We start from the raw sequence: 114305 nt of genomic DNA on the forward strand, positions 1-114305 counted from the left end.
CGGTGATCGGCGTCCACGTCCAACATTGCTGAAATCCATGCGGGCACGTCAACGGAGAGGTACGTGTCCGCCTTGGCGATGGCGCTGTCCATGCAGAGGTTGTTCGCTGACTGGCTGCCGTTGGGATCAACCACCACAACAACCGGCGCCACTCCCCCGTGCCGGGCGGCGAAAGTGTCCATGCGTGCCCTGAGCGACCCGCCGGTCAGCCAGTCGGCGGGGCCGCCGGGCTGGCCGGGCACCAGAACCAGCACCGGAAGGCTGGGACGGTTCGAAGCAAAGTAGGCCGGTGGAAAGTAGATGTAGGAGTCGCGGGCCTGGAGGCCCGAGGCGGTTCCTGGAATGGATGCGGTGCGGAGAACGCCATCGGCGGGGAGCTCAGTGGCCGGTTTCCATCCGTCCAGAGATGTTGCCGGGCCGTTCGGCTGGCGCATTAACTCCTGTTCCAGGGCCGGGATGCGGCTCAGCGCCGTTCCCGTCAGGTCCGCAACTGTCCGGTTGAGGCCGAAATAGGCGTTGATCTGCACCGCGGCAAGCAGCACCACTGCCAAGAGGGCAAGCACATCCAGCGCACGGCGGCACCAAGACGCCGTGCGAAGCCGGAGCATCACCAGCAGGAGTGCGGCCACAGCGGGAAACACCCACGCCAGGACGTCGAACGGTAGTTCTTCGGGGAACGTTGAGGCCCAATAGATGAGGACCCAATGGACCAGGAGCACTGCGACGGCTGCGGCAGCCACTGAGGCGGCAACACTGAGGAACCAGCGGCGGCGGCGAAGGGCGCGCGGGCGCCAGATCAGGGACAGTGCGGCGGCGGCACCAAGGACCCAGGCGGCCCAGTACACCGGTCCGTCGGTCAACCGGATATCAGCAATCCAATCCACGTGGCTAGCGCCAGGTACCCACGCCGATGACCGGCCCGGCTTCCAGCCAGGAGGACAGTCCCGTGTAGGCATCGAATTTCATGGCCAGCCGCAGATCCTGGCCTTCGTATCGCAACTCGACAATAACGACGTCCGGCTGGACCTTCACAGCCTCGGCCTCGGTGGGTTTGCGACGGCCCAGCAGCTCCAGGGAGCTGCGCTTGAACTTGTGTTTGGGGCGCACGCTCAAGGAAAGCAGCCGGAACCACTCAAGGTCGTTGTCCTGGTAACGACAAACCCCCATCTGCCAACTGTTTCCAGCGATGCAAATGGAGGCGTCCACCGTGCCCAGGGCGCGCCGCAGATTGAAGCGGCGCACCCCCGAAAGGCACAGTGCGAAAATCAGCAATCCGAAAACGATTGCCAAGGCGATGAACGTAAAAGTGGGCGCGTCCATCAGGGTCGTGCTAGCGGATCCCAGCAGTAGCCGCGTCACCCAGTTGGGCGTTGTCAGCAACAATCACCACGCGGTTGTTGTCGACGGAGAAAAATCCGCCGTCAACAGCCACGGCAATGCGGTTCCCGGAAACCGGCTCAATGGCCAGTTCCCCTTCGGCCAGGATCGCCAGCAGGGGCGAGTGGCCGGGCAGGATTCCGATCTCACCATCACTGGTGCGGGCCTTGACCATCTTGGCCGCTCCGGACCACACGAAGTGGTCCGCTGCGACAATCTCAACCTCAAGCTCAGCCATATTACTTGGTCTGTTCCTGGATCTTGGCCCACTGGCGCTCAACATCGTCCAGGCCGCCGACGTTGAAGAACGCCTGCTCTGCAACGTGGTCAAGCTCGCCGTCGCAGATGGCAGTGAAGCCTTCAACCGTGTCCTTGATGGTGACGGTAGAGCCCTCGACGCCGGTGAACTGCTTGGCGGTGTAGGTGTTCTGGGAGAGGAACTGCTGGATACGGCGTGCACGCGACACAACGATCTTGTCCTCTTCCGACAGTTCGTCAACGCCAAGGATGGCGATGATGTCCTGGAGTTCCTTGTTCTTCTGCAGGATCTGCTTCACGCGGACAGCCGTGTTGTAGTGGTCCTGACCGATGTACTGCGGGTCCAGGATACGGGACGTCGACGTCAGCGGGTCAACGGCCGGGTACAGACCACGGGAAGCAATTTCACGGGAAAGTTCCGTGGTTGCGTCGAGGTGTGCGAAGGTCGTGGCCGGGGCCGGGTCGGTGTAGTCATCTGCGGGAACGTAGATGGCCTGCATCGAGGTGATCGAGTGGCCCTTGGTGGACGTGATGCGCTCCTGGAGGAGGCCCATCTCGTCAGCCAGGTTGGGCTGGTAGCCCACGGCCGACGGCATGCGGCCGAGGAGGGTGGAAACCTCGGAGCCTGCCTGGGTGAAGCGGAAGATGTTGTCGATGAAGAGCAGCACGTCCTGGTTCTGCACATCGCGGAAATACTCCGCCATGGTCAGGGCAGACAGTGCAACTCGAAGACGCGTTCCCGGCGGCTCATCCATCTGGCCGAATACAAGGGCGGTGTCCTTGAGGACGCCTGCCTCTTCCATTTCGACCCAGAGGTCGTTACCTTCACGGGTACGCTCGCCAACACCGGCGAATACAGAGGTACCACCGAAGTTACGGGCCACACGGGTGATCATTTCCTGGATCAGAACCGTCTTGCCCACGCCGGCGCCGCCGAACAGGCCGATCTTTCCACCCTTGATGTACGGGGTGAGAAGGTCAATGACCTTGATGCCGGTTTCCATCATCTCCGTGGAACCCTCAAGCGTCGCAAAGGCCGGGGCCTTGCGGTGAATGGGCCAGCGCTCGGTGATCTCGAGTTCGGCCTCCGTCACGTCAAGCGGCTGTCCGAGGACATTGAAGATGTGCCCCTTGACGACGTCGCCGACGGGCACGGAGATGGGGGCACCGGTATCCACCACAGCGGTACCGCGGACCAGTCCGTCGGTTGCCTGCAGGGAGATGGCGCGAATCACGTTGTCGCCGAGGTGCAGGGCAACCTCGAACGTGATGGTCTTGGTCTCACCGTTGAGGGTAATCTCGGTGGTGAGTGCGTTGTAAATCGAGGGGATTGCGTCAGCCGGGAATTCGACGTCGACAACCGGGCCAATAACACGTGCAATACGGCCGGTAGCACCGGTCGTCGCGGCTACGTGTTCGGTAGCAGTGGCAGTCATCTCTCTCACTTCACTCAGTAGATGGCGTGGGGTTAAGTTTGTTCTTTAGTGCAGGTACAGCTGGACCGGACCGGGCTAGGACGCGTTCAAGGCGTCGGCACCGGCAACGATTTCAGAAAGCTCCTGCGTAATTTCAGCCTGTCGGGCTGTGTTGCGCAGACGCGTGTACTTCTTGATAAGGTCCGTGGCGTTGTCGCCGGCAGACTTCATCGCCCGCTGGCGGGCTGCAAGCTCGGAAGCTGCGGCCTGCAACATGGCGGCAAAAATGCGTGACTCGATGTAGCGCGGCAGCAGGGCATCAAGGACCTGTTCCGCCTCCGGCTCGAATTCGTAGAGCGGCAGGAGGTCCGACTCGGACGCCGCCTGCTCTTCAACAACCTCGAGCGGAAGCAGCCGGATAACCGTCGGCTCCTGCATCACCATGGACTTGAAGCGGGTGTAAACGACATGGATCTCGTCCACGCCACCCTCTTCATAGTCTGTCGCGAAGGCTTCGAGCAGTGCCGCGCCGACTTCACGTGCAGTTCCAAACTCGGGCGCATCCGTGTTGCCGGTCCACACCCGCTCGTAAGGAAGGGTGCGGAAGTCAAAGTACGCCTGCGCCTTGCGGCCCATCACATACGTCTTGACTTCTTTGCCCTCTCCGCGGAGCAGTTCGTTGAGGCCAACCGCCTGCTTAAGCACACTTGCCGAATAGGAACCGGCAAGGCCGCGGTCAGCACTGATGACCAGGACGGCGGCCCGGCGGATCTGCTCCGGTTCGGTGACCAACGGGTGGTCGATTTCGCTCTGGCTCGCGACAGCAGAAACGGCACGCGTAATCGCGTTTGCGTAAGGCAGTGAAGCCGCTACGCGTGCGCGGGCCTTGCCAATGCGCGAGGTAGCGATCAGTTCCATCGCCTTGAAGATCTTGCGCATCGACGTGGTCGAGCTGATCTTCTGGCGGTAGACCCGAATCTGGGCTCCCATACTTTTCCTTTCCTAAGATCCCGATGGCCGGGACTGCCGGAACCTCAAAGGTCCCGGCAGTCCCTGCCAGCGAAACTAGCGCTTCTGCTTGACGATTTTTTCCTGGTCAACGGCACCCTCGGAGATAGCGTCGTGCTCCTCGTGGCCGGCGCCTACCAGGCGGTTGTCACCTTCACCGAAGAAGCCCTTTTTGAAGGCCACGATTGCAGTCTTCAGTGCTTCGGCAGTGTCATCGTCCATAACGTTAGTCTGCGCCAGCGTGGTCAGGATGGAGGACTTGTGCTTGAGGTGCTCCAGGAATTCGGTCTCAAAGCGGTTGATGTCCTCAACCGGAACCTCGTCGAGGTAGCCGTTGGTACCGGCCCAGATGGACACAACCTGGTTCTCGATCGGGAACGGAGAGTACTGGCCCTGCTTGAGCAGCTCCATCAGGCGGGCACCACGGGTCAGCTGCTGGCGCGATGCGGCATCAAGGTCCGAAGCGAACATGGCGAAAGCCTGCATGTCGCGGTACTGGGCCAATTCCAGCTTCAAAGTACCGGAGACCTTCTTCATGGACTTGACCTGTGCAGCACCACCAACGCGGGACACAGAGACACCCACGTCGACAGCCGGACGCTGGTTAGCGTTGAAGAGGTCCGACTGCAGGAAGATCTGGCCATCGGTAATGGAGATCACGTTGGTCGGGATGTAGGCAGAGACGTCGTTTGCCTTGGTCTCGATGAGTGGCAGGCCGGTCATCGAACCGGCACCGAGCTCGTCAGAGAGCTTGGCACAACGCTCCAGCAGGCGGGAGTGCAAGTAGAAGACGTCGCCCGGGTAAGCTTCGCGTCCCGGCGGGCGGCGCAGCAGCAGTGACACTGCACGGTACGCCTCGGCCTGCTTGGAGAGGTCATCAAACACGATGAGAACGTGTTTGCCGCCGTACATCCAGTGCTGGCCGATGGCCGAACCGGCGTACGGTGCCAGGTACTTGAAGCCTGCGGGGTCAGACGCCGGGGAAGCCACAATGGTGGTGTATTCCAGAGCGCCGTTGTCCTCAAGGGTCTGACGGACAGCCGCAATGGTGGAGGCCTTCTGACCGATTGCCACGTAGATGCAACGCACCTGCTTGGTCACGTCGCCGGAAGCCCAGTTGGCCTTCTGGTTGATGATGGTGTCGATAGCGATTGCCGACTTGCCGGTCTGGCGGTCACCGATGATCAGCTGACGCTGGCCGCGGCCGATCGGGATCATGGCGTCGATAGCCTTCAGACCGGTCTGCATCGGCTCGTGGACCGACTTACGCTGGGTCACGCCGGGCGCCTGGAGTTCCAGAGCACGGGTGGTTTCGGCCTTGATCTCGCCGAGGTCGTCGATGGGCTGGCCCAAGGGGTCAACCACACGGCCGAGGAAGGCGTCGCCTACCGGTACGGACAGAACCTGACCCGTGCGGTGGACTTCCTGGCCCTCTTCGATTCCGGTGAAGTCACCGAGTACGATGACACCGATCTCGCGGACGTCAAGGTTCTGGGCCAGGCCCAGGGTGCCGTCTTCAAAGCGAAGCAGCTCGTTCGCCATGACCGAGGGAAGGCCCTCAACACGGGCGATGCCGTCACCTGCGGTTGTTACACGGCCAACCTCTACGCGCTCTGCGTTTCCGGGTTCGTAGGACGCCGCGAACTCGTTCAACGCATTACGGACGTCGTCGGCGTTGATGGTCAATTCGGCCATCTGCAGTCCCTGCTCTCCTGTTTTCGTGATCATCGTTGCTCACGATGACCGGGGTTTCGTTTCGTTAAGTTGTGCTTGTCCGGCTAACCGGCCAGTTGGCGGTGAAGCTGACCCAGCCGGGTTATAACCGAAGCGTCAAGCACTTCGTCACCCACCTGGACGCGGATTCCACCGATCAGTTCAGGATCAACGGTGAGGTTGATCTTGAGCTCGCGAGCGTACAGGGAATTAAGCCCTGACTGGAGGCGGGCGAACTGCGTTTCCGTCAAAGGACGGGTGACACTGACCGTTGCAATCCAGCGCTGCTGCCGCTTGGCTGCCAGCTCGGCGAACCGGGCTAGCAGCATGGTCGGCTTGATGCCGCGGGGCTGGGAAACCGCCTGCGCAATGAGGACGTTTGCTGCCTCGCCTGCGCCGGGATGCAACTTCTGCGCCAACCCGGTCTTCGCTGCAGCACTGGCCTGCGGCTCAGACAGAGCACGTTGTACCTCGTGGTTGGAGGCAACGGCCTGGTTGAAGGAGAACAGATCGTTCTCCAGCTCTTCCAGCCCAGAGATTCCGGAGGCAGAAACGGCCGACTTGTTTTCAGCAACGGCGATAACCACCGTTGCGGCAAGCGTCTCGAGTGCATCGCCGATATCTCGGGCCGATGCCCAGCGTGAACTGGCCAGTCCGCCCGCGATGTCCGCAGCCTCAGCGGAGACTTTTCCGCCAACCAGCTGCCTGACAAGCGCCGACTTTTCGTCACCGGTGCGGGACGGGTCAGTCAGGGCGCGGCGCAAGCCAGCCGAGCTGTCCACCGTTCCCAGGATTCCGAAGAGTTCCTTAGCCAACTGCAGCGAGGCCAACGGAAGCTTTGCTTCCAGTTGGGTCAGCGCCTTGGTCAGCGATTCGCTCGATACACCTGACATTACTTAGCTGCACCTGCGTTCTGGTTCTCCAGATCTGCCAGGAAGCGGTCAACCACACGGGCAGAACGCTCGTCATCGTTGAGTGCTTCGCCAACGATGCGGCCTGCCAGCGTGGTGGCCAGCGTGCCCACCTCGGAGCGCAGGGACACAACTGCGGCCTGGCGCTCCGATTCGATCTGCACGTGTGCCTGTGCCGTGATGCGGGCAGACTCAGCGGCAGCCTTTTCCTTCAGATCTGCAAGAATCTGGGCGCCTTCAGCACGGGCTTCCTCGCGGATGCGGTTAGCTTCCGCGCGGCCTTCCGTGAGCTGCTGCTTGTACTCTTCGAGTGCTGCAGAAGCCTCTGCCTGCGCCTTTTCTGCCTTGGCAATGCCACCTTCAATGGCCTCGGCACGCTCTGCAAACGTCTTCTCGAACATCGGGACAACGAACTTGACCACGATGAACATGAGGACAGCAAAGCCGACGAGGACAACGCCCATTTCCCAGACGTTGGGAACGAGCGGGTTGGTCGCCTCGGCGCCTTCCACGGCGGCTGAGATGATCGTTTGATACATAATTCACCCGTCCTTATCTACTCGGTTCTGGATGTTCGCTTGGTTCTGAAGGTTTACTTGAGAACGAAGGCGAAGACCAGGCCGAGGATGGCGAGGGCTTCAGTCAGGGCCAGGCCGAGGAATGCGATCGGCTGCAGGACGCGCTGGGCCTCCGGCTGACGTGCTACGCCGTTGATGTAAGCGGCGAACACGAGACCCACACCGATACCACCACCGATGGCGGAGAGGCCGTAGCCGATGAGGTTGAGGGAGCCGTTGATGGAGCCTTCCATTTTTCTTCCTTTCAAGATGCCACCCATGTGGCAGGTTGTTTGGGTTGCTTCATCCCCGTGAGGGGAAGATTGTGGGTGCCTTAGTGGCTGTCCGCGTGCAGCGCGCCTTCGATATAGATGGCAGTCAGCAGCGTGAAGACGTACGCCTGGAGGGCCATGATGAGCGCCTCGAGCATGTACATGGCGATGGAACCGGCCAGGACGAGTACCGAGGCTCCCTTGAGAAGGACGCTCTCCTGCATGATGAGGAACTCAATGCCGGAACCGGCGATCATGACGATCAGGTGGCCGGCCAGCATGGTGGCAAACAGACGGAGGCTGTGCGTGACGGGCCGGACCAGGAAGTTCGAGATGATCTCGATCGGGATGATGAGAGGGAGAATATAGACCGGTACACCGGAGGGTACCGTGGCCAGCTTGAAGTACTTCAGGCCGTTCTTCTTGATGCCAATGCCAATCCACGTGACGTACACAATGCCCGCCAGGACATAGGCGCCGCCGACGTGCGAGAAGCTCGGCAGCTGAATCACGGGAATGGCGCCGTAAATGTTGTTTACGAGGATAAAGAAGAAGAGGCTGAACAACAGCGGCACATACTTCATAAAGTCTTTGCCACCGATAATGTCCTTGGCGATGCTGTTACGCACAAAGCCATAGGCCATTTCACCAGCGAACTGGAGCTTGCCGGGAACAAGCTGCTGCTTCCGCGCAGCTAGCAGAAAGAATGTGGCGATAATGACGACCGACAGGATTACGAGCAGCATCTGCTTGGAGAATCCGTCAGCCACCCCCCACGGCAGGATTGCCGGCAGGTGCATTTCTTCAATTCCAGGAGGATTAAACTCTCCTGAATCTTGGGCCGGGAGCGCAAGCGCGATCAACGCGTTTCCTCTCTGCAGTGTCCATCATTGGGCGTTGGTCGAGGACCCGCGGATTTGTGCTCCGCAGCTCCCCCTGTGAAATTATTTGGCATTTGTGTTTCCGTCCGCGGACGGGCCGCTGTCTGCTCTGCTCTTACCGGCCGTGGTTCTGGAACTGGTAAGGCCATGCATGTGGGAAAGATAGAAACCCCCGAGAGCTCCAAGCAGAGCGCCTGCGAGCACGATCCAGCGGGTTCCCCACAGATTATCCAGACCCCACCCTATCAAACTCCAGACGATGATTCCGCCAATAATGTAGCTAAAGACGGCCATTCCGGCGTTGTATCCGCCGTCGTTGTTTTCGGCCGACACCCCCATCGTGGGAGCAGCGTTCTTGGGCGCGGAAGAGCCGTTTTCGGCTGGTCGTTTCCGATCAGACATCGTTCGGCTCCTTGGGCTCGGGGTCGTTGTAAATCTGCAGGCGTGCCGTGCTGAAGCCATAGATTTCGGCGGCCTGCCAGAAGACAACAGTGGCAACGGCACCAATCAGGAACCATTGCGCGTGAAGCCAGGCAGGCGCTCCGATCACAAACAGGACAACTGCGAAACCCACGACCTTGACAAAATATGTGGCCACGAACATTCCGATGGCACCTGAGGGGTTGTTGCGCCCCATGAAGTGGCCCACAAGGAGACTGACGGCGAAGAAGAGCATCACCAGGAGGCCGCCCAAAGTACTGGACAGAAGGCCGCTGGGGCCGTTCAGGATCACCGCCGGGATGCCCACCAGGATCAGCGCGCCTGCACCGGCAGCTGAACTGAGCGCGAGGAGGCGAAGCCACAAAGACCGCGTGGGACCGGAAACACCAACGGGTCCGCTGCCGGACGCATGTCCGGATTCGGCGTTGGAGGTCACAAGATCCCAATCGTCGGCGCCCTGGGGCTGGGGTGGAGGGCAGCTTTGGCTGCACCTGAATTCTACACGAGATAGAAATAAATCCGAACGCGGTTACGCGGTGAACTCGTCGCTCCCCCGGCGCAGGTACGGCCAGGCCGTGACCAAGCCCATCACCAACGTTGCGAAGATGTCCACCGCCAGCACCACCTGCCACGGGAACACGGCAAAAGCCAGGCCGCCGAACGACAGCACCGCTGTCCACAAGTAGAGCAGGATCACGGCGGTCCGGTGCGAGTACCCGATGTCCAGCAGCTTGTGATGGAGGTGTCCCCGGTCGGCGGACCAGGGTGATCGCCCTCGGGCTGTCCTGCGCACTACGGCGAGGCCCAGGTCAAGCAACGGCAGGAAGAGTACGGCGAAGGGCAGCAGGATGGGTATGACGGTGGAGATACCGTTTGCCCGGTCATACAGCCCGGACGTGATCTGGCCGGTGGAGACAATACCGGCGGAGGCCATCAGCAGCCCAATCAACATGGCACCGGAGTCACCCATGAAGATTTTCGACGGAAACCAATTGTGCGGCACGAAGCCAATGCAACCGCCCACCACGACCGCGGTCAGGAGCGTCGCGAGATCGGATTTGTCTAGCACATCTGAGTTCCGGTGCACCCAATAGGCCGTCAGGAAGAACGCGGTTCCGCCGATGATCGCCACGCCGGCGGCCAGCCCGTCGAGGCCGTCAATGAAGTTGAAGGCGTTCATGGTGGTGACGATGAGCCCGGCTGTCAGCACCACTCGAAGCATCTCGTTCTCAAGGAAGATCGGCTCCGGAACCCACGGCACAATCGTCATCTGGACTCCCCAGGTCGCCACCACCAGGGCTGCAGCGCTCTGGCCGATGAGTTTCATCCACCAACGGATGTCCAGGAGGTCGTCCGCGATCCCCACGAGCACGATCAGCGCCGCGCCCGCCAATACGCCCCACGGCGAGAAGTTGTTCCGGTAGATGTCCTTGACGAAGAAGGACTGGCTGGCCACGAGGAGGGCCACCAGTACGCCGAGGAAGATGGCAACCCCGCCCAGCCGGGACACCGGCGTCGTATGCATGTCACGGCTGCGGATGGGAGCGTGGAGTTCAAGCCGGTGCCCGATGACGCGGGCACCCCAAGTGGCTCCGTAGGACACGACGGCAGCCGTCAGCCCCATAAGCAGGTACATAATCATGCGATAGCGGCCGTTTCGTCGGTGTTCGGCGCAACCCTGCGGGTGCGCTCAGGCATGGACAGCGGCCCGAACAGGTGGTCCTCGATCGATGGGCTCACTGGCGGGGAATCTGACTTTCGATAAATGAAACTTCTCCGTCGCCGGGCGCGCAGTAGGCAGTGCTTGGTGCCTTACAGGGCTGTATTACAGTGGACTCTAGTCAAGATACTAGCGCCAACGGCTCCATGGCTTCGCGCCACACTGGCGCATTGCGAGCGGGGAATCCCCTGAAGGCCATGCTGAAAGGAATCCCCATGACCGTCCGGGTTGCAGTTGCCGCCGTGACATTTAACCGTCATAAGGAGCTGTCCGTCCTGCTGGACGCCATTAATGCGCAGTCCGCGGCAGTGGACACCATCTGCCTTGTCGACAGCGGCACGGACCCCGCACGCGATGTTGCCGTGCGGCACACAAATGTTGACTACGTCCGTTCCGAAGCGAACCTCGGCGGGGCAGGCGGCTTTGCCCTCGCCGCGCTGAAGGCGGTGGCCAGCGGTGCCAAATGGGTCTGGATGATGGACGACGACGCCGAGCCGACAGATCCCGAATGCCTCGCCACGCTGCTGCGTGAAGCCGAGGCCCGCGACCTTGAAGCCGTGGTCCCGCTGGTGGTTGCCCCGGGCCATCCCGACCGGCTGTCCTTTTTCTTCCGGCTGGATGGGAAAGTAAGCCACGACCGGGCCGAACTGGAAAAAGTAGGTTTCCTGCCCAACGACGGACACTTCTTTAACGGTGCCCTGATCAGGTCCGACGTGTTTTTCAAGGTGGGCCTGCCGGACATGCGCCTCTTTATCCGCGGCGACGAAGTGGACTTCACCATCCGCCTCCGCAAGGCTGGTATCAGGTTCGGCACAGTCACCACCACCGCCATCACCCACCCGCATGCGTTTTCCGAGACGCAGCATGTATTTGGTGCACGCTGGCATGTGATTGTGCCGGATTCGGCGTTCAAGCGTTACTACTACTACCGCAACCGCGGGTACCTGATCCGCCGCTATTTCCGGGTCAAGTCGCTGGTGGCCGACGTCGGCGGCTATCTTGGCTATTTTGCGAAGCGCCGTGACCTGCCTGGACTGCTCGCCTGGGCACGGTCCTTTACGAAAGGACTGCGTGCTAAAGGCTTCGCGCCGCTTGAGGACCAGGAGTTCTAGGATACGCGGCGCAGCCTGCGCCGGACCAGGAGCCAGAGGAGTACCCACGGCTCGCCGAAAACGCGGTACGCAACCCTGCGCGGATGCAGCAGCAGGCGCCACGCCCACTCCAGCCCGAGCCTTCCCAGCCAGCGCGGTGCCAGTTTTTGCACGCCCGCCAGCTGCTCGATGGCGCCGCCCACCGTGCAGTAGATGGCCGGCGGGAGCATATCCAGGCGACGCTGCAGCACTGATTCCTGGAGTGGCATGCCCAGCCCGAGCAGGACGAGCTGGGGTTGCTGCTCCACGAGCCAGCCCACCGCGGCGGTTTCGACGTCGTCGTTCCAGCCTTCGCCGGGGAACCCTGTCACGCTGGCGGCCGGGGCAATGCCCTGGAGCCGTGTGACCGCTTTGGCGTTGGCTTCCGTGCCGGCGCCGACCACGGCGATCCGTTCAAGGCCGTCCACCAGGCCCAGGGACGGCAGCCAGTCGGTCGACCCCAGCCGGTAATCCATCAGCGAGCTGACAGCGTTTCCCGTCCTGCCCCACAACCACAGCACCGGTGCACCGTCCAGGAGCACCACGTCGCTGTTCTCGTACAGAGAGCGGAATCCTGCGCCGGAATGGGTCAGCGTCACGCTGTGCAGGTTATGTCCGACGACGGTGCGTCGGGTCCCGTCGTCGACAAACCCGGAGAGCACCTCAACCAGTCCGTCCACCGTCAGCGGAGTGGCATCGACGCCGAGGAAAGGGATGTTCTGGCGTGCCAGGCTCACCCGTCAGTCTCCCGGACCGGTGCGGCCGGCCCGTCGACAGTTTTTTCAGCGGCAGGTCCATCAGATGCGTCCCATTCGGCGTCTGATTCGGCCGGAAGAGCGACTTCCTCAGATTCTTCCTCGGGCTCAGCCATCGGAATTTCGCCCAGGCCCAATACTCCCGGAACGTGCTCGCGGAGTTGTTCCAGGGACACGGCGCCGTTGCGCACCACCCGCAGGAGCGGACCGGTGGCGTCCACAATCGTGGAAGGCACGGCGTCGGTTCCTTCCACCGGCCGGAAACCGCCTTCGAGGTAGACCTCCACGGACTCCGCGAGCTGGGCCCGCGCCTCAGCGGCGGTCTGCGCCGGCGGCTGGCCGGTCCGGTTGGCGGAGGACACAGCCAGCGGACCCGTCAAGGTCAGTAGTTCCTGGGCCACTTCGTCGGCGGGCATACGCAGGGCCACGGTTCCCTGGGTCTCGCCCAGGTCCCAGTCCAGTGACGGCTGGGCGTGCAGGATCAGGGTCAGTCCCCCCGGCCAGAACGCCTCGGCGAGCTTGCGGGCATCAGCGGAAACATCTGTGGCCAGGCCGTCCAGCGCGTTGATCCGGGGAATCAGTACGGGCGGCGGCATGGTGCGGCTGCGCCCTTTGGAGGCCAACAGCATGGTGACGGCCTGCGGCGAAAAGGCGTCGGCGGCAATTCCGTAAACCGTGTCCGTGGGGAACACCACGCACTTCTTTTCGCTGATGGCACGCTGGGCATGCTCCAGGCCAAGGGCGCGCTGATCCGCTGACGTGCAGTTGTAGGTTGTGGTCACTGGCCTATTCTTTCATCACTCGTGGTGCGGACCGGCAAGGACGGCGCTGGTGGCGCGTTCCTTGCCGTTGAGGTCCAGGTGTGTGGTGATCTCCCGCCAGGCACCCGTCCGTTGCATCATGCCGGCGATCCAGCCGGCCTGGACTTCCGCGTGTTCCATCACGAAGTAGCCGCCGGGAACCAGCAGCCGGGCAGCCGAGGCGGCCGCCGCCGTTGGAAGTTCCATGCCGTCCGCTCCCCCGCCGTACAGGGCTTCGGGAGGATCGTGCAGGGCAACTTCGGGTTCATTCGGGATGGCTTCGGCGGGAATATAGGGCGGGTTGGAAATTACGACGTCGAAGGTTCCGTTAAGTTCCGGCAGCGCGTCGCGGAGGTCCCCCAGCACCAGCTTGACGCCCAACGGCGCCAGGTTCCTGGCCGCCCACGCGTGCGCGAACGGACTGTATTCCACGGCGTGGACTTCCGCGCCGGGCACCTCGTGGGCAATGGAGCCGGCGATCGCGCCCGACCCCGTTCCCAGGTCCACAATCCGCGGGTGTGCCATGCCCTTGACGTGGTCGATGACCAGTTGGACAACGGACTCTGTTTCCGGCCGGGGGATAAAGACGCCGGGCCCGACGGCAAGCTCCAGGTACCTGAAATGCGCCACCCCGGTGATGTGCTGCAGCGGGATCCGTTGGGCCCGTTCAGCAACAAGTTCGGCGTAGCCAACAGGTGCGGGGGTGTCCCCCAGCATCATCGCCCGGAGCCTGCCCAGCCCCACACTGAGCAGGTGGTCCGCCAGGAGTTCCGCGTCGACGCGGGGGCTGGGGACCCCGGCGTCCCGGAGGATCGCCGTGGCCTCGCTAACGGCAGCCGCGAGGGACTGCCCGGACCCGAGTGTCATGAGTGCCGGCGGCTAGTCGCCGATGGCGTCCAGGCGTGCCTGTTCGTCCATCTCGATGGCGGACTGGATTACCGGTTCCAGGTCACCGTTCATGACCTGGTCCAGGTTGTATGCCTTGTAGCCGGTGCGGTGGTCCGCGATCCGGTTTTCCGGGTAGTTGTACGTGCGGATGCGCTCGGAACGGTCCATGGTGCGGATCTGGGACTTGCGCTGGGCCGAGTTCTCGGCGTCGATGATTTCCTGTTGGTGCGCAAGGATTCGGGCACGAAGGACGCGCATGCCTGCTTCGCGGTTCTGCAGCTGGGATTTCTCGTTCTGCATGGCCACCACGATGCCGGTGGGAAGGTGCGTGATACGGACAGCGGAGTCCGTGGTGTTCACGGACTGGCCACCGGGACCAGAGGAGCGGTAGACGTCGATCTTAAGATCGTTCTGGTTGATGTCCAGTTCTTCGGGCTCATCGACCTCGGGAAGGACCAGGACGCCGGCGGCAGAGGTATGGATGCGGCCCTGCGATTCGGTGACGGGCACACGCTGTACGCGGTGGACGCCGCCTTCGAACTTGAGCCGCGCGTAAACGCCTTCGGCAGGATCGTTCGAGTTGCCCTTGACGGCCATCTGGACGTCCTTGTAGCCACCAAGATCGGACTCGTTGGCTGAGATGAGTTCAGTCTTCCAGCCGCGGGATTCCGCGTACCGGGTGTACATGCGCAGGAGGTCGCCGGCGAACAGTGCGGCTTCGTCGCCACCTTCTCCACCCTTGACCTCGAGGATCACGTTACGGGCGTCGTCAGGGTCCCGCGGAATGAGGAGCCTGCGCAGCTTCGCGGAAGCCTGCTCCAGCGCTGCCTCCAGCACGGGAACCTCGGCAGCAAACTCAGGGTCCTCCGCGGCCATTTCCTTGGCCGCGGCGAGGTCGTCCTCCAGGGCATGCCACTTGTTGTATGCCTCCACGATGCCATTGAGCTGCGCGGACCGCCGCCCCAGCTTCCGGGCCAGCCGCTGGTCAGCATAAACAGCAGGGTCACCAAGCTGCGACTGGATAGCATCATGCTCATCAAGCAGGCCCTGTACGGACTCAAACATTTCAAAACCTCTTTCGACTCTTACAAGTCTAGTTTCATGGGACTTAACGACGAACCGCCCAAAATATGCCGGCCATCAGGCCGGCATATTTTGAGCGGTGAGCGCAGCTACTTGTCGTTATCCGACTTCGCACCAAGCGTTGTCTTCTGGACCTGCATGAGGAACTCGACGTTGCTCCCGGTCTCCCGGATCTTGTTGGTCAGCAGCTCAAGGCTCTGCTGCGTTTCGAGTCCGGAAAGGACACGGCGCAGCTTCCACATGATCTTGACTTCCTCGGGGGAAAGCAGGTTCTCTTCGCGGCGGGTGCCGGACGCGTTGACATCCACAGCCGGGAAGATGCGCTTGTCCGCCAGCTGGCGGGACAGGCGGAGCTCCATGTTGCCGGTGCCCTTGAACTCTTCGAAGATGACCTCGTCCATCTTGGAACCGGTCTCGACGAGCGCGGTTGCCAGGATGGTCAGCGAGCCGCCGTTTTCGATGTTGCGGGCTGCACCGAAGAAACGCTTCGGCGGGTACAGCGCGGCGGAGTCGACACCACCGGACAGGATTCGGCCGGAGGCCGGTGCTGCCAGGTTGTAGGCGCGGCCCAGACGGGTCATGGAGTCCAGGAGGACCACCACGTCCATGCCCATTTCCACGAGGCGCTTGGCGCGTTCGATGGAGAGCTCGGCAACGGTGGTGTGGTCATCGGCAGGACGGTCGAAGGTAGAAGCAATGACCTCACCCTTGACCGTGCGCTGCATGTCCGTGACTTCTTCGGGACGCTCGTCAACGAGCACCATCATGAGGTGGACTTCAGGATTATTGATGGTGATGGCGTTGGCGATGGACTGCAGGATGAGCGTCTTGCCGGCCTTCGGCGGGGAGACGATCAGGCCGCGCTGGCCCTTGCCGATCGGGGCAACCAGGTCAATGACACGGGGGCCGATCTTCTTGGGATCCGTCTCGAGGCGCAGGCGCTCGGACGGGTACAGCGGAACCAGCTTGGCGAATTCGACGCGGTCCTTGAGCTCTTCCGGCGTCTTTCCGTTGACGGACGTGACACGGACCAGGGCGTTGAACTTCTGGCGTGCAGTCTGCTGGCTGCGGTCTTCGCCTTCACGCGGTGCACGGATGGCACCGACGCAGGCATCGCCCTTGCGCAGGTTGTACTTCTTGACCTGGGCGAGAGAGACGTAGACGTCGTTCGGGCCCGGCAGGTAGCCGGAGGTGCGGATGAACGCGTAGTTCTCCAGCACGTCCAGGATGCCGGCGACGGGCAGCAGGACGTCGTCCTCGGTGACCTCGACGTCGTCGACGTCCGGTCCCTGGGTGCGTCCCCGACGGCGGTCGTTCCGGTCGCGGAAACGGTCGTTACGGTCGTTGCGGGAGTTGTCCCGGCTATCCTGGCCGCCACCGGAGCGGTCATTGCGATCGTTCCGGTCCCTGCGGTTGCGGCGGTTCCGGCGGCTTCCGCCGTCAGCATCGTCGTTGTCGCGGTTGTCATCGCGGCGGGCACCATCACGCTGGCCGGCGTCGCGGCTGCCTGCGTTGTCGCGGCCACCATCGGTGGTCTCGCGGGCGCTGGTGTCTCGAGACGTGCTCTCGCGGGCAGGGGTTTCACGGGCGGTGGTGTCCCGGGCTGCGGTGTCGCGGGCGCCACGGGTGCGCCCGCTCTCACGGCGCTCAGCACGCTGGCTGTCGCCTGCTTCGGCGGCCTGGGAATCGGAACGCTGCGTTTCGGTGCGGTCAGCCTGGCGCTGTTCAGCGGCGGGCTGCTCGGCCGGAGCCTCAATTTCTTCTGGCTGCGTTGACGTGGCTGCCGCATCGCCGCGGCGGCGGTTGCGGGTACGCGGCTGGCGGCGTTCCCCTTCAGCGGCGGCCTCAACGGGCGCCGACGCCGGAGCCTCAGCGGGTGCAGCGGCCGGAGCTTCGGCGGCAGTTGCCGCGGCGGGTGCCGTAACTACTCCGTCGCTGACAGCGCGGCGGCTGCGTCCACGGCCGCGTGCACGGGTCCCCTCAGCGGCCGGAGCCTCCGAGGTTTCGCTTGCGGCAGCCACGGGTGCGGCAGCAGCCGGCGCCACGTGGTTTTCGGTCGCCTTTTCGGCAGCCTTGGCCGGAGCCTTGCTGACTGACGTACCTGCACGATGGGCGGAAATGGCGGTCACCAGATCCCCCTTACGCATACGGGATCCGCCGGAAATCCCCAGCTGGCTGGCAAGTGCCTGCAACTGGGCGAGCTTAAGGCCAGCGAGGCCACTGCTCTTGGCGGGTGCGGCCGTTGACGATCCGGCAGCAGAAGTTGATGGTTCCACAGCTGAAGACAGCTCAGTGGTTTCGGTCACGAAGGATCCTTCCCCCTCGACGGCGTCCAGACTGGGAGCTGGACGCGATGATTTTGATCTGGGCTGCAGTTCAGATCTGCAGCCGACATTTTCGGTCTTGCCGGTTGGATTTCGGCCAGCAGGGCCGGATATTGATTCACCTCACGCACCGATTAATGGCGGGGCGCCGGACTGACGGTTCAGGGGCAGACAATTCAGCTGCAGATTCCTGCGACAGACCAAGCAGGCGGCACCGGAGAATATTTCGCAGTAGGAGATCACTAACAACTGAATGCAGCTGCCGATCAGATAGGCGGGATTACCGCCGGTGCAAGTCCACCTTAGCACCTTCGACGTCCACTGCCAGCTTCAGGACGCGCCAGCCGATACCCGGGGTGTTCGCCTCAGTAAAGGACTCAATAAACCCAAGCACCTCGGCGGCTTCGGCCTCGCCGTTCGCGAGAACCAGAACTGTCGGCCCGGCCCCTGAAACCACTGCCGCGTGGCCGGCGTTGCGCAGTGCCCTGATCAGGGCCGCACTGGGGCGCATTGCCTCGGCCCGGTAGCTCTGGTGGAGGTAGTCCTCGGTACCGGCGACCAGGAACTCCGGCTTCCGGGTCAGCGCGTGGATGAGGAGCGCAGCCCGGCCGGAGTTCATCGCCGCGGCGTGGTGGCCCACGGACGCCGGCAGCAGCGCGCGGGCCGCTTCGGTGGACAGTTCAAAGTCAGGAACTGCGACGATGGGAATGACCGAACCAACAACGGTGGCGCAGGTGCTCCTGTACTGGTCACTGTCCTGCCATGATAGCGCCAATCCGCCGAAAATCGCCGGTGCGACGTTGTCCGGGTGGCCTTCCATCTCGCTGGTGAGCTGCAGGATCCAGTCCCGCCCTCGCTGCCCCGCCGCCGGCACCATGGCGTTGGCGGCGGATACTGCGGCCACCACCGCCGAGGCTGACGACCCCAGGCCACGGCCGTGCGGATTGACGTTCGTCGCCGTAATTTTTAGCCCGCCGTGACGGTAGCCCAGCCGCGAGAAAGCGGCCTCCATGGCCTGGACCACGAGGTGGCTCCCGTCGCGCGGCAGGCTGTCCGCCCCCTCGCCGCTGAGCTCGAACAGGAGCTCATCAGTTTTAAGGCTTTCCACTGTCAGGGTGTCGTGCAGTGCCAGGGCGAGGCCCAGGCTGTCGTAACCCGGTCCGAGGTTGGCGCTGGTGGCCGGGACTCTGACGGTGACGCGCTGTCCTGCCTCAATGACGGGCAGGTCAACGGCGGTGGTCGAGGTGGTTTCCAAGGCTACTTTTCTTCCAGTCCCAGTTCAGCTGCGACTGTCACGACGTCGTTGGAGACCTTGACGGGCTGCACTTCACTGCCGTCCTCGGTCCGGAGGGCCCACTGGGGGTCCTTGAGTCCGTGGCCGGTAACGGTGATGACGATCGTTTTGCCGGTAGGAACTTCACCGGCTGCATGCTTCTTGAGCAGGCCGGCCACACCGGCGGCGGACCCGGGCTCCACGAAAACGCCTTCGCGGGCGGACAGCCAGCGGTGGGCATCGAGGATCTGCTCGTCAGTCACGGCATCGATGAATCCGCCGGACTCGTCGCGGGCCGCGATGGCACCGTCCCAGGATGCCGGGTTGCCGATCCGGATGGCAGTGGCGATGGTGTCCGGCTCCGTGATCGGGTGCCCCGCGACGAACGGTGCCGCGCCGGCTGCCTGGAAGCCCCACATCTGGGGGGTTTTGGTGGACACGGCGGGCAGGGTTCCGGCTGTTTCGGATTCGAACGGCGCCGAGTATTCCTTGTAGCCCTTCCAGTACGCGGTGATGTTACCGGCGTTGCCGACGGGAAGGACGTGGATGTCCGGAGCATCGCCGAGCGAATCGACAATCTCAAACGCGCCCGTCTTCTGGCCCTGGATGCGGGCCGGGTTCACGGAGTTGACCAGGAACACCGGGTAGGACTCCCCCAGCTTCCGTGCAATGTCCAGGCAGTTATCGAAGTTGCCGTCCACCTGGAGCAGCGTGGCGCCGTGCGCGATGGCCTGGCTCAGCTTACCCATGGAGATCTTGCCCTCGGGGACCAGCACCGCACATTTCAGTCCCGCTGCCGTGGCGTACGCCGCGGCGGAAGCTGAGGTGTTGCCGGTGGACGCGCACACGACTGCCTTTGCACCGGACGCAACAGCGGCCGTCATGGCCATGGTCATGCCGCGGTCCTTGAAGGAACCGGTGGGGTTCATCCCCTCGACCTTCAGGTACACGGTGGAACCCGTGAGCTCGGAGAGCTTCTGCGCGTGGACCAGCGGAGTGCCGCCCTCGCCCAGCGTGATGACCCGGGTGGACTCCGTGACAGGCAGACGGTCAGCGTATTCGCGGATAACGCCGCGCCATTGGTGAGCCACTTAGACTCCTTCTACCCGCAGAACGGATGTTACTGAATTGATGACGTCCAGGCCTTTGACGGCCTCGACGGTGGCTGCGAGGGCAGCCTCTGATGCGCGGTGCGTAACGATCCGCAGTTCGGCCGACTCCACGTTGGACTCTGCGTCCCGGTGGATGGTCTGCCGCATGATTTCGATGGACACGCCTTGCTCCGCAAAGAGCTGGGCGATCCGGGCCAGCACGCCGGGCTGGTCAGCCACATCCAGGCCGATGTAGTAGCTGGTCATGACCGCGTCGATGGGCAGCGCCGGGACGTGGCCCGTGGTGGTCTCCGTGCGACCGGGACCACCCAGCACAATGCGGCGGGCGGCCGAAACGAGGTCACCCAGCACGGCCGATGCCGTCGGAGTTCCGCCGGCACCCCGTCCGTAGAACATCAGCTCGCCGGCGTTTTCCGCCTCAATAAAGACCGCGTTGAACGCGCCGCGAACGGCGGCCAGCGGGTGCTCGCGCGGCAGCAGCGTGGGGTGCACGCGCACGGAGACGCCTTCTCCGCCGTCGGCATCGGTGAGCTTTTCGGCGATGGCCAGCAGTTTGATGACAAAGCCGGCGTCTTTGGCCGCGGCGATGTCCGCGGCGCTAACGGAGGTGATGCCCTCGCAGTGGACGTTCTCCAGGGCGAAGCGGGTGTGGAAAGACAGCGAGGCCAGGATGGCGGCCTTGGCTGCGGCATCGTGGCCTTCGACGTCGGCGGTGGGGTCAGCCTCCGCGTAACCGAGGCGCTGGGCTTCGGCGAGGGCGTCCGCGAACTGGGCGCCGGTGGAGTCCATCTGGTCCAGGATGAAGTTGGTGGTGCCGTTGACGATGCCCAGCACACGGGTGATGCGGTCGCCGGCCAGGCTGTCCCGGATGGGGCGCAGGATGGGGATGGCACCGGCTACGGCGGCTTCGTAGGACAGCTGCACGCCGGCCTTGTCCGCCTCTTCGTAGAGGGTGGGGCCGTCCTGGGCGAGCAGGGCCTTGTTGCCGGTGACAACACAGGCGCCGTTGCGCAGGGCGGAGAGGATCAGCGTGCGGGCAGGCTCGATCCCGCCCATAAGCTCGATCACCAGGTCCGCGTCCTTGACCAGGGTGTCGGCGTCGGTGGTGAAGAGGTCCTGCGGCAGGTCCACATCCCGCTTGGCATTGACGTTGCGCACCGCGATGCCGCTGAGCTGCAGGCGCGCCCCGGTACGGGCGGCAAGGGCGTCGGCGTCTTCAATGAGAATCCGCGCAACCTGGGCCCCAACGTTGCCACAGCCCAGCAGGGCTACTTTCAGGGTTCGCAATTCAGTCATTCGGCACTCCCATGTCGCGGTTAAGCAGATCTTCTTCGGTTTCCCCGCGGACAATCAGCCGGGCAGATCCGCCGCGCACCGCGACAACGCCCGGCCGGGCCAGATAGTTGTAGTTGCTTGACAGGGCCCAGCAGTAGGCGCCGGTCCCCGGTACAGCAAGCAGATCACCGGCTGCCACGTCCTCGGGCAGATATACATCTCTAACAACTATGTCGCCGCTCTCGCAATGTTTGCCCACCACGCGGGACAGTCGCGGAGCCGCGGCCGACGTGCGCGAGGCCAGAATCGCCGAATAATCCGCGTCGTAGAGCACCGGGCGGGCGTTATCGCTCATACCGCCGTCCACTGACACATACCGGCGGGGATGCGTAACGTTCTCCTGCCCTGCGTCGCCGGCCGGGACATCCACCCGCACGGTTTTCAGGGTGCCCACCTCGTACAACGTAAAGGTTGTGCTGCCAACAATCGCACGTCCGGGTTCGATGGAAATTCGGGGTGACGTGATCCCCAGCTCGGCGCAGGTGGAACGCACGACGGCGGCCATCGCCTGCGCGATCTCGGCTGCGGGGCGGGGGGTGTCCGCCGGGGTGTAGGCAATGCCGTAGCCGCCGCCAAGGTCCAGCTCGGGCATAACGATGGCGTACTTTTCCTGCATGGCCGCGTGGAAACGCAGGAGCTTCTGCGCCGCGAGCTCGAAGCCGTCCGGCTCGAAGATCTGCGAGCCGATGTGGCAGTGCAGGCCCAGCAGTTCGATGCTGGCGTAGCCCGTGGCTGCCGCCACGGCTTCCTCCGCTGCTGACAGTCCGGCCTGCTCCGTGGAATCGCCGGCCATGGAGAGGCCGAACTTCTGGTCCTCGTGGGCGGTGGCGATGAACTCGTGGGTGTGCGCGTGCACGCCCGGCGTCAGGCGCAGCATAACGTTGGCAATTTCGCCGCGGCCCGAGGCGATCTTCGCAACCCGATCCAGCTCGTCGAGGCTGTCCACCACGATGCGGCCCAGCTTCATATCCAGCGCACGGTTGATCTCGGCGTCGGATTTGTTGTTGCCGTGCAGGCCCAGGTTCTCGCCCTTGATGCCGGCCCGGGCGGCTACAGCGAGCTCGCCGCCGGAACAGGTGTCCAGCCGGAGTCCCTCGTCCGCCACCCAGGCAGCTACTGCGGTGCACAGGAAGGACTTGCCCGCGTAGTAGACGTCCACTCCTCCGCAGATGTCAGCAAACGCGGCGTCAAAGGCGTCCTTGAAGGAGCGGGCGCGGGCCCGGAAATCGGTCTCACTCATCACAAAGAGCGGCGTGCCGAATTGTGCCTTGAGCTCGCTGACAGCGATGCCATCGATGGCGAGCTCACCGACGTCGTTCTTCTGCACATCCTGCGCCCACATTGGTTCGTGGAGCGCATTCAGGTCCGCGGGAACGGCGAGCCATTCGGGCCCCAGCGGGGATGCGGGGTTGGTGTCCTGCGCTGGCTTGCCCTGTGCTGAAATTTCCTCTGCAGGCATGGGTCTTACATCCGTTCCGGCGCGGATACGCCCAGCAGGTCCAAACCGTTGGCCAGCACCTGGCTGGTGGCGTCGTTCAGCCACAGGCGCGTCCGGTTAACGTCGGTCACCGGTTCGTCACCCATGGGTGCGATGCGGCAGGCGTCGTACCAGCGGTGGTACGCGCCGGCGATGACCTCAAGATGGCGGGCCACGCGGTGCGGCTCACGCAATTCTGCGGCCTTGGCCACGATGGACGGGTAGCTGCCGAGGTAGGAGAGCAGTTCGTTTTCCGTGGCATGGTCCAGCAGCGAGGCCTCGAAGGCGCTCCGGTCCACGCCTGCAGCCACGGCGTTGCGGGCCGCGCCGCGGGTACGCGCATGGGCGTACTGGACGTAGAAGACCGGGTTCTCGTTGCTGTGCTTCTTCAGCAGGTCAGGATCCAGGGTGAGTGGGGAATCCGCAGGGAAACGGGCCAGGGAGTACCGCACGGCGTCCTTGCCCAGCCAGTCGATGAGATCCTTGAGCTCGATGATGTTACCGGCCCGTTTGGACAGCTTGGCGCCATTGACAGAGACCAGCTGGCCGATCAGCACCTCGATGTTGACGTCGGGATCATCGCCGGCACAGGCAGCGATGGACTTAAGCCGGTTGATGTAGCCGTGGTGGTCGGCGCCGAGGAGGTAGATTTTCTCGGTGAAGCCACGGTCCTTTTTGGACAAGTAGTAAGCGGCGTCCGCGGCGAAATAGGTGGGTTCGCCGTTCGCGCGGATCATCACCCGGTCCTTGTCGTCGCCGAAGTCGGTGGTACGCAACCAGACCGCACCGCCGTCGTCGAACACGTGGCCCTGCTCGCGAAGGCGGGCCACGGCACTTTCGATCGCGCCGGCGTCGTGCAGTTCCTGCTCCGAGAAGTAGACGTCGAAGGCAACGCCAAAATCGGCGAGCGTGTCTTTGATGTCCTTCAGCTGGGCCTTGTAGGCGGCAGCGCGGATGACGGGGAGGGCGGCGACTTCGGTGAGCTCGCGAATATCGGGGTGCGCGCTCAGAACGTCGTGGCCGAGGTCTGCAATGTACTGGCCCGGGTAGCCGCCCTCCGGCACCGGAAGTCCGTGCAGCCTGGAATAAACAGAGTTCGCGAACACATTCATCTGCGAACCGGCGTCGTTGATGTAGTACTCGGCGGTGACCTCCGCGCCTGAAGCACGCAGAACGCGGGCGATGGCGTCGCCCAAGGCGGCCCAGCGGGTGTGGCCGATGTGCAGCGGACCGGTGGGGTTCGCCGACACAAATTCCATGTTCACCACGTGGCCAGCGAGCGTGGTGGTGGTGCCGTAGTCCCGGCCGGCTTCCACAATGGCCTTCGCCAGGGCACCCGCTGCGGCGGCGTCCACCGTGATGTTCAGGAAACCGGGGCCGGCGATATCGACGGCAGAGACGCCGTCGATGGACTTCAACCGGGCGCTGAGGATGGTGGCGAATTCACGCGGGTTGGTGCCGGCCTGCTTGGAAAGCTGGAGGGCTATATTGGTGGCCCAGTCTCCGTGCTCCCGGTTCTTCGGTCGCTCCACGCGCACCTCATCAGGGACAGCTGATGCAGAAAGCGCGATTTCGCCAGCGGCGACGGCGTCTTTCAGGCAGGCGGATATGGCGAGGGAGAGTTCTTCGGGAGTCACCCCTCTAGCCTACCGGCGGCTGACACATGGACGAATTTCGGCATGGTGCATGACTGTTTCCGGACAACTTTTCCACACAGCGGACGCACTGCTAATACGCAGGGTGAACCAATACGATGAATCAGACGTTGAGTACACCGTAAGCACCCAGCCCACGAAGCGAGCCCCAATATGAGTCCGTCAGTCCGCAAGAGTGTTTTCGTCGGCATCGCCGGCCTGTCCCTCGCCGGAACAGTGGCGGGCTGCGCGCCGTCTGCCACACCCGCCTCAACATCCGAGAACACCTCCGGGGCATCCACCGCCCCTTCCGGCACAGCATCAACGACGGGCAGCAGCGGCTCGTCCTATGTAGACGGCACCTACAGTGCCGACGGCACCTATGTGTCCCCCAATGGCACCGAAACCGTCGGGGTTGAGCTGACGCTCGCCTCCGGCACGGTCACGGCCGTGAACATCACCCAGCACCCTTCGAGCCCGAACACGCGGAAATTCCAGGGCGAGTTCGCCGGCGGGATCGCGGCGCAGGTTGTGGGCAAGAGCATCGATGAACTCAAGGTCTCCAAGGTGGCCGGGTCCTCGCTCACCAGCGGCGGCTTCAACCAGGCGCTGGACAAGATCAAGGCCGAGGCCCAGTAGGCCGTGCCGGGCCCGGAGGACTTCCGCTTCGACGGCATCGGTACCCGGTGGGAAATCTCCACGCCCCGTCCGCTCGATGCCGGTGTCCGGGCCCGACTGCTCACCTTGGTGGAGCGGTACGACGGCGACTGGTCCCGTTTTAGGTCCGATTCGACAGTCAGTGCCATGGCCCGCGAGCCAGGGCGGTATGAGCTGCCGGCGGAAGCCGCCGACCTTGGCTGGCTGTACCGCTCGCTGTATGACATCACCGGCGGAGCGATGACGCCCCTGGTCGGCGGCAGCCTGGAGCGCCTCGGGTACGACGCCGCATATTCCCTCCGGCCTGAAGGGTCCGCACTTCCGGCACCCCGCTGGGAGGACGTCCTGACGTGGAACGGCCAGGTTCTGACCACCTTCGCCCCCCTGGTTCTGGATATCGGTGCTGTTGGGAAAGGACAGCTGGTGGACCTTCTCGCCGTTGAGTTGCGCTCCTGTGGCGTGAATTCCTTCCTGATTGACGCCAGCGGCGACCTGCTTCACCGCGGGCCTGATCCGGTGTCCGTGGCATTGGAGCACCCGTACGATCCGGCGAGGGCCATCGGCACTGTGTCGCTGGCAGGCAACGCCTTGTGCGCGTCAGCCTCAAACCGACGGGCATGGGGCGACGGCCTGCACCATGTGCTCGATGGCACCACAGGGCTGCCCGTCAGCACCGCGGTGGGCACGTGGACCATAGCGGAAAGCACCATGGTTGCCGATGCTTTGGCCACGGCCCTGTTCTTTGTCCCCGGCAGCGAACTGGAACAGACATTCGATTTTTCCTGGCTCACGGTTTTTTCTGATGGCAGTGCTGCCTACTCAGCCGGATTTGAAGGGACACTGTTCTCATGAGCCCCGTTGACGCCCCCAAGGCAACTGCCGTATTCACCGCCGGCCGGCTGGACGCCCTGTTGGGCAAGTACACGATGTACCGGCTGATCCTGCTGGTACTGGCTGCTCTTGCCGCGTACAGCCTTCTGCTGAACGCCCTTGGCTGGCTGACGTTCGGCATCCCGCAGATGCTGGTCCACCTGGCGCTGTGTCTTGGCCTGACCTATGTGTCCAACCGCGGGCTGGCCGCCCTTTTCCACGTCCGCCCGCATTCCGAGTCGTCGCTGATCACCGGCCTGCTGCTGTTTTTCCTGTTCTGGCCCTCCTTTACGCCCCTGGATATGGCGGGGGTGGCCCTGGCTTGTGTGCTGGCCTCCGCCTCCAAATACGCGTTGGCCTGGCGTGGCCGGCACATCTTCAACCCCGCCGCTGCCGGAGCGTTCGTGACCGGGCTGACCGGGCTGAACATAGCGACATGGTGGGCGGCGACCCCCGCCATGCTCTGGCTGCTGATCCCGGGGATCCTCCTGGTCCTGTACAGGACACGGAAGTTGCTGATGGCGACCTTGTTCCTTGTGGTTGCCACGGCGATTGTGAGCGCTGAGCTGATGCAGGCAGGGCTCACCTTGGGCAGCGCACTCTGGCAGGCACTCGCCCAACGACCCTTGCTGTTCTTCGTCGGCTTTATGCTGACAGAGCCTCTCACCCTCGCGCCACGCCGCTGGCAACAGCTCGCACTCGCTGCCTTCGTTGGCGCGCTCTTCGCACTCCCTTACAACTTCGGCTTCATCGCCAACTCTCCGGAACTGGCACTGCTGACCGGCAACTTGCTGGCGTTTCTCGTGGGCCAGCGGGGCGGGCTCAGGCTCCGGTTCACTGGCTCCCGTCCTCTGACGCTGAGCACCACGGAGTTTGCCTTTGAACCGTCCCGGCCCATCCGCTTTGTGCCGGGACAGTATATGGAACTGGATCTGCCGCATGCGAAGTCAGACGGTAAAGGCCGACGTCGGGTGTTCAGTTTGACCAGTGCCCCCGGTTCGGAGACGGTGACGTTTGGCGTCCGGACGGCGGAGCCCCTGTCCGCGGCGAAGAAAGTCCTGCTGGACCTGAAGCCTGGTGATGAAGTGTCAGCCACGTCCGTGGGCGGAGATTTTGTCCTGCCCCGCGATGCCCGGGCCCCCGTCCTTCTGATCGCGGCGGGCATCGGCATCACGCCTTTTCTTGCCCATCTGTTATCCGGCGCGGCCCAGGACCGGGACGTGGTGCTGCTTCTGCTGGCACGCAATCCTGCGGAAATTGCCTATGCGCCCGAGTTGCAGGCGTCCGGGGCGCGCATCCTGGCTCGCCTCGCAGACGGTTCCGTCCCGCCGTCGTTCATCACCGATGCCGGGACGCCGGAGTCCGGGGGTGCCGCCGCTGGACGGCTGGACGGAGATTCCCTGAAAGTCCTGGTGCCCGACATTGCCGACCGCGCTGTCTACATCTCCGGGTCCCCTGCGAGCGTCGCTTCGCTGCGCCGTGCAGCCCGGAAAGCCGGCGCTCGGCGGGTGCATGTTGACTCGTTTTCCGGCTACTGAAGCGGGCCGTTTTTCCTTGCAGGCACCTTCCTGCTAAGCTCTAGGACGTCCCGCTGGCAACGGCAGGATCCCTGAATTGCCCTCGTAGCTCAGGGGATAGAGCGTCTGCCTCCGGAGCAGAAGGTCGTTGGTTCGATTCCAATCGAGGGCACAGAGAAAAACCCCCGCCGCTTGCAAAAGCGGCGGGGGTTTTCTGCGTTCCACCCCGGACGCGCGCAGACACTTGGGGCCCTAGCGCCCAACACCAAGGGACACTGGACGCCGTAGCGAAGTCGTACGTGCGGATAGCGGCCACCGTGTTGAGCCGCAGGCCGGCTCGTCAGACTCCTCGCCTGACCGTGGGCCTGGATTCAAGACCCGCGATGCTGCCCGAGCTACGGCGGTGTGGCGCTCGATGCACCTGTCGTCAGCATCGCTGGCCAGTGGGGTGGTTCCCAGTCGGGGTGTTCGCTGGTGTAGTGGCGTCCGGTGGGTGATGTCCAGCCGGGTGGTTTGTTCTTGGTGGCCGTAGTGGGTGTCCAGGCTGTGGTGTGGCGGAGTCGGTGGTGCTTGTGGCACGGCTGGCCGAGATTGCTGATCCCGGTGGTGCCGCCGTAGGCCCAGGGGAGGAGGTGGTCGGCTTCGTTGTCGAGGGAGTGGTTGCTGCAGCCGGGAAACGGGCATTTGCCGTCCCGCAGTCTGAGCCATTGGCGTTGCGCTTTCGTGAGCCGGTAGCTGGTCCGCCCGATCTCCAGCGGAGCACCGTCCCGCGGGTCGATCAGGACGCGGTGAAAGGACGCCGCACCTTCCGCCACGAGTTGGCGGGCCATGGACGGCGGGATCGGGCCGTATCCGTCGAGCATGGCCGGTTCATCCGTGAGGCCAAGCAGCGCCATGACTGGGACGGTGATGAGCACATGTGCCCGGGGCGAGGGAACACCGCCGCTCACGGCGATGCCCCCGGTCTCTTGGTGGCTCGTTTCACCGGTCGCGCTGCCGCTGTTTTCCCTACCCTCATCACCGGTTCCGGCCCCGGCGCTGGCGCTGGCGTTGGTCAGGAGCCAGGTCGCGACGGAGTCTGCGCGGAGCTGGCTGAGTGTCCGGCCCTCGTGAGGCCCCTGGAGGGCCCGGGCGGCGGTGGTGGTGCGGTCCCAGATCCCGGCCGCCTGATCGGCGGGCAGGTACGCGGAGAGCCAGGCCATCCCGTCCCGGTCCGGGGCATGCTCCATCCGCCGGTCCTGGATACCGCGTAGGTGGCGTTGTTCGATGCTGACCGGATGATGGCGTTCCCGCCAGGTGCGGGCCTTGTGCCGGAACCGGCCGGGGGCGAGCTCACCGGCCAGGCCACGTGCCGGATTCACCGCGTCCGGGTCCAGGAAATGCGCTTCGAGGGCCGCCGCGGCCGCCCTGTCGAGGTTAGTGGTTTCGTCGACCATGATCCGGGCGTGCTGCCAGGAGATCGTCCCGGCCTGCAGCGCGGACAGGGTCAGCGGCAGGGCCGTTGTGAGTTGGTGCGCTTCGGCGAGCAGCGCACAGGCTCCGTTCACTGACCGCCAGCACGCACGCGACCTCCGCGACGACAGCCATCTCCTGCCCGCTATGGTCCTGCGGCGACTCAGCCGGGCCCGCCAGGGCCTCGGCAGCGGCGCTGTAACCGGCAACCAGCCAGACCTTCAGGGCAGCACTTTTCGCGTCCAACCGTGAGATCTCCGCCAGCCCGTCCAGGAAACCATCCGCCACCCGGCGCAACGGATCAGCATCCCAGGACCCGGAGGAAACGGTCCCGCCGCGGAGCGCCACTGCTAGCTCAGCGAAAGACGCCGAAAGGGCCTCCGCCGCCGCCACAGCTCCTCTGCTATCCATGCACAAATCATCCCGTGAGGGTCCGACAATAACGCCGAGGCCCAATGGCTATGTGCATAACTCCGCGACTCGGAGAACATCGACGCGACTTTCGATGCCTTCAATCGCGCCGCGCACTTCAGAGCCTCCAGCGTCCCCTTGCGCCGGGTGGGGCTTAAATGACCCTTCGCGCGTGGTCGTCGCCACAGCTGTCCGTTCGCGCTGGATTGCGTGCGCCTTCATCAGATTGTCGGTGGCCCCTCGTAGGCTGATTCAACGAACTCGAGGGGTAGGCCATGCACGTTCCAGCCACATTCTGTTCCATCATTCCGCCTTATTTGTTGCGGCGATTGGCTCGCTTGGAAGAGCCACAATTTTCTGCGGCTGCGCGGGCGGCCAAGGAAGCACTGAGCCACGTCCGGTCCGTCCTGTCGTCCCGTACCCTGCCGGTCCCGGCCGTTCCCCCGGCACTGCGGCAGGTCCGCACCGGCGCGCCCAACAGGAGCATCTACGATGCCGGCGGTTCCGAGAACCTGCCGGGAAAGCTGGTGCGCAAGGAAGGCGAACCGGCTTTCGGCGATCAGTCTGCTGATGAGGCCTACGACGGCCTTGGGCACACACACCGCCTGTTTGCCGACATCTTCGGCCGCAACTCCATCGACGGCGAAGGCCTGCCGCTCGATGCCACAGTGCACTTTGGCAGGCTCTATGACAATGCTTTCTGGGACGGCCGGCAGATGGTCTTCGGCGACGGGGACGGCGAAGTTTTCGAGCGATTCACGCGGTCGCTGAGCGTCATCGGGCACGAACTGACGCACGGCGTCACCCAGTACTCGGCGGGGCTGGCTTACCGCAACCAGGCAGGTGCACTCAACGAATCCATGTCCGATGTTTTCGGCGCGCTCGTGGAACAGTACCTGAATAGCCAGTCCGTGACCGATGCCAGCTGGCTCATCGGTGAGGGACTCTTCACACCTCAGGTTGAGGGATCGGCTCTCCGCTCCCTGAACGCGCCGGGTACAGCGTACGACGACGACGTGCTGGGCAAGGATCCGCAGCCAGATTCGATGGACTCGTATGTGCGCACCAGCGCCGACAACGGCGGCGTCCACATCAATTCCGGCATCCCCAACCGGGCCTTCTACCTCACGGCGGAGTCACTTGGCGGCAACGCCTGGGAGGCACCGGGACGGATCTGGTACGACGCACTGACCGGCGGCTCGCTGCCTGCCACCGCCACTTTCCGCGTATTCGCCAAGGCAACGGCGGTATCCGCCATGGACCTCTTCGGCAGCGATTCGCCAGAGCATGACGCCGTGCGGCAGGCGTGGGAAACTGTGAAGGTCAAGCTTTAGTTGAACGCCTGCCCGCCGCGAGCCAGCGGCCAGGCTGCAGGGAAGCCCAGGACCGAGGCCATGAAGATCAGCGTGGAGCGCAGCGGCGGCATCGCGGCCGTGACCCGAGTTTGGACAGTGCACGCCCAGACCGATAGCGCCAAAAGTCAGTGGCAACCAATTGTGGAAGCATGCCCTTGGGATGCGGTACCCAAGACCGTCAGGGCAGCGGCCGCCGAGGTGCACGGCAACCAACCAGACCGATTCATCTATTCGATCCGGGCCGGCCAGCGCCGCGCGGCGCTGCCCGAGCAGGCAGTCACAGGACCGTGGCGTGTGCTGGTGGACAGCACCCGGGCGGCCTCCGAGGACAGGCCCGGACGGGGGGACACCGCTGGTCCGCAAGTGCCTGCCTCGGCTTAAAGGCTCCGCCAAGCCTTAGCAGCCTCTCCAGTCAGCCTGCCGTTACCAGGTGCCCCCGAAACGCCCGGCGATAGGACTGCGGGCGGGTGTCCAGCACCCTGGCAAAGTGATGCCGGAGCAGGACGGGGTGGCCAAAGCCCGATTCCCGGGCAACTTCGTCGATGTTCAGGTCCGTGGATTCCAACAGCTCCTGCGCCCGGAGGACCCGCTGCGAGTTCAGCCAGGCAGCGGGCGTGGCCTCGGTTTCGGACCGGAAGCGGCGGGCGAAGGTCCTGGCTGACATGTGCACGCGCGACGCCAACTCAACGACTGTGTGCTCCTGCTCCAGGTACTGCACCATCCACCGCGGCAGCTCTTCCATCGGTGCCGATCCACAGGCAGGCACGGGCCGGTCGATGAACTGCGCCTGGCCGCCGTCGCGGCGGCGGCACCACCATGTCCCGCGCAATAGAGGCCGCCACATTGGCGCCCAGCTCAACGCGCACCAGATGGAGGCAGGCATCAATTCCCGCCGCGGTACCGGCACTGGTGATCAGGTTACCTTGCTGTACATAGAGCACGTTTTCATCGACCTGCACTTCCGGGTACCGGCTTGCGAGCTCATGGGAATAGTGCCAATGGGTGGTGCACCGCCGGCCATTCAGAAGACCGGCACTGGCCAGGGCGAAGGCTCCGGAGCAGCTCGACATCACCCAGGCGGCCCCGGGCGTCCGCGGCGCCCAGTGCCTCCAAGACCGATTCCGGCACGTCCTCGTTCCGGCCGAACGGCGTCATGATCACGAGGTCCGCGTCCGCAGTAGCGTCCAATCCCAGCGATACATTCATGGAGAGTCCCGATTTCATCCGGACATCACCGGGCTGCGGTGTGCAGACACGGAAGTCGAAGGCGAGGACGTTACTGCCGCGCTCCGATCTGTCGATGCCGAACACCTCGCACGCCGTGGCGAACTCGAAGATCGAGAAGTTCCGAACCACTATGACTGCCACTGATTTCAGCATGCCTCACCTCCAACCAGGCCTGGTCCGCCCCGGACATCCCTAGACCAACTACACACTGCGCATCTTCTAACCCGCAGGCATGCCTCAAGCTGCCCATATTTACCCATCAGCACTAACACAACGGGACCCGGCGCATAAGAGCCGGGTCCTGTCCTCATATCCTGGGTGGGCGGAGTCCGCGAGTCCGGGGCAAGGCGGGATCAGCGTCCGGGGCGACGGCGGGGTTGCCAGCAGCAAGAGCGGGAAACAGGCGCGGCCCAGTAGACTGGCTGCAGCCATGACATTTCATATCTCCTACCCTGCTGAGCTGCCCGTTTCCGAGCGCCGCGAGGACCTGAAGGCTGCCATTGCAGCGAACCAGGTGACCATCATCGCCGGCGAGACCGGCTCCGGCAAGACCACCCAGATCCCCAAGATGTGCCTCGAGCTGGGCCTGGGCGACAACGGCCTGATCGGGCACACTCAGCCACGGCGGCTAGCAGCCCGCACGGTCGCTGAGCGCATTGCCGAGGAACTAGGTGTGGAGATCGGCCAGGAAGTCGGGTTCCAGGTGCGGTTCACCGGGGAAGTCAGCCGCGCCACCAAGGTCAAGCTCATGACTGACGGCATCCTGCTCGCAGAGATCCAGCGCGACAAGCTGCTGCGCAAATACAACGCCATCATCATTGATGAAGCACACGAGCGCAGCCTCAACATCGACTTCATCCTGGGTTACCTCAAGCGCATCCTGCCGCAGCGGCCGGACCTGAAAATCATCATCACCTCGGCCACGATCGATCCGGAGCGTTTTGCCAAGCACTTCGGCTCCGATGACGAGCCCTCCCCCATCATCGAGGTGTCCGGGCGCACGTTCCCGGTGGAGATCCGGTACAGGCCTCTGTCCCAGCCAGCCGGCGGACCCGCCGGTGGCGAAGATGCAGACGCCTCCGACGACGAACTCGAAGAGGACCGCGATCCACTCGACGCGGTCTGCGACGCCGTCGACGAGCTCGCCACCGAGGCCCCCGGCGACATCCTCATCTTCTTTTCCGGCGAGCGCGAAATCCGCGACGCGGCAGAGGCCCTGAACGCCAGGATCCAGTCCAACCGGCGCCTGGCCGGCACCGAAGTGCTCCCGCTATTCGCCCGCTTGAGCCTGCAGGAACAGCACAAGGTGTTCCACCCGGGCCGAAACCGCCGGATTGTGCTGGCCACCAACGTGGCCGAGACATCTCTGACCGTCCCCGGCATCAAGTACGTCATCGACACCGGCACGGCCCGCATCTCCCGCTACTCGCACCGCACCAAGGTACAGCGGCTGCCCATCGAGCGTGTGTCGCAGGCTTCGGCGAACCAGCGCTCGGGCCGGTGCGGCCGGGTGTCGGACGGTATAGCCATCCGGCTCTATTCGGAAGAGGACTTTGAGTCCCGGCCGCTGTTCACGGATCCGGAAATCCTGCGCACCAACCTGGCGGCAGTCATCCTGCAGATGACCGCCATGGGTGTGGCCCGCGGGCCCAAAGATGTGGAAAACTTCCCGTTTGTCGAGCCGCCGGACTCGCGGGCAATCAACGACGGCGTGACGCTCCTGCGCGAGCTCGGAGCCTTGAATGCCGTCAGGCCAGGTGACGCCAAGAGCGGCGGGCTGACCGCCGTCGGACAGCAGCTTGCCCAGCTCCCGGTAGATCCCCGCCTCGGCAGGATGATTGTGGAGGCCGGCAAGCGCGGCTGCGTCCGCGAGGTGATGATTCTGGCCGCGGCGCTAACCATCCAGGACCCCAGGGAACGCCCGACGGACAAGCAGCAGCTCGCCGCGGAGAAGCACGCGCGGTTCCGGGATGAGAACTCGGACTTCACCGGCTTCCTGAACCTGTGGAACTACCTGCAGGAGAAACAGCTGGAACTCTCATCCACCCAGTTCCGCCGCCTGTGCCGGACCGAGTTCATTAACTACCTTCGGGTCAGGGAATGGCAGGATCTCTTCGCCCAGCTCCGCCAGATGGCCCGCCCGCTGGGGATCAGCCTGGACAACAAGCGCCTGGCCGATCCCGTGGGCAACCACGAGGGCATCCACATGAGCCTGCTGTCCGGCCTGTTGAGCCACATCGGCATCCTGGACGAGCGCAAGCGCGAGTACGCGGGCGCCCGCGGCAGCCGCTTCGCCATCTTCCCTGGCTCGTCCCTCTTTAAGAAGTCCCCGACGTTTGTGATGGCTGCCGAACTAGTGGAAACGAGCCGCCTCTGGGCCAGGGTCGCAGCCAAGTTCGATCCCGCCTGGGCAGAACAGGTGGCACCGGACCTCGTCAAACGCAGCTACAGCGAGCCGCACTGGTCCACCAAAATGGGCGCAGTCATGGCGTACGAGAAGGTCACCCTATACGGCGTGCCCATCATCCCGCAGCGCCGGGTCAACTACAGCCGCGTGGATCCCGTGCTGGCCCGCGAGCTGTTCATCCGGCACGCCCTGGTGGAGGGCGACTGGAAAACGCACCACAAGTTCTTCCACCGCAACCGCGCCCTCCTCCTTGAGGTCGAGGAGCTCGAGGCCAGGATGCGCCGCCGCGACCTGCTGGTGGAAGACGAAACGCTGTTTGAGTTTTATGACGCGAGGATCGGCCCCGACGTTGTGTCCGAACGGCACTTCGACAAATGGTGGAAGGAGGCCCGGCAGCAGAGTCCGGACCTTCTGGACTTCGACAAGTCACTGCTGCTCAACGACGCCGACGACCTGGACGAGGCCGCATATCCGAAGACCCTGATGCACAAGGGCTTCGATCTGCCGCTCAGCTACGAGTTCCACCCTGTGGCGCCAGGGTCACCGCCCAACCCGTCCGATGGTGTCACAGCCGAAGTCCCGGTGCTCTTCCTGAACCAGCTCGATGATGCCGCCTTCCGCTGGCTGATCCCGGGCCAGCGCGCGGAACTCGTGGCTGCCCTGATCAAGTCACTCCCCAAGCAGGTCCGCAAGAACTTTGTCCCCGCCCCGGATGTGGCCCGGCAAGCCGTTGCTGCCCTGGAATCTGACTTCGATCCGGCGCATGATGAGCTGGAAGCTTCACTGGAGCTGGCCCTGCGCCGGATCCGCGGCCACGTCATCCCCCCAGGTTCCTGGAACTGGGACGCTGTGCCGTCCCACCTGCGGGTGAGTTTCAAGGTTGTCGATACCCAGGGCAAGGCGCTGGATGAGGGCAAGGACCTCGCGGCCCTGCAGGAGCGGCTGGCCCCGGCAACACGCCGCGCCATTGCGGAATCACTGGGGGCGACGCCCGGAACCACCGCGCCGAAGTCCGGAACGTCCGGCAAATCAACGGGCCGCAGTGCAGACAGCCGCGGCGAAGCCGGCCCCGCGGCGGCCCCCTCGCTGGCCGTTGGACCCGTCGGTTTCGCTGAGCAGTCCGGCCTCACCGGCTGGTCCTTCGGGACGGTCCAGCGCAAGGTCCAGGGCAACGTCGCAGGACACACCGTCACCGGCTACCCGGCACTGGTGGACGAGGGCAGCTCCGCGGCCCTGCGCCTGTTCCAGACCGGCCCCGAGCAGGAACAGGCCATGCGCGCCGGTGTCATCCGGCTCCTCGCACTGAAGGTTCCGCCGCCGGACCGCTACGTCCTCGAGCACCTGAACAACACGGAGAAACTGACGTTCAGCCAGAACCCTCACGGTTCCGTTTCGGCCCTGATCGCGGATTGTTCCCTCGCCGCCATCGACAAGCTCACGCCGGCCGCCCTCCCCTGGGACGAGGCCTCGTTCCAGGCGCTCTACGAGAAAGTCCGGGCGGAACTGATCGACACTGTTTTCACCGTAACCGCCGTCGTCGAACGGATCCTCGCCAGCACGCGCCGGATCGAAAAGCAGCTGAAGGGAACCACCAGCCTGGCCCTGATCAGCGCCCTGAACGACGTCCGCAGCCAGCTGGAACAGCTGGTTTTCCCGGGCTTTGTGGCGCGCACGGGCTACGCCCAGCTCAGCCAGCTGCCCCGGTACCTCACCGCCATCGAAAAACGCCTCGAGAAGCTGCCCGGCAACGTCCAGCGCGATGCCCAGCACATGGCCGCAGTCCAGGCGATCGAGGACGATTACGACGACGCCGTCTCGGCGCTGCTGCCCGGCCGCCGTGCCGGGACCGAGTTAACCCACGTCCGCTGGATGATCGAAGAACTGCGCGTGAGCTTGTTCGCCGTCGAGCTCGGCACCGCCTACTCGGTCTCCGAAAAGCGGATCCGGGCGGCACTTAACAAAGTGCTGGCGCCGGCCTAAGGCCCCCGAAGGGGCAGTAGGCCGGCGCCAGCGCCGTAGTATTTGCCGTGGACCAGGGCCGGATCAGGCCTGCGGGACCTGCTCCGCGTAGCCAGCGGCCCGGAGCCCGGAGCGCAGCTTCTCGGCGTTGGCGTCCAGCACCGCGGGGTCCGGGTTCTGGTCCGCCGAGGCGAAATCGAAGTCAGCCATGGTCCTGGAGGGCCACACGTGGACGTGCAGGTGGTTGATCTCGTAGCCGGCCACGATCAGACCCGCGCGGGCGGCGCCGAAGACGTCGACCTGGACGGCGCCGATCTTGCGTGCCACCTCCATGACCCGGGCCAGCAGCTGCGGAGAGGCATCGGTCCAGCGGTCGACTTCCTCGGTGGGCACCACCAGGGTATGGCCGTCGGCCAGCGGACCCGTCGTCAGGAACGCGACCACATCGTCCTCCCGCCACACGAACCGGCCGGGGATTTCACCGTTGATGATCCGGGTGAAGATGGTGCTCATGCGTCAGCGCTTCCGGACGGGGCGTGCAGGGTGCTCACGTCCAGGACGAACCGGTACTTGACGTCGCCGGCAACCATCCGGTTGTAGGCCTCGTTCAGCTCCTCGGCCGTCACCATTTCGATGTCGGAGACCACCCCGTGCTCGGCGCAGAAGTCCAGCATTTCCTGGGTCTCGGCGATTCCGCCGATCAGCGATCCGGCGTAGGCGATACGGCGGCTGATGAGGGCACCGGGGTTGACGGGCGGCATCGCCTCGGAGGGCAGCCCCAGCTGGAACAGCGCGCCGTCCTGGCGGAGCGTGCGGAAGTACGGGTTGAGGTCGTGCGGGGCGGCCACGGTGTCGATGATGACATCGATGCTGCGGTCCGCGGCGGCCATCGCGGCCGCGTCCTTGGAGAGGATGACGTCGTCTGCCCCGAGTTCACGGGCGGCGGCGAACTTCTTCTCCGAGGTCGTGAAGACCTTCACCTCCGCACCCATGGCCTTGGCGATCTTGACGGCCATGTGGCCGAGTCCGCCGAGGCCAACGACACCAACGACGTCGCCCTCTTCGACCTCAAAGTGGTTCAGCGGCGAGTAGGTCGTCACGCCGGCGCAGAGCAGCGGCGCCGCGGCGGCCGGGTCCAGACCCTCCGGGATGGTCAGAACATAATTGCGGTCCACCACGATGGAGGTGGAATAGCCGCCCTGGGTGACGGCGTCGGCGTTGCGCGGGTCTTGGGCGCCGTAGGTGCCGATCATGCCGTTTTCGCAGTATTGCTCGAGGCCGTCGAGGCAGGCCTCACATTCGCGGCAGGAATCGACCATGCAGCCGACGCCGACGCGGTCACCGACCGCGAAGTCGTCGACGTCGGAGCCGACACGGCTGACACGGCCGACGATTTCGTGGCCCGGGACGAGCGGGTACTTGTCGCCGCCCCATTCACCGCGGGTGGCGTGGACATCGGAGTGGCACAGGCCGACGAAGTCGATGGAAATCTCGACGTCGTCGGCCTTGGGTGCACGGCGTGCAACGGTCAGCGGAACCAGGCCGCTGTCAGGGGCCGTGGCGCCGTAGGCTGCAACGAGGGTGCTGCCGTCAGCCTGGACGTTGTCGTTCAGCTGGACGTCACCCAGCTCGGGAAGGGGCGTGGCGAGGGGCGGGGGTACGGGTCGTCCGGGAGTCATAATCTGACGTTACGCCCGTTGCCGTACCGTTATCTAATTCGTCCGCTCACAGCGATACCGGCCAGTAGCTTTCCCCGGAACCGGGACGCAGCCTCAGGCGGCCGTCAGCACGGGGGCAGTGAGGTGACCGTCGCGCATGGTGGCCACCGCGTCGGACAGCGGGACGAATTCGGTGTCGTGCGTGACCATGACGGTGGCGACCCTAAAGTCGTCGGTGACGCGGCGCAGCAGCCGGACGATGGAGTCGCTGCGTTCGTGGTCCAGAGCTGCCGTGGGTTCGTCGACAAGCAGGATTCTGGGGTTTCCAATCCGGGCGCGGGTGATGTTGACCCGTTGGCGCTGTCCGCCGGAGAGCTGGTGCGGGCGTTTGTCCGCGCAGGATGAGAGTCCCACGATGTCGAGGAGGGATTCAGGTCGTGCGGCGCGGCCACGGTGTCAATGATGAGGTCGATCTGAGGGAAAGGTCCGTAGCCGCCCCGGGCGATGGCGTCGCCGTTGCGTGGATCCTTGGCGCCGTAGGTCCCGGTCAGCCCGCTTTCGCAGTACTGTTCCAGGCCGTCCAGGCAGCTCTCGCACAACGGGGTGGTCAAGGGGCTGCGGTACGGGGCGTCCCGGGGTCATCCTTCGACGCTACCCCCGCGGGCGGCCGCATGGCCGCTCGGGCCGCTTCCCGTGGCTACCGGCCGGGCCGGGTTGTTGGACCATTCCGAGAAGGATCCCGGATAGAGCGCGGCCTGGAATCCGGCGATTTCGAGGGCGGCCACCTCATGGGCGGCGGTCACGCCCGAGCCGCAGTAGACGGCCACGGGGACGCCGTCGCGGACGCCTAGGCGCTCGAACCGGCGCCGCAGCAGGTCGGCCGGCAGGAAGAGGCCGGCTCCGTCCACGTTCTCCGTTGTTGGTGCGCTGCGGGCGCCCGGAATGTGGCCGGCGCGGGGGTCAACGGGTTCAAATTCGCCCCGGTACCTTTCGCCGGCCCGGGCATCCAGTAGCACGCCTGTTGCGGGCCAGTCCGCCGCTCCGGCCGCGTCGATGCTGGGCATCCTGCCTCCAGCGGGGGAAACATCAAAGGAAACACGCCCGACGGCGGCGTCCACCGGTCCGGTGTCCAGCGGCAGTCCGGCGTCCCGCCAGGCTGCCAGGCCGCCGTCGAGCAGGTATACGTCCTGGAACCCGGCGTTCCGGAGCATCCACCAGAGGCGGGCGGCAGCCATGTTGCCGCTGTTGTCGTAGGCCACCACGACGTCGCCGTTGTTGATCCCCCAGCGCCTGGCAGTTTCCTGGAACTCGTCGTGGGTGGGCAACGGGTGCCTGCCGAGGGCCTGAGTGGCCGGCGTCGCCAACTCGGTGGAAAGGTCCACAAAAATTGCGCCCGGGAGGTGCCCTTCAAAGTAGTGTTCCCGGCTGTGCGGGTCTCCCAGCGCCCAGCGGACGTCCAGCACCACGGTTCGCTGGCCGGCGTCGAAACGCGCCGCCAAAGCCGGGACATCCATTAGTGGACCCATCGTTCTCCTTGGCAATTGCGGGGTGTGCAGTTCCTGATCCAACTCTAGCTCCGGCAAAGCGGCCGGCAGGGAGGGCCGCCGGTAGGCTGGTTGGGTGAAGAACTCGAGCGCGGACCGGGCCTGGGCTGATGAGGCCATCCGAAAAGTAAATGCAGAAAACAACCGGTCCGCCGATACCCACCTCTATTCGGTACCGCTCCCGGAGCACTGGGGTGTCCAGCTTTACCTCAAGGACGAATCCACGCACCGTTCGGGGAGCCTCAAGCACCGGCTGGCCCGATCGCTGTTCCTCTTTGGCCTGGTTAACGGCTGGATCCGCGAAGGTACCACCATCGTAGAGGCTTCCAGCGGCAGCACCGCGGTCTCGGAGGCATATTTCGCGCAACTCCTGGGGCTGCCGTTCGTGGCAGTCATGACCCGCACGACGAGCCCGGAGAAGATCGCGCTGATCGAACAATTCGGCGGCTCGTGTCTGTTGGTTGACCATGCCTCAGAGGTCTACGCCGCGGCTGCGGACGTCGCTGCCACGTCCAACGGCCACTACATGGACCAGTTCACCTACGCGGAGCGGGCCACCGACTGGCGCGGCAACAACAACATTGCGGAGTCCATCTTCGGGCAGCTGGCGCTGGAGGAACACCCCGTTCCGCACTGGATCGTGGTGGGCGCGGGGACCGGCGGCACAAGCGCGACAATCGGCCGCTACCTGCGCTACCGCGGCCACCACACGCGCCTTGCGGTGGTGGACCCGGAGAATTCCGCATTTTATCCCGGCTGGGTGAACGGTGCGGGCAGGACCAGCACCGGCCTGCCCTCACGGATCGAAGGCATAGGCCGCCCGCGGATGGAACCGAGTTTTGTGCCCGCCGTCATCGACCACATGATCCAGGTTCCGGATGCCGCGTCCATCGCCGCCATGCGGCACCTGCGCACGGTCGCCGACCTGCATGCCGGACCGTCCACCGGCACCAACCTGTGGGGTGTCTGGCAACTCATGGCGGAAATGGTCGCCGCGGGACAGCGCGGCAGCATTGTGTCGTTGATGTGCGACGGCGGCGACCGCTATGCCGGCAACTACTACAATCCGGCGTGGCTGTCCGGCCAGGGCCTGGACCCCGAGCCGTATGAGGACGTCATCCGCCGGTTCTTCGAGACCGGCGTCTGGAGCGCGTAGCTGCTGTTCAGATCTCCACCGATTCCCGCGGGGAAAGGCGGGTGTACTCGGTACCGTATTTCCGGCCCAGCCCGGCCACGTGGGATTCTGCGACCTTCAGGCCGGTTTCGTTCAGCAGCCCGTCGTGGATCTGGAAGGCACGGGGGGCCCGGACGGCGATGACAAAATCGACCACCTCGCTGACTTTGCTCCACGGTGCGTGGATCGGAACCAGCAGGGTCTGCACGCTGAGGCCGTCCGGGATGATGAAAGAGTCCCCCGGGTGATACACGTTGCCGTCCACCAGGTAGCCGATGTTGGCCACGATGGGAACCTGCGGATGGATCAGTGCGTGCTGTCCGCCGAAGCTGCGCACGTTAAAGCCGGCCGCGTCAAAAGTCGAGCCGGGTTCAACGGTGTGGATCCGGGCTGCCACCTGGGGTGCCTCTTCCCGCAAGTGGTCGGCCACTCCGGCCGGCGCGAAGACCGCCACCCCGTCCGTGCCCTGCAGGGCACGGACCATGGCCGGCACGTCCACGTGGTCGGCGTGCTCGTGGGTGATGAGCACGGCCTGCGCCCCGGCCAGGGCTTCGGCGGTCTCGGAGTATGTTCCCGGATCCAGCACCAGCACCCGGCCGTCCTGCTCAAGCCGGACGCACGCGTGGGTGTATTTTGTCAGCTTCATAGCGCCAGCCTAGGGTCCGGCCCCAGGCCTGTCCACGGCACGTCCGGCGGCGCGCTCCCGGCTGGTAATCTTGATGATTGCCACCGTCCCTCAGGGAAGCGAGTACGTTCATGCCGTTCGGCACCAAAACTGACGCGACGCCGTCGAACGCTGCATCCGGCGCAGGAACCGTCAGCGCGCCCGGCAAGGAGCAGCGCGTCACCAAGCAGCGTGTAGCCGTCAGCGCTGCCCTGGACGAGCTGGATGACTTCGTCAGCACGCAGGAGCTCTACCGCATCCTGCAGAACAAGGGCGTCTCAGTTTCACTGGCAACGGCGTACCGGATCCTGCAGTCCCTCGCGGACGACGGCCTCGTGGACGTCCTGCGCAACGGCGAGGGCGAAGCCGTCTACCGGCGCTGCGCTGTTACCGGGCATCACCACCATCTGCTGTGCCGCAGCTGCGGGAAAGCCGTGGAAGTAGAGGCTCCGGCGGTGGAAACCTGGGCGGCCCGGATCGCCACGGAACACGGCTACACAGAGGTGGCTCACACCGTGGAGATCTTCGGCCTGTGCCCGGACTGCACCGCCCTCAGGGCCGCCAGCAAGCTCTGACAGCCGGCGCTGCCTGGTTCATCACGGTTGACCGTGTCAACGGGCGTGCACCAGACGGCCGTTGATGCCCTTCTTGGCCCGGACACCGCCAACGATGCGGCACACCACGTAGATCAGGAACGACAGCGTGGTGACATAGGGGCTGATGGGGATCCGCCCACCCAGAGCCAGCAGGATTCCGCCCACCGTGGCCGTGACGGCAAAAACAACGCTGAGCGCCACCACGGCCACCGGAGCGGAGGTCACGCGGAGCGCCGCGGCTGCCGGGGTGATCAGCAATGCGAGTACCAGCAGCGCCCCCACCACCTGGATGGACAGCGCTACGCTGACTCCCAACAAGACCATAAAGATCAGCGCGAGCGTCCGCACGGGCACCCCGCGGGCTTCGGCCAGTTCGGGATCAACGCTGGCAAAGTTCAGCGGGCGCCAGATGGCCGCCAGGGCTGCGATGACCAGCACGGCGGCGCCGGCGAGGACCTGGAGCTGGACGGTGTCCACGGAGACGATCTGCCCCGTAAGCAGCCCGAATTTGTTGGCGGCACGGCCTTGGTAGAGCGCCAGGAACAGGATGCCGAGCCCAAGCCCGAAGGGCATGATCACCCCGATGATGGAGTTTTTGTCCCGGGCCCGGACGCCCATCAGGCCTAGGAGCAGCGCCGCCGCCACCGAGCCGATCAGCGAGCCGAACACGATGTCCGCGCCGATCAGGAGCGCAAAGGCCGCCCCGGCGAAAGAGAGTTCTGAGATGCCGTGGACGGCGAACGCCAGGTCCCGTTTCATCACGAAGGTGCCCACCAGCCCGCCCAGCAGGCCCAGGACGGCCCCGGCCCAGAGGGAGTTCTGGACCAGCACCAGCAGCTCGCCGTAGTTCTCGAAGCTGAAGATCGCTCCGATGATGCTGTCCGCATCCATCAGGCCACCTCCCCCACCGTTGCGTGGACATCGGCATGGTGGTGCGTGGTTGCGTCGGGCAGGCCGACGACGACGATGCGCCCGTTCGCGTGGATGACTTCCACGTGGCTGCCGTACAGCTCTGACAGGACCTCGGTGGTCATGACCTCTTCCGGCGTACCCACCCGAAACCGCCCGCCGGCCAGGTACAGCACCCGGTCAACGTAATCGATGATGGGATTGATTTCGTGGGTGACAAAAACCACCGCGCTGTTCTGGGCGTGGCACTGCTTGTTGATCAGCGCGCTGACGGCCTGCTGGTGGTGCAGGTCCAGGGACAGCAACGGTTCGTCGCAGAGAAGGACCTTAGGGTCCGTGGCCAGCGCCTGGGCCACCCGGAGGCGCTGCTGCTCGCCGCCGGAGAGCTGGCCCACCGGGACTTTGGCGTAGTCACTGGCGCCCACCAGTTCCAGCAGCTCATCGATCCTGCGGTTTGCCCGGGACATGCCCAGCCGCAGCCCCCAGCGGTGGCCGTCCACGCCGAGCCCCACCAGGTCCCGGGCACGCATGGGGGTATCCGGAGCAAAGGATTTCTGCTGCGGAATGTAGCCGATCAGGTTACTGCCCCGCTCCACGGGACGGTCGCCAAGCGTGGCAGTGCCGGACTGCAGTTCCTGCAGGCCCAGGAGAACCTTGAGGAAACTGGTCTTTCCGCTGCCGTTGGGGCCCAGGACGGCGAAAAACTCACCGGGCCTGATATCCAGGTCGAGATCCTCCCACAGCAAGCGTTTGCCGAACTGCAGGGACGCCCCGCGGAGGCTGACCACCGGTTTCAACTATTTTTCTCCAAAACTTTGCTGACGTTGTCAACATTGTCCGTCATCCATTGCAGGTACGTCTTGCCTTCGGGCAGTGTTTCGCTGAAGTCAATAACGGGAACGCCGGCTGCTTCGGCTGCCTTTTTCAGCGCCTGCGTCTGGGGTCCCTCTGTCTGCGCGTTGTAGGCCAGGAACCTGATGCCCTTGGATCCCGCCAGGTCCGTGGCTGCCTTCAGCGCCGAGGGCGGAACGTCCGAGCCTTCCTCGATCGCGGCGGTGTAGTCGGCCGGAGTCTTGTTCTCCAGCCCGGCTGCCTCGAGCAGGTACAACGGGACAGGTTCGGTCACGGCCACGGCTGCGCCTGTTCCGTTGGCCTTCAGTGCGGCGAGCTTGCCGGCCAGGGCGTCCACCCCGGCTTTGAAGGTTGCGGCATTGGATGTGAACAGAGCTGCAGAGCCCGGTTCGAGTTCGCCCAGTTTGGCCGCCAGCGAATCAGCCAGCTTACCCATGGCATCCAGGCTGTACCAGGCGTGTTCGTTGAATGCACCGGGCTCGTGCGCGTGTTCGTCGGCTGATTCGCTAACCGACGGCGACGGCGACGAATCGGCGTGCGCTTCCTCCGGCGCCAGGCCGCCTACCTCCACGGCCGTGACGATATTGCTGTGCGGGATGTTGCTGTCGTCGGCCATCTTGTGGAGGAAGGCGTCGTAGCCGCCGCCGTTCTCGATCACCAGTTCCGCTTTGGACACCAGCAGCCGGTCCTGCGCGGTGGCCTCGTACGAATGCGGGTCCTGGCTGGTCTTGGTGATTATGGCGGTGACGTTGACTTTGTCCCCGCCGATGATCGCGGCGATGTCCCCGTACACGTTGGTAGAGGCCACAACGTCGACGACGCCGGCAGATGAGTCGGCGCCGGACGTCGCCGACGTTGCACCGCCTCCGGAGCCGCAGGCGGTGAGCAGCAGGCTCACCCCGGCGAGGGCTGCGAGGGACGTTCGGATGGCGGCGGGGTGGCCCACGGAAACCTCAGTTCAGTACAGGGATGGACTTTTGCGTCTCCAAAAAGCTTACCCCTAAATGTGAATGATTCCTATTTAGGATAGCCGGGCCGGTCCCCTGCGGACCCGGGCGCGCTCAGTCACCGTTCGGCTCGCCCAGCCTCCTGATGCCGGTGGCCTGCGTGGCGTCCCGGATCTCTCCCACCAACTGCTCGATCACGTCTTCCAGGAAGAGGACGCCGTGGGTCTGCCCGTCAGCACCTATCACGCGGGCCAGGTGTGAGCCCGTGCGCTGCATGACGGACATGGCCGTTTCAACTTCGTCGTCCAGCGCGAGGTTCGCCAGGGAGCGGATCCTGCTCTCGGCGATGGGGTGCTGGTAATCCGACTCGGGAATGGACAGCACGTCCTTCACGTGGAGGTAGCCGGACAACATGCCGTCATCGTCGAGCATCGGGAACCGTGAGAACCCGGTCCGGCTGACGGCTTTTTCAAATTCCACCGGGGTGGTGGCCGCCTTCAGCATGACCAGATCGTTCAGCGGAACCATGATGTGCGACGCCGTGTATTCGGAGAATTCCAGGGCGCCGGTGATCAGGCCCGCATCATCGTCCACCAGCCCGTGACGGGTGGATTCCTGCACGATCGACTGGACTTCCTCGAGCGTGAAGGACGAGTTCACCTCATCCTTGGGCTCAATCCGCAGAAGCTTGAGGATGTGGTTGGCGGACCAGTTCAGCGCGACGATGGCCGGGTTGACCAGCTTCGCAACAAACATCAGCGGCGGGGCCAGCAGCAAGGCAGCCTTGTCCGCCACCGATACCGAGATGTTCTTAGGCACCATCTCGCCGAACGTCACGTGGAGAAAGGTCACCACCATCAAGGCGATGGCGAACGCTGCGACGTCGGCAACTTCCACCGGCAGCCCAACAGCTTCCAGCGGCGCCGCCATCAGGTGGTGGATGGCCGGTTCGGCGACCTGCAGGATCAACAGCGAGCACACGGTGATGCCCAATTGCGCGCAGGCCAGCATCAAGGAGACGTTTTCCATGGCGCGCAACGTGGTCTGCGCCCGCTTGGAACCGGCTTCGGCGAGAGGTTCGATCTGGCTGCGCCTGGCAGACATCACGGCGAACTCGGCGCCGACAAAAAACGCGTTCCCCAGCAGGAGGACAACCAGCCAGGCAATTCCGGCCCAGTCACTCATCGTTCCCTCCTGTCGGCCGGAGCAGGCTCCACTACGGGCGCGGCCGGATGGAAGGAGATCCGCTCGATCCTTCGGCCGTCCATCCTGGTCACTCTCAGCGTGCCGCCGCTGACCTCGACGGTGTCCCCCACTGCGGCGATCCGTCCCAGCTCACTCATGACGTACCCGCCCACCGTTTCGTAGGCGGCTTCGTCCGGAACGGTCAGCCCCGGAATCTGTTCGGAAAGCTCGTCAGGGCGCAGCAGCCCGGGGAAGTACCAGTCGCCGGAGGCGCTCTGGAGCAGTCCCGGGCGTACCTTGTCGTGCTCGTCGGACACTTCTCCGACGATTTCCTCCACCAGGTCCTCAAGGGTGGTGATGCCGGCGGTTCCGCCGTATTCATCCAGGACGATCGCGAGTTGGAGGTTTCCCTCCCGCAGCTCGGCCAGGAGCGCATCGAGGTGGATGGTCTCCGGCACGCGGAGGACATCGGTCATGATGGCTCCGGCCTCCAGGTTGGCCCGCCGGTCCCACGGCACCGCAACGGCCTTCTTGACGTGGACCAGGCCCTTGATGTCGTCGGAGGATTCCCCGATGACGGGGAAACGGGAGTACCCGGTGCGCCGGGCGGCGTCAAGGATGTCCGATACAGGCTGGTCGGCATCGATGGTCTCCATCCGGATCCGCGGCGTCATAACGTCGGCAGCCGTCCGGGCTGAGAAGTTAAGGGTCCGCGCCACAAAGTTGGCCGTCCCGGCGTCGAGCGTTCCCATGGCGGCGGAGCGCCGCACCAGGGAGGCGAGCTCGGCCGGCGTCCGGGCACCGGAAATCTCTTCCTTGGCCTCCAGGCCAAAGACATTCAGTACCTTGTTGGAAAAACCGTTGAGCACCACGATGGCGGGCTTGAAGATGGCCGTGAAGACCAACTGGGGCCGTGCCAATGCTTTGCCAACCTGGAACGACAGCGCAATCGCCATGTTCTTGGGCACCAGTTCGCCCAGCAGCATGGACAGCAGCGTGGCCAGCACCATGGCGATAACCAGGGAAACGGATGCCGCAGCCACTTCGGGAATTCCGACGGCGGCCAGCGGGCCCTCGAGGAGGCGGCCCACCGACGGTTCCATCACGTAGCCGGTCAGAAGCGTGGTGAGCGTAATGCCGAGCTGACAGCTGGAAAGCTGGGTTGAGAGGGATTTCAGGCACTTGAGCAGCGGGACGGCACCCGTGTCACCGTTATCGATGGCACGTTGGACCGTGGCCTGGTCAAGGGCAATCAGGGAAAATTCGACGGCGACGAAAAAGCCGGTGCCGGCAATCAGCAGGAGGCCTGCCGCGAGGAGGAACCACTCCATTCAGCATCCCGCCCGAAGGCCGGAGGCAATGGTGCGAGGCCGGGGGAAACGGCCCGGCGGAGGATGATCGGCCGAAGCCGATGCTGTTTCCATAGGGGCTCCGCCGGGGTGGGCTGACGGAGAGTGATGGGCGCGTGTTCGGGGTTTGCCGGCTCTGCGGGTGGACTGCGCGGTGCTGTATTTCATGCTCCGCTGACAGCCCCCAGGCCGGCACCTAGATTTACTGTCCATAAGAATTTCAGTCTACAGGAGCAGATTGCGCCTTTCGGCTGGGCGCTGGGAGGTCGCGTCGCGCCCGCACCGGGAAAGCTTCCGGACGCCACAATCCGTGATCTCCGCGTCATTGCCATGATTTGGGTCACCGATATTGGCAGTTAACACAGAATGCTCATTAGACTGGCATCGGTCCGGGTTCAGGACGCAGAGACTGGTTCGAATGTTGTGCTGCGGCACCGTGGCGGCCAGAGAGAAATCAAACTCATGGAAGAGGCGTATTTCAAGTGCCAGAGCAGCCTAGCCACCGTCTACCAGAGGAATTTGGCGGAAACGAGTGGCTCGTTGACGAACTGTACGAGCAGTATCAGAAAGACAAGAACACAGTGGATACCAAATGGTGGCCCCTTTTCGAGTCCTTCGATTCAGGCAGCGGTTCTTCTTCCAACGGAAGCACGGCGGTAGCCGTGGCCCACCCAGCAACCCGCGAAATGCCGGCTGTGCCGTCGGCACCTCCGGCTTCTGCAACTGCTGCACCGGCAACGTCGCCGGCCGCACAGCCGGCGGCGCCGGCCACCGCCCCCGCGGCGGCAAAGAAAGCTCCCGCTACGGTCGCCCGCGATGGCGCGAAGAAGACCGAGCCCGGAAGCGGGGCCCAGCCGATTCCGGCCCAGCTTCCCAAGAACGTCAAGGCACCCACGGCCCCGGAAGAAGACGTGGTCTCCGTTCTTCGCGGCCCGGCCAAGGCCATTGCCACCAACATGGTAACCAGCCTTGAAGTGCCCACGGCCACCAGCGTCCGGGCTATTCCGGCCAAGCTGCTGATCGATAACCGCGTGGTCATCAACTCCAACCTCGCCCGTGCACGCGGCGGCAAGGTTTCCTTCACGCACCTCATCGGCTACGCCGTGATCCGGGCACTGGCCCAGTTCCCTTCGATGAACGTCTACTACGACGAAATCGACGGCAAGCCCAGCGCTGTCCAGCCGGCCCACGTCAACTTCGGCATCGCCATTGACATGCCCAAGCCGGATGGCACCCGCCTGCTCATGGTGCCTAATATCAAGAAGGCGGAGACCCTCAACTTCTCCGAGTTCTGGCACACCTATGAAGACCTCATCAAGCGTGCCCGTGCAGGTAAGCTGACCGCTGATGACCACTCCGGCACCACCGTGTCCCTGACCAACCCCGGCGGCATCGGCACCGTTCACTCCGTGCCGCGTCTGTCCAAGGGACAGGCTGCCATCATCGGCGTCGGCGCCCTGGACTACCCAGCCGAATTCCAGGGTTCCAGCGAAAAGATCATTGCGCAGAACGCCATCAGCAAGGTCCTGACGCTGACGTCCACGTATGACCACCGCGTCATCCAGGGAGCCGGCAGCGGCGAGTTCCTGAAGCTTGTGCACCAACTGCTGCTCGGTGCCCAGAACTTCTACGACGACATCTTCGAATCCCTCCGGATCCCGTACGAGCCCGTGCGCTGGAGCCCGGACCTGCAGGTAGACCCGGCCGACGAGATCAACAAGGTTGCCCGGATCCAGCAGCTGATCCATTCCTACCGCGTGCGCGGCCACCTGATGGCAGACACCGATCCACTTGAGTACGTCCAGCGCAAGCACCCGGACCTTGACGTTCTCACCTATGGGCTGACCCTGTGGGATCTGGACCGCGAGTGGCCCACCGGCGGGTTCGGCGGCAAGCCGATGCTCAAGTTCCGCGACATCCTCGGTGTCCTCCGTGACGCCTACTGCCGCACCACCGGCATCGAGTACATGCACATCCAGGAGCCGGAAGAGCGCAAGTGGTTCCAGGACCAGCTGGAACACGCGTACTCGAAGCCGAGCCGCGAAGAGCAGCTGCGCATCGTGTCCCGGCTCAACGCCGCTGAAGCATTTGAAACCTTCCTGCAGACCAAGTTCGTCGGCCAGAAGCGCTTCTCCTTGGAAGGCGGCGAATCCCTGATTCCGCTGCTGGACGCCATCATTTCCGATGCCGCTGACGACGGACTGGACGAGGTTGCGATCGGCATGGCCCACCGCGGCCGCCTGAACGTCCTCACCAACATCGCCGGCAAGACCTACGCCCAGGTGTTCCGCGAATTCGAAGGCACGCAGGATCCCCGCTCCGTGCAGGGCTCCGGCGACGTGAAGTACCACCTCGGTACCGAAGGCACGTTCACCTCGGAAAACGGCAACGAGACCAAGGTCTACCTCGCCGCCAACCCGTCCCACCTCGAGGCGGTCGACTCCGTGCTCGAAGGCATCGTCCGCGCCAAGCAGGACCGCCTGGACCAGGGCGAGGCCTTCCCGGTGCTGCCCCTGATGGTCCACGGCGATGCTGCCTTCGCAGGCCAGGGCGTGGTTGCCGAGACGCTGAACCTGTCCCAGCTCCGCGGCTACCGGACCGGCGGCACCATCCACGTGGTGGTCAACAACCAGGTGGGCTTCACCACGGCGCCGTCGTCGTCACGCTCGTCCACGTACTCCACGGACGTCGCCAAAATGATCCAGGCGCCTGTGTTCCATGTGAACGGTGACGATCCCGAGGCAGTGGTGCGCATCGCGCAGCTCGCCTACGCGTTCCGCCAGCGGTTCCACAAGGACGTTGTGATCGACATGGTGTGCTACCGCCGCCGTGGCCACAACGAGGGTGACGACCCCTCGATGACCCAGCCCATGATGTACAACCTGATCGAAGCCAAGCGCTCCGTCCGCAAGCTGTACACCGAGGCACTCATCGGCCGTGGCGATATCACCGAGGAAGAAGCCGAGCAGCTGCTCCGCGACTACCAAGAACGTCTGGAACGGGTCTTCGCCGAAACACACGCGGCGCAGACCTCGCCCATCCCGATCATCACCGCCGACTCCGCCGCAGTCTCCGACATTGAGCGTCCCATCGCCCAGCAGGCTGACTTCGGCGCCAATGCCCCGGCCTCCACTGCCATTTCGCCGGAGACCCTGGCGCACATCGGCAAGGCTCACGTCCAGATCCCCGAGGGCTTCACCGTCCACGCCAAGCTCAAGCAGCTCCTTGAGAAGCGCGAGCAGATGTCCCGCGAAGGCGGCATCGACTGGGGCTTTGGCGAGATCGCGGCCTTCGGATCGCTGATCATGGAAGGCGTTCCCGTCCGGCTTGCCGGCCAGGACTCGCGCCGCGGCACGTTTGTGCAGCGCCACGCAGTGTTCCACGACCGCGCCAATGGCGGCGAGTGGCTGCCCCTGGGCCACCTCTCCGATGACCAGGCCAAGCTGTGGATCTACGACTCCCTGCTGTCCGAATACGCGGCCATGGGCTTCGAATACGGCTACTCGGTGGAACGCCCGGATGCCCTGGTGCTGTGGGAAGCGCAGTTCGGTGACTTCGTCAACGGCGCGCAGACCATCATCGATGAGTTCATCTCCTCGGCCGAGCAGAAGTGGGGTCAGCGCTCCTCCCTGGTCCTGATGCTGCCGCACGGCTACGAAGGCCAGGGCCCGGACCACTCCTCGGCACGCATCGAACGCTTCCTGCTGATGTGCGCCGAAGAGAACATGATCGTCGCCAATCCCACCACGGCGGCCTCGCACTTCCACCTACTGCGCCGCCAGGCGTACAGCAGGCCGCGCAAGCCGCTGATCATCTTCACGCCGAAGCAGCTGCTGCGGCTGAAGGCAGCCGCGTCGTCCGTCGAGGACTTCACCACGGGCGCCTTCCGCCCCGTCATCGGCGACCACGAGCAGTTGGCGGCAGACGCCGTCGAACGCGTATTGCTGGTCTCCGGCCGCCTGTACTACGATCTCCTGTCCACCCGGCAGAAGACCGATGACAAGACCACCGCGATTGTCCGCGTGGAGCAGCTTTACCCGCTGCCGCACGAAGAAATCGCAGCGGAACTGGCCAAGTACCCGAACGCCGAGGTTGTCTGGGCACAGGACGAGCCCGCAAACCAGGGGCCGTGGCCGTTCATGGGACTGAACCTCCCGGAGGCGCTGGACCGGCGCGTCCGCCTGGTGTCGCGTCCCGCGTCGGCCTCCACTGCGGCGGGCTCCATGAAGCGGCACGCTGCCGAGCAGGATACGCTCCTCAAGCAGGCATTTGCACGGAAGTAGTACCAGTGGCTGCCCGGCCGGACGTCGAAATACCAGACTCCGGCCGGGCAGTTCTGTTTAATGAAGATGGATCATAGCCACGCCGGTTGGCCACAACCGGCACGGACGTTAAGAGGGACTTGTGGAAGACAGGAAGCTGCGGATCGCAGCTGTTGGAGATGAACTGCTTGCCGGGCTGGGCGACCCCAGGGCCCTCGGCTGGCTGGGCCGCGTATTGGCCCGCACTCCGCAGGACGGAATGGTCATGGAAGCGTACGCCCTCCCCTGTCCCCAGGAAGGAACGGAAGGGCTGGCTGCCCGCTGGCAGGAAGAGGCCGGCCGGCGGTTCGGCGACCACCACGAAAACCGCCTGGTGATCGGCCTCTCGGGCCGGGACATCGAGTTCGGCCTTTCCACCGCCCGCAGCCGCCTGAACCTGGCCAATATCCTGGATACGGCCACGCAGAACCGGATCGAGGTCTTTGTCGTTGGCCCGCCGCCCACGCTGGACCCGGTACAGAACCGCCGGCTCGCCGATCTCAACACCGCTTTCGCTGACGTCACCACCAGGCGCAAGCACCTCTATGTGGACACGTTCTCCCCACTGCTGAACCACGAGCAGTGGCGCCAGGACCTTGCGGCCAACACTGGCACGCCGGGGCAGGCGGGCTATGGCCTGATGGCCTGGCTGGTCCTCCACCGCGGCTGGTTCCAATGGCTGGGCATGGACGCCCCCGAGTAGGTTTCCAGCCCCCTCAGTCGCGATATATCTTGGCCGGCTCCGCTGGCCCGTTGTATCTTGGGGTATCAGTCACGATATATCGCGGTTTTGGAGGATTCATGACAGAGGACAGCTGGACCGTCACAGGTCCGCAAACCATCGATGTTGGCCCCGTCAGGTCGCTGAAGCTGGGCATGGTCCGCGGCAGGTTCGACGTCCTAACCCACCCGCAGGCCGTTGTTCGCGTGGAGATCAACGAGGTCCAGGGCGATCCTGTGTCGGTGACGCTGACCGACGGCAGGCTTGAGGTCCGCCATCAGCTGCACGGCCCCCAGGGCTGGTTCAAGAACCTGATGGGCACGGTCAACCACAACAGCAACAACTCAGCGGTTATCAGCATTGCCCTGCCGGCCGGCGTGGAGGTGGAGGCCGGCACGGTCAGCGGCGATGGCCTCGTCTCAGGAACCAGCGGGCACACCCGGCTCAATACCGTCTCGGGTTCAGTGATGGCGGACGGCACCACCGGGGAACTTCATGTCAACACGGTAAGCGGCGAGGTCATCGCGAGAAACCACGACGGCGTCCTGACCGCCAAGAGCGTTTCTGGCGAGGTCACCGCCTCCGGCCGGTTCAGCAACATCCGGGCGCACACGGTCAGCGGCGACATGAGTTTTGACTTGCTCGGATTCACCCACGATTTCGGTGCCAATTCAGTCTCCGGTGACCTCACCATCAGGCTTCCCCACGACGTCGGGGTGGACATCGTGGCGAAGTCCGCCAGCGGCGTTGTGGTGATTGATGACCAGCAGTACTCCCAGCAAGGCGGCAAGGTGGAAACCATTGCCGGACCGGACGGCAAGCTGATGCTGGTCCGGACCAACTCAGTGTCCGGCAAGACGTCCATCTTCCATGGCCAGCCGGCCCGCAGCGACGACGCAAGAAGCCCGGAAGCGGGGCACTGATGCCCCCGGTGTTCGCCCATGGTGCACTCCGGCTGTACCTGCTCGCGCTGCTGGAGTCAGGCCCCAAACACGGCTATGAACTGATCAAAGCCCTCAGCGAACGGTTCGGCGGCACTTACTCCCCCAGCGCGGGGACCATCTATCCACGGCTGGGGAAACTCGAAGAAGAGGGACTCGTCGACACCGAGTCTGTCGGCCGCCGCACCAACTACCGCATCACTACGGCTGGACTTGCTGAACTCAACAAGCGCCGGGAGGAACTCGCCGGCGTCGAGAACGACATTTCCGCTTCCGTCCGCCGCCTGGCGGACAACCTGCGGGCGGATATCCGCGCCAACATGCGCGGGTTGCGGGCAGACCTGGCGGCCACGGCAGAGGCGGCCCGCTCCACGGCGCGGGCCGCCGACTTCAGGAAGGCCGGCCGCCAGTCGTCCGAAGGGTTCCGGGAGCTGAAGGAAGCGGAAATGCTGCTGCAGGCGTTCCGGGACGACCTGCGGGTGGAGCTGCGGCTGCAGGCCACCCGGCAACCGCTCAGCGCGCTCACGCTGGAAACCGTCAGGACCGTGCTGGACCAGGCGCGCATCTCCATCCGCAACTCACTGCCTGGCTGAGCCGACGGGCTGAGCAAGCCGCCGGACGGCGCCGCCGCTCAGTATTGGCCCCGGCCACACCCCGTTTCGGTTTCGCGGCGTGTCCCATGGTGTGGGAGACTTGAGGGCAGCTCTTTTGAGTACCAACATTTAAGGAGGCCAGCTATGAGCAAGCGTGCACGTAAACGTCGTGACCGTAAGCGTGGCGGCGCGAACCACGGGAAGCGCCCCAACGCCTAAGCTAAAGCTTGGAAAACGGTTTAAGCAAAGGACCCCGGAAGCCACTCGGCTTCCGGGGTCCTTCGTCTTCGCGCTGTTCTTTACGACGGCACTACTGCAGACGGCTGCCGCTTGTGTCAGGCGTCCACCGGGCGGATGGAGTGGATCCGGTCCAAAATGGCGTTCTTCAGGTTTTCCGGAGCGGCCTCGGTGCACGAGCGCTTCACCATGGTGCGTATCACGCACTCGAGGTCGTACTGCTCGGTGCACTCAGGGCACTCATCGAGGTGGGTCTTGATTTCCGTGATGTCCTCGCGGGTCAACGCCCCGTCGAGGTATTCGTAGATGCGTTGCATCCGGGCGTCATCGCAATCGCCCAATCCCTGGCAGTCGCTCATTTCCTGTTCTCCTGTTTTGTGGTCGCGGCCGTGTCCTGTGATTCGACGGCGCCTTTGAATCCTCGTTCGGCGGCATAATCCGCCAGCATGTCCCGCAACATTTTCCGGCCGCGGTGGAGCCGGGACATCACCGTCCCGATAGGCGTGTTCATAATGTCTGAAATTTCCTTGTACGCGAAGCCCTCCACGTCAGCGAAGTACACCGCCAGCCGGAACTCCTCGGGGATCGACTGGAGCGCCCGCTTGACGTCCGAGTCCGGCAGGTGGTCCAGCGCCTCAGCCTCGGCTGAACGCAGGCCGCGGGACGTGTGCGACTCAGCCCTGGCAAGCTGCCAGTCCTCGATGGTGTCCGAGTTCGACTGCAGCGGTTCGCGCTGCCGCTTGCGGTACAGGTTGATGTACGTGTTGGTCAGGATGCGGTACAGCCAGGCCTTGAGGTTGGTACCGGGCTTGTACTGGTGGAACGCTGAGAACGCCTTGGTGTAGGCCTCCTGGACGAGGTCTTCCGCGTCGGCAGGGTTCCTGGCCATGCGCATGGCGGCCGAGTACAGCTGATCCACGTACTGCATGGCATCACGCTCAAAACGGACCCGGCGTTCTTCCGCCGATTCGGTGGCCACGTCCACGGGTTGCTCAGCGGACACAGGCTCGGCACTCACAGGCTCAGCGGACACAGCCTCAACGGTCGCAGGGACTTCCGCTTCAGGCTGTGGGCCGCTCCCTGCTGGCGCATCGCTGCTGGCAGTGGCGTCGCTGCTTGATTTGGCTTCGCGTTCGGATGCCTCATACATGGCCTCGAGGGCCGGATCCAGGGTGCTCATTGCGTTCAAGTCTACTGTGACGGCCCTGGCACGTGGTGTTCCGTACTCCGGAAGATCGGATTCCAGAGCCTGCAGCGCCACGGGCCCGGTGGGCTCCGTCCCGTCCTTCAGTAACCTCAAGGGCAACTCCACTCTGTCTCAGGCCAGGGCGTTCCAGGCAAATATCTGCCCGGCAATCCGTGGTGTGTCAATTCGTCCGGTGTTCGGCGGACCCGCAATTCATAACCGCTGGCGGCAGGCAAATATTCCTCAAAAGTGCAAGACTAGAACGGACTCCGCCGCATTCGGTGCGGTTCGTCCAGCCAGGAGGAAATCCATGTCCTTTGTCCGTACTCTCGCCCGCCCCATGCTGGCTTCCAGTTTCGTCGTCGCCGGACTGGACAAGCTGAAAAACGCCGATGACACCGCCACCCAGCTCTCGCCGCTCCTGCAGAAGGCGGCCGCGTCGCTGCCGTTCCAGGCCGACGAGAAAATGCTGGCACGCGTGATCGGCGGAACGCAGGTGGGTGCCGGCGTACTGTTCGGCCTGGGCAAGTTCAGCCGCCTCTCGGCATCACTGCTGACCGTCATCTCCCTCCTTAATACCTTTGTGGAGTGGCGCAGCGCGGACATCAGCACCAAGGAAGGCCGCCAGGCCCGCCGGAACCAGCTGCTCAAGAACGTCTCCCTCAGCGGCGGCGCCCTGCTCGCCTCAGTGGACACCGCCGGCAAGCCCGGCCTGGCCTGGCGTGCCGAGCATCTCGCCGCAGACGCACGGAAGTCTGCTGCAGGTGCGCGGAAGACCACCGGCCAAAAGTTCCACAAGGCGGACAAGGCCGTGCGCCGCGCCGTGGATCACGCAACGGGGGCGTAAGGACGGATGACCGGTTCCACCCCGCCCGCAGCCACGGACCCCCGCATCAGCACCGACACCGTTCCGTTCTGGCCGGCTCCCTTCGCCAGCAGGCCCATCAACGCCACCGTCACGGTGCCTGGTTCCAAGTCCCTGACCAACAGGTTCCTGGTCCTGGCTGCGCTGGCTGACGGGCCGTCCCGTCTCCGCGCACCCCTGCATTCCCGGGACTCCGCCCTGATGATCGAGGCTTTGCGCCAGCTGGGGGCCACCATTACGGAGGTGCCCGGCGACGGAGCATTCGGGCCGGACCTTGAGGTCACGCCGCTGAGCCAGGGGGCGCCGTCGTCAAGCACGCACATTGACTGCGGCCTCGCCGGAACAGTGATGCGTTTTGTTCCGCCGCTCGCGGCGCTGCGCAACGGCGTGAGCGTGTTCGACGGCGACCCCCACGCCAGGAAGCGCCCCATGGGCACCATCATCGAGGCCCTGAGAGCCCTCGGAGTGGCGCTGACCGCGGACGACGGCGGGACCCCCTCGTCACTGCCGTTCACCGTTGAAGGTAGCGGGCAAGTCCAAGGCGGCCACCTGGTGATCGACGCCAGCGCGTCATCCCAGTTCGTCTCCGCCCTCCTGCTGGTCGGCGCCAGGTTCACTGACGGACTCCACCTGGAGCACGTGGGCAAGCCGGTGCCCAGCCTGGACCACATCAACATGACGGTTGCCGTACTTCGCGGCGTCGGCGTGACCGTGGACGATTCCGTGCCGAACCACTGGGTGGTGGCCCCGGGCCCCATCCGCGCTTTTGATCAGCGCATCGAGCAGGACCTCTCCAACGCCGGCCCGTTCCTGGCCGCAGCATTGGCCTCCGGCGGCACCGTCCGCATCCCGGACTGGCCCACCGGCACCACCCAGGTGGGCGATCTCTGGCGCAGCATCCTGGCGGATATGGGCGCGGACGTCATCCTGGCTGACGGCGTCCTGACCGTCACCGGCGGGCCAGAGATCAAGGGCGCGGATTTTCACGAAACCAGCGAGCTCGCCCCCACCGTGGCGGCCCTCTGCGCCCTGGCCACCGGACCTTCACAGCTGACCGGCATCGCGCACCTGCGCGGCCACGAGACGGACCGGCTGGCCGCGCTCGTCACCGAAATCAACCGCCTCGGCGGCGACGCGGAAGAGACCAGCGACGGCCTCGTGATCCGCCCGGCAAAGCTGCACGCCGGCGTCGTCCACAGTTATGCGGATCATAGGATGGCCACTGCCGGCGCCATCCTCGGCCTCGCAGTACCGGGCATCGAGGTCCAGGACATCGCCACCACGGCCAAGACCATGCCGGAATTCCCGCAGATGTGGGCGGACATGCTCACCCAGGGCGCGGCCGCCGGCGACGCCACGGAAGGTTCCGCTGGTGGCACGCAGCACTGATTCCTGGGACGAGTCCGACGTCCGGATCCGGCCCAGCAAAAAGGGCTCCCGGCCGCGCACGAAGGACCGCCCCAGCCACGACGACGCCGTCACGGGCCGCATCATCACCGTGGACCGCGGCCGGTACACCGCCGTCGTCGGTGAGGACTCGGGCGACGAACGGATCATCATCGCCGCGAGGGCCCGCGAACTGCGCCGCTCCCCCGTGGTGGCCGGCGACTTCGTCTCCCTTGTCGGCGATGTGTCCGGGGAGCCCGACACGCTGGCCCGGCTGGTCCGGATCCAGGAACGCCGGACCTTGCTGCGCCGCAGCGCCGATGACACTGATCCGATCGAGCGTGCGGTGGTGGCCAACGCCGATCAGCTGGTGGTGGTGGTGGCCGCCGCAAACCCGGAGCCACGCACCGGCTTCATTGACCGTGCCCTGGTGGCCGCGTACGACGCCGGCATCGAGCCGCTGCTGCTCGTCACCAAGGCGGATGTCAGGGATCCCGCGGAACTGTTGTCCAACTACGAACACCTGGACTTCCCGGTGATCATCAGCCGTACGTCGGACTCCGAGGCCTCAGGTATTGATGCCCGCTCCGATGACGGCCTCTCTGCCCGCCTGGACGGAGACGCGGTTTCGCAGCTCCGCGCGTACCTCGAGGGCAAGGTCTCGGTGATGCTGGGCCATTCCGGCGTGGGCAAGTCCACCATGGTCAATGCGCTCACCGGGGCCGAACGGGCCACCGGTGGTGTGAACGCGGTGACCGGCCGCGGCCGCCACACGTCGTCGTCGGCCCTTGCCCTGAAGCTGACGGGAGCTCCCGCCGGAAGCTGGATCATCGATACCCCTGGCATCCGTTCGTTCGGTCTGGCCCATGTGGACCCTGACCGGATCCTGCGGTCCTTCCCGGACCTGGAACCGGGCACGGATGCCTGCGAGCGTGGTTGCAAGCACAACACCTCGGCTGTCAACTGCGGTGTGGATTCCTGGGTGGCGGCCGGTCAAGCGGGCCCCACCGGCCCGGCCCGGCTAGCATCCCTGCGGCGGCTGCTCGGCACTGATCCGCGCCTGGTTGGCCAGGAAACCAAGGAACTGGGCAGCATAGGCTAGCGGCCAAAAGCCGACGTCCCCAACCCCACGGCCCGGAGACGGTAGTTTGTAACCATGATCCAACCCGCTTCGAGCTACAACGATGACCTGCGCCTTGCCCATGTGCTGGCAGATTCCGTGGATGACCAGACCATGAGCCGCTTCAAGGCACTGGACCTCCGCATCGAGACCAAGCCGGACCTGACGCCGGTCACGGACGCGGACAAGTCCGCGGAGGAAGCCATCCGCGGCCAGCTGTCCCGCTCGCGTCCCCGCGACGCCGTGCTGGGCGAGGAATTCGGCAGTTCGGGCCATGGCTCCCGCCGCTGGATCATTGATCCCATCGACGGCACCAAGAACTTTGTCCGCGGCGTCCCGGTGTGGGCCACCCTGATAGCCCTCGTGGACGAAGGCGAACCCGTGGTGGGAGTGGTCAGTGCACCCGCGCTGGGCAAGCGCTGGTGGGCCGCCAAGGGTTCCGGCGCCTACATGGGCAAGTCCCTCGCGGCCGCAACGCGGCTCCGGGTCTCGGACGTCTCCAAGCTCTCGGATGCCTCCCTGTCTTATTCCAGCCTGGGCGGCTGGAAGGAACGCGGCAACCTGGATGAATTCCTGGGACTGACCGAAGACGTGTGGCGAACACGCGCCTATGGCGATTTCTGGTCCTACTGCATGGTGGCCGAAGGTGCCGTTGACATCGCCTGCGAACCGGAACTGAATCTGTACGACATGGCCGCACTGGTGCCCATCGTGGTCGAAGCCGGCGGCCGCTTCACCTCCCTGGAGGGCCAGGACGGACCGTTCGGCGGCAACGCCCTGGCCACGAATTCCATCCTGCACTCCGAAGTCCTCAAGCGGCTGAACCCGGATCTGGACGACCTTCTTTAGGTCGTTTTACGAATTATCGACGGCGGACGCCCCCTGATTGGGGCGTCCGCCGTCGTATCTTCGACAAATATTCCATTCCTCAAACGTGCGTAACAAAGCCCTTAACATTGGGGCGGGCTTCCTTCTCGCCCCGGCACATGTTCTACGCTCTTAACAGGTCACGAGTGCCAGCGCTAAACCCCGGTTTGCTGGCCGGCAACCCTCCATTCGCGGTGGGGTGCCCCGGGTGACGACCAGGCCGGTCCGGAATGGACACGGCAAGCGCGGATTCCCGGTACCGGGAGTCCTTTTAGAGTGAGGTCTCCTTGACAACTGCCACCGTCTCCCCCGCCAGTTTTTCCCCCAACAACGCCGCTGCGCTGATCCACGATGCCGCTACGGTCTCCGGACGCCCCCTATCCGCCGTCACCGGCGCGGAAATCCAGGCACCGTTGATCCAGGGCGGCCATGTCCGCTACGCAAACCTGGACTACGGCGCATCCGCTCCTGCCCTCTCCGTGGTGTCCGCCTACCTCAACGAGATCCTGCCGTTCTACGCCAGCGTCCACCGCGGCGCGGGCTTTGCGTCGCAGATCAGCACCTCTGTCTACGAGAACGCCCGGAACATCGTGCGCGATTTTGTGGGCGGACGCCCGGACGACTCCGTCATCTTCACCCGGAACACCACCGACTCGCTGAACCTGCTCGCAGGTTGCCTGCCAGCGACGGATGGCCGGCCGGATGGAGATGTCCTCTACCTGGACATCGAGCACCACGCCAACCTCCTGCCGTGGCAGGGCGTCCCGCACCGCAGCGTCGTCGCCGCGGACACCATCGTGGGGACCCTTGAGGTCCTGCGCGCCGAACTTGAGCAGGGCAACGTCAGTCTCCTCGCGGTCACGGGCGCCTCCAACGTCACCGGCGAGATCCTGCCGGTCAATGCCCTGGCCGCCCTCGCCCATGAGTACGGGGCGCGGATCGTGGTGGACGCCGCGCAGTTGGCGCCGCACCGACGCATCAATATCAGCACCGACGACGTCGACTACCTTGCCTTCTCCGGCCACAAGCTCTACGCGCCCTTCGGCTCCGGGGTCCTGGTGGGCCGCACGGACTGGCTCGACGCCGGTACTCCCCATCTGGCCGGCGGCGGCGCCGTCCGCGAGGCCAAGCTCGACGGCGTCAGCTGGGCCACCGGCCCGGCCCGGCACGAGGGAGGCTCCCCCAACGTCCTGGGTGCGGCTACCCTGGCACGGGCCACCCAGGTCATCGCATCCTTGGACCAGGACCGCTGGCACGCCCACGAAGCGGCCATCCGGTCATTCCTGGTTGACGGGCTCGGGAAGATCGACGGCGTCACCGTGCACCAGATCTTCTCGGATACGGACGCCGACACCGGCACCATCGGCGTGGTGAACTTCTCCGTGGCAGGATACGACGCCGGACTCGTGGCCGCGTACCTGTCGGCCGAGCACGGAGTTGGCCTCCGGGACGGCCGCTTTTGCGCGCACCCACTCCTCAAGCGCCTCGGCCTTCCCTCCGGTTCGCTGCGGGCCAGCTTCGGCGTGGGCTCCCGGCTGGAGGATGCCCAGCGGCTCCTTGCAGGCCTGGAGCAACTCCGCCGGACCGGCCTGGGCTGGGACTACGTGGTGGACGCGGGCCGCTGGGTTCCGGCTAACGACACCCGCACCTACCCGCACTGGGCGCCCAACACGCCGGGTACGGCCGGCGCGGCTCCGTGCCTTGACGACTGACTGAGCCTTTCGTCCTGTACCTCCTGATCTGACGGCCACCCACCGGGTGGAGGCCTATACGGTAAATTCGACGGATACGGCATTGGCAGAGTTGAAGGAGGCCGGACGTGGCACGGGGTGGCCCCAGGCTTGAGCACGGACGCCGCCTGGAACTCGGGCAGAGTTTCCAGGACGGCGGCGAACATTACCAGCGCGTACGCCCTGGCTACCCCGCCGAATCAGCGGACTGGCTGATCCCTTCCGGAGCCAAAGACGCAGTGGACGTGGGCGCCGGGACCGGCAAGTTCACCGCCCTGCTGATGGAACGCGGCCTGGCGGTTTCCGCCGTGGACCCGTCCCCGGACATGCTGGACCAGCTGCGGGCACACTACCCGGGGGTTTACGCGACCCCGGGGACCGCAGAGGCCACCGGCCTCCCTGAGTCCTCGTTCGACGTCGTGAGCGTTGCGCAGGCCTGGCACTGGTGCGATCCGCTTCCAGCGAGCACCGAACTGGCGCGGATCCTGCGGCCCGGCGGAACCATGGCCCTGATCTGGAACCAGCTGGACACGTCCGTGCCGTGGGTCCACCGGTTGTCCCGCATCATGCACGCAGGCGACGTCTACAAGCCCGGCTTCCGACCGGTGGTGGGCCCGGAGTTTGAAGGCCTCCAAAGCCATGTGGCGGGGTGGGAGGACAGCCTCAGCACGGCGGACATCATGGAACTAACGAAGTCCCGCAGCTACTACCTGAGCGCTGGCGAAGCCACCCGCAGCAAGGTCCTGGCCAATCTGGACTGGTATCTGCACACGCATCTGGGGCACGCCGTGGAAGGGGACATCAGCCTGCCGTACCTGACGCTGACGTGGCGGGCAGCGAAGGCGTGACGGGCGCAGACCACCGGGTAGGCTTGGAGGCGTGAAGACCAGCGCGCCCTCCTCCTCGATCGAGGACTACGTCAAGGTCATCTACGGCTTCACGGAGTGGCAGGATAAACCAATTACGTCCTCCCAGCTCGCGCAGCGCCTGGGGGTGGCCAATTCTTCGGTCTCAGAGATGGTCCGCAAGCTCAAGGACCAGGGCCTGGTGGACCACAAGCCCTACAGCGCCATCACCCTCACGGACTCCGGTGTCCAGCTGGCACTGTCCATGGTGCGCCGGCACCGGCTTATTGAGACCTACCTCGTCCAGGAGTTCGGCTACAGCTGGGACGAAGTCCACGACGAAGCCGAATTGCTTGAGCATGCGGTGTCGGACACGTTTATCGAGCGCATGGCGACGAAACTCGGCAACCCGCAACGCGACCCGCACGGCGACCCGATCCCCGCCGCGGACGGCACGGTGCTGCTGCCGAAGGCCCATCTGCTCGGCGAACTCGATCTCGGACACACCGGCCGGATCACCCGCATCAGCGACGAGAACCCGGATCTGCTCCGGTATCTTTCCGCCGAGGAAATCGATCTCGATGCCGAGGTGGAGGTCGTGGGCCGCAAGCCGTTCGGCGGCGCGCTGGTGGTGCGGATCAGCAGCCCCGGCAGGAAGCGAGATTATGATCTCGCGGATGAAGTCACCGCTGCGCTCTGGGTCCACAGCGACCACCCCCACACCGGCTGCACCCTCAGTGGCACCTGAATGACGAACACCCGCGCGCCGGCATGGCAGGCCTGGGTGGCCGTGGCGACGGGCGGCCTGGCCGGAACCGAACTCCGGTACGGCCTGGGACTCGCGTTTCCGGAAGCCGCGGGGACAATTCCCTTGACCACCCTGGGAATCAATGTGGCTGGCAGCTTTGTGCTGGCCGGCCTCACCACGGTTTGGATCGCCCGGCCGCGGACTGCATTCTGGCTACGCGCCGGCCTCGGGCCAGGACTTCTGGGCTCGTTCACCACGTTCTCAGCCGTAATGTTCTCGATTGACCAGCTGGCCACGGCTGGTGAATATCCGGTGTGGATGGCTTACCTGGGGCTGTCCCTGGTTTTGGGTCTGGGCGCCGCGGCCGGTGGCTGGCGGACCGGGCGGCTGCTCACCGACCGGCTGGAGGCAGCATCATGATGGGCGCGGTCCTGGTGGGAGTGTTCGGCATGGCGGGCGCCCTGCTGCGCTTCGCCGTCGACAGCTGGTTCGCCCACCGTTCGGGGCTCCGTGGCGCCGTGGGCTCCAGCGGGACGCCGCGGCACTGGCCGTGGGCCACGCTGACAGTCAACGTCACCGGGTGCCTGATCATAGGGCTGTCCATCGGCATCACCAAACAGCTGGGCCTCGCTCCCGAGTGGCAGACCGCCGTCGCCACCGGTTTTGCCGGCGGCCTCACCACGTTCAGCTCCTGGACCACCGCGACGGTGCGGCTGCTCAGTGAGTCGCGGTTCGGGGCCGCAGCCTTGAACGTCGGCGCCAACCTGGCCGCCGGTTTCGCCGCGGCGGCTGTGGGCATCGCCCTGGCGTCGTAGGAAGCTCCTTCGGTTTGGCCCCGTCCCGTATCGTTGACTCTGATGATTAGCAGACGTGACGCGGCAATTGCCCTTGATGTACCGATGGAAATGGCCCAGCGCCATGGCATCCCCAAACGAATGACCGAGGCGGAGCTGGGCGAAATCCTGGACAACCCGCCGGCATGGCTGATCCAGTCGAGGGCCAACCGGACCGGCAAGCGTCCGGTCTGGGTGCACCTGGAATGCGCCGTCTGCGGCTATGAAGAAGCGGCCCGGCCTAAGAAATGGTGGCCGGAATTCACGTATGTGGTGTGCGAGCACCATTCCCCGGACGAGGTGCCCCCGCTGCGGGCTGGCCTTATCAGGAGCGAGTTCGACGGCGTCGGGACCCGTTTTGTGGGCATTGCGGACGTTGCAGTTCCGGACTGATCCGGGGCATTACATTCGGGGCTGAACAGGCGTATTTTACGAAGTGGGACGCAGCCCGTCCCCCACTGTAAGGAGCACGCCATGCCGGATAAGTCACCACATCAGCAGCTGCACAAGAAACCGGTTAAAACCATCAAGGAAAAACGCGCGGAGAAGAAGGCCAAGAGCCCGATTGAAGGCCCGCAGGACCCGGTAGCCCACCTGAAGAAGCGCCGGTAGCGGTTACCCGTTCCCGGCCATCTCTTCGGGCACTGCCACAATGTCCACTTCCTGGCCGTCCCTCAGCACCCGAATCGGCAGCGGCTGGCCGATCGCATCGACGAACAGCAGCTTCTGCAGGCTCTCGGCGTTGCTGACGGGGCGGCTTCCGGCTGTCAGGATGACGTCACCCGCCCGCAGGCCCCCGCGATCTGCTGGCGAACCGGCCAGAATCTCCACCACGCGCAGCCCGTCCCGTTGTCCCGTCCTGATCACCGCGCTGGCATTGAGCCGGAACGGCGTGCTGACCACGCCGAGATAAGCCCGCCTGACACGGCCGTCCTTCAGCAGCGCCGAGATGATGCGCCGCGTAGTGGTATTGATGGGCACGGCCAGGCCCAGCCCCGCGCCGGCCACTGCGGTGTTAATTCCCACGATGCGGCCGTGAGTATCGGCCAGGGCTCCGCCGGAACTGCCGGCATTGAGTGCCGCGTCAGTCTGGATGACGTCCTCGATCACGCGCCGGTTGCCGCTGGACCACACCGGAATGGCGCGCCCCAGGCCGCTGACCACGCCAGCTGTGACTGATCCGGCCAGGCCCAGCGGATTTCCCACCGCAATGACCAGCTGGCCCACCCGGAGCGTCTCGGCATCGCCGAACTGCGCTGGGGCCACTTTCGGCGCCCGGCCGTGGACCACCGCGAGGTCAGACAAAGGATCCGCCCCCACCAGTTCAAGATCGGTCCTGCTGCCGTCGGCAAAGGCGGCATGGCCTTGGTGCGTGCCGGCTACCACGTGTGAATTGGTCAGCAGGTAACCGTCTTCCGTGAACAGCACTGCCGAGCCGGCACCCATCCGGAAACGGCCGTTGCGTCGGTTTCCGGTCATTTCAATGGCCGCAACATGCGGGGTGACCGTCTCGGCCACGCGCATGACGGTCTCCGAATACGAGTCCAGCGGACCGTCGTCGTACTCTTCCGCACGGGATTCACTGGCCGGGTCCATGGCGCACCTCCTGGCTGGCGTGGCTGCCTCCGGTTTCCAGACCTTGTGCTGCGCCGGAGCTTATTGGCGACAACCACGCGGTGGCGTCCGGTAGTCCCGGAACGGCTACGCCGTGGGTGAACAAGGGCGCAGACACGGCACTTAAATGCCAGAAGACCCAGACGCTGGGTCCGGGTCTTCTGGCAATGTCTTGCGACATTCAAAATGTGGAGATGGGGGGAATTGAACCCCCGTCCGATGTCGTGTTAACAGGTCTTCTCCGGGCGCAGTTTGCGTCGGATTTTCTCGGCCCCAGCCCTCCTGCAAACAGGTGGCTGATCCGGGCCCAGTCATCTAAGAGTCCCGTTTGCCCCGATGACGGAGGCAAGCAGCAGTGGCTATCTAAATGACGCCAGGATCCGGGGCAATAGCAACCTCGGGCTGACGGACTGTCTTACTGCTTAGGCAGCGAGAGCGAAGTCAGTGCGGTTTGATTTGGCACTTATTGGTTTGCAGACAGCGTTTACGAGATAATTCTGCATCCTCGGCCCGCTTCACCTGTCGCGACTAACATCGTCGAAACCGATCATCCCCGTATTTTGTTTTCAAACCGGCCGGGCTGTGGAGGCACAAATCCCTGCCGGACTATTTATCCTAACGCATGTCCGGCGGAAAACATTCCTACCGGCGGTTGCGTTCCCGGACCTCGCGAAGGGCTTCGCGGTTATCCTGCTGTTCACGCAGGGTCTGTCGTTTGTCGTACTCACGCTTACCGCGGGCGATCGCGATTTCCACCTTGGCCCGGCCGTCGAGGAAGTACAGCTGCAGCGGAACCACGGTGAAGCCGGACTCGCGGATCTTCACGGAGATCTTGTTGAGCTCCTCACGGTGCAGCAGCAGCTTGCGACGGCGGCGTGCGGAATGGTTGGTCCAGCTCCCCTGGTTGTACTCGGGGATATGGATGCCCTCCATCCACAGCTCATCGTTATAGAACGTGCAGAAGCCGTCCACCATGGAGGCATGGCCTTCGCGCAGGGACTTGACCTCGGTCCCCATCAGGGCGATGCCTGCCTCGTAGGTGTCCAGCACGAGGTAGTCATGCCGGGCCTTACGGTTGGTGGCCACTACTTTACGGCCACTTTCTTTGGGCACGGTGGAACACCTCAGTTCTTGGATCCTGGTTGGCTCCGGCCGTTCCGGCGCGGAGTCATACCAGTGTACGGCAGGCGCGGACCGGCGTTACAGCAGGCGCATCGGGTCAACTGCGGTGCCGTTGAGCCAGGTTTCAAAGTGTGCGTGGCAGCCCGTTGAGTTGCCGGTGCTGCCCGAGTAGGCGATGAGCTGTCCCTGCGATACCTGCTGGCCGTTGGAGACCACGATGCTGCTGTTGTGATAATAAATGGTGGTCAATGAGTTGCCCTGCACCACTCCGTGGGAGAGCTTCACGCGCCAGCCGCCGCCGTCGGCGGAGTTCCAGCCTGAGGAGAAGACCTCGCCGGCTGCCGCTGCGTAGACCGGTGTGCCGCAGGCGGCGCCGAAGTCGATGCCGGTGTGGAGGTAACCGCCGGTGCCGTAGAAGTCGATGGTTCCCGGCGGCGTGGCACGCCAGCCGAAGCCGGACGTGATGGGCACGTCACCGGAGAAGGGGTGCCGCAGGCCAAAGGCCGACGGCGATCCGGTCACCGGAACGTACGGCGCTTGTGCCGGCGGAGCCTGGCCCTGGGCGGCCGCCCGGGCGGCCGCCGCTGCAGCGGCAGCCTCGGCGAGGCGGCGCTGCTCGGCTTCCCAGGCCTCGCGGAGCCTTCGGTCACGTTCGGCGATTTCGTTGGCGACGGAGTTCTGGCTTGCTGCAACCGCCGCAATTTGGGACTGGATGCCTGGCTTGGCCGCCTGGAGTTCAGCGTCGAGTCTGGTTGTGTCGGCGATCAACTGATCAACTTGGGCCTTCTTGGCAGCGGCCTCGTCACGCGCTGCCTTTTCCCGTTCCAGGGCGGCGTCGGCCTTGGCCTTGAGGTCCCTGATCTCCGCCTCAACGGCTTCAAGCCGGGCCTGGGAGTTCACGTTGGTGGCGCTTTGCTGGGACAGCTTGTCCATGGCGGCGTTCTGGCTGCGCATGGCCTGGTCCGCGAGGTCCATGGTGTCGGTCAGGCTGCCGCCGTTGTTGGCCCCGAAGAAGAGGGTCAGGTTCGACGGAACGCCACCGGATTTGTAGGCCTGGGTGGCGATCTGGCCGATCAGCTTTTTGGTGTCGGCGATTTTCTGCTTATCAGCCTCAAGCTGCTGCGTGATTTTGGCCTTGTTCTGCTGCGCAAGGTCAACTCGCGCCGTCAGCGCTTCGACTTCCTTGACCGCACTGGCCACGCGCCCCTGGGCCTCCAGGAGGGCCTGCTGGGCGCCTGGCAGCTGGCCCTGGTAGATCACCAGGTCGCCGGCGGCCTTAGCGATGCGCGAATCCACGAATTCCAAGGACTGCTGGACCCGGGCCGCCTCAGCTTCAAGGGCGGCACGCTTGTCATCGAGCTCATCAGCATGCGCCACCGGGGCTGAGGCACCCATGCTGGCGGCGAGCAGCAGTGCCAGGACGCCGCTGATCAGCCCACCGCGGCGGCCTGAAGGTCGCGTGCGTTCGGCCCGGTGCCGGGGCACAGTTCGGTGCAATTCGTTCATCAGGATTCCTTGTTCGGTTTGCACAGCCTAAACCTTCAAATATCTGCGTAAGGTCAAGAGGGACGAAATTCCTGCCAAAGATCCGCCAAGGATCAGCAAGGCAGGCGCAAGAATGAGCGTCTGCCCCGGTGAAATGAACGCCGTGTCTGGATACTGCTTGGACAGGTACTCGCCCAGGAAGAAGTGCGCCACCGCCCACAATGTGCCGGACGCCAGGGCTGCCCCGATCACAGCCGCTATCACGCCTTCCAGGATGAACGGGAGCTGGATGACGATCTTGGACGCACCCACCAGGCGCATAATCCCGGTCTCTCGGCGGCGGCTAAAGGCCGAGAGCCTGATGGTGGTGGCGATCAGGAGGATGGCGCACACGATCATCACGCCAGCAATGCTGACGGCCACCAGGGAGGCGGCATTCATGGCAGAGAACAGCCGCTCGAGCAGCTGGCGCTGGTCAATGACCGTTTCGACGCCCGGCTGCGAGGAGAACGTCTCGCTGATGATCTGGTATTTTTCCGGATCCTTCATGTTGATCCGGAAGGATGAAGGGAGCTGGTCCGGCGTGACGGAGTCGACGATCGGAGAATTGGAGAACTGGTCCTTGAAGTGCTTGTAGGCCTCGTCCTTGGATTCGTGCTGGAAGTCGTTGACGTACTGGGCCACTGCAGGAGAGGCCAGCAGTGTCTTCAGGTTCTCCTGCTGCTCCGCGGTGACCGGCCCGGTGGCGCAACCGGCCGCCGTCGAACCGTCACTGCAGAGGAAGATGGCAACCTGGACTTTGTCGTACCAGTAGCCCTTCATCTGGTTGATCTGGAGCTGCAGCATGCCTGCGGCGCCGACGAATGTCAGCGAAACAAAGGTGACCAGGATGACCGAAACCACCATAGTGATGTTGCGCCGCAGTCCGCTGCCGATCTCACCGAGGATAAAGGCGAGCCTCATCGCTGCTCCTCCCCTGAGCCGGTATTCCGTTCCCCGGGTGCGGGGGGCTGGGCTTCGTCCCGGCCACTGGCGTCCCTGAGCCGGCGGGATTGGCCTACTACGGGGATCATGGAGGTATACAAAGCCCTGGCCTCATCGCGGATCACGATGCCGTTCCTGAGCTCGACAACGCGCTTGCGCATCTCGTTGACGATGTCGTCGTCGTGTGTGGCCATGACCACGGTGGTGCCGTTCTGGTTGATCTTGTCCAGCACGCCCATGATGCCCATCGAAGTGGTGGGGTCCAGGTTGCCGGTGGGTTCGTCGGCAAGAAGGATGCCGGGGCGGTTGACTACCGCGCGGGCAATCGCCACACGCTGCTGCTCGCCGCCGGAAAGTTCATGGGGAAGGCGGTTTTCCTTGCCTTCCAGGCCCACGGTCTTGAGGACTTCGGGGACGGTGTCGCGGATAACGCTGCGGCTCTTGCCGATGACCTGCATCGCGAAGGCAACGTTGGCGAACACGCTCTTTTGCGGAAGGAGCCGGAAGTCCTGGAAGACCACGCCGATGCCACGGCGGAGCCTGGGCACGCGCCAGCTGGAGATCTTGGCGACGTTTTGCCCGGCCACGTAGACGGCGCCGGAGGATGCCCGGTCTTCCTTCAGCACCAGCCGCAGGAAGGTGGACTTTCCGGATCCGGAAGCGCCGACGAGGAAGGCAAATTCACCACGGTCAATCTCAAGGCTGACATCGTCCAGCGCAGGCCGGGCCGTCTGGTCGTAGACCTTGGTGACATTTTCGAATCGGATCATGGCCCTAAGTACCCTGCAGGCACGGCTGATACAGCCCAGATCTGCAGCCGGTGCGCGGGCATTCGTTTGGGGGAAGAAGAGCCCCGGCTCCTCGACTATACGCAGCCTCTTGGCCGGATTTCGGGGGCTACGGGGGTGTGTCGCGCGATCGGGCCTAGCCGGTAGGCACGGCAGGTGCTACTTCGCGGCGTTGCGGTTGTCGGTGCGCCAGCGGATCCCTGCGTCGATGAAGTCGTCAATTTCGCCGTCGAACACTGCGGAGGTGTTGCCCACCTCGTGTTCGGTGCGGAGGTCCTTGACCATCTGGTACGGGTTCAGGACGTAGGAACGCATCTGGTCGCCCCAGGATGCCTTGACATCGCCGGCGAAGGCTTTCTTTTCGGCGTCCTCCTGTTCCTTCTTCAGCAGAAGGAGCCGGGACTGCAAAACGCGCAGGGCAGCTGCCCGGTTCTGGAGCTGCGACTTTTCGTTCTGCATCGACACCACGGTGCCGGTGGGGATGTGGGTGAGGCGGACGGCGGAGTCTGTGGTGTTAACCGACTGCCCGCCGGGACCGGAGGACCTGAACACGTCAACGCGGATCTCGTTGTCCGGGATGTCGATGGAGTCCGTGGATTCGATGAGCGGAATGACCTCGACGGCGGCGAAGGACGTCTGGCGGCGGCCCTGGTTGTCGAACGGGCTGATTCTTACCAGGCGGTGGGTTCCGGCTTCGACGCTGAGTGTGCCGAACGCGTACGGTGCTTTGACTTCGAACGTTGCGGACTTCAGTCCGGCCTCTTCGGCGTAGGACGTGTCCATCACGGTGGTGGGGTAACCATGGCGTTCGGCCCAGCGCAGGTACATACGCATCAGCATTTCGGCGAAGTCCGCGGCGTCAACGCCGCCTGCCCCTGCCCTGATGGACACCACGGCTTCGCGTTCGTCGTATTCTCCGGAAAGAAGGGTCACCACTTCGAGGTCTTTCAGGGATTTCCGGATGGACTCCAGCTCGGCAGCGGCTTCGCCCATGGAATCGGCGTCGTCCTCGTCCTGTCCGAGCTCCACCAGCACTTCGAGATCATCAATCCGCGACACCAGCTTGTTCAGCCGCTCCAGCTCGGACTGGCGGTGCGACAGGCGTGAGGTGATCTTCTGGGCCGCGGCGGGGTCATCCCACAGGTCGGGCTCGCCGGCGCGTTCGCTCAGTTCGGCGATGTCTTCCTTCAGGGCCTCAACATCGCTGACTTGTTCGATGGAGGTGTAGGTGGCGCGAAGAGCGCGGATCTCTGCGGAAAAATCAATAGTGGCCATGGTTGTTTAAGCCTACGCTATTAGGCCGAAGTGCCGGACTTCCCTGACTTCTCCGCGTCCAGTCAGCGCGTGAGCCGGGAACGCGCCATGGAGGCCGCTTCGATTCTGATTCCATCAGGCACCAGGAAGTTCACCATCGGCGGGTGGACAACAGCGCTGAGAACCACGACGGCGGTGGATCCGTCAGGGCTGCCGGTCCCCGCTGAAACGGCTAACCCGTCGAACCGGACCGACGACGGGCTCCGGGCGACAAAGTCGGCCGCAACGCTGCGGACGCGGCCGGAACCCAATATGGCTGAGGGGTTCCCGCCCTCTCCCCCGACCTCGCCCAAGGTGTAGCTGTCGGCGGCAGCCAGCGAGGCGCCGTCGGCCAGTGACAGCAACCTTTTGTGTTCAAGGTAGACGCTGGAAATGCCGGTGACCACCGTAACCACCAGCAGGGCCACCGCGACGTAGCCAATGATCATCACGATCATCTGGCCGTCCTCGCCTGAGTCGCTGGGTTTGGCTTCGGGGATCGCTTTGTGCGTCATCTTTGGGGTCACCTGAACCTGCCCACAAGTTGGGTGGACGAGGCCTCAACTTCGCTGGCCTTGAGCCTGAAGTCCTCGTTGAACGGCACGAAGGGCAGCGGCACAGTGAGGTTGACCGTGACGGTGACGGCCGTGCCGGCGGCCTGGCAGTCGGCAGGGACGCACCGGGTAGATACGCGTGCCTGCCCGGCATCGTGGCCGAAGTCCGCGAGGGCGATGAGGGCTGCCTGTTCGGCGGCGGCCTGCGCCGATGGTGCATCCGGCTGGGCCACGAACACCTTGGCGGCCTGGTCAGCGGCGCCGACTACGGCAAATGACCCGCCCTGGATCTGGCCTACGGTGATGATGAAGTAGACCAGCGGGACCATCAGGAGCAGGGCGAGGAACGTGAATTCGACCACCGCGCTCCCTTCTTCCCTTGATCCCTCGCCAAGTGCCTCCCGGAATCTCTGGTGGAGACGGGTTCGCAGGCTTTCAGGGTTGGATGGCTGCATGCCCTTTTACCTCCAGCAGGTCCCGCGGGCCGATAAGCCCGATGACGGGCATGGGAGCCTTGATGGTTACTTCCAGGGTCCGCAGGCCCTGGAACGTCATTTCCGTGGTGCTGATGTCCTGCGCGAAGTCAGTGTTGAGCGCGGTCACAATCAACATCGCCGCCCGTTCTTCGGCGTCTGACGCTCCCCGGTCTGCGAGCGTTCCGTAGCGCGCCCCGGAGGCGGCGGCGTCGATCAGTGTGTTGTGGACGTGCAGGACCAGGGTCAGCTGGATGATCGCCAGGAAGAACATGGTGAGCAGGCCGCCGACCATGACGAAGTCCACTACTGCTGAGCCGCGTTCATCCGTGCGCCAGCCCGGCTCGGCGCCGTCCCTGGACCGGCGCGGTAGCCTGCTGGACGAGCACTGGCTGGCGCCCAGCATGTTTTACTTGCCGACCTTGTCCATGGCCTGATTGAACATCGTTTCGAGAGCCGGGCCGGCGAGAGCCAGCAAGGCAGCCACCAGGACCGCAGACATTAAAGTGATCATCACCCAACCAGGCACGTCGCCACGCTCCGGGTGGTCATGGACAGAGGCCTCGCCGCCATGCCGGGCGTCTGTTCTGCCCGACGCGGTCCCACCGGCCCATGCCCAAAGGCCGGCAAGCAACGCAAGGAGCAACACGCTGCTCGAGATTCCCATGTTTTTCATTTCGGTCCCATTCATTGTGTAAGTGACGCTGTGTAATTGACGTGGCGGCTAAGGGATTTGAGCGCAGAAGTGATGGTCATGGCTACAATCCGAGGCTGATGGCCGCGATGCCGGGGAAAACTGCGAAGACCACCGTTAAGGGAAGGACACCAAAAACCAAGGGAACCATCATGGCAATTTCCTTTTTGCCCGCCGACTCCATCAGATCCCGTTTTGCCGTGTCCCGGACGTCCTGGGCCTGAGCCCTCAACACATCGGCCAACGGGGTACCCCGCTCGACCGCAACGATGATGCCGTCAACAAATCTGACGAGCGGCCCCAGATCTGTATGGGCGGAAAACTCCTGGAGCGCTTCCACCAGCGGTTTCCCAGCCCTGGTCTCAGCAAGAATCTTGGAAAACTCCTTGGCCAGTTCTCCTCTCGCACTGCGACAGACGCGGTCCAGCGCACCCGTGGCACTTTCACCGGCACCGACCGCCAGCGCCATAAGCTCGGCGAGGCTGGGGAATTCTGCCATCATTCGGGATTCCCGCCTGCTGATCTGGACGCCGAGCCAGAAGTCCCGGAACAGAAAACCGCCGAGCGCGCTTCCGAGGACGGCCACAACCGCGAGGAAGGGACTGAAGCGGCCGGACACCGCGCCCAGTACCACCGCCGCCAGGGCGGCGGCGAATCCCGCGGCGGCCCAGAGAAGCTGCTCGGCCCGGAAATCGACAGGTGCTTTGCTGATCCCCGCTTGAGCAAGCCTTCGGGTCAGCGCCTTTGACCCGAGGTTTAACTTCCCAAGGGCGGCGAGTCCGTCGTGAAGCAGTGGACGCACGATCCGTTCCAATGGCCCGAATGGAGTGGCGTTCTGCCCGCTTGCCCGCAGCAACCGCGATTCAAGGTTTTGCGATTTCAGCTGTGGCTCGATGCGCTCGACGAACGTGAGCGGGCGCATAATGGGCAGCCGGACGAAGATCAGCCAGAGGCCCGTTCCGAGTACGATGCCGCAAACAAACGCGGCCGCCGAGATACCATTCATCGCAGCACCCGTTCGTCCTGCGGAAGGGCGCCAATGCGCAGCATGATGGAGTAACAGACCAGCGACACTACGAGCCCGCCGAGGAGGACACCGGCTCCCACGGGGGTGTTGTAGGCGTTGACGGCCTCCGGCCTGGTGGCCAGGAGGAGCATAACGATCCATGGAGCGGCCACCGCGAGCCTGGCGGCGTTAACCGTCCAGGACTGCCGGGCCTCAAGCTCACTGCGGGTCCGCGCATTTTCCCGGAGGAACTCCGCGAGGGTGCCCAGCAGTTTCCCCAGGTCCGAACCGCCCACTTCACGGGTCAGCCGGAGTGCCTCGACAATCCGGTCCGCCACAGGGTCCGCCAGCCGGTCCTTGAGTTGGTTAAGAGAGGCATCGAACTGCCCGCCGGCACGGTAGTCGGCTCCGAAATCCCGGAAAACATGCCGAAGCTCCTCGGGGCCCTTCTCCCCCAGCTGGATCAGGGCCTCCGGCAGTGAAAGCCCGGCGCGGATGGCCGAGCGCAGGTGGTCTACAACGTCCGGCCAGAGCTGGCGTAGGACGGCGGTTCTCCTGTTTGCCCGCCACCGGACAATGCTGACGGGCAGCCAGGCGCCGAACAGTCCGAAGCAGACAGAGATCGGCCATGACCGGCTGACCACAAAGAAGATGAGAGCCACAAAAATGCCTAAGCCCAGGCAGGAGGCGACAAGGCCCGGCCCGGTGACCCTTTCGATTCCGGCCGAGGCCAGCAGGTCCTCGAGGCGGCTGACCCTCGGGCGGCGCTTCAGCGCGGCCGGTTTCTCCCAGAACGACCACCAGATCAGGAAGAGCCCGGCGCCTGCAAGCACCCCTAACAGAGGCGCCATCAGCGCGGCTCCAGCAGCGCCGCGACGTCGTACCCTGCTCGGGAAAACTTCTCCGCCGCGGGCATGGAGTTGGCCCGCGGCTGCAGCTGGCCATCCTCCATCGCGAAAACCATGGAGGATTCGATGATGCCGTTTTCCACCCGCCGGCCGAGGGAAAGGATCTCGGTTACTTGGCGGCGGCCGTTGGCGTGGCGGCTGCAGTGAACCACGAGGTCGATGCAGGACGCGACGGTAGGGACCACGAAGGCAGACGAGATATTTTCACCGGCGAGCAACGGAAGGGTACAGATCTTGGTCACCGCGTCATGGGCTGAGTTTGCATGGACCAACTTCTCTATTAACCGGGCAATAAAAGTTGAGTTCCATACGGCGATGAACTTGTTCCAACAACGAACAAGGAGAACAGGTTATGGATACGGACTACTGCTGGCTGGATGATGTCGTCGGCGTTGACTACGCGGCGCTGGGTGCGGCATTGTCTGCCGGTCTCGCAGGTGCGAACTTCAATCACGTTGAGAGTGAACCGGAGGTCTTCGGCTTCCTGACTGCTGCGTGATGGACCGGACCGGATTCAAAGGTCGGACGCTCCAACGTCTTCTCCGTCCACATTATTTTCTGCGGATATGAGCAGCTTGTGAATGTCGAGGTGGGTGATTTTCACTTGGCAGCAAAACACTCCCGGTTTATTCCTGTCGAGATAATACCCGCGCTTCCCAGTGTTAGCGCGGAAGTGTCTGACAACCCTATTTACACAATTCCGGAACACAAAATGGGAGCTGTTCTGGCGCATGCTTCATGAGCCATCCAGCACCTAGATCACGCGAAAAAACTGCATGACATTCATGCTTTACATTGGACATATGAGCATCCGGGAATTCGCCGGAGGCGATGATTCGCAGAATTGCGAATGCATTTATTCAACCAGGATCAATCTACCGAAGGGAGGCAGTTATGAAAGTTTGCAGCAACGGTCATAGGCACAATCACCACCGGTGCCTCGAATGCAACCGGGCAACGAGCGCAGCTAGCTACAGCAGGAACCGCGAGCAGCGTTTAGCGAAAGCGAAAGCCCAGCGCGCCGAGTACAAGGCACTCAAGGAAGCAGCACAGACAAAAGAAATCGCCACCAGCAAGTAGCCCTAACTACGAACTGATGGCGATCCGAAATATGTAAACCGATCCTCACGAGATCGATTCGAAGATGAAATCCACACCACGCTATATGGAAAGTAGATCAACACCATGAAGAAACTATCACAGAAACTGAAGGTCCGGGCAACCGGTCTCACCCCGGCTCAGTCCGACATGACAAAGCACTTCAAAAAGAACCCTGATGGCGCCACCTACCCGGTCCGAGTGATCGATGCCACCACCTTTCTGAAGATGGTTGTCATGTTCATCGCTTCGCTGATCCGCCCCGAGTTGGACAAGACCTACCGTGCAACTTTCATGAACGTCGGCAACTGGAATGACTGCGTTCAGTGGCAGGGTGCCACCACTCTGGACGGGTCTGCACCGACGAGCGTGTGCCGTCGCATCGCTAGATTCTTCGGACTTGACGTGCCCAACGGCGCTCGGATCGCTCACATCTGTCAGGAGACGAAGGACTGCGCCGCTGAATCCAAGTGCTCTCACAGGGCTTGCGTGAATTTGACCCGCTGGCACGTGACGACGCCTTCCGGCTGCATCAGCCGGAGCAACAATGCCAAGTTGGGCGAGGCAGGGAAATTCCCGAGTACATGCGGCGCTGGACCGATTGCAAGTACGGACATGACACAGTTCCCGGCGAGAAGTACAAGACCCGCAACGCGATTCATCAGGCTACGAGCCGGACTAACACAGCGGCTCGTCTGGCAGTTCGCGAAGAAGCTATCCACAAGGGTGAACTCTTTTAGGAGCTGAAGTCACCTACCCGCTTAGAGCTGACTCGCTACCACCAGCTCAACCCGATGTATCCCAACACCGGGAGCGTTCTGAGTTCACTCCGCTCCCGGTGTCACCCCCGCCACGTTCACCGAAAGCGCTTATCTATGTTCTCGACTTCAGATTCCTCGTCCACTACCCCTACTACTTCGACTCCAGCAGCCTCCACGCCGCAGCCAGAGGCACTGATGATCGTCGACCTGACTGGACACCGAGCCAAGACTTCCAAGGTGGCGAAGAAGCCGTCCAAGCGTCTCAGCCAGTCGAAGGCTGCGATTGCTGAACGTGTTGCTGCTCGTGCTGAGATCGCGAAGACGAAGGCGATCAAGTCTGCTGGGACCGGCGTCAAGCGCACCGACTACAAACGCGGTACGACGACAAAGCGGAACCCGGCAGTGAGATCCGCACTGCTGACACTGTGGGCATCATTTGCCTACGCCGTGTTCGCCTATGTACCGGTGATGATGACGTTGAAGTACGGCGGCTCCACGAAAAAATGGATGAGCGTTGTCCCGAACGACAAGACACGTCTGATGCACATGCGGCTGCTTCAGGAGTGGTTTCTCGAAGACTTCGGGTATCCAATGACCTTCTTCTGGTTCCTCGACTTTTCAACTCGCGGCACGTCTCCCCACATGCACGTTTTGATGTGCATACCTAAGAGTCTGCCGGAGGGCTACGCAACGTGGGCAGAGTGGCTGGAGTTGAACTGGCGAGTAGCAACGCAACAGGAATACGACTTCGATGAATACATCGCTCCGACTGCTGACGTGACTTGGGTTCCGGATTCCGAAGACTTCGAAGGTTGCAAGACGGTGGCTGAAGCGGTGAAGAGGTTCGCGCGCTACGAAGGCTACAAGAAGAACGAAGACACCGGCGAGAAGACCAAGAAGGTTGCATCAAAGCGAGTCTCCCCCGAGTGGCTGAAGACCGGCAACTACCGGGTGAAGTTCGGCGGCGTGTCCAAGGCACTGGAACAGCCGAAGCGAAAGCCGAAGGGTGTCAAGGTGAAGTTGTACTGCCTCTGTGGGATCGCTGACTTTAACTCGATGATGCAGGAGCACTCCCCCGCTGAGCGCGATGTCCGTGAGTTCGCCTCCCGTGACAACGCCGCCGAGACAGTCCACTTGGACACCGGGCGCTGGTCTTTGGACTTCCTGCACCGTGGCAACACCGAGTTCATCGAGATCACCCCGGAACTCATTGCAGCCGTCCGCGACATCGAGGAAGCCCACACTGAATGCTCCGCCGTTGCCCCTGCCGAGGAAGCCATCAGCACCCCTGTCGCAGTCGAGGAAGCGCCCATAGCTCCCGCTGATACCGAAGAAGTTTTTACCCCAGCAGAAGCGCAGCCCGTGTCTTCCGCCTCCGCAACAATCACGAAGGACAGCCCCATGGAAGACATCAATAAGGAATTCGACGCCATGCTCAACTCCCCCGACATTGCTGAGCTGGAGGATGAGAGGCGTGAAGCAATTCGCCTAACAATCGCGCCGCGTCCGGTGGAGGAATTCATTGCAGAGCGAGCTGACATTCTGGCGGACTCTGACCTCGCGCCCGAGCAGCGAGCCAGTGAACTTGAGCGCATCGATGCAATCATCGCGGTCACCATCAACGAGACGGTGACACCCGAGGTGGTAGCGAGCACCATCGCCGGTGCGGCTGAACTCTTGCATGTTGCAGTGTTGACTGGCGAGATGGAACAAGCGGACAAGGAAAAACGAATCACTCGTATCGCGAAGAAGGTCACTGCACGATTCGAGGAATTGATCCAACACCTCGCAGGAGTAGCTGCCGACGAAGTTGTCGGCTTCAGTGCCCTTCCGCTGGCGAATCAGCCCGACGTGGTGTTGGCTCCGCTTGTAGAGATTCCGCGCATTGCTGCTGACCCGATGATACGGCGTCCACGGTTCGTTGCCGGTCTGGTGAACCGGACTCATGCGGACATTGCCTTCTTAGCTGCATACGTTCGCATTGAACGCAGCATGGACGCCATGATCGCGGACCAAATCTCGATCGACGAACACGTAGCAAACTACGTGGCGGAAAAGGCGCTGGCAGATGAGCTGGTGGAGTCAGGCAAAATGACGCCGATGCCACTCGATTTCGATCGGGTTCAGGAAGCCGCATCGCTCTAAGTCGTATTAAGCCATCCGAATCTGAGGGGCGTGTTGCTGGCAGTTTCCCGCCGGTGACGCGCCCCTATCCAATGTTCTGAGCCGGTGAGTGGTGGCGGAGTGGATCGTACTGGGTACGAACGTTCCGAAACGCCCATATCGCATACCCCTATGGGGTATGGCAGACCTCCGTTCACCCACCTGATCCCCAATATGGGACTTGGCTAGGGGTCCCTCCCCTTTCCATACGTGGTTATCGACTTATTTTCCTTGTTTGCCGTGCAGTGCGAGGCATTCAGTTTCCCTGCCGGATGGAAGAACTAATGGGAAAGGCGGGATGCTCTCCGGTGGTGGAGTTGTTCGAAGCCGAGCACATGTCGTTTCTCAACTCTTATGCTGACTCGACGGGCGGGGCGGCGCTGCGCGCGGCAGAAGGGCGACGGCGCGACTAAAACCAATACGATCACTGAATGGATAAATGGGAACGGCGCGGTCGCCAGCTAATGAAGACAACGACAATCAAGCTGAAGAAGGCGAGGGAGATTTATGACTCGTCGGCGTGCACAATCGATGCAACCGACGGCACCGGCAGGCTCACCGACATGCGTGACGGTTCAGTCTTCGTCTTCGAGCTGGAAGGCATGTTTGAGAGTGTCGAGAGTTTGCTGGGATCAAAAGAGCAGCTCGCCTTGGACAAGAGCAGTACGGCGCACCACATTGCGGCGGTCAGGTGGATGTTGAGTGTAGTTGAACACCCCTACATGCAAGAGGAGTTTCGGCTTGGCGTGGCAAAGCGTCGCGAAATTAATGAACGCAAGCCACTTGAGGCTCAGGCGGCAAAGGAAGGTTCACCAGCGCTTGCTGAGGGCGTCCTCTGAGAATTGTCAGCCCCCCGCAGTAGCCTCCGGCTATGGAAATCAAAAAGGTGCAGCGCGTATTTGGGGGCTTGGCAGATGGTGCGAGCTTCGACGATGGCGACGTGGTTCCCGAACGATTTTATGCCCGTGTGTATTTTGACGCGGACGACTTTGAGCTTTGCGGCTGTGATGACGATCGCCCGTCCCTGCGTGCCCCGTACCGGCTTGATCGTGCCCTGAGTGAGCTACAAGGCTGCTGGGCATATGTCCCTGATATGGAGGACGCGCGGTGACTCTGGGACCATTCGCAGACCGCGACGGCGTGCGCACGACACCGGAGCGCTGGGCAAGGTTGGTGGCAAGCACTGGATATTCGGAGGTCGCCACAACCAAGTATTCCCGCTTGGGTGTTAGCGTGCGAACTATTTGGCTCGGGCATGATCCTCTGGACCGTACTCCGCCTCATATCTTCGTCCCACGTGTTTCCGGTGAGGTAGTTCCCGAGGTCACAACGGCGACATTGAACGATGCGCGCAATGCCCACGCCACGATCTGCGGACGATACACCGCTCAACTGATCCTTCTGGCACACGGTGGCGCACGGAGTCTTGCAGAGGGGACACTCTGATGAGCGTGGCACCGGGGTATCCGGTTAGGCGTTGGACCGATGAGGAACTCGATGACCACACCAAAGCTGGTCCCCATTCATCAATGACGTGTCAGGGCTGTATCCAGCTAGAACGCAGGGAGTTCGAGCGCGCGGCAGTTGCTGATGGCGAAGTGCACTCACGCCTTTCTGGCGGGTGGCTCTGATGCGAGTCGTTCCTACCGCTGAGATTGTCCGCAGGTGGTCTGACGATCTGCTCAACGATCACCTCAAATTCTGCATTCCGAGCACAAGCTATCTCTGCACAGGGTGTGCTGCCCTGCAACGCCGGGAATTTGAAATGAAAGCTGTGCAGGATAATGAAGTCATAGACCGCTTGGCGGAAGGCTGGCTCTGATGGACGTACGTGTTGCCAACGAGCAAATGTCCGCGTTCCTTGAGCTGGTGATTGCCAATGACCTTGCTGATGTCATCGCGATCCGTGGCGAAGCGGGCGCCTATTTCAGCTCCTTTGAGCGTGAGCCTGCCGAGGATGGCACCGTATGGACGCAGGTAGGTGAAAAGGTACTGGTGGCTAACGCGTCCGACGGGTTTATTGATTACTTGGTAGTCAGCGGGTGTCCCGAGATTTATGCTGGGCGACTTCGAGCACAGCGGGCAACGCTCTCCGAGGTCACCAAGCTTGAAGACGCGAGGTCGCAGTACCTGCTGCTGCTGTCGATGGCGAGAGCTTGGGAGACGTGCGAAGGTTGGGACCCGGCTTGGGAGTCCGTTCCAATTTCGAAGTCTTCGATCCACTACACCAATGATCTTGCTGATGCATTAGAGCGGGGAATGCCTATTGGTGCGGCAAGTTCGGGGATCATCGCGGGCGGCTGGCTTTAGCATTAATTTCTGTATCCGCATGCTCGAATATCTTTCCCACTTGTGCCCTAGAATTGCGTCAGGACGAAACCCGATCGGTCCGGACCGCACGGGGTAAGGCTGATACGCAGCCCACTAATAAAAGCCTCCGGAGGCTTGGCACATCCTAATAAAGCCCGAACTATTAGGACGGTCCCAATGTCTGAGCCACACACGTTCCTTTCTGGACACACCCTTTTCGCGTTGCTCCCAAGTCAGCAGACAGCAGCCTACGAGCAAGCGTTCTCGAATGATGATCACGTCCGGATTCTACTTCTTCTCCGATTTGCCCCCGAGCCATTGGGTGCGATGGAAATCTTTGCTGTCACGGGGGTCGAACAAATCTATTGGAGACTGACCGAGCTACGCAGGCTAAACGTGGTCAGTGCGGAACAGTTCAAACCGGTCAGTCAGCGGAAGCGGAAGGTCTACTTCCTCAGCCCTGCTCACGCACTGTCATTCGATCTTCACTTCGAGGCTCACGGCGGCACTATCCCTTCCACGGCGTTCCAAGTGGGTGATTGATGTGGAAGGCATCTACTTTGCAGTTTCTGACGAGAACCGTCGCAAGCTACTTGCCCTGCTCGCACAGCACGGCTCCCTCACGGTGGGGGAACTAGTGGGTTTGAGGCTCCTCCCCCAGCCGACGATCTCACGCCAGCTAGCGGTGCTCCGAGCCGCAGGACTGGTGACCAGAAGGAAAAGCGGTACCGGTCGTATTTACACGCTGGTTCCGGGCGCCCTCGACGGCGTCGTAGCTGAACTCACCGAACTCAAGCACGCGGCAGTCATGGACGGAACAGAGTGAACCAGATCATCAAGGACCGCACCGTCGTGAACTCGTTTTGTATCTCGAAGGGAAGATGGTTCCATTCATCGTGAGCATTGCTGGCTGTCGGGATGGGCGGCGCTGCGCGGCATGAAGCGGCGGGCGTGGTTTGATGGGCAGCGTGAAAAAGGACAACAACAGGCGGTCCCAAGCGATCAAGTCCGCCACCGTACGGCTGAACAAGGCACTTGAAATGGTCAAGATCAACAGGATCACATTTGATGAGGCGGGCGGATCACTAGCAATTCACGATTTGAGGACTGGGCGCGTAACTGACCTCACCGTCGAGGGTCCGCTGCTGGACAGCGAGGCTCTGAATGATCTCATCGCCAAAGAGGTGGGCAACAAAAATTGTTCGGTGGAAGAGTTGTCCGATCTGATGCTTATCCACTCGGTAGTTCATTCAGACGCTGACCCAGAGGTACGAAAGCACTTCCGTGCAGCAGCTATGGCGAGGCGCGCGATGAATGAACGGACGGCACTAGAAACTGAGGCAGCCAAGGAAGGTGCACCGGCGCTTGCCGAGGGTGCCCTTTGAGAATTGCCAGTCCCCCGAAGTAGCCGTCGGCTGTGACTCGATAATGTCGGGCTGCGCGCGGCATTGAAGCGCTGCGAGCACTCCGTGATGTGATGGCGAGATGACACAAACATTGCTCCAGAAGTTGCAAAAGCAAATGGCGTCGCAAAAGCGGATTGAGGAGATCGGCAGGATCTCGCGGAGGACGCGGGCTATGTTCAAGCAGAGCGAACAGCTCGGATCAGTTGTGATGCTGGATGCACGAACGGGCGAGAGGCGGTATGTGCCGGTTCAGGCTGCGCTGCTGGATGAACATTCGCTTGCTGCACTTATACGCGAAACCATTGCTGACCATCAGCGTCCGGCAACGGAGGTTGCTGATCTGATGATCATCAAGACTCTGATTTACACAGAGAAGCATCCTGACGCGATCAAAGACTTCAAAGCTGAAGCTTCGCACCGGCGAGTCTTGAACGAGCGTGCTGCGCTGGAATCTCAGGCAGCCAAGGATGGCGCTCCAGCGCTTGCTGAAGGCGTTCTATAGCTAGCAGCCACCGTTAATGGCGATGAACCAGATATGCGTTGGCAGGGGATCAGGCGGCGCCCGGTCTGATAGCGAGCAGCGCAACCGTGCAGGAGTCGTTGTTCGTATCGATGCAACGGACCCTGGGGTTGGACAGTCTGCCCCCGCTCCGACGACGATTGCGGCGCCATCATTCACGCCACATTCTGGATCGGCGAGTGCGCCTACTCGATGCGCACCGCTAGCGGCGGAGCACCCCGCGCGCGATTCCACGGATGCCATTGATGCCCGGACCAAAGTGGAGAACCATCCAAGCGACGCCGCCAAGAACGATGACTGATGCGACACCCACGATGACCGGCGTGTTATCGGAAGCACTGGATGCGGGTGCTGCCTCGATGGCAACCGGATCGCCCTGAGCTACGACAGCTTCACTGATGGGCGTTGCCACCGGCGATGCTGACGGTTCAACAGTCACTGTAGGTGTACCCGTCGCCTCCGGCTCGCCCTGTGCGCTCTCCGGGGCAACCACGGCTTCGGCTTCGATGGCTGCCGGTACTACGGCTGACTGCCCCTGTGTGATTGATGCCTGTCCGTGTACGGGCACGGGAGCGATGTAGACGGGAGCTGGTGCCACGGGTGCCGCTGGTGCCTTGTAGGCGGGCTGTGGAGCAGCAGGCGCTTGGTAGACCGGTGCCGGTGCTTGGTACACGGGTGCAGGAGCTGCTGGTGCCTGACACGCCTGACATGGGGAGTTATCAAGTCCGGGGGGTGGGAGCTGCGGGGGACGCACGCCGTCCGCCGGTGGTGGTGGTACCTGTCCCACGGTGTTCGTGCATCCATTTACCTCAACGCAGGTTGCCTGCGCCGGACCCACCCCGAGCGATAGCCCGCCGATAAGCAAAGCCGCTGTAGCCAGAATTCGTGCAGTACCCATTGTGCTATCCCCCAAGACAATCAAGTTGACAATGTGTTCAATGTACCCGGCACCAGCGACAGGACCTATATACCCCTACGGGGTCTTGGTCAGACACGGGGAAGACTCATTCAACGACGATTGGACCTCTCTTCTGTACGCAGCACACAGACCGAAATTTGGGTATGTGGCGCTCGATGCCACTGGAGTCGCTGGTAGGTCTGCTACATCACCACCCGTTGCGCTTCCTGTAAGAGTTTTCCAGCTCTCTTCAGGCTGCGTCGGCGCGATCTCAACTTCGATCCCCGTACCACCTGTCGGATGCGCATCGGCGTTGGCAGCCGCCGCATTCTTCTTAGCACTACGCTCGCTGTACGTGGCTCCACTTTGGCAATAGGCAATTTGCCAGGATTGAATCATTCTGAGCCCTCTCCGTGGAACATGCGTTCACGAAGCGGCGGTGCTGGCACTGCTGCGTTCATGCGGGGTGAAGCCAGACGTCATCGTACGTTTTGGTATCGATGAACAGGCAACGGGAGGCGGAGGGATTTGCCTCGGGTTTCTACTTCCCCGCTGCTTCAGTACAAGTGGGCGAATAGAACATCTTTATCAACGTCAAGTTCTCGGAGTTCACCACTCCATCCGCTCCCGTCGTGGACAATTCTTACTCGGCTCTTGAAGGAACATACCGCCGCCGCCAAAGCAGCATCTTCTTCCCAGTTCGGCTCCACAATGGTGTACTCATTATGGGTTGGGTCAATTGCGGTCTTCTTTTGAAGGACTCCAGAAATTTCTATGCTTCCAGTGACGTCGCAGTCCCAGTAGCTGATAGACCCCGTCCATACCCTCGCAACAGCCATCTCTGGTGCCATGGAAAAGTTCCTCAGGACTGAGTCTTGGAGATCGCCGTTCAGGCTTCGAAAGTTTGGATTGAGCTTCTCGGCTTCTTCTATGGTCTTTCCAAGCAGGGATCGCGCCACGGTCCGAGACACTTCGTCTCGGATACTGGCGTACGAGACTGCGGATAATCCAGCAGCTTTGAAGTCGATGACGGCAGAGAGATCGTCCTCGCCCCGAGCTTCCTCTTTCGCTAACGCGACGAGATCGAGCTGCCCAAAACGATTGCGGTGTCTAACGGGGTACGTGTCATAAACGTGCTCCACGAATTGCCCAAAGTAAAGGTTCTGCGTATCGGCAATCACGCTGTCGAGAATCACCTTGACTTCCCTATCCAACCGCAAATCCAAGGAGTCAAGCGGCAATCGCGTGTCGATCGTGATGGTTTTCTTGCCTGATCCATATGCGTTCAAATCATCGAGAATCTTCAAACGCGGGTCGGATTTGACAGTCTGAATGACATCCTGGACCCACGGACCATAGTGATTAAGCACCCACTTGATGTCCGTAATTTGCGCCGAAGTGTGGCGCGCCGACTTCCAATCGGCGAGATAGACGAGCTTTGTGAGGCGTGCGTTCGATAGGTCGTCGCGACTGTTCGGAGGGTAGTTGACACAGAGATAAGCCAAGACGTCTCCCAGTTCAGCTTTACTCATCTGAGTCTCCCGTCTCGATCATTGGTGGTGTTTGCAGAGAGCTGTGCATCTTAATCACGTCTCGCAGTAACGCGGAATGAAACCCGTGGACATCTGCCAAGACGTCGCCCAGTGCCTTGAGTCTAGCGTCCTGGGTATCAGTCGTTTCCAATGACACGACCCCAACTACGTTCTTGGTATCAGGGTCTCTCAGCGGCACCACGTCGTACTGTTTTGACTTCATTCGCGGTTCCGACGCGACGAGATTGCATTTGCGTCGGTGCCAGTTCAGATAGCTACCCTTGAAGCCCGAATTATTCTGCTCTTGCCGTTCGCCCGTCTGCATCGCGATTCCAATCAGACCATCCTGCCTTGAGAACGATTTGGTTATAGTCGCGTCACCGATCGAGTGCCAGTCGGTATTCTGGCTGAACCGGGCAACGATCTTCATTTCCTTGCCCTCAACGATGTACAGGGACGCTCGGCAGTCTGCATCGAAGGAGCTGTTGTGTTCTTGAGCAATCCTTCTCAGTACAGCGGTCGCGTAATTTTGTATAGCTCGGCTTGCAGCTTTTATCACGGTCTCCTGCTGAGCCGCCTTTGCCTGCTCGTCCTGCCATTCCGCCGTCAGACGACCGATTTCGCCGGTCTTTGACTCTATTATGCCGTCGCGATCTTTGAGGACTCCGCCGCGCAAGCCTGTTCCGACTTCAGATACCGCGAGCATTGATACGCCCACGAGGAACGTTGGCACGCTCGCTGGAGAACTGGCGATTAGACCGGCGAAAGCCATAAAGCCTGGACCGACCCACCTGCCAGTAGCTGCTATGCCAGAGTGTTTATCGACCCATTTCGCTACAGTTTCCCGTGCTCCCTTCAGCAGGGGAACCAGCCATTGCCCACTTAATGACGCGGACTGCAAATCTGCTTCCATGGGTTCCGATGTATCAGCCGATGGCGACTGCGCGTCGGTTTCGACGGTCATCTACAGGTCCGCTCGCTCAATGTGCACTCATAGATCGTAAGCGATAGCCGCAGAAGTTACGGAGCGTGAGAGACACATCTGTCGCTGCTAGCAAACTGTCTCGCTGAGCATGACCTCGAAGGTGATGTCAGCGTGAGCGAGAACGCATAAGTGTCTAGGCTGTGGGCGTGGACCTAGTCATACCAAACGGTTTTAAACCCGCTACACGTGCCGTATCACACCAGACCTTAGCCGATGGATTTGCCGAAGCGGTGAGAAGGAAAGACCTCCTGAGAATTTTAGATTTCCTCTCGGTAAGCAAAACAACAGACTCCTACGGCGAGGTTACGCACAGCGCTTTTATTGTGGTGACCAATGGGGAAGGGATCATTAGGCTCGGGCGTGGATGGGTGAAGTCTGTCGATCCGTGGATGGTTATCAGCCTCAGCACGCCCGATGGCACCGTGGAGAGCCCGTGGCGTGAATGGGACGAAAATGATGAGTTATTCAGTTTTGAAGACGATAACGGTGGCTTCCTCTGGGTCGAAAGCGACTGCTATTGGGAAGACCTCGTGAAGCTGACGGAAGAGGGCGCGGTTCCTGAGTCCTTTTTTGATGACCTTGAGGATTGGCACCCTGAGATGGACGGAGCACCGGAGGATATTCCTACAATCGAGGAACTGATTAGTGTGGCGCGCAGAAAGCAGCTCGAAAAGGACGCTGTCCTCGCTGGCACGCCGACTTCACTGGTCGAAGGCGTTCTATGAAAGCGGGCGTACCCCGGTGAGTGAAGGATGGCATTGCCCTCAACCAATACTTGAGGTCTGACGGTAGCGCCAACGAGAGGGACTACGGCTAGTAGAGAGCCGTCGTCCATGTCTTCAACGTGCCCAAGCCTTCCGTGCCCCTAGCGCTACCTAAGTAGGACGTGTTGTGGGTTGGCAACCTGTTGAAAATCCCGTACTCGCGGCTGTAGAAGTCCAAATGCACTCCGACGCTTGCTGTCTCGATCCGCAGCAATTCCTGCGATCCACGTCGGAACACCTTCGCGGGGAAAGCAGCCGGATTCAGCCAACTGACCTGTACCACGTCACAAAGGGTGGTCACGTCGAAGCCGGAAATCGTTGCCGGTCGACGGTGTACTCGCTCCAGCAGCCAAATCTCGTCTTGGACTTTTGTCAGTTTCCAAGGCTCTTCCCGACCGATTTGTTGGTAGTCCAAGTAGGCGACGAAACCGGCGCCCAAAGCCACCATTAAACTAAGCAGCGCGACGATGAGCGCCCATAGCGCCAATGGATCGGTCAACGGTCCTCACCCATCAGTTGATGAATTCACTTGCAAATGATTTGAGAACTTCCCATGATCCATTCGCTTCCTTGACCATCGTTTCGGAGCAGAACAGGTACTGCCACTGGGGAAACTGACCCGAATCGTTGACGTGGTTCTGCCAACGCTGGGCGGCAAGGCGGTTTTCGGTGACTTCTTGTCGAGTGAGGTCCCTATCCGCTTTGCCTTCGATGAGGTAGTGGACATTGTCCTTGTCGATCGCGATGAGGTCAGGGAAGTAGCTGCGCGCGCCGACGTCGATGCTCACATCTCGATCCCCATTGACGTAGAGCCGAGTCCACACAGCTATCTCGGAAGTCGCATCAATCAGCCGCGCTAGTGCCAGTTCGGTGGTTGCTGCGTCAAAGGCGACCAGCGGCATCGCAGAGCGAACCCAACCCCGGTAGAAGCGGTCTCTAACTGGTCCCGCCAAGTCTTTGTGGACGATGGGCTTGTCCGGGTAGATGACCGGCGACAACGGCACTTCCACAAGCTCAAACCGAAAAGAGGGAATACCAACGGACGTTTGCTTCACGTAGCTGTCATCGATGAGCCTAAGCAACCCGTTGACCGCCATAACGGTACGGTTCATGCCCCACTCGATGGTGTCTTGGTCTTTCCCCACCCCCGCGCCCAGCAGAAACTGATCAACGAGACGGTTCAGAGCGTTCTTCTCAGGGGTTGTCCCGACAAACAGGTCCTTCTTTCGCAGGCGTGCGATCACCTCAGACTTAACCTCAGACACCGGGACCTTCTCCTGATAGCCGTCAAGGTAGTCCTGTTGAACCTCTTGAATGGATACCGTTCCGGCTTCATCCCGCGTTGCCTCAAGTGCCTTACGAGTCAGTCGATCCGACACCTCTTGGGTGTACTTCGCGCCGACGCTAAACGCCTGACCGTTGTTGACCGCCGAGAGGCTAAAGGCAGCCGGAGTAATCTCCGTTCTCTGCGCTGGGAAGTAGATCTCCTTGAATTTTACGTCTTTGTACATGTGCGTCGGCTTCTGTGCCTGCTGGACTCGTTGTCCGATTTCCTGAATCAGGAGGACTTCCGAGGCGTCCATCACGGTGCCATCATTCTCACCGCTCCCTGCGGTCGCGCTCCACGCAAAGGCGATCCCCTCCGGTCCTGCTGCCGGGACTCCAGCACCAGTTCCTGCCGACGAGAGAGAACCACCGTTATTGTCTGGCGAGACTAATCCCGCCGGAGAGCTGTCCGTCTCCCCCGATTCGGTCTCACTTTCTTCACGGACATGGTTCCGGACGTTTTCGTCAGGGATGAGCTGTTCCAGCAGAAGGTTCTTCTGTGCAAGCAGCCTCTTGTAACTCTGGTGGTCGATGATGTCGAGCTGATCGATCAGCGGGATACCAACGCGGCGACCGAAGGGAAGTCGCAGCCCGCGCCCCATAATCTGCTCAGTGAGGGTTTCGGAAGCCAGCTTTCGAGTCACCATAATGACCGCGACCGTCTTTACATCCCAGCCCTCTTTCAGCTTGCTTACGCTGACAACCGCCCGGACCGGAGAGTCAGGGCGTTCAACGGTTTCAAGTGCCAGCATTTCAGCATCTGAAGACTCGCTGGTGACACACAGGACAGCACTCTGGTCACCCTCAAAATGTTCACTGACCAACTTGTCTGTGTACTCGGTCGCTTCGCTGATGCTTGCACAGACCACTAGCAGCAAGGGCTTGCGAGCGGGAAGGTCTTCCTGAACGGCGTAGTCGAGATAAACCAACTCTTTGGCATCACGAACTGCACAGGCATCTGCCAACTGAAGATCGACTGATGCATGACCATTAAGGCGGTAGGCAAGCGTGGGAATCTTCACGTACTCGTCGACGATCGCATCAGCCAGCGGATAGTGAAAGATGATCTTTTCGCGATCGGCTTCCGCTGGGGTCGCCGTCAGTCCAACGAGTGCCCGTGGGCTCAGGTCGCGGACAGCTTTCGAGAACTTGGCTGCTTGCTCGTGATAGGTGTGGTGCTCATCTGCAATGACAACCAGATCGTCGACGGTCTGAAGGTGCTCGTAGAGTCCGGTGCCGATGAACTCATTAACCTCGAATGTCGCCCTGTTGTCCTTGATGTTGGGTTTGAGAAGCTGATGGACGTTGAAGATAAATATCTTGAGCGTGTTCGGGTCGTGGAGAGCGTCTCCCACCTCGGAGCGCTGAAAGTTCTCTCTGGTCACAACAAGTGGTTGGACCTCCAAGTTGGGTACATACTTGGCGTGCCCCGGACTGAAGTTTCCGACCGTCTTCTCCAAGACGACCTTGCCCGGAGTCATGATCATGACATTTCGAACATCCTTGGCGAAAAGATACTCGACCAATCCGGCGGTGATGTACGTCTTGCCCACACCGGTCGCCAGATCGCAGACAACCTCGCGGAACTCATCCGCTCCGATATTTTCGACAATGGCTGACAGAGCGCGCTTGTTAGGGTCCCGTAGACCGATACGGACACCGATCTCGGACACAAGCTCCTGATCGTTTTCCAGCCAAGTCATGAGCGGACCGCTTTCGAGATGTCAAAGGATGTATGAAGGGGAAACTTTTTGACGTGCGAGCCGGGAGACAGCTCGCGCAGTAGCTCCGAGGCTCCCGGCGCAATACCCTTGCTAGCTACGATGACTTTCTCGTCAGCCCGAAGGGAGCGGACAATATCCCTGATGTTCTCCGCGCTGACAATTCCATCCACCACCGCTAGCAGAGTTGCGCCTCGCTGACCAGCAAAGGGGTACCTGTCACGGGCGTTCTTAGGGAAACCGAGCTGCACCCGAGCCCCTTCTGTGAACACTCCGTTGAGAGCTTCATCGGCAAAAAGTGGGTAACCGTCTTCATCCAGCGTGTACATGCTTGGGGCAATCCTGTAGACGCCGAACGAGCCTCCGCCTCCCCACCGTTCTTCCGCAGGCTCCAGCTTCGACGCGGTGAGGCGCTTGATTTCGTTGATAGCTGGATCGTTGGATTCCAGCAGCCCTGTATTGACTAGTTCCTTCAGCACTTTGCTGGCTGTCTTGTAGTCAGCGAGCACCCCACCTTCGGGGAAATCATCCTCCGTCGGCACTTCTCTCGGTGGCAACATCGTTATGCCGCCGGAGTCCTCGTTGTTGATGACTCTCTCAAGGCGCGGTTTTGTGAACTTGTTCACAGTATTCTCCGACAACTCAACAGTGACCCAACGCCGTCCCATCTTGTGCGCGACGGCTGCGGTGGTGCCGGACCCCCCAAAACAGTCCAAGACGATGTCACCGGGATTGCTTGCAATGTGGATGATGCGTTCCAGCAACAGCTCGGGCTTGGGCGTCGAGAACTGTGATCCTTCGTCAGGGAACATGGTCTTCAAGTGTGCTTTGGTTTGGCGGCTGGTGTGGACGTCGGTCCAAATGGTCGCCCATGGACGCTCTGGAGTCTCCGGGGCGTACTCCCGCGTGTACGGAACCCACTTTTCGACTCCAGCGTCATCGATGCGCTTGGTCCAGATGAGGCGACCTTCAGCCTCGGCTCGCTGGACGCCTTCAACACCTGCTGCCCATCGACCTTCCCGACCGTCATCACGAATCGGATAGACATCGTTGCCATCTGGATCGGTTAGCTTGAAAAACATCGTCTCCCGGTCCGAGCGGAGGCTGCTCTTCCCGTTCTTCCTCAGCAGCCTGTCCCGAAAGCGGCGTCCATCCTCCGCGACCTTGCCGTAAGCAGCCGCTAAGGCAGGATCAACCTTGCGGTTGAAGGAGTTCCGGGTGGCTGGGACCTTGGTGTAGCACAGGATATTTTCGTGATCGGGAGTTACGGTGACCTTGTTATCGTTCGGGCTATCAACCTTCCGCCAGATCACTGACGTGACGTAATTCCGCCGTCCGAAAACCTCATCCATGATGACTTTGCAGTAAGCCATTTCGGCATCGTCGAGATGAACCCAGACAGAACCGTCTTCCGACAGCAATTCCTTGATCTGAACGAGCCGGTCCCGCATCACCGTCAGCCACACGGAGTGTTCCAAACCATCGTCGTAGTGTTCGAAGGTCTGACCCGTGTTGAATGGCGGATCGACGTATACGAGCTTCACTTTGCCACGGTACTTTTGGGCATAGTCGGGATGGTGGATCAAGGCGCGGAGCGCATCAGATGAATCCCCGACGATAAGCATGTTGTCGTCGGTGGCTCCGGGCATCGGATCGGCAACAGCGGACGAGCAGTACTCTTCCGGCAGCAGCCGCCTTACCTCATGTACACGGACATCGTCCTGCGGCACCCACTCGTACCCCCCGTCTGGCGTGTTTACCAGCGAGGCGTCCTTGCCGGTCCATGTCAGTGTCAATCGTCCGTGGGGCTGCATGTAGTGCTTTCTTCGGTTCCAATGCGTCGTTCTGATCCTAAGCCAATCGATATACCCCGATCAGCCGTGACTCTCGACACCGCGATAAATTGACGGCTTCACTTGATGTACTCGTCGTCGCGGGAGCGTGAGAAGCGCCGCACCGACCGGGACAAGCCGGATGTTTCTGACCGCCTGGCTTGCTCCCTCAACGGTTGAGCCGGTGGCTTCTTGGTCCAAGCGCTCCCACGTCCAATCGCTTTTCTCCAAAACCTTTACTCTGATCTCTTGAATGATGGAGGTAGAGACCTTCCGCTGTGCAGTCGTAATGGACTACGTGACCTGCCTCAGCAGGGCACACCGTGCAGGTCTAATTGGCAGAAATCTTTTGCCAATCAGCGGCTTTCAGCCACTCAACAATGGCGGAACCGCTCAGGCATAGAGGGGCGGTCTTGAGTGAGCTGGCGAACCGAGAAGCTTCTTTACTCCGAACCTTCCCGTATGAGTCCGCCACAGCTTTTGAGTGCAAGACAAGCGCCCCATGCCTCGCCCGCGAAATCATGACAGAGAGAACGCGCGCCTCTTCCGCTAGTTCCTCGGCGGAGGTCGCCTTGAAGAATGGAAGCACGCCGTCCTCCGCCCCAACCACGCATACCCAATCGAACTGCTGCCCCTTGCCCGCATGCCCACTCAGGAGATGAACTCCGGGAGCACTGATAAATGCGGATGAGTCACCGACCTTGATCCGACCAAGCAAATCCGCTGCTTCAGCGCCTCGAACCAGTTCGTCATGCACCCACTCCAGCGCCTCTCGCAGGGAGGTACGCGTATCTGGGTCATGAAGTGCCTCTGCATCTGCCAAATCCATGAGGAACTCGGTGGGATTTTCTGCACGCTCCCACGCCGTGCGATTAAGGTTAGACAGAATACGACGGGTTGCGTTCGCAGTCTCCCTGTCCAGCAATGGGTCGTCCCATCGATGCCATGGCAGGCTTCCAGCCTTGAAGGCTTCGTCTACAAAACGCCGTCTCCCTGCCGTGCGGCAAATGACTCCGACGCGATGAGTAGGAGCACGCTCCAGTACATAGGATGCGAATTTGTAAACCCACTGCGCCTCAGTCTCCGTGGTGGTGAAGGATGCTACACCCCCTAGCCCATCTTCAGACCAAGCGTCCGGCGCTGCGCATATCAGGTGCTCTCCACCGGTGTAGTTCCGTAGGGCGTTCACAAGGTCCAGCACAGCAGGAGAGGACCTATGGGATTCGGCGAAAACGATCTGCTTCTCCGCATACCCCAAAATCGACTCGTAAACGGCGTTGGGTGCAGCACCAGAGAAAGAGTAGATTCCCTGTGCGAGGTCTCCGGCGTACGTTACTTTATCGCCGCCGATGCTCCTGACTAGCCGTAGTTGCTGAAGCGTCAAATCTTGGAACTCGTCTACGACCACACACTCAAAGTGTTGCGCGTAGATGTCCGCAACAACTTCATTCTGGAGGATAACTTCGGCGTGACGTAAGAGGTCTTCATAGGTAAGTCGTCCCTCCTCCCGCCGCTTAGACTCAATTGACTCCGCTATCGGGTCCCCGTGCTCACGGAGCGAATCTAGAACTTCCACGTCCGTAAGCGGCTGCAATTTGGTGTTGCGGAGAACACGACGCACGTCATCTGTACGGTCGTAGCCGAGCCCACGAAGTCGGCACTCCACGGCAACCCAGTCAGAATCTGGAAGCACAGCGTCTGACTCCACACCTATGACGTTGCCGTGAGCGCGGACTATTCTGGCTGCCAAGCCATGGAAGTTAGCAATGGTGACCATGTCTTGAAGCTTGCGAGGATCTACGTACTCCTTAAGACGCTCGCGAATGTTGTCTCGTGCTCTTTTGGAGAATGTGACGACGAGAATTCTTCGTGGTCTACGTACCTGTTCCCGCTGGATTAGTCCTGCGATCCGGAGTGCTAGAGCTTCAGTTTTGCCGCATCCCGCAGGAGCCACGACCAGCATGCTAAGTTCCGGCGAATCTCGAATGAGGGCTTGCTTAGGAGTTGGCACTACCACTCTGTGCGCTCCATCACGTCAGACAGCAATGCATCAACGCTGCCGACCTTTCGTGCTGACGCCGCATCCATAATGCTCGCCGCAACCAAGGCAGCCCGGACCTTGTAGCTTGATTTGAACCGGCAAAAAGCGGCGACATCAGAGGGGAGAAGTGTTTTGCCGGTCCCCGACCGCGTACAGTTCCTCAATTCGTTCTTCGTGAACAGCTTGGAAGACTCCAGAGCCGCAAAGAGTTCGGTGTGACCAAGTGCAGAAGTGTATTCGTCCTCTAAATCTGCCTCTGATACGAATACTGAGTTCGACGCGAACTCGGATTCTGTCAAACCTAGGTGAGTTTCGGTATCGCTTACTGCATCGCGATCGATCAGGACCGACATCGCCACGTTGAAGCCTGAACTGCCGAACAACTTGTGAACATACTTGACGTCGCCCGCTCCGCCAAGTTCCACCAATGCGACGCCCAACCGGTCGAGGTCCCGGTCCGTCAGTTCCGCCGCCCTCTGAATGATGATCCGATCAGCCGGTCCCTCGACCAGCGCTACCCGTCGGGAGGTTAGGGGTTCTAACTTATTCGCCACCCACCAATGCGCGAGCAGCCGCTCCTCATCGTCAAGAAACCCGGCTGACGGCTGAACCACGACGCCACCGGGCTTAACAACAACGACGTCGTCAACGTCAAAGATTCCGACGATATCCGGTGAATGAGTTGCCAAGATTTTTTGGTTCGCCCCATCGCGGAGTAAGCGCCCTAAACTTCTTTGGCTGGACGGATGAAGATGTATTTCGGGTTCGTCGATAGCAACAATATTCGCCGACTCAGCCACGAGGTCGTATAGGGCAATCGCAAAAAGAGCCCTTGCCCCGTCTGACTGTTCCGTCATGTTCCGCAGCTCGCCCTTCCGACGAATTTGTAGTCTGACGTCACTCAGCAAGTCCTCCGTTGCAGTCGAGACAAAACTTAAGTCGTCCTGCTCGATGCCTTCAGGGAGCGCCTTCTTAAGCTGATTGGATAACCGTGATCGAAGCTTCCTAAGAACGGCGGAGCCATCAAGTTGACCTTGAAAAGCTGCGGCAATCGACGCAAATTGCGCCTCCTCGTCTCCAAGCTCGATCGCGGAAATGATGTCGTCCAGCGAAGTGTTGCGGTCGTCTCTGAAGTCTCGGGACGACGAATGGGCTGCGCCTACTGTCTTCCAGCCCAAGCCCGCTAACTGATCCCGTGACATTTGCCTGCCTGTTGAACCGTCCGGCGCAGTTCTCATGGCGCTGAGCGTCTCCTCGGAATCAAGGCTCGCGGTCATCTGCACTCGCAAGTGCCTCTCCCCAGTAACCGGGTTGACGTGAATCTCATCCGGAAACAGGGCGTAGTCGTCGGGCTTGAGATCAGTCAAAGTCGCTTCAACAACGAATGGAAGTGACTTATCCCTGAAATCGGTGGCGTCGATCCTGCCGTAGAGTGCGGCAGTTGAAGCACCAAGCAGCAGGTCAAGGCATCGGAGTAGCGAAGACTTCCCGACGTCGTTCGGACCAACGATTACGAGATGCTTACGTACCTCGATCGTGCAATCCGCCAACCGGCTATGATTCTCAATTTTGAAAGTGCTCAGTTTCACTGGTCCCCCGTCAACGACACAGGGGCTAGGAAGAACGCCCCAACGCTTCAGCTCCCCATTATGACAACAGGAGCACCCGACCCTCCTCGCGACATGCTGAAGGCTAAGGGGCTTGAGGTGCAATGCCAGTGTTAGGGGGCGTTTGTGATGCCTGCCGGATTTGCCCTCTCTGCGCTCGATTACACGCTCGACGAATCAATGCATTAGTGCCCATACGTCTTCGTGAAATGAGTGACCCCCACCTTGGCTTCGAGCCGGGTGGGGGTCTTTCGCCGTTTAAGGATCAGCTCGCACTGCCCTTGCAGGAAGCGATACCGTATTTGCTCGTAGTGCTGTTCTGGCTGATGATGGTGCCGTCTACGCTGATCCGGCAGGTGAGGCTGCCATAGAAATCCGCGTCCGAGACGCTTGCGCCTTTGCGCATGTTCCCCTTGTTTTGAGCGGAAATGTAAACGAACGCACCACGTTTCATTGTGAAGCTGAGTCCGTTCGCACCGGTGCTCTTGCTCTTAAGCGGAACGCTGATTGATTGCTGGCTGGTGCCGTCGCCTGTCTCGATGGTGATGTCGGCTCCGGTTGCAGTCCCGACGACCTCATAAAGGACGTTCACCGTGGATGGCAGTGCGTTGGAACCGGAGTTGCTGTTGGATGAGCTGCCAGATGAGCACGCAGAGACTCCCAGCAAAATCGCAGTGGTCGCCGCTGTCAGAGTGATGGCGCGTTTGATGTTTAGTTTCGGCTGCCTCATCGCAGCCCTTCCCCATGTGTCATATGGTCAGGCTAGCGTGTCAGGGAACGCGCCGTGACACAATCAGGCACTGATTCACCGCACGCCCGTGCCAAACTCCTTGGCTATAGAGTCCGCGTTGCTGCCGACAGCGCGCAGCTCCATAAGCCGTTCCCCTACTGCCGGAGCAGGTACCAGCCGCCGCTAAACCCACCGTAGCCAACTGCGCAGGTACGGCTTTCTGGGTGCATGACTTTGCGGTACGAGTCGAAGTACTCGTACTTCACTACCACGTCGTATTTGGTGGGCGTTGTCCTGCGTGTGGCGGTAGCTGCTGTGATAGCGAAACGCTCCCGGTGCCCGTCGCTGAACCTCACAGACTCCTTGCAGTACCCGATGGCACCATCTGACGTTGCCAATGAGGCTAGGCGCGCTGATTCCTTCTTGGAGTCAGCAGCAGCGTTGCAACTGTTGATCTGCATCCAGAGAACAAAGATCACGGCGATGGCAACGATGCGCATCCAGATGACGCGCGTGCCGAACAAGTTTCCCCCGGTGCTCATCTAGGGCAGGAACCGTGCGTCGTCTTGGAGCTTTCTGAACTGGCACGTCTCCCTGTTGGTGAGCGTCGATCCGTCAGCGACCTTGCTGACCCATGTGGTGGGCACTTCCCACGCGATTTCCTTGTAGGGAAGGTTGACCTGCTCTACGTCACCGGTGAATGTCACCGACACGATGTCGTACGGCTTGTCAGGGACACCGCTGAAGTGCTTCTTGCTGCTGGATGCAACGGCACGGAGTTGGTCCTCACATGCCTTCTTCACCTTGCTAACGGTCGCGTTATCAACTGGGGTGACTAGCGGTGTCGCACTCGCAGACGCGGCTGCCTTGGCGTCAGCAGCCTTGTTGGCATTCACGTTGGACACAATGACCAGCACGATCATCAGAACGACGAAGACTGCGAATATCGTTAGGCAGCCCGCGAACGGACTCTTTTTCTTTGCGGGCAGGTCTTTGCCCGCCGCTCCCCCAATTTGGCTCATGCGCTGATCCTATCGGGGAGCCAGACACCTTTCAGAGTTTTCCGACAGCCACGGTCCTAGTCCGGTGCGGCGACGCCACGTTTCGTCAACATGATTGAGACGTAGGCATGCAGGTGCGTCCACCCTACCCATTCCTGACCGGCTGAACGGTCGCGGATGAGCTTGAGGGCGCCGGTGGTGGCTTTTGGATGACCGGCGATACGTCCGAGGGCGTGAGCACTGTCTGTGTTCTCCGCCAGCCATGAGAGTTGCTCCTCGCGGACACCGTCGCGGGAGATTAGGGCGAGCAGGACCTCGTGGTGGATACCCGGAACCATGAGCGCACTGAGCGCCTCGGTGGCGATGCTGGTCCTCGTTGCCGCAGTGACCTGATCCTGCCAGCGGTCCGACCGTGCGAGGTCTAGCAGCTCGGCTTCGGCGTAGCTACTGGTCATGAGTAGTGGCGCATTGCTTCGGGGCTTTTCATCTGAGTCTTTGCCATCCATTCCGGGTCAGTACTAGAGATCACGCGAGAAATGTGCATAACACCATCCGTGTCCCTCCGCATGTCGACTCCGACGACATCTTCGACAGCGATGCTCCTGCAAAGAGCAATTAGCGTTGCGGCATCCAAGAAGTAGACGTGCTTCATTCTCTCCTTCTCAGACGCTAGGAAGTAGCCATTGAACAGGTAGTTCCCCTCGACTTCGATGCCGTCCGGTCCTTCATAAGGGGCGTCGACCTCATCGAAACTGAACACGAGCACATACGAGTGGATGATCTGGTTAGTGAGGTGAGCAAGGGTGACTTGATCCTTGACCGGGTTGCCGAAGTCGTAAATAGCATCGATGTCATCACGGTTGTAGAAATCGGGTATCGGTCCTATGCGCTGGTGCCGCACTACCGGCACCTGTTTTGCTGCGAGGCTATCCGAAATCTTTCGAGCCTCCAGAAGCCGTCGCATTGCGTAGCCCGCCAGCATCACGTCTTTCTCGACACGGAAGCTCGACCGCTCCGTCCAATGCTCCTGAAGGGTCTTCCGTTCAAGCCGTCTGGCTATGCGCAGGAGTTCGTAGCGCCATGGAACAGAGTCAGAGATCATCGTTCACGCTTCCTTCCTTCGATCGCGCCCATAGGTCGAACATCGCTTTGATTCCTCCGGGCTGCTGCTTGACCCACTCTGCGATGATGTGCGTTTCCGGCGGCATAGGGTGTACGAGCTGCCCTGAGTCGTCGGTGTAGTAGAGCAGTGTGATGATAGCCGACTCAAGGTCGCGATCATTCTCAGCGGCGTGAACATACGCGCGGGCTGCTTCCTCTTCAACTGTTGGATGAACCATCTTCTTTTTCCATTTGCTGGACTGTGACATCCGTTCCTCGGCGGCAAAGGCTATTTCTTTCATGCGCTTGAGTTCCTCCGCCTGTTCCGGGGTGTGCGGTGGGAACTCGAAGGTCCTGTTCGGGAACACTGGGTTGGTCATAGGGCAACGATATCCAGCTCCGAAGAGGCGTCCTCAAATCGTTCGTATTAATGACACCTCGACACGGATGCCACACCCCGCGTAGCCAATCGGATACGTTCAGGGGATGACGGATGTGATTTGTGGTGACCTTTCAGGCAGGACGTTTAGCCGGTACCGGGGTAGGGGTGTGGCATGAGTCCTGAGTCCCCCGCTGAAAGAGTTCTCAGGCTGATGCAGGCGGAGCAGAAAACGCGCTCGGAGTCCGATCTTGAATATGCCAAGACCCTCAGCGAAGAAGAGTTCCGGTCTCAGAAGTGGCAGGTCGATGTGACCTTCGATGAGCGCAACGGAATGATTGCCGTCGCGGTCCGCACTCGTACTAGCCCCCACAGGATGGGGACCACAGAATTCCCCTGCGACGCCCCATACACCAGCAAGGATGAGCTGCTGGCAGCTATACGTGAACAGGAAGCTGATCCCAGCGTTCCCTTCCTACCTGTCGAGATCACACGAGCCGTCTTTCAAGAGGCGTTTCCTGATCAAGACGAAACAAGCGAGGAATGGGAAGAGACGGTGGAACGCCGCCGTCTTCTCGTTCTGCGCGAACGGATCGAAGCAGAGGCAGCCTCCATAGGCTCTGCTCACCTTGCTGAGGGCGCTTTGTAGGCATTGCCAAAAACTATAGGTTGTGACAGCCCCGGCACGCAGACCGTTTCATGCGGGCGATCCGGGGCTTTCTACTGTCAATAAACCTGTCATAATCAAACATTCACAAACCCTACTGTCATAACTGATTTTTCTGTGCCAGACTGTCAACCATGACGACGACGGTGGAAGCAACGGGCAAGGTAGTTGGATACGGCAGAATCAGCACCGGGTCCCAAGACGCATCGTTGCAGGAAGATGCGCTGAACAAATACGGCTGCGAGAAGATTTACATCGACACGATCTCCGGCGCGAAGGCTGACCGCCCTCAACTCCAGATCATGCTTGATCACCTGCGCAGCGGGGACACCGTTGTTGTCTGGAAGATCGACAGGATGGGTCGTTCACTGATCCACCTCGTCCAGCTCGTCGAGCAGCTACAGAAGCTGGGCGTCGGACTCGTCAGCCTCACGGAGGGACTGGACACCCGCACTGAGATCGGCAGGTTCCAACTCAATATCCTCGCTTCCGTAGCCCAATGGGAGCGTGACACGATTCGCGGTAGGGTGCAGGCGGGCGTCGATTCAGCCCGTGCTCGTGGGCGCGTTGGTGGACGCAAGCCGAAGCTAAGCGCTCAGAAGCTCAAGATGGCGAAGACGATGTACGCCAGCAAGGAGTACACCATCAAGGAGATCGCGGACGAACTGGTCGTCAGCGAATCAACGGTCTACCGGGCAATCAGGGAGTCTTAGAGAGGCGCGCTTTGGGCGTGATGGCTGGCAACGCTCCGATCCTGTCCCAGTCACCCGGTTTCCTTGCTGCCGACACCAGCTCATGGTGCAGTTTCTTGTCGATGATTCGGTTGACGCCGTAGGTCTGGTATTTCTGACCGCTGAGGTTCCACACGACGCTGACTCGCTCGGCGTGAAACACATTCCGTGCCCCTGCTGGCTGGACTATCTTCCGTATTTCGATCCGCTCGATGATCTTCCTGAACATGTCGTTCTTCTGGTTCAAGTCAAGAGTCTCGAAAACCTGTTCAGCCGTCAGGAGCCGTGACTGATCTGCGCTTGCTAGGCGCAGGCTAGCAATTTCACCGTCAAGAACGGTAGCCTCGTGATCCTTGATTGCCTTAAGGCGATCGTACGTACCTTCGCTGATCTTCTTCTTGGACTTCCAGTCCACGTATAGCTCGTCCAGTTCTGCGTCGATGGCGGATCGCTCGTTCTGCGCAGCAATCAGTCTCGCTTCGAGTACCTGAACGGGGGTGAACTTTCCCTGCTTAATGGCACGAGGAAGAATCTTGAGAAACTCAGCCTCCATCAATGCGTCAAGACCTGACGCACTGATCTGCATCTTGCCGCAACCACCGGTATTTTTATTGCACCTGTAGGTCGGGTAGTGCTTGATCGCTGGCGTCTTGCCATCCCTCATGAAGACTGGGTTGCCGTCGTCATCGACCTTGTATGTGGTTCCGTCGTTGCTCATTTTGCAGCCACAGAGGACGCAGAGCACGAGACCAGCGAGGAGCGAGTTCTGCGGCGTTTTGCCACGTTTCGCACTTCTGTTATTCACGAGCTTGTCCCTCAGATTCTCCCATTGTCTGAATGGAATTATCGCGTCCCACTGACCTTTGTAGAACTTGGCGTTCTTTTCAATGAATCGTGGGGTCGTGACGATGTCCCGCGTTGTCATCCCTTTCCGCTTAGCTTGCGGCAGGTGCATTCGCCTTCCAGCAATTGAGGGGCTGGCTAACGAGTAGAAGAAGCTGTTGTAGTCGAGATTCTGTCCGGTGTCTTCGTTGAACTTATTGTGCACGGACACAAATGACCTGCCAGAAAGATAGTCGTTGACCGCCGTCACGATAGCTGGTGCCTTCACCGGGTCTTGCTCAATAATGAAGTTGCCTTCAGAATCGTCGGCTGGTCGGACGGCACGATATCCGAATGGTGGGCGTCCCCCATTCCATCGACCAGCCTTTGCCGCCGCGTACTTTTCGTCTGTGACTCGTTGGGTCAATGTCTCGACCTCGGCATTTGCCATGACCGCCATCATGCCCGCCCCCAACCGTCCGCCTACGGTGTTGAAGTTGTGCGGTTCGTTGCCGTTTGCGAAGTAGATGACAAGTCCATTGCCAGCTTCGAGAACCCCGGAGACGAACAACATCATCTCCAGATGGCGGCGATGTATGCGGTCAGAAGCGTATGCCAGAACGCCGTCAATGGTTCCCGCCATGGCAAGCGCTGCCACAGCTTCCCACGCTGGTCGCTTGACCCCGGTCTTCCAAGCGCTCTTGCCCTCGTCGTGGAAGGCACCCCTGTAGCCGCCGAGCTTCGGATCAGAGGAGTTGTTGACGTATAGCGTCAGGTCAGTGCGCTTCGCAAGATAGTCGTGGCACATATCGATCTGACGCTTCGTAGCCTCGCTGCCTTCTTTGGCGGTACTGATACGGGCATAGATGGCAATGGGCATAGTCCAACTCTAGTCATGACAGTCTGCGACGCCGGGACGTGTTCGTGTCTTGCCCGGTTAATAGAGAGGTTCGCGTGGACGGTGCACATGCCTGGTAAGCCACTATTTAAGGCGATGAGCATGTCGAGGCTTTCCGCTTCCCGTACCTCTCCAACGACCAAGCGGTCCGGGCGCATTCGGAGGGCTTCCTTGACAAGCCTGCGCAGAGGGATTTCGCCCTCGCCTTCGAGGTTGGGCTGCCTGCATTGGAGTCCGACGACATCCCGGAGGGGGAACTGGAGCTCAAAGATTTCCTCGACCGTAATGACGCGCTCACGGCTGCCGATACTCGCTGCCAGGCAGTTGAGCATGGTGGTTTTGCCCGCCTGGGTGGAGCCTGACACAAGGATGTTCAGTCCGCTGGATACGGCTGCACCGAGGAACCGGGCCGACTGGGGCGTCAGCGTGCCCAGCTCGACGAGGTGTTCAAGGCGGCTGGCCTTCACCACGAACTTGCGGATATTTACGGCCCAGTGCCTGCGGGTGACATCCGGGATGACCACATGCAGCCTGGAACCATCGGGGAGTGCGGCGTCGACAAAGGGCGATGACATGTCCAGGCGCCGGCCGGAACTCTTCAGCATGCGCTCCACGAGATCGCGAACTTGTTGGTCAGTGAGGCTGAGCGAGGTCAGTTCCGACTCGCCGTTCCTGGCCACGTAGATTTCGTTGGGCGCGTTGATCCAGACTTCCTCGATGGTGGGATCGTCCAGCAGCGGCTGAAGGACACCGAACCCGGCCACAGCGTCAAAGACAAATCTGCGAGCGGCTTCCAACGGACCAATCGGAGGCAGTGGCCCCATCAGTGCGCGTTCGTCGTAATCGCTGACAGCCGCCTCTACGAGACGACGGACCTCGCCCGCCTGCCGCAGCGGATCGAGACCGCGACGGCGGATCAGCTCGCGGACTTCGTCTTCCACGATTCGCACAGCGTCCATGTAGTTCCCCAATACAACTGCCGCCCCCGGCGGAGGCAGTTCAACTGGGATACAGCCTAGGGAGCGTAGCGCACGCCGCCAAGTCATATGGGACAGGGTGTGGATAACAGTGGCGCATCATTCACATTGGCAACAATCGAAACTCTGGTTACAGCAGTCACTGCGGTGTTAGGGTAGGCGCATTCAGTCTCGATTTCCAGTTCAGCGTCTCCTGAACTGCAACCCACTAGTGTCGCGCTCAAGTTGGCGCCTCATTTTCTCCGGAGCCAAAATGAAGCGGACCCAGTCCAACAGTCACCGTCCCCTGCTGCATGTCCTGGGGACAGCAGTCTTGGCTGCCGCTCTCGTGGCGGGACCCGGATTGGCCGGGGCGGCCTTCGCCGTTGAGCCCGGCCCGACTCCGACGCCTTCAATATCCGGGCCCGCGCCCACTCCTGCAGTTTCTTCGCCAGTGCCGGTCACTGCTCCGACCGGATCTTCTTCGCAAGCTGCACCGCCGCCCGTCGTCACGCCGACTCCGACAGCGACGCCCTCTCCTGATCCAGCCAGCATCAACGAGTCCATGGCGGACGCTATTGGCGTTGGCGGTGCGGAAATGGGCCAACGCTCCGCACGAGTGGCTGCATCATCGTCAAGCTCCAGCTTCAAAAAGCTCAGCGCTGAGTCGCTCGGAACAGAAGGCACCTGGATGCCGACGTTTGGAGTGCAGGGACTGGACGTAAGCGGCCATCAGCCGAGCATCGATTGGCAGCAGCAGTGGAACATGGGTGCCCGATTTGCCTATGTCAAGGCAAGTGAGGGCAATTACTACACCAACCCGTCGTACAGCTCGCAATATCAGGGTTCTCGGAACGTAGGCATGATTCGTGGCGCTTACCACTTCGCTATCCCCAACTGGTCTTCAGGCGCGGACCAGGCACGCTACTTCGTACAGAATGGCGGAGGCTGGTCCGCGGACGGTTACACGCTGCCACCGGTACTGGACTTTGAGTTCAACCCGTACGAGGGCAGGACCGTAAATGGTTTCTATTTCGGCAACACCTGCTACGGAATGTCGCCAGCGCAGCTGACTTCCTGGGTCCGCGACTTCGGCAACACCATGCAGTCTTTGACGGGGCGCCTTCCTGTTATCTACACCAACACAAACTGGTGGAACCAGTGCCTCGGCAATCCTTCCGGCTTCGGTGACTACCCGCTGTGGGTTGCGGCGTACCCTGGCTCACCGACGAACAACGCAGGCTCGGTTCCCACAGGGAGTTGGAGCAACTACAGCATCTGGCAGTATAGCAGCACCGGGCCACTCGCTGGCGACTCGAACGTTTGGAACGGCACCTATGACGAGCTGAGTGCCTTCGCGAGGGCCGGTATTCCTAGTGCGGCGTTCAAGGCGATCACCGAGTTGGCTGCCTCATCCCCGGAACTAGGCAAGGCCGTTAGCAACGTGAGAATTGGTCCGAAGGGAGGGGTTTCCCAAGGCTACGAAAACGGTGCCATCTACTGGACCGCCCCCAGCGGAGCACACATCTCAGCCGGCGTGATCCGCGACGCCTGGGCCGCCCAAGGCTGGGAATCCGGTCCCCTCGGCTACCCCACCACCGACGTCAGAACCGCACCAAACGGAGCCAAATCCCAAGGCTACGAAAACGGTGCCATCTACTGGACCGCCACCACCGGCGCACACATCTCAGCCGGCGTGATCCGCGACGCCTGGGCCGCCCAAGGCTGGGAATCCGGTCCCCTCGGCTACCCCACCACCGACGTCAGAACCGCACCAAACGGAGCCAAATCCCAAGGCTACGAAAACGGTGCCATCTACTGGACCGCCACCACCGGCGCACACATCTCAGCCGGCGTGATCCGCGACGCCTGGGCCGCCCAAGGCTGGGAATCCGGTCCCCTCGGCTACCCCACCACCGACGTCAGAACCGCACCAAACGGAGCCAAATCCCAAGGCTACGAAAACGGTGCCATCTACTGGACCGCCACCACCGGCGCACACATCTCAGCCGGCGTGATCCGCGACGCCTGGGCGGCCCAAGGCTGGGAATCCGGTCCCCTCGGCTACCCCACCACCGACATCAAGGCTGGCCCGAAAGCCGGCCTGTCGCAGACATTCCAAAACGGTTCCATCTACTGGACCGCCACCACCGGCGCACACACCTCAGCCGGCGTGATCCGCGACGCCTGGGCCGCCCAAGGCTCGGAATCCGGTCCCCTCGGCTACCCCACCACCGACGTCAGAACCGCACCAAACGGAGCCAAATCCCAAGGCTACGAAAACGGTGCCATCTACTGGACCGCCACCACCGGCGCACACATCTCAGCCGGCGTGATCCGCGACGCCTGGGCCGCCCAAGGCTGGGAATCCGGTCCCCTCGGCTACCCCACCACCGACGTCAGAACCGCACCAAACGGAGCCAAATCCCAAGGCTACGAAAACGGTGCCATCTACTGGACCGCCACCACCGGCGCACACATCTCAGCCGGCGTGATCCGCGACGCCTGGGCCGCCCAAGGCTGGGAATCCGGTCCCCTCGGCTACCCCACCACCGACGTCAGAACCGCACCAAACGGAGCCAAATCCCAAGGCTACGAAAACGGTGCCATCTACTGGACCGCCACCACCGGCGCACACATCTCAGCCGGCGTGATCCGCGACGCCTGGGCCGCCCAAGGCTGGGAATCCGGTCCCCTCGGCTACCCCACCACCGACATCAGAACCGCACCAAACGGAGCCAAATCCCAAGGCTACGAAAACGGTGCCATCTACTGGACCGCCACCACCGGCGCGCAGCTCAGCCCCAACGGACCAATTCGCAGTGCTTGGGCCGCCCAAGCCTGGGAATCCGGCCCCCTCGGCTACCCCACCACCGGCGTATATTCAACTGTTGGTGGTGGTAACGCCCAGAACTTCCAAGGCGGCCGAATCGATTGGTCTCCAACCAGTGGCACAAGAATCAGCAACGTGGCGCGTTAGATGTCCCGGCTCGGTGAGCTTGGCTAGGTGAGGGTAGTGTCGGCTTGCCGCTTCAGGAGGGAAGTCGCGGCCAGGAGCTTGAAGCGCAGGATAGGCTGAATCAATGCGAGAAGAATCCTTACCTAACGCGGCGGCTGCTGACACCCGGCCGCTAAGAATCGCGGTCGCCATGCTGACCTTAGTGCCCGGCGGGATGGGCGGTGGGGAAACTTACGCCCGCGGGTTACTCCGCGGACTGGCATCGCGTAGGGACATAACTGCGACGACATATGTGAGCCAAACGGGCGCGGGCTTTTCCGGACGGATCCCCGAGGTGGTTTGCCCGGAGATATCTGGCGGAGGTTCTTCGAAGGACCGCATTCTTGCCCTCGTTACAGGGCTGATCAGGCGCAAGGCTCTCCTAACCCGTATGGAGGGCAATGACGTTTTTCATGTGCCGTTCGCAGTAAATGTTCCAGTCCCTCGCCGGTCGATGCCTTCGGTACAGACCCTCTGCGACGTACAACACCGCGACCTACCCCATCTATTCAGCCGCGTCGAGCGTCTGTATCGAAGAGTTTTCTATGAGCGCGCGGCTCGTAAAGCGGATGCTGTGGTCACCATCAGCCAATTTGCCAAGCAAACAATTGTGGAGCACCTGAAGATCGACGCTGACAAGGTTTTCATCGCCCCATTGGCTGTCGACGCCGACGAGTTCACACCAAACATTGGTGAGCGAGAGAACTTCATCTTCTATCCAGCACGTGGATGGGCTCACAAGAACCACGCCACACTGTTTGCAGCCATGCGCATTCTGCAAAGCGAGCAGCCGGATTTGCGGCTGGTCCTCACGGGCGGCGGCCTTGAGGGACTCACCCATGTACCCGAGAATGTGGATGTGAAAGGCCTAGTGCCGTTCGCCGAACTACTTGAGCTCTACCGACGCGCGAAGTGTTTGGTCTTCCCAAGCCTCTACGAAGGATTCGGGTTGCCGCCTTTGGAAGCCATGGCCTCCGGCTGTCCAGTGGCCTCGTCTACAGCCGGCTCCTTGCCCGAAGTATGTGGTGACGCCGCGGTTATGTTCGATCCCAATTCGCCGCGTGCGATTGCAGACGGAATAATGGAAGCAATCGACCGTACGGCTGAGCTTCAAGCTAAGGGATTTCTGCAGGTCAAGAAGTTCACGTGGGAAAGCTGTGCAGAGGCTCACGAAGTCGCCTACCGCTACGCCGCGAACTGCCACGCGCAGCCAGACATCTAACTCCAATACGCCCGTACTGACGGAACACTATATAGTGGCTCTGCTTGACTATTCGAACTAAAAGGACATCACCCCCTATGCCTCGTGCGCTTATAACCGGCATCACCGGTCAGGACGGCCTTTACCTTGCAGAGCTGCTGCTCTCAAAGGGTTACGAAGTCTTTGGCCTTATCAGAGGCCAAAACAACCCCAAGTTTGAGCTAGTACAGAGAACGGTTCCGGGCGTGCAGCTGCTCACGGGAGACCTCACCGACGTTTCCTCGCTTGTACGCGTGCTGGCCATTGCCCAACCCGACGAGGTCTACAACCTTGGGGCGATTTCCTTCGTTGCTTACTCTTGGGAAAACGCATCCATGACATCCGATGTCACGGGCAAGGGAGTGTTGAACATTCTCGAAGCTACCAGGCTCTATGCCGGGGAAGACTTGAGTAAAGTGCGCTTCTACCAGGCATCCTCTTCGGAGATGTTTGGCAAGGTTCAACAAGTACCGCAACGGGAAGAGACGCTTCTGTGGCCGCGCTCCCCCTATGGGGTGGCTAAGGTCTTCGGTCATTACATGACTATCAACTACCGCGAGTCCTACGGAATGCACGCCTCAAGCGGAGTCCTTTTCAACCACGAGTCACCCCGCCGCGGCCCAGAGTTCGTTACGCGGAAAGTCTCTCAGGCCGTGGCCAGGATCAAGCTTGGTCTCCAGGACGAGATCGTGCTGGGTAATTTGGACGCCAAACGCGACTGGGGCTTTGCAGGTGACTACGTAGAGGCTATGTGGCTGATGCTTCAGCAGCCCGAGGCCGACGACTACGTGATCTCCACGGGTGTGACTCACTCCATTGAGGAACTTCTGGTGGTGGCCTTCGAAGCCGCAGGACTCGAAGATTGGCGCCGCTATGTCCGCCAGGACCCTAAGTTCATGCGGCCAGCCGAGGTGGATCTCCTCATTGGCGATTCTTCCAAGGCCCATAGCGCCCTGGGATGGAAGCCGAAGGTTTCCTTCAAGGAACTCATAGCCATGATGGTCGAAAACGACTTGATGGAGCAGCGGTTGCTGTCCAAATGACGATCGTGGCCCCGGTACAAGATGAGGCAGCCGTTACCCGAACCGCATTCATAACCGGTGTCTCTGGTCAAGACGGTTATTATCTCGCGCAGCACTTGGTCAACGCCTGCTGGCAGGTGCATGGGATGACCCGATCGGGGGATGCTCCCCAGCAACTGCCTGAGCCGGTAACCGTACACATCGGGGATCTGGCGAACCCGGCGCGGCTCGGCGCCTTGATTGAAGAAGTCCAACCGGACACGATCTTCAATCTCGGCGGCACTAGTTCAGTAGCCGCATCTTGGCGGCAACCGTACGAAACCTCCATCAGCACTGGCGCCGCATCGATCGCACTGCTCGAAGCCGCTTGGCAGTTGCAGGAGCAAAGCGGACGTGACGTAAAGTTTCTGCAGGCGTCCAGCGCTGAGATCTTCGGTAATGCGACTCAAGTCCCGCAGGATGAGCTCACTCCCGTTCGGCCAATCACGCCCTACGGCTCGGCCAAGGCATTCGCGCATCATGCGGTGGGCACCTATAGGGCACGCGGCCTGTTCGCATCCTCAGCAATTCTGTATAACCATGAGTCGCTTCGACGACCGCCGAGTTTCGTAACTCGACGGATCACCCTCGGAGTGGCTGCCATCGCTTTGGGTCTGAAGGATCGCCTGAGTTTAGGCAACCTGGACTCGATCAGAGATTTCGGCTGGGCACCTGATTATGTCGAGGCCCTAGCACGGATTGCCGCAGCGGATCAGGCTGATGACTTCGTTGTCGCGACCGGCGTCTCCCACAGTGTGAAGGAATTTGCGGAAAGCGCATTCGCCGCCGCCGGAATTGGTGACGGGTTGGAGCGGGTCGACCTAGACTCCAGATTCCGTCGACCAGTGGACGCGGCCGAGATGCGTGGCGACTCGAGTAAGATCGCGGCGAAACTGGGCTGGACCGCCACCACCACATTCAAACGCATTGTGCAGACAATGGTTGAGCATGACATCGAGTTTGTCCGCGAACACGGCCTTGCTGCCTTGCCAGCGGACTAGGTTATGCATCGCGGCACAATAGCCGGTGCCCACAAAGTGAAAGTGCCGAATTGACCGATATCTCCCAATCGTCCGAGTTTCTTCCCGAACAGCCAACGGGGCGGGGTGCGAGCATCTCGGGCAAGTCCGCGGCGGGCGTCGGGGGCGCCTCCGTCCTTGCGGCCGCCGCGGGCATCTTGATCCTCTTCGTCACCAGCCACGCTTTATCCCCGGCCGATAACGCTGAGTTTCTATCCTTCTGGGCGGCTCTCTTTTTTGTGTGCGGCGTTCTGGGAGGCATTCAGGCAGAGTCAACAAGGGCGGTCGGCGCTGCCAGGGCGGCGCACGGTTCAGATACTGCCAAAGGCGCCCCCGTTCTCACCTCAGGGCTCATTGTCGGCGCGTCAGCTGCATTGATTGTTCTTCTCCTCTCCCCCCTTCTGGGCACTTATCTGTTCCCGACGGACACAGTGGCGATCGTCGGGGTTCTGGTTGTCACGGCCATCCTGTTCTCATGCCATGCGACCTTAGCGGGCGCTGCACAGGGAAAAGACCAGTGGTCCCTGTTTGCAGGGATGGTTTCACTGGAGGCGGTCCTTCGCTTGACCGCCATTGCGGCTGCCGCCGCCTTAGCCGCACCCCTTGTCGGACTCGAGCTTGCGTGCCTCGCGGCCCTCACGGCCTGGATCGTGGTGGCACTCATCTCGCCGGCTGCCCGGAGTTCTCTCAGATCCCGAGCGGATGTAGGCCTCTGGAGGCTCCTCCAGAACACCGGACATGCACTTCTTTCAGCAGCCTCCTCCGCTTCCCTGATTGTTGCCTTTCCCATCCTGCTGAAGCTCACGACTCCGCAGGCGGACTACGCATTGTCTGCGCCAATCCTCTTGGCCATTTCGCTGACGAGAGCTCCGATCATGGTCCCGCTTCAGGCGTTCCAGGGCGTGGCTTTGGCCGAGATCGTGCGTGATCCTCAGAACGGCTGGCGGGGGCTTAAGAAGCCGCTGGTTGCGCTCGTGGGGGTTGGTGTCCTCGGTGCCGCGGCCGCGTGGTTGGTCGGACCGCTCCTGATGCTCTTCTTCGGTCCCGCTTACAAGGTGGAAGGCTGGGCATTGGCCGCACTGACACTTGCTGCCGTGCTCATGGCGGTTCTAACGTTGCTCGGCACCGTCGTCATCGGTTTGGGCAATCATCGTGCGTACTCCGCAGGCTGGCTGTCCGCGACGGCAGTCGCAATCGGACTGCTCCTGCTGCCAGCGGGCGTCGAGATCCGCAGCATCCTCAGCTTGGGGCTGGGACCTCTCGCCGGCATTGCCGTTCACGCTATGGCAATCGCCGCAATCGTTCGTAACCGTCGGGGATCCGCAGTCCAGCCCGATCACTGAGCCGGCAAGAGGTTATGTCCAGCCTTAGCCCAAAACGAATTCCCTAAGGCGACCGAGCACGATGCTTCTCTCGAGGTTAGCGAAATGGTACGTCTTGCCTCGAGCGCCCAGTTCCTTGCGCTCCTCCCGCGTCATGCGGTAGATCGCCTTAACATTTTCTGCCAAAGCCGTCGAATCGCCTGCAGGCCCAACGAGCCCACACTGGGCAGCATCCTCGACCAGTGAACGAACCTCGCCGTCCATAGCAAGGGCGAGCGGCCGGCCCGAAGCGATGTACGACATGACCTTTGCCGGTATCGTCGCTTCAAGCAGTTCGCTTCGGACCAGGCAACCGACCAGCACGTCAGCCAGAGTCGTATATTTGGGGATGTCGGTGACGGGATGGTGGCCTTCGAAGCGGAACACGTCTTCCAAGCCGCGCCGTGCGACTTCAAGTTCCACCTGGCGTCGACTCATGCCATCGCCGACGATCACCCATGTTATGGCCAGGCCCTCAGACTTGAGCCGTTCAGCAGCATCGATAATAGTATTAAATGACTGTGCCGGACTGATATTTCCGGTGAATACAGCCTTGAAGCCAGCACCTAAATGCTCGGCTAGGTCAGTGTCGAGAATTTCCTCTTCGTATAGGCTTTCACAGGCTTGAGGCACAACAGTAATTCGATCGTCGGAAATACCGGTGATTCCTCTAATCTTCGAGCGCATTTGCTCGGAAAGAACAATAATTTTGTCAGGCTGACGATAATGCCAGTGCGAGACCTTTTCGGCCAGACGTCGCAGCGTCTTGTTTTTTAAGTCCAAAACCGAAAATAAATTCTCCGGCCACAAGTCGAGCACATACATCGTCGACTCTATTCCGCGAATCTTCGAAAGTAGGATTCCGGCAATTGACATCATTACTGGTGACAGCTGGTACAGAAATATCTTGTCGTACTTACCAAAAAGAAGACGCGGCAGATGCAGAAGGCTGCCCAGCGGAAAAGAAACATAATTCAGGAAAATTCGCATACTGGAATTGTTGCCGCGAGGTATCTCGAGCGCGCGGTAGACCTTGATTCCATTATGATCTTGTCGGAACGGACCACGGAACGAGTAGCCTGGAAAGAGTTCGCCGCGCGGATAATTAGGAAGTCCACAAAGAACCTCAACGTCTAAATCGTTTTCGACAAAATAATCACATATGTCGTTTATGCGGAAACCCTCTGGCCAGAAGTGCTGACCGACCACCAATATCTTAGGTTTTTGTTGCCCCACTACGATGCCGACGAAATTGAGGGAAGCAACGACTTCAGGTAGTCGGTGGTTTTGATCTTCTCGATGATCTGGTCCACTGTGAGCTGGTGCGTGTTATGCGATGTGTACTCCTCGAGGGACTCACTAACGACGTCACCGGACTCGACAAATTTTTCGTAGTTGAGGTCGCGCGTATCCGCAGGAACGCGGAAGTAACCGCCCAAATCTTCGGACTTAGCCCGTTCCTCGCGGGTTAGAAGCGTCTCGTGCGCCTTTTCGCCATGCCGCGTACCAATCACATTTACCTCGGCATCGGACTGGAACAGGTGCTTCATCGCTAAAGCCAAGTCCCCCACCGTCGATGCATCAGCTTTTTGCACGAACAAGTCGCCTTGGTTGGCGTTCTCAAAAGCAAACAGAACTAGATCGACGGCCTCGTCCAGATTCATCAGAAAACGAGTCATGTGGGGGTCCGTGACAGTAAGCGGCTTGCCCTCACGTATCTGGTCTGCGAACAGAGGGATAACAGAACCTCGTGAAGCCATGACGTTACCGTACCGGGTGCAAGAAATCAGGGTGTCAGAAGCATCGACATTACGCGACTTCGCGATTACGACTTTTTCCATCATGGCCTTCGACGTACCCATGGCGTTGATGGGATAAGCCGCTTTGTCTGTAGAAAGACAGACGACTTTCTTGACCTTGGCGTCAATTGCAGCGGTCAGGACATTGTCGGTTCCCAGGACGTTAGTCCGGACTGCCTCCATAGGAAAGAATTCACACGATGGCACCTGCTTGAGGGCCGCTGCGTGAAATATGTAGTCCACTCCGCGGACCGCTTCACGTACACTCTCAATATTGCGCACATCACCTATATAGAATTTTAGTTTCTCGTTGCTGTACTGCTTCCTCATGTCATCCTGCTTCTTCTCATCCCTCGAGAAGATTCTGATCTCCTTTATGTCGGTATGGAGGAAGTGCTTCAGGACAGCATTCCCGAACGACCCTGTGCCTCCGGTAATCAAAAGTGTCTTGTTCTTGAACAATTCGTCTCCTAGGTAAGCGGGTGGTTACGGCTTCGAACACGGCTGCAACCGTTAGATGATATCAGCGAGTCCCTAGGCGGCCACATGGCGGACCGTCGACCAACCTGCGGGCTGAATTCGGATTGGAAGTGTTTCGGCGTAGAATCTCAAGCATGCTTAGCCCACAATCCCGCCGAGTTCTAGTGATCATGCCCGCCTGGAACGAGGGGGAAACAGTCGGTGACACGGTTGCTGAGGTCCACCGTCTCAACGAAGGATACGACGTCCTGGTCGTCGACGATGGGTCGAAGGACGCGACAGCGGCGGTGGCAGCAACTGCCGGTGCCACGGTACTTCGATTGCCGTTTAATATGGGTGTCGGCGGGGCGATGCGCGCCGGCTTTAAGTACGCCGACCGCCACAGCTACGACGCCGTCATTCAAGTTGACGCCGACGGCCAGCACGACCCCCGTGAAATTGCCTCCGTTTTGGCCGGCCTTGATACCGCCGATATATCCATCGGTGCACGGTTTGCAGCCAAAGGTGACTACAAGGTCTCAGGTCCGCGCCAATGGGCGATGGTTTTCCTTGCCGCCGTCATCTCGCGGCTAGCGCGGACCAAGCTCACGGATGTCACTTCGGGGTTCCGCGCTGGGAACAGGCGGGCGATTGCGCAATATCTTGATCACTATCCGGCGGAGTACCTCGGCGACACGATCGACTCACTGGTAGTTGCTGTCAAGTCTGGCTGCAAGGTCACCCAAATTCCGGTTGCGATGCGCCCTCGCCAAGGCGGCACCCCGAGCCACAATCCAGTGAAGTCAGCGGTCTATCTGTTGCGGTCCGTCTTTGCCCTGCTCTTTGCGGTGACTAGAAGCCGCTCCAGAATTGTTGTCCAGGAAGGTACGGTCTGATGGGGAACACGCTCGCTGCCTTTGTTTTCGCTGCGGTCATGGTGGGCATAGTTCTGGAGCTCGTCCGCCGGAAGATTTTTCGTGAAAAGTACGCCGCACTGTGGCTGATCATCGGCGCCAGCGCCTTGGTCCTTGCAGGCTGGCCGGACCTCCTCAACAGTGTCAGCAAGCTCCTTGGGATACAGGTCGCGTCCAATCTTCTGTTTGCGATGTGTATCGTTCTAATACTCGGAGTCTGTCTGCATCTTTCCTGGGAACTCTCCGTGGTTGAAGACGAGAATCGAACGTTGGCTGAAGAAGTCGCAATCCTGCGCGCATCCGTTGAACGGTTGGAAGTAGACTTCCAGCGCGTTCCCCGCCTCGCCCGGCAGACGGGAGAGCCCACATCCGTCGGGCTCGAAGGGCCATCCGCGCCGTGTCCCTCCGACGAATGAGCTGACCGCCCGCAGTTGCCGGGTAGAGGCCTCAGCGTAGAATTAGGTGTCCAACTTGTTTCACCACGTAACCCTGCGCAGTTTCGGGCCGTGGAATGACGAAGTCGTGAACTTCAGGGAAAGCCGGCTGACCACGACCACTAAGGAATCATGCTCAGCCCTGAAATACATGCTATTGACACAGTCGCAGCCGACAACGTCTCGACCTGGCGTCGGCGGCGCCAACCGAAGCGTTCGGGCGCAACGGTTCCGGTATACCTAGGAACCGTCCTGGCCGCCGCGCTAATCGCGGCTGTCGTCATTACCCGGAACGCTGGGGGATTAACTGGTTGGGGGTTCGGCCCGGTCCTTGGCCTGGTGTTGATAATGATCCCGATCTCTCGAAGCTTGTCCCTGCG

At 62.0% G+C, this 114305-nt stretch carries 110 protein-coding genes, 1 tRNA gene, 1 other RNA gene, 5 pseudogenes and 1 riboswitch (2 of these 118 only partly in view); of the genes and pseudogenes, 47 read left to right on the top strand and 70 right to left on the bottom strand.

Annotated elements, in window-relative coordinates; all coding sequences use genetic code 11:
- The 13 genes from ACQCSV_RS13080 to ACQCSV_RS13140 all read right to left on the bottom strand — a co-directional run.
- On the bottom strand, positions 1 to 884 hold the 5' portion of the coding sequence (locus ACQCSV_RS13080; protein ID WP_354153626.1) for an alpha/beta hydrolase-fold protein. Its footprint begins 424 nt before the window's first position; the window shows 884 of its 1308 coding nt (coding positions 1-884); it begins with the start codon at positions 882 to 884; its stop codon lies off the left edge, out of view.
- A gap of 4 nt (positions 885 to 888) precedes the next feature.
- On the bottom strand, positions 889 to 1320 hold the full coding sequence (locus tag ACQCSV_RS13085) for a DUF2550 domain-containing protein (protein WP_185260918.1): 432 nt from the start codon (positions 1318 to 1320) through the stop codon (positions 889 to 891).
- Between the two features lie 10 nt (positions 1321 to 1330).
- Positions 1331 to 1615 (bottom strand): F0F1 ATP synthase subunit epsilon, encoded by a 285-nt coding sequence (locus tag ACQCSV_RS13090; RefSeq protein WP_056349400.1) that lies wholly within the window; start codon positions 1613 to 1615, stop codon positions 1331 to 1333.
- Between the two features lies 1 nt (position 1616).
- Entirely contained in the window at positions 1617 to 3071 is a 1455-nt protein-coding gene (atpD, locus tag ACQCSV_RS13095; RefSeq protein ID WP_058932017.1) for a F0F1 ATP synthase subunit beta, read from the bottom strand.
- Between the two features lie 75 nt (positions 3072 to 3146).
- On the bottom strand, positions 3147 to 4040 hold the full coding sequence (locus ACQCSV_RS13100; protein WP_282328949.1) for a F0F1 ATP synthase subunit gamma: 894 nt from the start codon (positions 4038 to 4040) through the stop codon (positions 3147 to 3149).
- 75 nt (positions 4041 to 4115) lie between these two features.
- Entirely contained in the window at positions 4116 to 5753 is a 1638-nt protein-coding gene (gene atpA / locus ACQCSV_RS13105) for a F0F1 ATP synthase subunit alpha (RefSeq protein ID WP_354153625.1), read from the bottom strand.
- 83 nt (positions 5754 to 5836) lie between these two features.
- Positions 5837 to 6664, bottom strand: a complete 828-nt coding sequence (locus ACQCSV_RS13110) for a F0F1 ATP synthase subunit delta (protein ID WP_354153624.1) — start codon at positions 6662 to 6664, stop codon at positions 5837 to 5839.
- A complete protein-coding gene (locus ACQCSV_RS13115; RefSeq protein WP_354153623.1) occupies positions 6664 to 7221 on the bottom strand; it encodes a F0F1 ATP synthase subunit B in 558 nt (185 codons plus the stop codon). Before ACQCSV_RS13115 ends, ACQCSV_RS13110 begins: the two co-directional genes overlap by 1 nt.
- Before the next feature lie 53 nt (positions 7222 to 7274).
- Positions 7275 to 7493, bottom strand: a complete 219-nt coding sequence (gene atpE / locus ACQCSV_RS13120; protein ID WP_003804776.1) for an ATP synthase F0 subunit C — start codon at positions 7491 to 7493, stop codon at positions 7275 to 7277.
- 80 nt (positions 7494 to 7573) lie between these two features.
- On the bottom strand, positions 7574 to 8374 hold the full coding sequence (gene atpB / locus ACQCSV_RS13125; RefSeq protein WP_354153622.1) for a F0F1 ATP synthase subunit A: 801 nt from the start codon (positions 8372 to 8374) through the stop codon (positions 7574 to 7576).
- A gap of 81 nt (positions 8375 to 8455) precedes the next feature.
- The gene (locus ACQCSV_RS13130; RefSeq protein ID WP_426938546.1) at positions 8456 to 8794 is read right to left on the bottom strand and encodes a hypothetical protein; all 339 of its coding nucleotides are present in this window, start codon (positions 8792 to 8794) and stop codon (positions 8456 to 8458) included.
- Positions 8787 to 9269 carry a hypothetical protein gene (locus ACQCSV_RS13135; RefSeq protein ID WP_354153621.1) on the bottom strand — a complete coding sequence of 161 codons (483 nt, stop codon included), beginning with the start codon at positions 9267 to 9269 and terminating at the stop codon, positions 8787 to 8789. The genes ACQCSV_RS13130 and ACQCSV_RS13135 overlap by 8 nt, the downstream gene beginning before the upstream one ends.
- Before the next feature lie 93 nt (positions 9270 to 9362).
- On the bottom strand, positions 9363 to 10475 hold the full coding sequence (locus ACQCSV_RS13140) for an MraY family glycosyltransferase (protein WP_354153620.1): 1113 nt from the start codon (positions 10473 to 10475) through the stop codon (positions 9363 to 9365).
- Positions 10476 to 10768: 293 nt separating this feature from the next.
- On the opposite strand from ACQCSV_RS13140, the gene ACQCSV_RS13145 reads away from it, so the two are divergent.
- Positions 10769 to 11665: a glycosyltransferase gene (locus ACQCSV_RS13145; protein ID WP_354153619.1), complete on the top strand. Its 897-nt coding sequence runs from the start codon at positions 10769 to 10771 to the stop codon at positions 11663 to 11665.
- On the opposite strand, the gene ACQCSV_RS13150 is transcribed toward ACQCSV_RS13145, so the two are convergent.
- The 10 genes from ACQCSV_RS13150 to argS all read right to left on the bottom strand — a co-directional run bounded on the left by ACQCSV_RS13150 (position 11662) and on the right by argS (position 24367).
- Positions 11662 to 12420, bottom strand: a complete 759-nt coding sequence (locus tag ACQCSV_RS13150; RefSeq protein WP_354153618.1) for a WecB/TagA/CpsF family glycosyltransferase — start codon at positions 12418 to 12420, stop codon at positions 11662 to 11664. The genes ACQCSV_RS13145 and ACQCSV_RS13150 overlap by 4 nt on opposite strands.
- Complete coding sequence (locus ACQCSV_RS13155; RefSeq protein WP_354153617.1) at positions 12417 to 13220, bottom strand: L-threonylcarbamoyladenylate synthase; 804 nt, start codon at positions 13218 to 13220, stop codon at positions 12417 to 12419. Before ACQCSV_RS13155 ends, ACQCSV_RS13150 begins: the two co-directional genes overlap by 4 nt.
- A gap of 15 nt (positions 13221 to 13235) precedes the next feature.
- Positions 13236 to 14105: a peptide chain release factor N(5)-glutamine methyltransferase gene (prmC, locus tag ACQCSV_RS13160; protein ID WP_354153616.1), complete on the bottom strand. Its 870-nt coding sequence runs from the start codon at positions 14103 to 14105 to the stop codon at positions 13236 to 13238.
- 12 nt (positions 14106 to 14117) lie between these two features.
- On the bottom strand, positions 14118 to 15191 hold the full coding sequence (gene prfA / locus ACQCSV_RS13165) for a peptide chain release factor 1 (protein ID WP_354153615.1): 1074 nt from the start codon (positions 15189 to 15191) through the stop codon (positions 14118 to 14120).
- 107 nt (positions 15192 to 15298) lie between these two features.
- Entirely contained in the window at positions 15299 to 17515 is a 2217-nt protein-coding gene (gene rho, locus ACQCSV_RS13170; RefSeq protein ID WP_354153614.1) for a transcription termination factor Rho, read from the bottom strand.
- A 298-nt stretch (positions 17516 to 17813) separates the two neighbouring features.
- The gene (gene thrB, locus ACQCSV_RS13175) at positions 17814 to 18788 is read right to left on the bottom strand and encodes a homoserine kinase (RefSeq protein ID WP_426938547.1); all 975 of its coding nucleotides are present in this window, start codon (positions 18786 to 18788) and stop codon (positions 17814 to 17816) included.
- Positions 18789 to 18790: 2 nt separating this feature from the next.
- The gene (gene thrC, locus ACQCSV_RS13180; RefSeq protein WP_056349448.1) at positions 18791 to 19897 is read right to left on the bottom strand and encodes a threonine synthase; all 1107 of its coding nucleotides are present in this window, start codon (positions 19895 to 19897) and stop codon (positions 18791 to 18793) included.
- Positions 19898 to 21214, bottom strand: a complete 1317-nt coding sequence (locus ACQCSV_RS13185; RefSeq protein WP_354223172.1) for a homoserine dehydrogenase — start codon at positions 21212 to 21214, stop codon at positions 19898 to 19900.
- On the bottom strand, positions 21207 to 22712 hold the full coding sequence (lysA, locus tag ACQCSV_RS13190) for a diaminopimelate decarboxylase (protein WP_354153611.1): 1506 nt from the start codon (positions 22710 to 22712) through the stop codon (positions 21207 to 21209). Before lysA ends, ACQCSV_RS13185 begins: the two co-directional genes overlap by 8 nt.
- A 5-nt stretch (positions 22713 to 22717) precedes the next feature.
- Positions 22718 to 24367, bottom strand: coding sequence for an arginine--tRNA ligase (argS, locus tag ACQCSV_RS13195; protein WP_354153610.1), 1650 nt, complete (start codon positions 24365 to 24367; stop codon positions 22718 to 22720).
- Between the two features lie 171 nt (positions 24368 to 24538).
- Here argS and ACQCSV_RS13200 point away from each other — a divergent pair, with 171 nt between their 5' ends.
- From ACQCSV_RS13200 to ACQCSV_RS13215, 4 genes are all read left to right on the top strand, one after another.
- Complete coding sequence (locus ACQCSV_RS13200; protein WP_354153609.1) at positions 24539 to 25003, top strand: FMN-binding protein; 465 nt, start codon at positions 24539 to 24541, stop codon at positions 25001 to 25003.
- 3 nt (positions 25004 to 25006) lie between these two features.
- Entirely contained in the window at positions 25007 to 25873 is an 867-nt protein-coding gene (locus tag ACQCSV_RS13205; RefSeq protein WP_426938548.1) for an FAD:protein FMN transferase, read from the top strand.
- A complete protein-coding gene (locus ACQCSV_RS13210) occupies positions 25870 to 27429 on the top strand; it encodes an FAD-dependent oxidoreductase (protein ID WP_426938549.1) in 1560 nt (519 codons plus the stop codon). Before ACQCSV_RS13205 ends, ACQCSV_RS13210 begins: the two co-directional genes overlap by 4 nt.
- A 78-nt stretch (positions 27430 to 27507) precedes the next feature.
- A tRNA-Arg gene (locus tag ACQCSV_RS13215) sits at positions 27508 to 27580 on the top strand.
- A 223-nt stretch (positions 27581 to 27803) separates the two neighbouring features.
- Here the strand turns inward: ACQCSV_RS13215 and ACQCSV_RS13220 are convergent.
- A pseudogene (locus ACQCSV_RS13220) lies at positions 27804 to 29271 on the bottom strand (DUF222 domain-containing protein).
- A gap of 275 nt (positions 29272 to 29546) precedes the next feature.
- On the opposite strand from ACQCSV_RS13220, the gene ACQCSV_RS13225 reads away from it, so the two are divergent.
- A complete protein-coding gene (locus tag ACQCSV_RS13225) occupies positions 29547 to 30605 on the top strand; it encodes a M4 family metallopeptidase (protein WP_426938550.1) in 1059 nt (352 codons plus the stop codon).
- Between the two features lie 60 nt (positions 30606 to 30665).
- A complete protein-coding gene (locus ACQCSV_RS13230; protein ID WP_354153604.1) occupies positions 30666 to 31007 on the top strand; it encodes a protealysin inhibitor emfourin in 342 nt (113 codons plus the stop codon).
- Positions 31008 to 31038: 31 nt separating this feature from the next.
- On the opposite strand, the pseudogene ACQCSV_RS13235 reads toward ACQCSV_RS13230, so the two are convergent.
- Positions 31039 to 32006 (bottom strand): annotated as a pseudogene (locus ACQCSV_RS13235) (helix-turn-helix domain-containing protein).
- Positions 32007 to 32283: 277 nt separating this feature from the next.
- Here ACQCSV_RS13235 and hrpA point away from each other — a divergent pair.
- A complete protein-coding gene (hrpA, locus tag ACQCSV_RS13240) occupies positions 32284 to 36240 on the top strand; it encodes an ATP-dependent RNA helicase HrpA (RefSeq protein ID WP_426938551.1) in 3957 nt (1318 codons plus the stop codon).
- A gap of 63 nt (positions 36241 to 36303) precedes the next feature.
- On the opposite strand, the gene ACQCSV_RS13245 is transcribed toward hrpA, so the two are convergent.
- The 5 genes and pseudogenes from ACQCSV_RS13245 to ACQCSV_RS13265 form a co-directional block, all read right to left on the bottom strand.
- The gene (locus ACQCSV_RS13245) at positions 36304 to 36732 is read right to left on the bottom strand and encodes an HIT family protein (protein WP_354161340.1); all 429 of its coding nucleotides are present in this window, start codon (positions 36730 to 36732) and stop codon (positions 36304 to 36306) included.
- Positions 36729 to 37898, bottom strand: coding sequence for an NAD(P)-dependent alcohol dehydrogenase (locus ACQCSV_RS13250; protein ID WP_426938552.1), 1170 nt, complete (start codon positions 37896 to 37898; stop codon positions 36729 to 36731). The genes ACQCSV_RS13245 and ACQCSV_RS13250 overlap by 4 nt, the downstream gene beginning before the upstream one ends.
- A gap of 93 nt (positions 37899 to 37991) precedes the next feature.
- A pseudogene (locus tag ACQCSV_RS13255) lies at positions 37992 to 38324 on the bottom strand (ATP-binding cassette domain-containing protein); the annotation flags it as partial.
- Positions 38325 to 38344: 20 nt separating this feature from the next.
- Positions 38345 to 38473: pseudogene (locus ACQCSV_RS13260) on the bottom strand (NAD(P)-dependent alcohol dehydrogenase); the annotation flags it as partial.
- Positions 38474 to 38515: 42 nt separating this feature from the next.
- The gene (locus tag ACQCSV_RS13265; protein ID WP_426938553.1) at positions 38516 to 39403 is read right to left on the bottom strand and encodes a sulfurtransferase; all 888 of its coding nucleotides are present in this window, start codon (positions 39401 to 39403) and stop codon (positions 38516 to 38518) included.
- Between the two features lie 94 nt (positions 39404 to 39497).
- Here ACQCSV_RS13265 and ACQCSV_RS13270 point away from each other — a divergent pair, with 94 nt between their 5' ends.
- Positions 39498 to 40577 carry a PLP-dependent cysteine synthase family protein gene (locus ACQCSV_RS13270; protein ID WP_354166863.1) on the top strand — a complete coding sequence of 360 codons (1080 nt, stop codon included), beginning with the start codon at positions 39498 to 39500 and terminating at the stop codon, positions 40575 to 40577.
- Between the two features lie 7 nt (positions 40578 to 40584).
- Here the strand turns inward: ACQCSV_RS13270 and ACQCSV_RS13275 are convergent, their stop codons facing one another.
- Complete coding sequence (locus tag ACQCSV_RS13275) at positions 40585 to 41241, bottom strand: MBL fold metallo-hydrolase (protein WP_426938554.1); 657 nt, start codon at positions 41239 to 41241, stop codon at positions 40585 to 40587.
- A gap of 110 nt (positions 41242 to 41351) precedes the next feature.
- Here ACQCSV_RS13275 and ACQCSV_RS13280 point away from each other — a divergent pair, with 110 nt between their 5' ends.
- Complete coding sequence (locus ACQCSV_RS13280; protein WP_354153596.1) at positions 41352 to 41834, top strand: Fur family transcriptional regulator; 483 nt, start codon at positions 41352 to 41354, stop codon at positions 41832 to 41834.
- Between the two features lie 36 nt (positions 41835 to 41870).
- Here ACQCSV_RS13280 and ACQCSV_RS13285 read toward each other — a convergent pair whose 3' ends face one another.
- The 5 genes from ACQCSV_RS13285 to ACQCSV_RS13305 all read right to left on the bottom strand — a co-directional run bounded on the left by ACQCSV_RS13285 (position 41871) and on the right by ACQCSV_RS13305 (position 47079).
- Entirely contained in the window at positions 41871 to 42746 is an 876-nt protein-coding gene (locus tag ACQCSV_RS13285; protein WP_354153595.1) for a metal ABC transporter permease, read from the bottom strand.
- A complete protein-coding gene (locus ACQCSV_RS13290; protein ID WP_354153594.1) occupies positions 42746 to 43561 on the bottom strand; it encodes a metal ABC transporter ATP-binding protein in 816 nt (271 codons plus the stop codon). The genes ACQCSV_RS13285 and ACQCSV_RS13290 overlap by 1 nt, the downstream gene beginning before the upstream one ends.
- Positions 43558 to 44562: a metal ABC transporter solute-binding protein, Zn/Mn family gene (locus tag ACQCSV_RS13295; protein ID WP_426938555.1), complete on the bottom strand. Its 1005-nt coding sequence runs from the start codon at positions 44560 to 44562 to the stop codon at positions 43558 to 43560. Before ACQCSV_RS13295 ends, ACQCSV_RS13290 begins: the two co-directional genes overlap by 4 nt.
- A gap of 115 nt (positions 44563 to 44677) precedes the next feature.
- A complete protein-coding gene (locus tag ACQCSV_RS13300; protein WP_354153592.1) occupies positions 44678 to 45748 on the bottom strand; it encodes a hemolysin family protein in 1071 nt (356 codons plus the stop codon).
- The gene (locus ACQCSV_RS13305; RefSeq protein ID WP_354153591.1) at positions 45745 to 47079 is read right to left on the bottom strand and encodes a hemolysin family protein; all 1335 of its coding nucleotides are present in this window, start codon (positions 47077 to 47079) and stop codon (positions 45745 to 45747) included. Before ACQCSV_RS13305 ends, ACQCSV_RS13300 begins: the two co-directional genes overlap by 4 nt.
- A gap of 500 nt (positions 47080 to 47579) precedes the next feature.
- Here ACQCSV_RS13305 and ACQCSV_RS13310 point away from each other — a divergent pair, with 500 nt between their 5' ends.
- The 5 genes from ACQCSV_RS13310 (at position 47580) to ACQCSV_RS13330 (ending at position 53872) form a co-directional block, all read left to right on the top strand.
- Positions 47580 to 51380 carry a multifunctional oxoglutarate decarboxylase/oxoglutarate dehydrogenase thiamine pyrophosphate-binding subunit/dihydrolipoyllysine-residue succinyltransferase subunit gene (locus ACQCSV_RS13310; RefSeq protein ID WP_354153590.1) on the top strand — a complete coding sequence of 1267 codons (3801 nt, stop codon included), beginning with the start codon at positions 47580 to 47582 and terminating at the stop codon, positions 51378 to 51380.
- A 121-nt stretch (positions 51381 to 51501) separates the two neighbouring features.
- Positions 51502 to 52101, top strand: coding sequence for a GDSL-type esterase/lipase family protein (locus ACQCSV_RS13315; protein WP_354153589.1), 600 nt, complete (start codon positions 51502 to 51504; stop codon positions 52099 to 52101).
- A gap of 98 nt (positions 52102 to 52199) precedes the next feature.
- Positions 52200 to 53042, top strand: coding sequence for a DUF4097 family beta strand repeat-containing protein (locus ACQCSV_RS13320; protein WP_426938556.1), 843 nt, complete (start codon positions 52200 to 52202; stop codon positions 53040 to 53042).
- Positions 53042 to 53653, top strand: a complete 612-nt coding sequence (locus ACQCSV_RS13325; RefSeq protein ID WP_354153587.1) for a PadR family transcriptional regulator — start codon at positions 53042 to 53044, stop codon at positions 53651 to 53653. Before ACQCSV_RS13320 ends, ACQCSV_RS13325 begins: the two co-directional genes overlap by 1 nt.
- Before the next feature lie 144 nt (positions 53654 to 53797).
- Complete coding sequence (locus ACQCSV_RS13330) at positions 53798 to 53872, top strand: 50S ribosomal protein bL37 (RefSeq protein ID WP_104061284.1); 75 nt, start codon at positions 53798 to 53800, stop codon at positions 53870 to 53872.
- A 116-nt stretch (positions 53873 to 53988) separates the two neighbouring features.
- Here ACQCSV_RS13330 and rsrA read toward each other — a convergent pair whose 3' ends face one another.
- A complete protein-coding gene (gene rsrA, locus ACQCSV_RS13335) occupies positions 53989 to 54249 on the bottom strand; it encodes a mycothiol system anti-sigma-R factor (protein WP_185260958.1) in 261 nt (86 codons plus the stop codon).
- Positions 54246 to 55070: a sigma-70 family RNA polymerase sigma factor gene (locus ACQCSV_RS13340; protein ID WP_354153586.1), complete on the bottom strand. Its 825-nt coding sequence runs from the start codon at positions 55068 to 55070 to the stop codon at positions 54246 to 54248. Before ACQCSV_RS13340 ends, rsrA begins: the two co-directional genes overlap by 4 nt.
- Before the next feature lie 316 nt (positions 55071 to 55386).
- On the opposite strand from ACQCSV_RS13340, the gene ACQCSV_RS13345 reads away from it, so the two are divergent.
- The 11 genes from ACQCSV_RS13345 (at position 55387) to ACQCSV_RS13395 (ending at position 64082) form a co-directional block, all read left to right on the top strand.
- Positions 55387 to 55923, top strand: coding sequence for a DoxX family protein (locus tag ACQCSV_RS13345; protein ID WP_354153585.1), 537 nt, complete (start codon positions 55387 to 55389; stop codon positions 55921 to 55923).
- Between the two features lie 6 nt (positions 55924 to 55929).
- The gene (gene aroA / locus ACQCSV_RS13350) at positions 55930 to 57330 is read left to right on the top strand and encodes a 3-phosphoshikimate 1-carboxyvinyltransferase (protein WP_426938557.1); all 1401 of its coding nucleotides are present in this window, start codon (positions 55930 to 55932) and stop codon (positions 57328 to 57330) included.
- Positions 57314 to 58429 (top strand): ribosome small subunit-dependent GTPase A, encoded by a 1116-nt coding sequence (rsgA, locus tag ACQCSV_RS13355; RefSeq protein WP_426938558.1) that lies wholly within the window; start codon positions 57314 to 57316, stop codon positions 58427 to 58429. The genes aroA and rsgA overlap by 17 nt, the downstream gene beginning before the upstream one ends.
- Positions 58430 to 58483: 54 nt before the next feature.
- A complete protein-coding gene (gene hisN, locus ACQCSV_RS13360; protein ID WP_185260962.1) occupies positions 58484 to 59296 on the top strand; it encodes a histidinol-phosphatase in 813 nt (270 codons plus the stop codon).
- Positions 59297 to 59452: 156 nt separating this feature from the next.
- Positions 59453 to 59566: riboswitch (SAM riboswitch) on the top strand.
- Positions 59567 to 59601: 35 nt separating this feature from the next.
- On the top strand, positions 59602 to 61026 hold the full coding sequence (locus ACQCSV_RS13365; RefSeq protein WP_426938559.1) for an aminotransferase class V-fold PLP-dependent enzyme: 1425 nt from the start codon (positions 59602 to 59604) through the stop codon (positions 61024 to 61026).
- A 107-nt stretch (positions 61027 to 61133) separates the two neighbouring features.
- A complete protein-coding gene (locus ACQCSV_RS13370; protein WP_354223788.1) occupies positions 61134 to 61892 on the top strand; it encodes a class I SAM-dependent methyltransferase in 759 nt (252 codons plus the stop codon).
- A 31-nt stretch (positions 61893 to 61923) separates the two neighbouring features.
- Positions 61924 to 62637, top strand: coding sequence for a metal-dependent transcriptional regulator (locus tag ACQCSV_RS13375; RefSeq protein ID WP_426938560.1), 714 nt, complete (start codon positions 61924 to 61926; stop codon positions 62635 to 62637).
- Entirely contained in the window at positions 62638 to 63057 is a 420-nt protein-coding gene (locus tag ACQCSV_RS13380) for a CrcB family protein (RefSeq protein WP_354223786.1), read from the top strand.
- Positions 63054 to 63452, top strand: a complete 399-nt coding sequence (locus tag ACQCSV_RS13385; RefSeq protein ID WP_354223784.1) for a CrcB family protein — start codon at positions 63054 to 63056, stop codon at positions 63450 to 63452. Before ACQCSV_RS13380 ends, ACQCSV_RS13385 begins: the two co-directional genes overlap by 4 nt.
- Before the next feature lie 42 nt (positions 63453 to 63494).
- Positions 63495 to 63863 carry a hypothetical protein gene (locus tag ACQCSV_RS13390; protein ID WP_354153577.1) on the top strand — a complete coding sequence of 123 codons (369 nt, stop codon included), beginning with the start codon at positions 63495 to 63497 and terminating at the stop codon, positions 63861 to 63863.
- An 81-nt stretch (positions 63864 to 63944) separates the two neighbouring features.
- On the top strand, positions 63945 to 64082 hold the full coding sequence (locus ACQCSV_RS13395) for a hypothetical protein (RefSeq protein ID WP_185260969.1): 138 nt from the start codon (positions 63945 to 63947) through the stop codon (positions 64080 to 64082).
- A gap of 3 nt (positions 64083 to 64085) precedes the next feature.
- Here the strand turns inward: ACQCSV_RS13395 and ACQCSV_RS13400 are convergent, their stop codons facing one another.
- From ACQCSV_RS13400 to ACQCSV_RS13465, 14 genes and pseudogenes are all read right to left on the bottom strand, one after another.
- On the bottom strand, positions 64086 to 65066 hold the full coding sequence (locus ACQCSV_RS13400; RefSeq protein WP_354153576.1) for a trypsin-like peptidase domain-containing protein: 981 nt from the start codon (positions 65064 to 65066) through the stop codon (positions 64086 to 64088).
- A 204-nt stretch (positions 65067 to 65270) separates the two neighbouring features.
- Positions 65271 to 65639: a transfer-messenger RNA gene (gene ssrA, locus ACQCSV_RS13405) on the bottom strand.
- Positions 65640 to 65726: 87 nt separating this feature from the next.
- Complete coding sequence (gene smpB, locus ACQCSV_RS13410; RefSeq protein WP_160672161.1) at positions 65727 to 66197, bottom strand: SsrA-binding protein SmpB; 471 nt, start codon at positions 66195 to 66197, stop codon at positions 65727 to 65729.
- An 87-nt stretch (positions 66198 to 66284) separates the two neighbouring features.
- On the bottom strand, positions 66285 to 67712 hold the full coding sequence (locus ACQCSV_RS13415; RefSeq protein ID WP_354153575.1) for a peptidoglycan DD-metalloendopeptidase family protein: 1428 nt from the start codon (positions 67710 to 67712) through the stop codon (positions 66285 to 66287).
- A 27-nt stretch (positions 67713 to 67739) separates the two neighbouring features.
- A complete protein-coding gene (gene ftsX / locus ACQCSV_RS13420) occupies positions 67740 to 68654 on the bottom strand; it encodes a permease-like cell division protein FtsX (RefSeq protein ID WP_354153574.1) in 915 nt (304 codons plus the stop codon).
- A complete protein-coding gene (ftsE, locus tag ACQCSV_RS13425) occupies positions 68651 to 69445 on the bottom strand; it encodes a cell division ATP-binding protein FtsE (protein WP_354153573.1) in 795 nt (264 codons plus the stop codon). Before ftsE ends, ftsX begins: the two co-directional genes overlap by 4 nt.
- Before the next feature lie 177 nt (positions 69446 to 69622).
- Complete coding sequence (gene prfB / locus ACQCSV_RS13430; protein ID WP_426938561.1) at positions 69623 to 70738, bottom strand: peptide chain release factor 2; 1116 nt, start codon at positions 70736 to 70738, stop codon at positions 69623 to 69625.
- Positions 70739 to 70800: 62 nt separating this feature from the next.
- The gene (locus ACQCSV_RS13435; protein WP_354161262.1) at positions 70801 to 71271 is read right to left on the bottom strand and encodes a pilus assembly protein TadG-related protein; all 471 of its coding nucleotides are present in this window, start codon (positions 71269 to 71271) and stop codon (positions 70801 to 70803) included.
- An 8-nt stretch (positions 71272 to 71279) separates the two neighbouring features.
- The gene (locus tag ACQCSV_RS13440) at positions 71280 to 71672 is read right to left on the bottom strand and encodes a hypothetical protein (RefSeq protein WP_354166887.1); all 393 of its coding nucleotides are present in this window, start codon (positions 71670 to 71672) and stop codon (positions 71280 to 71282) included.
- A 73-nt stretch (positions 71673 to 71745) separates the two neighbouring features.
- Positions 71746 to 72189 (bottom strand): TadE family protein, encoded by a 444-nt coding sequence (locus ACQCSV_RS13445; RefSeq protein WP_354223780.1) that lies wholly within the window; start codon positions 72187 to 72189, stop codon positions 71746 to 71748.
- Between the two features lie 3 nt (positions 72190 to 72192).
- The gene (locus ACQCSV_RS13450; protein ID WP_354161252.1) at positions 72193 to 72459 is read right to left on the bottom strand and encodes a hypothetical protein; all 267 of its coding nucleotides are present in this window, start codon (positions 72457 to 72459) and stop codon (positions 72193 to 72195) included.
- Positions 72460 to 72541: 82 nt separating this feature from the next.
- Positions 72542 to 73483 (bottom strand): type II secretion system F family protein, encoded by a 942-nt coding sequence (locus ACQCSV_RS13455; RefSeq protein ID WP_354223776.1) that lies wholly within the window; start codon positions 73481 to 73483, stop codon positions 72542 to 72544.
- Positions 73480 to 74334, bottom strand: coding sequence for a type II secretion system F family protein (locus tag ACQCSV_RS13460; RefSeq protein WP_426938562.1), 855 nt, complete (start codon positions 74332 to 74334; stop codon positions 73480 to 73482). The genes ACQCSV_RS13455 and ACQCSV_RS13460 overlap by 4 nt, the downstream gene beginning before the upstream one ends.
- Positions 74334 to 74660 (bottom strand): annotated as a pseudogene (locus ACQCSV_RS13465) (CpaF family protein); the annotation flags it as partial. The pseudogene ACQCSV_RS13465 and the gene ACQCSV_RS13460, both read right to left, overlap by 1 nt.
- An 83-nt stretch (positions 74661 to 74743) precedes the next feature.
- Between ACQCSV_RS13465 and ACQCSV_RS13470 the strand changes: the two are divergent.
- From ACQCSV_RS13470 to ACQCSV_RS13515, 10 genes are all read left to right on the top strand, one after another.
- Positions 74744 to 74890: a hypothetical protein gene (locus ACQCSV_RS13470; RefSeq protein WP_426938563.1), complete on the top strand. Its 147-nt coding sequence runs from the start codon at positions 74744 to 74746 to the stop codon at positions 74888 to 74890.
- A gap of 686 nt (positions 74891 to 75576) precedes the next feature.
- Entirely contained in the window at positions 75577 to 76236 is a 660-nt protein-coding gene (locus ACQCSV_RS13475; protein WP_426938564.1) for a hypothetical protein, read from the top strand.
- A 209-nt stretch (positions 76237 to 76445) separates the two neighbouring features.
- Positions 76446 to 78395 carry a hypothetical protein gene (locus ACQCSV_RS13480; RefSeq protein ID WP_426938565.1) on the top strand — a complete coding sequence of 650 codons (1950 nt, stop codon included), beginning with the start codon at positions 76446 to 76448 and terminating at the stop codon, positions 78393 to 78395.
- 449 nt (positions 78396 to 78844) lie between these two features.
- Positions 78845 to 79252 carry a hypothetical protein gene (locus ACQCSV_RS13485; RefSeq protein WP_426938566.1) on the top strand — a complete coding sequence of 136 codons (408 nt, stop codon included), beginning with the start codon at positions 78845 to 78847 and terminating at the stop codon, positions 79250 to 79252.
- 32 nt (positions 79253 to 79284) lie between these two features.
- Complete coding sequence (locus ACQCSV_RS13490; RefSeq protein ID WP_426938567.1) at positions 79285 to 79524, top strand: hypothetical protein; 240 nt, start codon at positions 79285 to 79287, stop codon at positions 79522 to 79524.
- Between the two features lie 710 nt (positions 79525 to 80234).
- Positions 80235 to 80723 (top strand): hypothetical protein, encoded by a 489-nt coding sequence (locus ACQCSV_RS13495; RefSeq protein WP_426938568.1) that lies wholly within the window; start codon positions 80235 to 80237, stop codon positions 80721 to 80723.
- A gap of 177 nt (positions 80724 to 80900) precedes the next feature.
- On the top strand, positions 80901 to 81266 hold the full coding sequence (locus ACQCSV_RS13500) for a hypothetical protein (RefSeq protein WP_426938569.1): 366 nt from the start codon (positions 80901 to 80903) through the stop codon (positions 81264 to 81266).
- Entirely contained in the window at positions 81259 to 81549 is a 291-nt protein-coding gene (locus ACQCSV_RS13505; RefSeq protein WP_426938570.1) for an ArsR/SmtB family transcription factor, read from the top strand. Before ACQCSV_RS13500 ends, ACQCSV_RS13505 begins: the two co-directional genes overlap by 8 nt.
- A gap of 142 nt (positions 81550 to 81691) precedes the next feature.
- Positions 81692 to 82108: a hypothetical protein gene (locus tag ACQCSV_RS13510; RefSeq protein WP_426938571.1), complete on the top strand. Its 417-nt coding sequence runs from the start codon at positions 81692 to 81694 to the stop codon at positions 82106 to 82108.
- Positions 82109 to 82208: 100 nt separating this feature from the next.
- The gene (locus ACQCSV_RS13515) at positions 82209 to 82631 is read left to right on the top strand and encodes a hypothetical protein (RefSeq protein ID WP_426938572.1); all 423 of its coding nucleotides are present in this window, start codon (positions 82209 to 82211) and stop codon (positions 82629 to 82631) included.
- Between the two features lie 220 nt (positions 82632 to 82851).
- Here ACQCSV_RS13515 and ACQCSV_RS13520 read toward each other — a convergent pair whose 3' ends face one another.
- From ACQCSV_RS13520 to ACQCSV_RS13530, 3 genes are all read right to left on the bottom strand, one after another.
- Positions 82852 to 83322 (bottom strand): hypothetical protein, encoded by a 471-nt coding sequence (locus ACQCSV_RS13520; RefSeq protein ID WP_426938573.1) that lies wholly within the window; start codon positions 83320 to 83322, stop codon positions 82852 to 82854.
- A gap of 782 nt (positions 83323 to 84104) precedes the next feature.
- On the bottom strand, positions 84105 to 85079 hold the full coding sequence (locus ACQCSV_RS13525; protein WP_426938574.1) for a Panacea domain-containing protein: 975 nt from the start codon (positions 85077 to 85079) through the stop codon (positions 84105 to 84107).
- Complete coding sequence (locus ACQCSV_RS13530) at positions 85072 to 85992, bottom strand: hypothetical protein (protein ID WP_426938575.1); 921 nt, start codon at positions 85990 to 85992, stop codon at positions 85072 to 85074. The genes ACQCSV_RS13525 and ACQCSV_RS13530 overlap by 8 nt, the downstream gene beginning before the upstream one ends.
- A gap of 218 nt (positions 85993 to 86210) precedes the next feature.
- Here ACQCSV_RS13530 and ACQCSV_RS13535 point away from each other — a divergent pair, with 218 nt between their 5' ends.
- On the top strand, positions 86211 to 86789 hold the full coding sequence (locus ACQCSV_RS13535) for a hypothetical protein (protein WP_426938576.1): 579 nt from the start codon (positions 86211 to 86213) through the stop codon (positions 86787 to 86789).
- A gap of 88 nt (positions 86790 to 86877) precedes the next feature.
- Here the strand turns inward: ACQCSV_RS13535 and ACQCSV_RS13540 are convergent, their stop codons facing one another.
- The 11 genes from ACQCSV_RS13540 to ACQCSV_RS13590 form a co-directional block, all read right to left on the bottom strand.
- The gene (locus ACQCSV_RS13540; protein ID WP_426938577.1) at positions 86878 to 87327 is read right to left on the bottom strand and encodes a hypothetical protein; all 450 of its coding nucleotides are present in this window, start codon (positions 87325 to 87327) and stop codon (positions 86878 to 86880) included.
- Between the two features lie 13 nt (positions 87328 to 87340).
- Positions 87341 to 89857 (bottom strand): DEAD/DEAH box helicase, encoded by a 2517-nt coding sequence (locus ACQCSV_RS13545; RefSeq protein WP_426938578.1) that lies wholly within the window; start codon positions 89855 to 89857, stop codon positions 87341 to 87343.
- The gene (locus tag ACQCSV_RS13550; RefSeq protein ID WP_426938579.1) at positions 89854 to 91689 is read right to left on the bottom strand and encodes a site-specific DNA-methyltransferase; all 1836 of its coding nucleotides are present in this window, start codon (positions 91687 to 91689) and stop codon (positions 89854 to 89856) included. The genes ACQCSV_RS13545 and ACQCSV_RS13550 overlap by 4 nt, the downstream gene beginning before the upstream one ends.
- 349 nt (positions 91690 to 92038) lie before the next feature.
- Positions 92039 to 93724: a UvrD-helicase domain-containing protein gene (locus ACQCSV_RS13555; protein WP_426938580.1), complete on the bottom strand. Its 1686-nt coding sequence runs from the start codon at positions 93722 to 93724 to the stop codon at positions 92039 to 92041.
- Positions 93718 to 95337 (bottom strand): ATP-dependent nuclease, encoded by a 1620-nt coding sequence (locus tag ACQCSV_RS13560; protein WP_426938581.1) that lies wholly within the window; start codon positions 95335 to 95337, stop codon positions 93718 to 93720. The genes ACQCSV_RS13555 and ACQCSV_RS13560 overlap by 7 nt, the downstream gene beginning before the upstream one ends.
- Positions 95338 to 95620: 283 nt before the next feature.
- Entirely contained in the window at positions 95621 to 96085 is a 465-nt protein-coding gene (locus ACQCSV_RS13565) for a hypothetical protein (RefSeq protein ID WP_426938582.1), read from the bottom strand.
- 155 nt (positions 96086 to 96240) lie between these two features.
- Positions 96241 to 96627 (bottom strand): hypothetical protein, encoded by a 387-nt coding sequence (locus ACQCSV_RS13570; protein WP_426938583.1) that lies wholly within the window; start codon positions 96625 to 96627, stop codon positions 96241 to 96243.
- Entirely contained in the window at positions 96628 to 97107 is a 480-nt protein-coding gene (locus ACQCSV_RS13575) for a hypothetical protein (protein ID WP_426938584.1), read from the bottom strand. It lies immediately after the preceding gene.
- 56 nt (positions 97108 to 97163) lie between these two features.
- Positions 97164 to 97541, bottom strand: a complete 378-nt coding sequence (locus ACQCSV_RS13580; protein ID WP_426938585.1) for a hypothetical protein — start codon at positions 97539 to 97541, stop codon at positions 97164 to 97166.
- The gene (locus tag ACQCSV_RS13585; protein WP_426938586.1) at positions 97538 to 98188 is read right to left on the bottom strand and encodes a hypothetical protein; all 651 of its coding nucleotides are present in this window, start codon (positions 98186 to 98188) and stop codon (positions 97538 to 97540) included. The genes ACQCSV_RS13580 and ACQCSV_RS13585 overlap by 4 nt, the downstream gene beginning before the upstream one ends.
- On the bottom strand, positions 98178 to 98567 hold the full coding sequence (locus tag ACQCSV_RS13590) for a hypothetical protein (RefSeq protein WP_426938587.1): 390 nt from the start codon (positions 98565 to 98567) through the stop codon (positions 98178 to 98180). Before ACQCSV_RS13590 ends, ACQCSV_RS13585 begins: the two co-directional genes overlap by 11 nt.
- Positions 98568 to 98741: 174 nt before the next feature.
- Here ACQCSV_RS13590 and ACQCSV_RS13595 point away from each other — a divergent pair, with 174 nt between their 5' ends.
- On the top strand, positions 98742 to 99215 hold the full coding sequence (locus tag ACQCSV_RS13595; protein WP_426938588.1) for a hypothetical protein: 474 nt from the start codon (positions 98742 to 98744) through the stop codon (positions 99213 to 99215).
- Positions 99216 to 99367: 152 nt separating this feature from the next.
- Positions 99368 to 99946, top strand: coding sequence for a recombinase family protein (locus ACQCSV_RS13600; RefSeq protein ID WP_426938589.1), 579 nt, complete (start codon positions 99368 to 99370; stop codon positions 99944 to 99946).
- On the opposite strand, the gene ACQCSV_RS13605 is transcribed toward ACQCSV_RS13600, so the two are convergent.
- Positions 99933 to 101666 carry a recombinase family protein gene (locus ACQCSV_RS13605; RefSeq protein WP_426938590.1) on the bottom strand — a complete coding sequence of 578 codons (1734 nt, stop codon included), beginning with the start codon at positions 101664 to 101666 and terminating at the stop codon, positions 99933 to 99935. The two genes, ACQCSV_RS13600 and ACQCSV_RS13605, sit on opposite strands and share 14 nt — an antisense overlap.
- Positions 101558 to 102643 (bottom strand): CpaF family protein, encoded by a 1086-nt coding sequence (locus tag ACQCSV_RS13610; protein WP_426938591.1) that lies wholly within the window; start codon positions 102641 to 102643, stop codon positions 101558 to 101560. The genes ACQCSV_RS13605 and ACQCSV_RS13610 overlap by 109 nt, the downstream gene beginning before the upstream one ends.
- 688 nt (positions 102644 to 103331) lie before the next feature.
- On the opposite strand from ACQCSV_RS13610, the gene ACQCSV_RS13615 reads away from it, so the two are divergent.
- The 5 genes from ACQCSV_RS13615 to ACQCSV_RS13635 all read left to right on the top strand — a co-directional run bounded on the left by ACQCSV_RS13615 (position 103332) and on the right by ACQCSV_RS13635 (position 110301).
- Positions 103332 to 105620 carry a GH25 family lysozyme gene (locus ACQCSV_RS13615; protein ID WP_426938592.1) on the top strand — a complete coding sequence of 763 codons (2289 nt, stop codon included), beginning with the start codon at positions 103332 to 103334 and terminating at the stop codon, positions 105618 to 105620.
- 103 nt (positions 105621 to 105723) lie between these two features.
- A complete protein-coding gene (locus ACQCSV_RS13620; protein ID WP_426938593.1) occupies positions 105724 to 106860 on the top strand; it encodes a glycosyltransferase family 4 protein in 1137 nt (378 codons plus the stop codon).
- A gap of 77 nt (positions 106861 to 106937) precedes the next feature.
- A complete protein-coding gene (locus tag ACQCSV_RS13625; protein WP_426938594.1) occupies positions 106938 to 107921 on the top strand; it encodes a GDP-mannose 4,6-dehydratase in 984 nt (327 codons plus the stop codon).
- Positions 107918 to 108940 carry a GDP-mannose 4,6-dehydratase gene (locus tag ACQCSV_RS13630; RefSeq protein ID WP_426938595.1) on the top strand — a complete coding sequence of 341 codons (1023 nt, stop codon included), beginning with the start codon at positions 107918 to 107920 and terminating at the stop codon, positions 108938 to 108940. Before ACQCSV_RS13625 ends, ACQCSV_RS13630 begins: the two co-directional genes overlap by 4 nt.
- A 581-nt stretch (positions 108941 to 109521) precedes the next feature.
- Positions 109522 to 110301: a hypothetical protein gene (locus ACQCSV_RS13635; protein ID WP_426938596.1), complete on the top strand. Its 780-nt coding sequence runs from the start codon at positions 109522 to 109524 to the stop codon at positions 110299 to 110301.
- 24 nt (positions 110302 to 110325) lie between these two features.
- Here ACQCSV_RS13635 and ACQCSV_RS13640 read toward each other — a convergent pair whose 3' ends face one another.
- Complete coding sequence (locus tag ACQCSV_RS13640; RefSeq protein WP_426939566.1) at positions 110326 to 111528, bottom strand: glycosyltransferase family 4 protein; 1203 nt, start codon at positions 111526 to 111528, stop codon at positions 110326 to 110328.
- 26 nt (positions 111529 to 111554) lie between these two features.
- Positions 111555 to 112580, bottom strand: a complete 1026-nt coding sequence (locus ACQCSV_RS13645; protein WP_426938597.1) for a polysaccharide biosynthesis protein — start codon at positions 112578 to 112580, stop codon at positions 111555 to 111557.
- A gap of 188 nt (positions 112581 to 112768) precedes the next feature.
- On the opposite strand from ACQCSV_RS13645, the gene ACQCSV_RS13650 reads away from it, so the two are divergent.
- The 3 genes from ACQCSV_RS13650 to ACQCSV_RS13660 form a co-directional block, all read left to right on the top strand.
- On the top strand, positions 112769 to 113473 hold the full coding sequence (locus ACQCSV_RS13650; RefSeq protein ID WP_426939567.1) for a glycosyltransferase family 2 protein: 705 nt from the start codon (positions 112769 to 112771) through the stop codon (positions 113471 to 113473).
- Positions 113473 to 113907 (top strand): DUF2304 domain-containing protein, encoded by a 435-nt coding sequence (locus ACQCSV_RS13655; protein ID WP_426938598.1) that lies wholly within the window; start codon positions 113473 to 113475, stop codon positions 113905 to 113907. Before ACQCSV_RS13650 ends, ACQCSV_RS13655 begins: the two co-directional genes overlap by 1 nt.
- Positions 113908 to 114057: 150 nt before the next feature.
- Positions 114058 to 114305: the start of a hypothetical protein gene (locus tag ACQCSV_RS13660; protein ID WP_426938599.1), read on the top strand. Its footprint extends 1774 nt past the window's final position; the window shows 248 of its 2022 coding nt (coding positions 1-248); it begins with the start codon at positions 114058 to 114060; the stop codon falls past the right edge of the window.

The sequence above is a fragment of the Pseudarthrobacter sp. S3 genome (assembly GCF_050156905.1).
Lineage (GTDB): Bacteria > Actinomycetota > Actinomycetes > Actinomycetales > Micrococcaceae > Arthrobacter.

Bases quoted from the DNA above. Each gene is read 5' to 3' on its own strand.
- ACQCSV_RS13495 (WP_426938568.1), top strand. From the start codon at position 80,235: ATGGACGTACGTGTTGCCAACGAGCAAATGTCCGCGTTCCTTGAGCTG.
- ACQCSV_RS13580 (WP_426938585.1), bottom strand. From the start codon at position 97,541: ATGACCAGTAGCTACGCCGAAGCCGAGCTGCTAGACCTCGCACGGTCG.
- ACQCSV_RS13395 (WP_185260969.1), top strand. From the start codon at position 63,945: ATGCCGGATAAGTCACCACATCAGCAGCTGCACAAGAAACCGGTTAAA.
- ACQCSV_RS13590 (WP_426938587.1), bottom strand. From the start codon at position 98,567: ATGACCAACCCAGTGTTCCCGAACAGGACCTTCGAGTTCCCACCGCAC.
- ACQCSV_RS13570 (WP_426938583.1), bottom strand. From the start codon at position 96,627: ATGAGCACCGGGGGAAACTTGTTCGGCACGCGCGTCATCTGGATGCGC.
- ACQCSV_RS13530 (WP_426938575.1), bottom strand. From the start codon at position 85,992: ATGGAAGCAGATTTGCAGTCCGCGTCATTAAGTGGGCAATGGCTGGTT.
- ACQCSV_RS13475 (WP_426938564.1), top strand. From the start codon at position 75,577: ATGAAGAAACTATCACAGAAACTGAAGGTCCGGGCAACCGGTCTCACC.
- ACQCSV_RS13565 (WP_426938582.1), bottom strand. From the start codon at position 96,085: ATGAGGCAGCCGAAACTAAACATCAAACGCGCCATCACTCTGACAGCG.
- ACQCSV_RS13130 (WP_426938546.1), bottom strand. From the start codon at position 8,794: ATGTCTGATCGGAAACGACCAGCCGAAAACGGCTCTTCCGCGCCCAAG.
- ACQCSV_RS13320 (WP_426938556.1), top strand. From the start codon at position 52,200: ATGACAGAGGACAGCTGGACCGTCACAGGTCCGCAAACCATCGATGTT.
- ACQCSV_RS13110 (WP_354153624.1), bottom strand. From the start codon at position 6,664: ATGTCAGGTGTATCGAGCGAATCGCTGACCAAGGCGCTGACCCAACTG.
- ACQCSV_RS13265 (WP_426938553.1), bottom strand. From the start codon at position 39,403: ATGGGTCCACTAATGGATGTCCCGGCTTTGGCGGCGCGTTTCGACGCC.
- ACQCSV_RS13605 (WP_426938590.1), bottom strand. From the start codon at position 101,666: ATGCCCATTGCCATCTATGCCCGTATCAGTACCGCCAAAGAAGGCAGC.
- rsrA (WP_185260958.1), bottom strand. From the start codon at position 54,249: ATGAGCGACTGCCAGGGATTGGGCGATTGCGATGACGCCCGGATGCAA.
- ACQCSV_RS13615 (WP_426938592.1), top strand. From the start codon at position 103,332: ATGCCGACGTTTGGAGTGCAGGGACTGGACGTAAGCGGCCATCAGCCG.
- ACQCSV_RS13090 (WP_056349400.1), bottom strand. From the start codon at position 1,615: ATGGCTGAGCTTGAGGTTGAGATTGTCGCAGCGGACCACTTCGTGTGG.
- ACQCSV_RS13620 (WP_426938593.1), top strand. From the start codon at position 105,724: ATGCGAGAAGAATCCTTACCTAACGCGGCGGCTGCTGACACCCGGCCG.
- atpD (WP_058932017.1), bottom strand. From the start codon at position 3,071: ATGACTGCCACTGCTACCGAACACGTAGCCGCGACGACCGGTGCTACC.
- hisN (WP_185260962.1), top strand. From the start codon at position 58,484: ATGATCCAACCCGCTTCGAGCTACAACGATGACCTGCGCCTTGCCCAT.
- hrpA (WP_426938551.1), top strand. From the start codon at position 32,284: ATGACATTTCATATCTCCTACCCTGCTGAGCTGCCCGTTTCCGAGCGC.
- ACQCSV_RS13550 (WP_426938579.1), bottom strand. From the start codon at position 91,689: ATGCAGCCCCACGGACGATTGACACTGACATGGACCGGCAAGGACGCC.
- ACQCSV_RS13435 (WP_354161262.1), bottom strand. From the start codon at position 71,271: ATGACGCACAAAGCGATCCCCGAAGCCAAACCCAGCGACTCAGGCGAG.
- ACQCSV_RS13610 (WP_426938591.1), bottom strand. From the start codon at position 102,643: ATGGACGCTGTGCGAATCGTGGAAGACGAAGTCCGCGAGCTGATCCGC.
- ACQCSV_RS13485 (WP_426938566.1), top strand. From the start codon at position 78,845: ATGGATAAATGGGAACGGCGCGGTCGCCAGCTAATGAAGACAACGACA.
- ACQCSV_RS13390 (WP_354153577.1), top strand. From the start codon at position 63,495: ATGATTAGCAGACGTGACGCGGCAATTGCCCTTGATGTACCGATGGAA.
- atpA (WP_354153625.1), bottom strand. From the start codon at position 5,753: ATGGCCGAATTGACCATCAACGCCGACGACGTCCGTAATGCGTTGAAC.
- ACQCSV_RS13450 (WP_354161252.1), bottom strand. From the start codon at position 72,459: ATGAAAAACATGGGAATCTCGAGCAGCGTGTTGCTCCTTGCGTTGCTT.
- ftsX (WP_354153574.1), bottom strand. From the start codon at position 68,654: ATGAGGCTCGCCTTTATCCTCGGTGAGATCGGCAGCGGACTGCGGCGC.
- prfA (WP_354153615.1), bottom strand. From the start codon at position 15,191: ATGTTTGAGTCCGTACAGGGCCTGCTTGATGAGCATGATGCTATCCAG.
- ACQCSV_RS13575 (WP_426938584.1), bottom strand. From the start codon at position 97,107: ATGAGCCAAATTGGGGGAGCGGCGGGCAAAGACCTGCCCGCAAAGAAA.
- prmC (WP_354153616.1), bottom strand. From the start codon at position 14,105: ATGACACTCGGGTCCGGGCAGTCCCTCGCGGCTGCCGTTAGCGAGGCC.
- ACQCSV_RS13595 (WP_426938588.1), top strand. From the start codon at position 98,742: ATGAGTCCTGAGTCCCCCGCTGAAAGAGTTCTCAGGCTGATGCAGGCG.
- atpE (WP_003804776.1), bottom strand. From the start codon at position 7,493: ATGGAAGGCTCCATCAACGGCTCCCTCAACCTCATCGGCTACGGCCTC.
- ACQCSV_RS13250 (WP_426938552.1), bottom strand. From the start codon at position 37,898: ATGACTCCCGGACGACCCGTACCCCCGCCCCTCGCCACGCCCCTTCCC.
- ACQCSV_RS13280 (WP_354153596.1), top strand. From the start codon at position 41,352: ATGCCGTTCGGCACCAAAACTGACGCGACGCCGTCGAACGCTGCATCC.
- ACQCSV_RS13480 (WP_426938565.1), top strand. From the start codon at position 76,446: ATGATCGTCGACCTGACTGGACACCGAGCCAAGACTTCCAAGGTGGCG.
- ACQCSV_RS13400 (WP_354153576.1), bottom strand. From the start codon at position 65,066: ATGGACCCGGCCAGTGAATCCCGTGCGGAAGAGTACGACGACGGTCCG.
- ACQCSV_RS13245 (WP_354161340.1), bottom strand. From the start codon at position 36,732: ATGAGCACCATCTTCACCCGGATCATCAACGGTGAAATCCCCGGCCGG.
- ACQCSV_RS13600 (WP_426938589.1), top strand. From the start codon at position 99,368: ATGACGACGACGGTGGAAGCAACGGGCAAGGTAGTTGGATACGGCAGA.
- ACQCSV_RS13650 (WP_426939567.1), top strand. From the start codon at position 112,769: ATGCCCGCCTGGAACGAGGGGGAAACAGTCGGTGACACGGTTGCTGAG.
- ACQCSV_RS13445 (WP_354223780.1), bottom strand. From the start codon at position 72,189: ATGCTGGGCGCCAGCCAGTGCTCGTCCAGCAGGCTACCGCGCCGGTCC.
- ACQCSV_RS13625 (WP_426938594.1), top strand. From the start codon at position 106,938: ATGCCTCGTGCGCTTATAACCGGCATCACCGGTCAGGACGGCCTTTAC.
- ACQCSV_RS13380 (WP_354223786.1), top strand. From the start codon at position 62,638: ATGACGAACACCCGCGCGCCGGCATGGCAGGCCTGGGTGGCCGTGGCG.
- ACQCSV_RS13140 (WP_354153620.1), bottom strand. From the start codon at position 10,475: ATGATTATGTACCTGCTTATGGGGCTGACGGCTGCCGTCGTGTCCTAC.
- ACQCSV_RS13545 (WP_426938578.1), bottom strand. From the start codon at position 89,857: ATGACTTGGCTGGAAAACGATCAGGAGCTTGTGTCCGAGATCGGTGTC.
- ACQCSV_RS13300 (WP_354153592.1), bottom strand. From the start codon at position 45,748: ATGAGTGACTGGGCCGGAATTGCCTGGCTGGTTGTCCTCCTGCTGGGG.
- ACQCSV_RS13460 (WP_426938562.1), bottom strand. From the start codon at position 74,334: ATGGCGCCTCTGTTAGGGGTGCTTGCAGGCGCCGGGCTCTTCCTGATC.
- ACQCSV_RS13515 (WP_426938572.1), top strand. From the start codon at position 82,209: ATGACACAAACATTGCTCCAGAAGTTGCAAAAGCAAATGGCGTCGCAA.
- ACQCSV_RS13325 (WP_354153587.1), top strand. From the start codon at position 53,042: ATGCCCCCGGTGTTCGCCCATGGTGCACTCCGGCTGTACCTGCTCGCG.
- lysA (WP_354153611.1), bottom strand. From the start codon at position 22,712: ATGCCTGCAGAGGAAATTTCAGCACAGGGCAAGCCAGCGCAGGACACC.
- ACQCSV_RS13100 (WP_282328949.1), bottom strand. From the start codon at position 4,040: ATGGGAGCCCAGATTCGGGTCTACCGCCAGAAGATCAGCTCGACCACG.
- ACQCSV_RS13490 (WP_426938567.1), top strand. From the start codon at position 79,285: ATGGAAATCAAAAAGGTGCAGCGCGTATTTGGGGGCTTGGCAGATGGT.
- ACQCSV_RS13230 (WP_354153604.1), top strand. From the start codon at position 30,666: ATGAAGATCAGCGTGGAGCGCAGCGGCGGCATCGCGGCCGTGACCCGA.
- ACQCSV_RS13585 (WP_426938586.1), bottom strand. From the start codon at position 98,188: ATGATCTCTGACTCTGTTCCATGGCGCTACGAACTCCTGCGCATAGCC.
- ftsE (WP_354153573.1), bottom strand. From the start codon at position 69,445: ATGATCCGATTCGAAAATGTCACCAAGGTCTACGACCAGACGGCCCGG.
- ACQCSV_RS13470 (WP_426938563.1), top strand. From the start codon at position 74,744: ATGGATACGGACTACTGCTGGCTGGATGATGTCGTCGGCGTTGACTAC.
- prfB (WP_426938561.1), bottom strand. From the start codon at position 70,738: ATGGCCACTATTGATTTTTCCGCAGAGATCCGCGCTCTTCGCGCCACC.
- ACQCSV_RS13385 (WP_354223784.1), top strand. From the start codon at position 63,054: ATGATGGGCGCGGTCCTGGTGGGAGTGTTCGGCATGGCGGGCGCCCTG.
- ACQCSV_RS13275 (WP_426938554.1), bottom strand. From the start codon at position 41,241: ATGAAGCTGACAAAATACACCCACGCGTGCGTCCGGCTTGAGCAGGAC.
- ACQCSV_RS13455 (WP_354223776.1), bottom strand. From the start codon at position 73,483: ATGAATGGTATCTCGGCGGCCGCGTTTGTTTGCGGCATCGTACTCGGA.
- ACQCSV_RS13225 (WP_426938550.1), top strand. From the start codon at position 29,547: ATGCACGTTCCAGCCACATTCTGTTCCATCATTCCGCCTTATTTGTTG.
- ACQCSV_RS13500 (WP_426938569.1), top strand. From the start codon at position 80,901: ATGTCTGAGCCACACACGTTCCTTTCTGGACACACCCTTTTCGCGTTG.
- ACQCSV_RS13415 (WP_354153575.1), bottom strand. From the start codon at position 67,712: ATGAACGAATTGCACCGAACTGTGCCCCGGCACCGGGCCGAACGCACG.
- ACQCSV_RS13145 (WP_354153619.1), top strand. From the start codon at position 10,769: ATGACCGTCCGGGTTGCAGTTGCCGCCGTGACATTTAACCGTCATAAG.
- ACQCSV_RS13340 (WP_354153586.1), bottom strand. From the start codon at position 55,070: ATGAGCACCCTGGATCCGGCCCTCGAGGCCATGTATGAGGCATCCGAA.
- ACQCSV_RS13630 (WP_426938595.1), top strand. From the start codon at position 107,918: ATGACGATCGTGGCCCCGGTACAAGATGAGGCAGCCGTTACCCGAACC.
- ACQCSV_RS13345 (WP_354153585.1), top strand. From the start codon at position 55,387: ATGTCCTTTGTCCGTACTCTCGCCCGCCCCATGCTGGCTTCCAGTTTC.
- aroA (WP_426938557.1), top strand. From the start codon at position 55,930: ATGACCGGTTCCACCCCGCCCGCAGCCACGGACCCCCGCATCAGCACC.
- ACQCSV_RS13305 (WP_354153591.1), bottom strand. From the start codon at position 47,079: ATGGAGTGGTTCCTCCTCGCGGCAGGCCTCCTGCTGATTGCCGGCACC.
- ACQCSV_RS13655 (WP_426938598.1), top strand. From the start codon at position 113,473: ATGGGGAACACGCTCGCTGCCTTTGTTTTCGCTGCGGTCATGGTGGGC.
- ACQCSV_RS13525 (WP_426938574.1), bottom strand. From the start codon at position 85,079: ATGAGTAAAGCTGAACTGGGAGACGTCTTGGCTTATCTCTGTGTCAAC.
- ACQCSV_RS13185 (WP_354223172.1), bottom strand. From the start codon at position 21,214: ATGACTGAATTGCGAACCCTGAAAGTAGCCCTGCTGGGCTGTGGCAAC.
- ACQCSV_RS13210 (WP_426938549.1), top strand. From the start codon at position 25,870: ATGAGCCCCGTTGACGCCCCCAAGGCAACTGCCGTATTCACCGCCGGC.
- ACQCSV_RS13115 (WP_354153623.1), bottom strand. From the start codon at position 7,221: ATGTATCAAACGATCATCTCAGCCGCCGTGGAAGGCGCCGAGGCGACC.
- ACQCSV_RS13200 (WP_354153609.1), top strand. From the start codon at position 24,539: ATGAGTCCGTCAGTCCGCAAGAGTGTTTTCGTCGGCATCGCCGGCCTG.
- ACQCSV_RS13085 (WP_185260918.1), bottom strand. From the start codon at position 1,320: ATGGACGCGCCCACTTTTACGTTCATCGCCTTGGCAATCGTTTTCGGA.
- ACQCSV_RS13285 (WP_354153595.1), bottom strand. From the start codon at position 42,746: ATGGATGCGGACAGCATCATCGGAGCGATCTTCAGCTTCGAGAACTAC.